Origin of the sequence: Gottfriedia acidiceleris (assembly GCF_002128425.1) — a bacterium.
Taxonomy (GTDB): domain Bacteria; phylum Bacillota; class Bacilli; order Bacillales; family Bacillaceae_G; genus Gottfriedia; species Gottfriedia acidiceleris.
Genome location: NZ_NESS01000001.1, coordinates 230,687 through 346,029, shown reverse-complemented (window position 1 = coordinate 346,029; position 115,343 = coordinate 230,687). Strand labels below are relative to the sequence as shown.

The 115,343-nt window shown below is 32.7% G+C and carries 133 protein-coding genes, 1 pseudogene, 1 riboswitch and 1 other annotated feature (2 of these 136 running past the window's edge); of the genes and pseudogenes, 99 read left to right on the top strand and 35 right to left on the bottom strand.

The window, feature by feature from the left end:
- Positions 1-71, top strand: partial view of a TetR/AcrR family transcriptional regulator gene (locus B6K90_RS01825; RefSeq protein WP_088010827.1) — the final stretch only. Its footprint begins 502 nt before the window's first position; the window shows 71 of its 573 coding nt (coding positions 503-573); its start codon lies beyond the left edge, outside the window; it ends in the stop codon at positions 69-71.
- A gap of 76 nt (positions 72-147) precedes the next feature.
- On the opposite strand, the gene B6K90_RS01820 is transcribed toward B6K90_RS01825, so the two are convergent.
- Positions 148-447, bottom strand: coding sequence for a hypothetical protein (locus B6K90_RS01820; protein ID WP_088010826.1), 300 nt, complete (start codon positions 445-447; stop codon positions 148-150).
- Positions 448-648: 201 nt separating this feature from the next.
- Here B6K90_RS01820 and B6K90_RS01815 point away from each other — a divergent pair, with 201 nt between their 5' ends.
- The 6 genes from B6K90_RS01815 to B6K90_RS01790 all read left to right on the top strand — a co-directional run bounded on the left by B6K90_RS01815 (position 649) and on the right by B6K90_RS01790 (position 6,970).
- The gene (locus B6K90_RS01815) at positions 649-1,635 is read left to right on the top strand and encodes a zinc-dependent alcohol dehydrogenase family protein (protein ID WP_088010825.1); all 987 of its coding nucleotides are present in this window, start codon (positions 649-651) and stop codon (positions 1,633-1,635) included.
- A 172-nt stretch (positions 1,636-1,807) separates the two neighbouring features.
- Positions 1,808-2,449: a response regulator transcription factor gene (locus B6K90_RS01810; protein WP_088010824.1), complete on the top strand. Its 642-nt coding sequence runs from the start codon at positions 1,808-1,810 to the stop codon at positions 2,447-2,449.
- Between the two features lie 16 nt (positions 2,450-2,465).
- The gene (locus B6K90_RS01805; RefSeq protein WP_088010823.1) at positions 2,466-3,566 is read left to right on the top strand and encodes a sensor histidine kinase; all 1,101 of its coding nucleotides are present in this window, start codon (positions 2,466-2,468) and stop codon (positions 3,564-3,566) included.
- 160 nt (positions 3,567-3,726) lie between these two features.
- Positions 3,727-4,662 (top strand): ABC transporter ATP-binding protein, encoded by a 936-nt coding sequence (locus tag B6K90_RS01800; protein ID WP_088010822.1) that lies wholly within the window; start codon positions 3,727-3,729, stop codon positions 4,660-4,662.
- Between the two features lie 36 nt (positions 4,663-4,698).
- A complete protein-coding gene (locus tag B6K90_RS01795) occupies positions 4,699-5,823 on the top strand; it encodes an ABC transporter permease (RefSeq protein ID WP_088010821.1) in 1,125 nt (374 codons plus the stop codon).
- Position 5,824: 1 nt separating this feature from the next.
- A complete protein-coding gene (locus B6K90_RS01790; RefSeq protein WP_088010820.1) occupies positions 5,825-6,970 on the top strand; it encodes an ABC transporter permease in 1,146 nt (381 codons plus the stop codon).
- Positions 6,971-7,147: 177 nt separating this feature from the next.
- On the opposite strand, the gene B6K90_RS01785 is transcribed toward B6K90_RS01790, so the two are convergent.
- The 3 genes from B6K90_RS01785 to B6K90_RS01775 all read right to left on the bottom strand — a co-directional run bounded on the left by B6K90_RS01785 (position 7,148) and on the right by B6K90_RS01775 (position 8,642).
- Positions 7,148-7,528 carry a VOC family protein gene (locus B6K90_RS01785; protein WP_235821685.1) on the bottom strand — a complete coding sequence of 127 codons (381 nt, stop codon included), beginning with the start codon at positions 7,526-7,528 and terminating at the stop codon, positions 7,148-7,150.
- A 72-nt stretch (positions 7,529-7,600) separates the two neighbouring features.
- Positions 7,601-8,281 (bottom strand): bacillithiol biosynthesis deacetylase BshB2, encoded by a 681-nt coding sequence (bshB2, locus tag B6K90_RS01780; RefSeq protein ID WP_088010819.1) that lies wholly within the window; start codon positions 8,279-8,281, stop codon positions 7,601-7,603.
- Between the two features lie 16 nt (positions 8,282-8,297).
- Positions 8,298-8,642 (bottom strand): YojF family protein, encoded by a 345-nt coding sequence (locus B6K90_RS01775; protein ID WP_088010818.1) that lies wholly within the window; start codon positions 8,640-8,642, stop codon positions 8,298-8,300.
- Positions 8,643-9,068: 426 nt separating this feature from the next.
- Between B6K90_RS01775 and B6K90_RS01770 the strand changes: the two genes are divergently transcribed.
- Positions 9,069-9,458, top strand: a complete 390-nt coding sequence (locus B6K90_RS01770) for an FtsB family cell division protein (protein WP_088010817.1) — start codon at positions 9,069-9,071, stop codon at positions 9,456-9,458.
- A gap of 289 nt (positions 9,459-9,747) precedes the next feature.
- The gene (locus tag B6K90_RS01765) at positions 9,748-10,065 is read left to right on the top strand and encodes a hypothetical protein (protein WP_088010816.1); all 318 of its coding nucleotides are present in this window, start codon (positions 9,748-9,750) and stop codon (positions 10,063-10,065) included.
- A 55-nt stretch (positions 10,066-10,120) separates the two neighbouring features.
- Here the strand turns inward: B6K90_RS01765 and tatC are convergent, their stop codons facing one another.
- Positions 10,121-10,849: a twin-arginine translocase subunit TatC gene (gene tatC, locus B6K90_RS01760; RefSeq protein ID WP_088010815.1), complete on the bottom strand. Its 729-nt coding sequence runs from the start codon at positions 10,847-10,849 to the stop codon at positions 10,121-10,123.
- Between the two features lie 324 nt (positions 10,850-11,173).
- Here tatC and B6K90_RS01755 point away from each other — a divergent pair, with 324 nt between their 5' ends.
- From B6K90_RS01755 to B6K90_RS01745, 3 genes are all read left to right on the top strand, one after another.
- A complete protein-coding gene (locus tag B6K90_RS01755; RefSeq protein ID WP_167555248.1) occupies positions 11,174-11,776 on the top strand; it encodes a metal-dependent hydrolase in 603 nt (200 codons plus the stop codon).
- A 74-nt stretch (positions 11,777-11,850) separates the two neighbouring features.
- Positions 11,851-12,279, top strand: a complete 429-nt coding sequence (locus tag B6K90_RS01750; protein WP_139840663.1) for a hypothetical protein — start codon at positions 11,851-11,853, stop codon at positions 12,277-12,279.
- Positions 12,280-12,295: 16 nt separating this feature from the next.
- The gene (locus B6K90_RS01745) at positions 12,296-12,595 is read left to right on the top strand and encodes a DUF2653 family protein (protein ID WP_088010812.1); all 300 of its coding nucleotides are present in this window, start codon (positions 12,296-12,298) and stop codon (positions 12,593-12,595) included.
- Between the two features lie 46 nt (positions 12,596-12,641).
- On the opposite strand, the gene B6K90_RS01740 is transcribed toward B6K90_RS01745, so the two are convergent.
- Positions 12,642-12,836 carry a YqzH family protein gene (locus B6K90_RS01740; RefSeq protein WP_088010811.1) on the bottom strand — a complete coding sequence of 65 codons (195 nt, stop codon included), beginning with the start codon at positions 12,834-12,836 and terminating at the stop codon, positions 12,642-12,644.
- A gap of 162 nt (positions 12,837-12,998) precedes the next feature.
- Here B6K90_RS01740 and B6K90_RS01735 point away from each other — a divergent pair, with 162 nt between their 5' ends.
- The 9 genes from B6K90_RS01735 (at position 12,999) to B6K90_RS01700 (ending at position 19,021) form a co-directional block, all read left to right on the top strand.
- Positions 12,999-14,261: a Y-family DNA polymerase gene (locus B6K90_RS01735; protein WP_088010810.1), complete on the top strand. Its 1,263-nt coding sequence runs from the start codon at positions 12,999-13,001 to the stop codon at positions 14,259-14,261.
- A gap of 99 nt (positions 14,262-14,360) precedes the next feature.
- Entirely contained in the window at positions 14,361-14,693 is a 333-nt protein-coding gene (locus B6K90_RS01730; RefSeq protein ID WP_056475525.1) for a YolD-like family protein, read from the top strand.
- Between the two features lie 69 nt (positions 14,694-14,762).
- On the top strand, positions 14,763-14,987 hold the full coding sequence (locus B6K90_RS01725; protein ID WP_088010809.1) for a DUF1659 domain-containing protein: 225 nt from the start codon (positions 14,763-14,765) through the stop codon (positions 14,985-14,987).
- A 17-nt stretch (positions 14,988-15,004) separates the two neighbouring features.
- Positions 15,005-15,220: a DUF2922 domain-containing protein gene (locus tag B6K90_RS01720; protein WP_056475532.1), complete on the top strand. Its 216-nt coding sequence runs from the start codon at positions 15,005-15,007 to the stop codon at positions 15,218-15,220.
- Positions 15,221-15,419: 199 nt separating this feature from the next.
- Positions 15,420-16,259 (top strand): Cof-type HAD-IIB family hydrolase, encoded by an 840-nt coding sequence (locus B6K90_RS01715; RefSeq protein ID WP_088010808.1) that lies wholly within the window; start codon positions 15,420-15,422, stop codon positions 16,257-16,259.
- Between the two features lie 210 nt (positions 16,260-16,469).
- Entirely contained in the window at positions 16,470-16,646 is a 177-nt protein-coding gene (locus B6K90_RS23535) for a hypothetical protein (RefSeq protein WP_167555247.1), read from the top strand.
- A 214-nt stretch (positions 16,647-16,860) separates the two neighbouring features.
- Positions 16,861-17,307, top strand: coding sequence for a BclA C-terminal domain-containing protein (locus tag B6K90_RS01710; RefSeq protein ID WP_088010807.1), 447 nt, complete (start codon positions 16,861-16,863; stop codon positions 17,305-17,307).
- A gap of 178 nt (positions 17,308-17,485) precedes the next feature.
- Positions 17,486-17,980 (top strand): DinB family protein, encoded by a 495-nt coding sequence (locus B6K90_RS01705; RefSeq protein WP_088010806.1) that lies wholly within the window; start codon positions 17,486-17,488, stop codon positions 17,978-17,980.
- Between the two features lie 144 nt (positions 17,981-18,124).
- Complete coding sequence (locus B6K90_RS01700; RefSeq protein ID WP_167555246.1) at positions 18,125-19,021, top strand: aminoglycoside phosphotransferase family protein; 897 nt, start codon at positions 18,125-18,127, stop codon at positions 19,019-19,021.
- A 64-nt stretch (positions 19,022-19,085) separates the two neighbouring features.
- Here B6K90_RS01700 and B6K90_RS01695 read toward each other — a convergent pair whose 3' ends face one another.
- The 3 genes from B6K90_RS01695 to B6K90_RS01685 all read right to left on the bottom strand — a co-directional run bounded on the left by B6K90_RS01695 (position 19,086) and on the right by B6K90_RS01685 (position 21,139).
- A complete protein-coding gene (locus B6K90_RS01695) occupies positions 19,086-19,706 on the bottom strand; it encodes a class D sortase (protein WP_088010804.1) in 621 nt (206 codons plus the stop codon).
- 3 nt (positions 19,707-19,709) lie between these two features.
- The gene (locus B6K90_RS01690) at positions 19,710-20,786 is read right to left on the bottom strand and encodes a processed acidic surface protein (RefSeq protein ID WP_088010803.1); all 1,077 of its coding nucleotides are present in this window, start codon (positions 20,784-20,786) and stop codon (positions 19,710-19,712) included.
- Positions 20,787-20,929: 143 nt separating this feature from the next.
- Entirely contained in the window at positions 20,930-21,139 is a 210-nt protein-coding gene (locus B6K90_RS01685) for a CDGSH iron-sulfur domain-containing protein (protein WP_088010802.1), read from the bottom strand.
- Positions 21,140-21,330: 191 nt separating this feature from the next.
- On the opposite strand from B6K90_RS01685, the gene B6K90_RS01680 reads away from it, so the two are divergent.
- Positions 21,331-21,918: a GNAT family N-acetyltransferase gene (locus tag B6K90_RS01680; RefSeq protein WP_088010801.1), complete on the top strand. Its 588-nt coding sequence runs from the start codon at positions 21,331-21,333 to the stop codon at positions 21,916-21,918.
- 58 nt (positions 21,919-21,976) lie between these two features.
- Complete coding sequence (locus tag B6K90_RS01675) at positions 21,977-23,140, top strand: iron-containing alcohol dehydrogenase (RefSeq protein ID WP_088010800.1); 1,164 nt, start codon at positions 21,977-21,979, stop codon at positions 23,138-23,140.
- Between the two features lie 38 nt (positions 23,141-23,178).
- On the opposite strand, the gene B6K90_RS01670 is transcribed toward B6K90_RS01675, so the two are convergent.
- Together B6K90_RS01670 and B6K90_RS01665 are read right to left on the bottom strand one after the other, a co-directional pair.
- Entirely contained in the window at positions 23,179-24,096 is a 918-nt protein-coding gene (locus B6K90_RS01670; protein WP_407920488.1) for an alpha/beta hydrolase, read from the bottom strand.
- Between the two features lie 21 nt (positions 24,097-24,117).
- Positions 24,118-24,363, bottom strand: a complete 246-nt coding sequence (locus tag B6K90_RS01665; protein ID WP_088010798.1) for a zinc ribbon domain-containing protein — start codon at positions 24,361-24,363, stop codon at positions 24,118-24,120.
- 209 nt (positions 24,364-24,572) lie between these two features.
- Here B6K90_RS01665 and B6K90_RS01660 point away from each other — a divergent pair, with 209 nt between their 5' ends.
- From B6K90_RS01660 to nfsA, 16 genes are all read left to right on the top strand, one after another.
- On the top strand, positions 24,573-24,758 hold the full coding sequence (locus B6K90_RS01660) for a hypothetical protein (protein WP_088010797.1): 186 nt from the start codon (positions 24,573-24,575) through the stop codon (positions 24,756-24,758).
- A 111-nt stretch (positions 24,759-24,869) separates the two neighbouring features.
- Positions 24,870-25,127, top strand: a complete 258-nt coding sequence (locus B6K90_RS01655; RefSeq protein ID WP_235821684.1) for a hypothetical protein — start codon at positions 24,870-24,872, stop codon at positions 25,125-25,127.
- A 274-nt stretch (positions 25,128-25,401) separates the two neighbouring features.
- Positions 25,402-25,640 (top strand) — a binding site (T-box leader).
- 51 nt (positions 25,641-25,691) lie between these two features.
- On the top strand, positions 25,692-27,083 hold the full coding sequence (asnS, locus tag B6K90_RS01650) for an asparagine--tRNA ligase (protein ID WP_088010796.1): 1,392 nt from the start codon (positions 25,692-25,694) through the stop codon (positions 27,081-27,083).
- Between the two features lie 152 nt (positions 27,084-27,235).
- Positions 27,236-27,490 carry a YqkE family protein gene (locus B6K90_RS01645; protein ID WP_088010795.1) on the top strand — a complete coding sequence of 85 codons (255 nt, stop codon included), beginning with the start codon at positions 27,236-27,238 and terminating at the stop codon, positions 27,488-27,490.
- A 271-nt stretch (positions 27,491-27,761) separates the two neighbouring features.
- Complete coding sequence (locus B6K90_RS01640) at positions 27,762-29,261, top strand: 4-hydroxyphenylacetate 3-hydroxylase family protein (RefSeq protein WP_088010794.1); 1,500 nt, start codon at positions 27,762-27,764, stop codon at positions 29,259-29,261.
- A 59-nt stretch (positions 29,262-29,320) separates the two neighbouring features.
- The gene (locus B6K90_RS01635) at positions 29,321-30,067 is read left to right on the top strand and encodes an IclR family transcriptional regulator (RefSeq protein ID WP_088010793.1); all 747 of its coding nucleotides are present in this window, start codon (positions 29,321-29,323) and stop codon (positions 30,065-30,067) included.
- A gap of 52 nt (positions 30,068-30,119) precedes the next feature.
- Entirely contained in the window at positions 30,120-30,659 is a 540-nt protein-coding gene (locus tag B6K90_RS01630; protein ID WP_088010792.1) for a 3-hydroxyanthranilate 3,4-dioxygenase, read from the top strand.
- Positions 30,644-31,681 (top strand): amidohydrolase family protein, encoded by a 1,038-nt coding sequence (locus B6K90_RS01625; protein WP_170927407.1) that lies wholly within the window; start codon positions 30,644-30,646, stop codon positions 31,679-31,681. The genes B6K90_RS01630 and B6K90_RS01625 overlap by 16 nt, the downstream gene beginning before the upstream one ends.
- The gene (locus tag B6K90_RS01620; RefSeq protein ID WP_056475578.1) at positions 31,650-32,111 is read left to right on the top strand and encodes a RidA family protein; all 462 of its coding nucleotides are present in this window, start codon (positions 31,650-31,652) and stop codon (positions 32,109-32,111) included. Before B6K90_RS01625 ends, B6K90_RS01620 begins: the two co-directional genes overlap by 32 nt.
- A gap of 56 nt (positions 32,112-32,167) precedes the next feature.
- Complete coding sequence (locus B6K90_RS01615) at positions 32,168-33,640, top strand: aldehyde dehydrogenase (RefSeq protein ID WP_088010791.1); 1,473 nt, start codon at positions 32,168-32,170, stop codon at positions 33,638-33,640.
- Between the two features lie 29 nt (positions 33,641-33,669).
- Positions 33,670-34,446, top strand: a complete 777-nt coding sequence (locus B6K90_RS01610) for a 2-keto-4-pentenoate hydratase (RefSeq protein WP_407920487.1) — start codon at positions 33,670-33,672, stop codon at positions 34,444-34,446.
- Between the two features lie 13 nt (positions 34,447-34,459).
- Positions 34,460-35,341 (top strand): acetaldehyde dehydrogenase (acetylating), encoded by an 882-nt coding sequence (locus B6K90_RS01605; protein WP_088010790.1) that lies wholly within the window; start codon positions 34,460-34,462, stop codon positions 35,339-35,341.
- 18 nt (positions 35,342-35,359) lie between these two features.
- Positions 35,360-36,379 carry a 4-hydroxy-2-oxovalerate aldolase gene (gene dmpG / locus B6K90_RS01600; protein ID WP_170927406.1) on the top strand — a complete coding sequence of 340 codons (1,020 nt, stop codon included), beginning with the start codon at positions 35,360-35,362 and terminating at the stop codon, positions 36,377-36,379.
- 19 nt (positions 36,380-36,398) lie between these two features.
- The gene (locus B6K90_RS01595) at positions 36,399-37,169 is read left to right on the top strand and encodes a 2-keto-4-pentenoate hydratase (RefSeq protein WP_088010789.1); all 771 of its coding nucleotides are present in this window, start codon (positions 36,399-36,401) and stop codon (positions 37,167-37,169) included.
- Between the two features lie 6 nt (positions 37,170-37,175).
- Entirely contained in the window at positions 37,176-37,358 is a 183-nt protein-coding gene (locus B6K90_RS01590) for a 2-hydroxymuconate tautomerase (protein ID WP_088010788.1), read from the top strand.
- Between the two features lie 666 nt (positions 37,359-38,024).
- Positions 38,025-38,774 carry an oxygen-insensitive NADPH nitroreductase gene (gene nfsA / locus B6K90_RS01585; RefSeq protein ID WP_088010787.1) on the top strand — a complete coding sequence of 250 codons (750 nt, stop codon included), beginning with the start codon at positions 38,025-38,027 and terminating at the stop codon, positions 38,772-38,774.
- 142 nt (positions 38,775-38,916) lie between these two features.
- Here the strand turns inward: nfsA and B6K90_RS01580 are convergent, their stop codons facing one another.
- Positions 38,917-39,924: a serine hydrolase domain-containing protein gene (locus B6K90_RS01580; protein ID WP_088010786.1), complete on the bottom strand. Its 1,008-nt coding sequence runs from the start codon at positions 39,922-39,924 to the stop codon at positions 38,917-38,919.
- Positions 39,925-40,364: 440 nt separating this feature from the next.
- On the opposite strand from B6K90_RS01580, the pseudogene B6K90_RS01575 reads away from it, so the two are divergent.
- From B6K90_RS01575 to B6K90_RS01550, 6 genes and pseudogenes are all read left to right on the top strand, one after another.
- Positions 40,365-41,066: pseudogene (locus B6K90_RS01575) on the top strand (SDR family NAD(P)-dependent oxidoreductase).
- 480 nt (positions 41,067-41,546) lie between these two features.
- Positions 41,547-43,721, top strand: a complete 2,175-nt coding sequence (locus B6K90_RS01570; protein ID WP_139840662.1) for a beta-propeller fold lactonase family protein — start codon at positions 41,547-41,549, stop codon at positions 43,719-43,721.
- Positions 43,722-44,455: 734 nt separating this feature from the next.
- Positions 44,456-45,634: an MFS transporter gene (locus B6K90_RS01565; protein WP_174567628.1), complete on the top strand. Its 1,179-nt coding sequence runs from the start codon at positions 44,456-44,458 to the stop codon at positions 45,632-45,634.
- Entirely contained in the window at positions 45,631-47,757 is a 2,127-nt protein-coding gene (fdhF, locus tag B6K90_RS01560; RefSeq protein WP_088010784.1) for a formate dehydrogenase subunit alpha, read from the top strand. The genes B6K90_RS01565 and fdhF overlap by 4 nt, the downstream gene beginning before the upstream one ends.
- A gap of 22 nt (positions 47,758-47,779) precedes the next feature.
- A complete protein-coding gene (locus B6K90_RS01555; protein ID WP_088010783.1) occupies positions 47,780-48,319 on the top strand; it encodes a 4Fe-4S dicluster domain-containing protein in 540 nt (179 codons plus the stop codon).
- A gap of 33 nt (positions 48,320-48,352) precedes the next feature.
- Positions 48,353-48,886 (top strand): Rieske 2Fe-2S domain-containing protein, encoded by a 534-nt coding sequence (locus tag B6K90_RS01550; RefSeq protein WP_088010782.1) that lies wholly within the window; start codon positions 48,353-48,355, stop codon positions 48,884-48,886.
- Positions 48,887-49,197: 311 nt separating this feature from the next.
- Here the strand turns inward: B6K90_RS01550 and B6K90_RS01540 are convergent, their stop codons facing one another.
- The 7 genes from B6K90_RS01540 to B6K90_RS01510 all read right to left on the bottom strand — a co-directional run bounded on the left by B6K90_RS01540 (position 49,198) and on the right by B6K90_RS01510 (position 57,382).
- Complete coding sequence (locus B6K90_RS01540; protein ID WP_088010780.1) at positions 49,198-49,734, bottom strand: hypothetical protein; 537 nt, start codon at positions 49,732-49,734, stop codon at positions 49,198-49,200.
- A gap of 226 nt (positions 49,735-49,960) precedes the next feature.
- Positions 49,961-51,148, bottom strand: a complete 1,188-nt coding sequence (locus B6K90_RS01535) for a nitrate/nitrite transporter (protein WP_088010779.1) — start codon at positions 51,146-51,148, stop codon at positions 49,961-49,963.
- Between the two features lie 230 nt (positions 51,149-51,378).
- Complete coding sequence (locus B6K90_RS01530; protein WP_088010778.1) at positions 51,379-52,095, bottom strand: Crp/Fnr family transcriptional regulator; 717 nt, start codon at positions 52,093-52,095, stop codon at positions 51,379-51,381.
- Positions 52,096-52,458: 363 nt separating this feature from the next.
- Complete coding sequence (hcp, locus tag B6K90_RS01525) at positions 52,459-53,748, bottom strand: hydroxylamine reductase (RefSeq protein WP_088010777.1); 1,290 nt, start codon at positions 53,746-53,748, stop codon at positions 52,459-52,461.
- A 386-nt stretch (positions 53,749-54,134) separates the two neighbouring features.
- A complete protein-coding gene (locus B6K90_RS01520) occupies positions 54,135-55,214 on the bottom strand; it encodes a glycerophosphodiester phosphodiesterase (RefSeq protein ID WP_088010776.1) in 1,080 nt (359 codons plus the stop codon).
- 174 nt (positions 55,215-55,388) lie between these two features.
- On the bottom strand, positions 55,389-56,906 hold the full coding sequence (locus B6K90_RS01515; RefSeq protein WP_088010775.1) for an MDR family MFS transporter: 1,518 nt from the start codon (positions 56,904-56,906) through the stop codon (positions 55,389-55,391).
- Positions 56,906-57,382, bottom strand: a complete 477-nt coding sequence (locus tag B6K90_RS01510; protein WP_088010774.1) for a MarR family winged helix-turn-helix transcriptional regulator — start codon at positions 57,380-57,382, stop codon at positions 56,906-56,908. Before B6K90_RS01510 ends, B6K90_RS01515 begins: the two co-directional genes overlap by 1 nt.
- 361 nt (positions 57,383-57,743) lie before the next feature.
- On the opposite strand from B6K90_RS01510, the gene B6K90_RS01505 reads away from it, so the two are divergent.
- The gene (locus tag B6K90_RS01505) at positions 57,744-58,241 is read left to right on the top strand and encodes a GrpB family protein (protein ID WP_088010773.1); all 498 of its coding nucleotides are present in this window, start codon (positions 57,744-57,746) and stop codon (positions 58,239-58,241) included.
- A gap of 25 nt (positions 58,242-58,266) precedes the next feature.
- Here B6K90_RS01505 and B6K90_RS01500 read toward each other — a convergent pair whose 3' ends face one another.
- Positions 58,267-59,178 (bottom strand): aldo/keto reductase, encoded by a 912-nt coding sequence (locus tag B6K90_RS01500; protein ID WP_088010772.1) that lies wholly within the window; start codon positions 59,176-59,178, stop codon positions 58,267-58,269.
- A 37-nt stretch (positions 59,179-59,215) separates the two neighbouring features.
- Positions 59,216-59,353: a Z-ring formation inhibitor MciZ gene (locus B6K90_RS24495; RefSeq protein ID WP_407920486.1), complete on the bottom strand. Its 138-nt coding sequence runs from the start codon at positions 59,351-59,353 to the stop codon at positions 59,216-59,218.
- A 102-nt stretch (positions 59,354-59,455) separates the two neighbouring features.
- Between B6K90_RS24495 and B6K90_RS01495 the strand changes: the two genes are divergently transcribed.
- The 12 genes from B6K90_RS01495 to B6K90_RS01440 all read left to right on the top strand — a co-directional run bounded on the left by B6K90_RS01495 (position 59,456) and on the right by B6K90_RS01440 (position 70,084).
- Positions 59,456-60,001 carry an NUDIX domain-containing protein gene (locus B6K90_RS01495; RefSeq protein ID WP_088010771.1) on the top strand — a complete coding sequence of 182 codons (546 nt, stop codon included), beginning with the start codon at positions 59,456-59,458 and terminating at the stop codon, positions 59,999-60,001.
- Between the two features lie 78 nt (positions 60,002-60,079).
- The gene (locus B6K90_RS01490; protein ID WP_088010770.1) at positions 60,080-60,766 is read left to right on the top strand and encodes a DUF975 family protein; all 687 of its coding nucleotides are present in this window, start codon (positions 60,080-60,082) and stop codon (positions 60,764-60,766) included.
- Between the two features lie 168 nt (positions 60,767-60,934).
- A complete protein-coding gene (locus B6K90_RS01485) occupies positions 60,935-61,801 on the top strand; it encodes an alpha/beta fold hydrolase (protein WP_167555245.1) in 867 nt (288 codons plus the stop codon).
- Positions 61,802-61,940: 139 nt separating this feature from the next.
- On the top strand, positions 61,941-62,591 hold the full coding sequence (gene spoIIM, locus B6K90_RS01480; protein ID WP_088010768.1) for a stage II sporulation protein M: 651 nt from the start codon (positions 61,941-61,943) through the stop codon (positions 62,589-62,591).
- 67 nt (positions 62,592-62,658) lie between these two features.
- Positions 62,659-63,108 (top strand): ferric iron uptake transcriptional regulator, encoded by a 450-nt coding sequence (gene fur, locus B6K90_RS01475; protein ID WP_088010767.1) that lies wholly within the window; start codon positions 62,659-62,661, stop codon positions 63,106-63,108.
- Between the two features lie 213 nt (positions 63,109-63,321).
- The gene (locus B6K90_RS01470) at positions 63,322-63,540 is read left to right on the top strand and encodes a YqzK family protein (protein ID WP_088010766.1); all 219 of its coding nucleotides are present in this window, start codon (positions 63,322-63,324) and stop codon (positions 63,538-63,540) included.
- Between the two features lie 30 nt (positions 63,541-63,570).
- Entirely contained in the window at positions 63,571-64,473 is a 903-nt protein-coding gene (gene xerD / locus B6K90_RS01465; protein ID WP_088011414.1) for a site-specific tyrosine recombinase XerD, read from the top strand.
- A gap of 106 nt (positions 64,474-64,579) precedes the next feature.
- Positions 64,580-65,326: a type I methionyl aminopeptidase gene (map, locus tag B6K90_RS01460; RefSeq protein ID WP_088010765.1), complete on the top strand. Its 747-nt coding sequence runs from the start codon at positions 64,580-64,582 to the stop codon at positions 65,324-65,326.
- A gap of 357 nt (positions 65,327-65,683) precedes the next feature.
- Positions 65,684-66,382, top strand: a complete 699-nt coding sequence (locus B6K90_RS01455; RefSeq protein WP_088010764.1) for a TerC family protein — start codon at positions 65,684-65,686, stop codon at positions 66,380-66,382.
- A gap of 286 nt (positions 66,383-66,668) precedes the next feature.
- A complete protein-coding gene (deoB, locus tag B6K90_RS01450; protein ID WP_088010763.1) occupies positions 66,669-67,850 on the top strand; it encodes a phosphopentomutase in 1,182 nt (393 codons plus the stop codon).
- Positions 67,851-67,863: 13 nt separating this feature from the next.
- A complete protein-coding gene (locus tag B6K90_RS01445; protein ID WP_088010762.1) occupies positions 67,864-68,682 on the top strand; it encodes a purine-nucleoside phosphorylase in 819 nt (272 codons plus the stop codon).
- Between the two features lie 94 nt (positions 68,683-68,776).
- Positions 68,777-70,084, top strand: a complete 1,308-nt coding sequence (locus B6K90_RS01440; protein WP_088010761.1) for a pyrimidine-nucleoside phosphorylase — start codon at positions 68,777-68,779, stop codon at positions 70,082-70,084.
- Positions 70,085-70,478: 394 nt separating this feature from the next.
- Here the strand turns inward: B6K90_RS01440 and B6K90_RS01435 are convergent, their stop codons facing one another.
- The 4 genes from B6K90_RS01435 to B6K90_RS01420 all read right to left on the bottom strand — a co-directional run bounded on the left by B6K90_RS01435 (position 70,479) and on the right by B6K90_RS01420 (position 72,427).
- A complete protein-coding gene (locus B6K90_RS01435) occupies positions 70,479-70,850 on the bottom strand; it encodes a DUF1304 domain-containing protein (protein ID WP_088010760.1) in 372 nt (123 codons plus the stop codon).
- Between the two features lie 112 nt (positions 70,851-70,962).
- Positions 70,963-71,259: a putative quinol monooxygenase gene (locus B6K90_RS01430; protein WP_088010759.1), complete on the bottom strand. Its 297-nt coding sequence runs from the start codon at positions 71,257-71,259 to the stop codon at positions 70,963-70,965.
- Between the two features lie 82 nt (positions 71,260-71,341).
- Positions 71,342-71,980 (bottom strand): nitroreductase family protein, encoded by a 639-nt coding sequence (locus B6K90_RS01425; RefSeq protein ID WP_088010758.1) that lies wholly within the window; start codon positions 71,978-71,980, stop codon positions 71,342-71,344.
- An 18-nt stretch (positions 71,981-71,998) separates the two neighbouring features.
- Positions 71,999-72,427, bottom strand: coding sequence for a MarR family transcriptional regulator (locus B6K90_RS01420; RefSeq protein ID WP_088010757.1), 429 nt, complete (start codon positions 72,425-72,427; stop codon positions 71,999-72,001).
- 534 nt (positions 72,428-72,961) lie between these two features.
- On the opposite strand from B6K90_RS01420, the gene B6K90_RS01415 reads away from it, so the two are divergent.
- The 3 genes from B6K90_RS01415 (at position 72,962) to B6K90_RS01400 (ending at position 75,267) form a co-directional block, all read left to right on the top strand.
- On the top strand, positions 72,962-73,153 hold the full coding sequence (locus B6K90_RS01415; RefSeq protein WP_088010756.1) for a hypothetical protein: 192 nt from the start codon (positions 72,962-72,964) through the stop codon (positions 73,151-73,153).
- 356 nt (positions 73,154-73,509) lie between these two features.
- Positions 73,510-73,809, top strand: coding sequence for a hypothetical protein (locus tag B6K90_RS01405; RefSeq protein WP_088010754.1), 300 nt, complete (start codon positions 73,510-73,512; stop codon positions 73,807-73,809).
- 159 nt (positions 73,810-73,968) lie between these two features.
- On the top strand, positions 73,969-75,267 hold the full coding sequence (locus tag B6K90_RS01400; protein ID WP_088010753.1) for an NCS2 family permease: 1,299 nt from the start codon (positions 73,969-73,971) through the stop codon (positions 75,265-75,267).
- A gap of 76 nt (positions 75,268-75,343) precedes the next feature.
- Here B6K90_RS01400 and B6K90_RS01395 read toward each other — a convergent pair whose 3' ends face one another.
- Genes B6K90_RS01395 through B6K90_RS01385 form a run of 3 tightly spaced genes read right to left on the bottom strand, consistent with a single transcriptional unit; the run spans position 75,344 to position 77,601 of the window.
- The gene (locus B6K90_RS01395; RefSeq protein WP_167555244.1) at positions 75,344-76,345 is read right to left on the bottom strand and encodes an ABC transporter permease subunit; all 1,002 of its coding nucleotides are present in this window, start codon (positions 76,343-76,345) and stop codon (positions 75,344-75,346) included.
- On the bottom strand, positions 76,338-77,216 hold the full coding sequence (locus B6K90_RS01390) for an ABC transporter ATP-binding protein (RefSeq protein ID WP_167555243.1): 879 nt from the start codon (positions 77,214-77,216) through the stop codon (positions 76,338-76,340). Before B6K90_RS01390 ends, B6K90_RS01395 begins: the two co-directional genes overlap by 8 nt.
- Position 77,217: 1 nt before the next feature.
- Positions 77,218-77,601 (bottom strand): GntR family transcriptional regulator, encoded by a 384-nt coding sequence (locus B6K90_RS01385; protein WP_088010750.1) that lies wholly within the window; start codon positions 77,599-77,601, stop codon positions 77,218-77,220.
- Positions 77,602-77,793: 192 nt separating this feature from the next.
- On the opposite strand from B6K90_RS01385, the gene B6K90_RS01380 reads away from it, so the two are divergent.
- From B6K90_RS01380 to B6K90_RS01330, 11 genes are all read left to right on the top strand, one after another.
- The gene (locus B6K90_RS01380; protein WP_088010749.1) at positions 77,794-78,957 is read left to right on the top strand and encodes a D-alanyl-D-alanine carboxypeptidase family protein; all 1,164 of its coding nucleotides are present in this window, start codon (positions 77,794-77,796) and stop codon (positions 78,955-78,957) included.
- Positions 78,958-79,085: 128 nt separating this feature from the next.
- The gene (gene spoIIAA, locus B6K90_RS01375) at positions 79,086-79,436 is read left to right on the top strand and encodes an anti-sigma F factor antagonist (protein WP_088010748.1); all 351 of its coding nucleotides are present in this window, start codon (positions 79,086-79,088) and stop codon (positions 79,434-79,436) included.
- On the top strand, positions 79,436-79,876 hold the full coding sequence (gene spoIIAB, locus B6K90_RS01370; RefSeq protein ID WP_088010747.1) for an anti-sigma F factor: 441 nt from the start codon (positions 79,436-79,438) through the stop codon (positions 79,874-79,876). The genes spoIIAA and spoIIAB overlap by 1 nt, the downstream gene beginning before the upstream one ends.
- Positions 79,877-79,888: 12 nt before the next feature.
- Positions 79,889-80,644: an RNA polymerase sporulation sigma factor SigF gene (gene sigF, locus B6K90_RS01365; protein WP_088010746.1), complete on the top strand. Its 756-nt coding sequence runs from the start codon at positions 79,889-79,891 to the stop codon at positions 80,642-80,644.
- 281 nt (positions 80,645-80,925) lie between these two features.
- Positions 80,926-81,549 carry a stage V sporulation protein AA gene (locus tag B6K90_RS01360; RefSeq protein ID WP_088010745.1) on the top strand — a complete coding sequence of 208 codons (624 nt, stop codon included), beginning with the start codon at positions 80,926-80,928 and terminating at the stop codon, positions 81,547-81,549.
- Positions 81,542-81,958 carry a stage V sporulation protein AB gene (locus tag B6K90_RS01355; RefSeq protein WP_088010744.1) on the top strand — a complete coding sequence of 139 codons (417 nt, stop codon included), beginning with the start codon at positions 81,542-81,544 and terminating at the stop codon, positions 81,956-81,958. Before B6K90_RS01360 ends, B6K90_RS01355 begins: the two co-directional genes overlap by 8 nt.
- A 12-nt stretch (positions 81,959-81,970) precedes the next feature.
- Complete coding sequence (gene spoVAC, locus B6K90_RS01350) at positions 81,971-82,423, top strand: stage V sporulation protein AC (protein ID WP_088010743.1); 453 nt, start codon at positions 81,971-81,973, stop codon at positions 82,421-82,423.
- Between the two features lie 13 nt (positions 82,424-82,436).
- A complete protein-coding gene (gene spoVAD, locus B6K90_RS01345; protein ID WP_088010742.1) occupies positions 82,437-83,444 on the top strand; it encodes a stage V sporulation protein AD in 1,008 nt (335 codons plus the stop codon).
- Between the two features lie 11 nt (positions 83,445-83,455).
- Positions 83,456-83,806, top strand: coding sequence for a stage V sporulation protein AE (gene spoVAE / locus B6K90_RS01340; protein ID WP_056466865.1), 351 nt, complete (start codon positions 83,456-83,458; stop codon positions 83,804-83,806).
- A 3-nt stretch (positions 83,807-83,809) separates the two neighbouring features.
- Positions 83,810-84,373: a stage V sporulation protein AE gene (locus B6K90_RS01335; protein ID WP_088010741.1), complete on the top strand. Its 564-nt coding sequence runs from the start codon at positions 83,810-83,812 to the stop codon at positions 84,371-84,373.
- On the top strand, positions 84,370-85,830 hold the full coding sequence (locus B6K90_RS01330; RefSeq protein WP_328589773.1) for a spore germination protein: 1,461 nt from the start codon (positions 84,370-84,372) through the stop codon (positions 85,828-85,830). The genes B6K90_RS01335 and B6K90_RS01330 overlap by 4 nt, the downstream gene beginning before the upstream one ends.
- A 189-nt stretch (positions 85,831-86,019) precedes the next feature.
- Here the strand turns inward: B6K90_RS01330 and B6K90_RS24395 are convergent, their stop codons facing one another.
- Together B6K90_RS24395 and B6K90_RS01320 are read right to left on the bottom strand one after the other, a co-directional pair.
- A complete protein-coding gene (locus B6K90_RS24395) occupies positions 86,020-86,217 on the bottom strand; it encodes a DUF6199 family natural product biosynthesis protein (protein WP_088010739.1) in 198 nt (65 codons plus the stop codon).
- A gap of 195 nt (positions 86,218-86,412) precedes the next feature.
- Positions 86,413-87,246, bottom strand: a complete 834-nt coding sequence (locus B6K90_RS01320) for a DUF1002 domain-containing protein (RefSeq protein ID WP_235821696.1) — start codon at positions 87,244-87,246, stop codon at positions 86,413-86,415.
- Between the two features lie 223 nt (positions 87,247-87,469).
- Between B6K90_RS01320 and B6K90_RS01315 the strand changes: the two genes are divergently transcribed.
- The gene (locus B6K90_RS01315) at positions 87,470-87,907 is read left to right on the top strand and encodes a peptidylprolyl isomerase (protein ID WP_088010738.1); all 438 of its coding nucleotides are present in this window, start codon (positions 87,470-87,472) and stop codon (positions 87,905-87,907) included.
- A 1,220-nt stretch (positions 87,908-89,127) separates the two neighbouring features.
- On the opposite strand, the gene B6K90_RS01310 is transcribed toward B6K90_RS01315, so the two are convergent.
- On the bottom strand, positions 89,128-89,757 hold the full coding sequence (locus tag B6K90_RS01310; protein ID WP_170927394.1) for a cupin domain-containing protein: 630 nt from the start codon (positions 89,755-89,757) through the stop codon (positions 89,128-89,130).
- 343 nt (positions 89,758-90,100) lie between these two features.
- Between B6K90_RS01310 and B6K90_RS01305 the strand changes: the two genes are divergently transcribed.
- The gene (locus B6K90_RS01305) at positions 90,101-90,460 is read left to right on the top strand and encodes a GNAT family N-acetyltransferase (protein WP_088010737.1); all 360 of its coding nucleotides are present in this window, start codon (positions 90,101-90,103) and stop codon (positions 90,458-90,460) included.
- A 200-nt stretch (positions 90,461-90,660) separates the two neighbouring features.
- Here the strand turns inward: B6K90_RS01305 and B6K90_RS01300 are convergent, their stop codons facing one another.
- The gene (locus B6K90_RS01300) at positions 90,661-91,164 is read right to left on the bottom strand and encodes a DUF309 domain-containing protein (protein ID WP_167555242.1); all 504 of its coding nucleotides are present in this window, start codon (positions 91,162-91,164) and stop codon (positions 90,661-90,663) included.
- A gap of 111 nt (positions 91,165-91,275) precedes the next feature.
- Positions 91,276-91,392, bottom strand: a complete 117-nt coding sequence (locus B6K90_RS01295; protein ID WP_088010735.1) for a YjcZ family sporulation protein — start codon at positions 91,390-91,392, stop codon at positions 91,276-91,278.
- Between the two features lie 209 nt (positions 91,393-91,601).
- Here B6K90_RS01295 and B6K90_RS01290 point away from each other — a divergent pair, with 209 nt between their 5' ends.
- The 13 genes from B6K90_RS01290 to B6K90_RS01230 all read left to right on the top strand — a co-directional run bounded on the left by B6K90_RS01290 (position 91,602) and on the right by B6K90_RS01230 (position 102,014).
- Positions 91,602-92,372 (top strand): segregation/condensation protein A, encoded by a 771-nt coding sequence (locus B6K90_RS01290; protein WP_088010734.1) that lies wholly within the window; start codon positions 91,602-91,604, stop codon positions 92,370-92,372.
- On the top strand, positions 92,372-92,953 hold the full coding sequence (gene scpB / locus B6K90_RS01285; RefSeq protein ID WP_088010733.1) for an SMC-Scp complex subunit ScpB: 582 nt from the start codon (positions 92,372-92,374) through the stop codon (positions 92,951-92,953). The genes B6K90_RS01290 and scpB overlap by 1 nt, the downstream gene beginning before the upstream one ends.
- Positions 92,954-93,025: 72 nt before the next feature.
- Positions 93,026-93,421, top strand: a complete 396-nt coding sequence (locus B6K90_RS01280; protein ID WP_088010732.1) for a hypothetical protein — start codon at positions 93,026-93,028, stop codon at positions 93,419-93,421.
- Between the two features lie 18 nt (positions 93,422-93,439).
- Positions 93,440-93,934 carry a DUF3907 family protein gene (locus tag B6K90_RS01275; RefSeq protein WP_088010731.1) on the top strand — a complete coding sequence of 165 codons (495 nt, stop codon included), beginning with the start codon at positions 93,440-93,442 and terminating at the stop codon, positions 93,932-93,934.
- 174 nt (positions 93,935-94,108) lie between these two features.
- Positions 94,109-95,095: an aromatic acid exporter family protein gene (locus tag B6K90_RS01270; protein ID WP_167555241.1), complete on the top strand. Its 987-nt coding sequence runs from the start codon at positions 94,109-94,111 to the stop codon at positions 95,093-95,095.
- A 151-nt stretch (positions 95,096-95,246) separates the two neighbouring features.
- Complete coding sequence (locus B6K90_RS01265; RefSeq protein ID WP_088010729.1) at positions 95,247-96,170, top strand: superoxide dismutase; 924 nt, start codon at positions 95,247-95,249, stop codon at positions 96,168-96,170.
- A gap of 136 nt (positions 96,171-96,306) precedes the next feature.
- A complete protein-coding gene (locus B6K90_RS01260; RefSeq protein WP_088010728.1) occupies positions 96,307-97,461 on the top strand; it encodes a D-alanyl-D-alanine carboxypeptidase family protein in 1,155 nt (384 codons plus the stop codon).
- Positions 97,454-98,047, top strand: a complete 594-nt coding sequence (locus B6K90_RS01255) for a nucleoside recognition domain-containing protein (protein ID WP_088010727.1) — start codon at positions 97,454-97,456, stop codon at positions 98,045-98,047. Before B6K90_RS01260 ends, B6K90_RS01255 begins: the two co-directional genes overlap by 8 nt.
- Complete coding sequence (locus tag B6K90_RS01250; protein ID WP_088010726.1) at positions 98,048-98,578, top strand: spore maturation protein; 531 nt, start codon at positions 98,048-98,050, stop codon at positions 98,576-98,578.
- A 213-nt stretch (positions 98,579-98,791) separates the two neighbouring features.
- Complete coding sequence (locus B6K90_RS01245) at positions 98,792-99,712, top strand: PLP-dependent cysteine synthase family protein (RefSeq protein ID WP_088010725.1); 921 nt, start codon at positions 98,792-98,794, stop codon at positions 99,710-99,712.
- Between the two features lie 3 nt (positions 99,713-99,715).
- Positions 99,716-100,870 (top strand): bifunctional cystathionine gamma-lyase/homocysteine desulfhydrase, encoded by a 1,155-nt coding sequence (locus tag B6K90_RS01240; protein WP_088010724.1) that lies wholly within the window; start codon positions 99,716-99,718, stop codon positions 100,868-100,870.
- The gene (locus B6K90_RS01235) at positions 100,871-101,512 is read left to right on the top strand and encodes a class I SAM-dependent DNA methyltransferase (RefSeq protein WP_088010723.1); all 642 of its coding nucleotides are present in this window, start codon (positions 100,871-100,873) and stop codon (positions 101,510-101,512) included. It abuts the gene before it with no gap.
- A gap of 28 nt (positions 101,513-101,540) precedes the next feature.
- The gene (locus B6K90_RS01230) at positions 101,541-102,014 is read left to right on the top strand and encodes an S-ribosylhomocysteine lyase (RefSeq protein WP_088010722.1); all 474 of its coding nucleotides are present in this window, start codon (positions 101,541-101,543) and stop codon (positions 102,012-102,014) included.
- A gap of 175 nt (positions 102,015-102,189) precedes the next feature.
- Here B6K90_RS01230 and B6K90_RS01225 read toward each other — a convergent pair whose 3' ends face one another.
- The gene (locus B6K90_RS01225; RefSeq protein WP_088010721.1) at positions 102,190-102,462 is read right to left on the bottom strand and encodes a hypothetical protein; all 273 of its coding nucleotides are present in this window, start codon (positions 102,460-102,462) and stop codon (positions 102,190-102,192) included.
- A 67-nt stretch (positions 102,463-102,529) separates the two neighbouring features.
- Positions 102,530-102,808: a hypothetical protein gene (locus B6K90_RS01220; RefSeq protein WP_088010720.1), complete on the bottom strand. Its 279-nt coding sequence runs from the start codon at positions 102,806-102,808 to the stop codon at positions 102,530-102,532.
- A gap of 243 nt (positions 102,809-103,051) precedes the next feature.
- Here B6K90_RS01220 and rluB point away from each other — a divergent pair, with 243 nt between their 5' ends.
- The 12 genes from rluB to B6K90_RS01165 form a co-directional block, all read left to right on the top strand.
- Positions 103,052-103,780 (top strand): 23S rRNA pseudouridine(2605) synthase RluB, encoded by a 729-nt coding sequence (rluB, locus tag B6K90_RS01215; RefSeq protein ID WP_088010719.1) that lies wholly within the window; start codon positions 103,052-103,054, stop codon positions 103,778-103,780.
- A gap of 283 nt (positions 103,781-104,063) precedes the next feature.
- Positions 104,064-104,591, top strand: a complete 528-nt coding sequence (gene resA / locus B6K90_RS01210) for a thiol-disulfide oxidoreductase ResA (RefSeq protein ID WP_088010718.1) — start codon at positions 104,064-104,066, stop codon at positions 104,589-104,591.
- A gap of 28 nt (positions 104,592-104,619) precedes the next feature.
- Positions 104,620-106,242, top strand: coding sequence for a cytochrome c biogenesis protein ResB (resB, locus tag B6K90_RS01205; protein ID WP_088010717.1), 1,623 nt, complete (start codon positions 104,620-104,622; stop codon positions 106,240-106,242).
- 13 nt (positions 106,243-106,255) lie between these two features.
- Positions 106,256-107,422 (top strand): c-type cytochrome biogenesis protein CcsB, encoded by a 1,167-nt coding sequence (gene ccsB / locus B6K90_RS01200; protein WP_088010716.1) that lies wholly within the window; start codon positions 106,256-106,258, stop codon positions 107,420-107,422.
- A 237-nt stretch (positions 107,423-107,659) separates the two neighbouring features.
- Entirely contained in the window at positions 107,660-108,379 is a 720-nt protein-coding gene (locus tag B6K90_RS01195; RefSeq protein WP_088010715.1) for a response regulator transcription factor, read from the top strand.
- A complete protein-coding gene (locus B6K90_RS01190) occupies positions 108,379-110,163 on the top strand; it encodes an ATP-binding protein (RefSeq protein ID WP_088010714.1) in 1,785 nt (594 codons plus the stop codon). The genes B6K90_RS01195 and B6K90_RS01190 overlap by 1 nt, the downstream gene beginning before the upstream one ends.
- A 137-nt stretch (positions 110,164-110,300) precedes the next feature.
- Positions 110,301-110,474: riboswitch (cobalamin riboswitch) on the top strand.
- Positions 110,475-110,598: 124 nt separating this feature from the next.
- Positions 110,599-111,558 (top strand): ABC transporter substrate-binding protein, encoded by a 960-nt coding sequence (locus B6K90_RS01185; protein ID WP_088010713.1) that lies wholly within the window; start codon positions 110,599-110,601, stop codon positions 111,556-111,558.
- The gene (locus B6K90_RS01180; protein ID WP_167555240.1) at positions 111,524-112,576 is read left to right on the top strand and encodes a FecCD family ABC transporter permease; all 1,053 of its coding nucleotides are present in this window, start codon (positions 111,524-111,526) and stop codon (positions 112,574-112,576) included. Before B6K90_RS01185 ends, B6K90_RS01180 begins: the two co-directional genes overlap by 35 nt.
- On the top strand, positions 112,573-113,358 hold the full coding sequence (locus tag B6K90_RS01175) for an ABC transporter ATP-binding protein (protein WP_088010711.1): 786 nt from the start codon (positions 112,573-112,575) through the stop codon (positions 113,356-113,358). Before B6K90_RS01180 ends, B6K90_RS01175 begins: the two co-directional genes overlap by 4 nt.
- Positions 113,359-113,387: 29 nt before the next feature.
- Entirely contained in the window at positions 113,388-113,957 is a 570-nt protein-coding gene (locus B6K90_RS01170) for a cob(I)yrinic acid a,c-diamide adenosyltransferase (protein WP_088010710.1), read from the top strand.
- A 274-nt stretch (positions 113,958-114,231) separates the two neighbouring features.
- Positions 114,232-114,378, top strand: a complete 147-nt coding sequence (locus tag B6K90_RS23530) for a hypothetical protein (RefSeq protein ID WP_167555239.1) — start codon at positions 114,232-114,234, stop codon at positions 114,376-114,378.
- Between the two features lie 142 nt (positions 114,379-114,520).
- Positions 114,521-115,343: the 5' portion of a phosphotransferase gene (locus B6K90_RS01165; protein WP_088010709.1), read on the top strand. The gene runs 86 nt beyond the window's last position; only the first 823 of its 909 coding nucleotides appear in the window; it begins with the start codon at positions 114,521-114,523; its stop codon lies off the right edge, out of view.

Below are 115,343 nucleotides of genomic sequence, written 5' to 3'. Positions count from 1 at the left end.
CTATTGATGAAAGTGTACTTTTTGTATTGAAAAATTATGTAAGAAATTTGAAGCTGGATATGCAGCAATAAAAAATAAGGATAGGAAGGTTCAAATACCTCCTATCCTTATTTTTATTTTTAGAGAAAATACGTTTTTTATTTAAAATTAAGCATGTACGCCATCTTTAAAGTTTTTATTCCAGTTTTTATCTCCAGTATGTTCAAGATCTTCAGTAGTACGTTCTAATACGTCAATTAGTAACGTCTTCATATGGTGGATATTATTATAAAACAATTTTTCTTCTTCTAAATCTGGTTTTGCATGATAAGCTGCCTTAATTGCTGATTCTTCACGAAATCTTTTAACTTTTAAGTCTAACTCATCAAAGACGTGTTTTACATACTTTACAATATTTCTATGGTTTAACGTATTTCTCTCATTTAATTCCTCTAATTTGTTTACCATAGTCATTTCCTCCATGAATAAGATTAAAAGATTAATATTGATTATACTGAAACATCGTAGAAAAACAATATAAATTATAAATTTTTAACCATTATAATCAAAACCTTATGATTCAATTTGAGGTCAAAATTGTATTTTTTTCGACGTAATGTATGCTACAATGACTTAAAAATATTTTCTAATTCGAAAGAGGAGGCTATTATGAAAGCAATTGTCATTCATCAATATGGAGATAGCTCTGAGTTTAAAAATGTTGAACTTTCAATTCCAAAGCCATCTGGTCATCAAGTTTTAGTTAAAGTTTCTGCAACTAGTATCAATCCAATTGATACAAAGATTAGAAAAGGGATTGTACCGAATGCGTTCCACCCTAATTTTCCGATGATTTTACATAGTGATTTTTCTGGTGAAGTTGTAGAAGTTGGTGAAAATGTTTCACGTTTTTCAGTTGGAGATTTTGTTTTCGGTTTAAATGTCTTTAGTGGTACTCTTTCAGATTATTTTTTAATAGAAGAATCAGTTATTGCTAAAGCACCAAAAAATTTACCAATTCAAGAAGCGGCAAGTTTACCATTAACAGCTATTACTTCATGGGAAGCACTTTTTGACAGAGGTAATTTAAAACAAGGTGATCATATTTTAATTCATGGCGGGGCAGGTGGCGTTGGTCATCTAGCTATTCAGTTGGCGAAAGCTTTTGGGGCTACTGTTACTACAACTGTTTCGTCGAATGAAAAAGCTGATTTAGTTAAAAAGCTAGGTGCAGACTACGTTATTAATTACAAGGAAGAGACTGTCCAAGAATATGTAAACCGCCTAACTGATGGGCAAGGATTTGATCTTGTTTTTGATACTGTTGGTAATGAAAACTTAGATAAATCGTTTTTCGCAGTTAAGCCAAAAGGAACTGTTTTAGCAATCGCTGCACGTTCGACTCATGATTTAACACTTTTACATAACAAATCTTTATCTTTACATGTAATTTTTATTCTGCTCACTCAAAAAACTGAGGAAGGGCGTAAAGAACATAGTGCTATTTTAAATAAAATTGCTACACTAGTTGAGGAAGGTAAGCTAAAGCCACTGATCAATCCAAAATCTTTTACATTTGATCAAGTGAAAGAAGCTCATGATTACTTTGAAAATAATGAAGTACATTTTGGTAAAGTATTAATTGAAAATAAGTAATGTTATTGAATCCCTTTTGCATATGCTTAGGGATTTTTTTTTCTTCAAACTTCCAAATTAATAAGATTAATTATGTTCTCATAGTATTTAGCCAAAAGAGGTATATAATGGAAATATAATTCGTGGAATAAAGGATGTGAAAACGAGGTAGAAATTTTCTCCCTCTATTCAAATGAAAATAAAATTAATTATTGCTGATGATAATTCATTTATTAGAGAAGGTCTTAAAATCATATTGAGCTCTTATGAAGAATTTGAAGTATTAGAAACCGTAAATGATGGGAATGAAGCGTTAAAATATTGTCAAAATAATGAAGTAGATGTTGCACTTTTAGATGTTCGAATGCCAAATATGAATGGTGTAGAAGCTACGAAGCATATTTCTGAGCAAACTAAAACGAAGCCACTTATTTTAACGACTTTTGATGATGATGAGTACATTATTGATGCTGTGAAAAATGGAGCAAAGGGCTATTTATTAAAAAATAATGAACCAGAACGAATTCGAGAAGCGATCAAAAGTGTTTATCATGGAAATACAATTATGCAAGATTTAGTACTTGATAAAATTAGAACGAATTTAACAAGCAATGCGAATACAGCAGATACGAAAATCGATACGAGTTTGTTTACTCAAAGAGAGTTAGATGTAATGGCTTTAATTGCAAAAGGGTTTTCTAATAAAGAAATTTCTAAGCAAATTTATATTTCTGAAGGAACAGTTGCTAATTATATTACTTCAATTCTCGGAAAAACAGGGCTAGAACATCGAACACAAATTGCTATTTTCTATATTACTGGGAAAGTAGATTAACGCGAAGGTGTTACATATGGAGCGTTGGATTATTTTAAATAAGCTCTCTGTTATCTTGTATATAGCTTTAATTTGTATTCAAAAAGCAATTCCTAATTTCTCTTGGGTACTTTTTGCATTACTTGTTTATTTTTGTTTAAATATTAGTCTTTATTTAATAAAAAATAGATTGTTGATAAAACTTTTACTAATCTTATCAATTTGTTTAATTGTCTATTCCAATTTAAAGATTCAGCCATTATTTCTCTTATTACTGCCAATGTCTATTTTAGAGCTCGTTTCTTTTTTTAGTTCGAAAAAATGGATTGATTGTTTTTTTGCACTACTGCCAATTTTCTACTTACCTAATTCTTTACAACCTATTTATGGATTAATTGCATTATTTAGTTTTATCGTCTTTTCAATTGTTAATTTGTATAACACTAGGTTACGGTTTAAAGAAGATCAAATTGACAAGATGAGGAGTACAATTCAAAAGCTTTCAAAAAAGATAAATAATCATAATGAGTTTATTGAGCAATCGGAATATACCTTTAAATTAGAGGAACGAAATCGTATTTCTCAAGAAATACATGATAAAATAGGGCATTCAATGACTGGTGCGCTATATCAAATGGAAGCAGCTAAACATTTAATGAGTACTAATCAAGATAAAGCATTAGAGTTGCTTCAAAATGCGATTAATATTTCAAAGGATGGTATTGAAAACATAAGACTCACTTTAAAAAATATGAAGCCACCAACTGAACAAATGGGAATTCATTATATGAAATTATTCATAGATGAATTTTCTGCTAAGCATGATTTAAAAACATTGTTTGTCTATAAAGGAAATCTCGATCTTATTACGCCAATTCAATGGAAAGTAATTCAAGAAAATGTAGTTGAGGCTTTAACAAATACGATGAAATATGCAGGTGCTACAGAGGTTTCAATCGAAATACATGTCATGAATAAAATGATTAAAACGAATGTAAAAGACAATGGTAAAGGCAAAGTGAAAATTAAAAAAGGTTTAGGTATCATTGGGATGGAAGAAAGAACAGCAGCTATAAACGGGAAAATAATAGTTGATGGTCATGATGGTTTTTCAGTTACAACTTTGCTTCCAATCTAATAATTTCATCATGTGATCTGAATTTCTATTAAGTCCATCTTGATTTTGCCTAAATAAAAACATGAATATTCTCATGTGAAAAGAGTGAACTAATACACTGATATTGGTTCACTCTTTTGCTTATAATAGCATCATACTAAAAAGCTTAAGAGGTGAGAGGATGAAAGTTTTAGAGATAAAAAATTTAACGAAAAAGTTTGGCGATTTTATAGCAGTAGATAATATGTCTTTATCCATTGAAGAAGGAGAAATTTTTGGATTTCTTGGAGCAAATGGGGCAGGAAAAAGTACGACAATTAATATTATTTCAGGGCTACTTCGAAGTAATCAAGGTACTGTAGAAATTCTGGGTAAAAACAGTAAGAAGCATAGTAAGTTCGCAAAAATGAATATTGGAATGGTACCTCAGGATTTAGCTATTTATGAAGATTTAACTGCCTATGAAAATGTTAGATTTTTCGCTGGACTTTATGGTTTAAGAGGTTCGGAATTAAATGAAAGAGTAGAAGAAGCATTACAATTTGTAGGGTTAGAAGATAAATTTAAGGAATATCCAAAAAATTTCTCTGGTGGAATGAAGAGAAGACTAAATATTGCATGCGCTATTGCACACCGACCCAAGCTTATTATTATGGATGAACCAACTGTTGGGATTGATCCACATTCACGAAATTATATTCTTAATAGTGTACGTAAGCTTAATAAAATGGGTTGTACAATCATTTATACGAGCCATTACATGGAAGAAGTTGAAGAAATATGCTCACGTATTTCGATTATTGATCATGGGAAAATCATCGCTGAAGGAACGAAGGAACAGCTTAAATCGATTATTACAAATACAAAGGATATTCGAATTGAAGTTAAAACGACTGAAAATATTGATGTTACGGCGCTAAAAGCAATTAACGGCGTTGAGAATGTTCATATTTTAGATAATGTTATTACGATTACTTCAGATAATGGTGTGAATAATCTAAATAAAATCATTCAGCACTTTATTAATAGTGATATTGAAATTAGTTCGTTACAGGAAAATGCGCCTAACTTAGAAACTGTTTTCCTTACATTAACAGGTAGAAATTTACGTGATTAACTTTATGGAAAATTATTTAATAAGGAGGCAATTGGCTTGAATATTTTTAATATTGCATTCATGGAAATTAAGCGTGACTTTCGAGATGTAAGGCACCTATTTTTTATGTTAGCATTTCCAATCATTTTAATGCTTGTCTTAGGTACTTCACTTTCAAATGCTTTTTCAACATCTGTCCCGATTAAGGATGTGCATGTTATATATAAAGATCAATCTACAACTGGTGAGTTTTCGCAATACTTTAACGAATTAATAAAAGGTACGAAAAAGTCTGGAATTCATTTTAAAAAAGCTGCGAGTAATACAAATGGTGAAAAAGAAGTTAAACGAAATCATTATGATGGCTATATTTCTATTCAAGATGACGGAATTAAGCTTTATATTAATGAAGGAAACAGTGTTGAGGGTAGTGTTATTCAAGGAATGTTAACTTCATTTGTAGATAAATATAATGTTAGCGTTGAAGTTGCTAAAATAGATCCAACTCAAGTTAAAGAAGTCTTTTTAGGTAATTCTCATGATGATTATATTAAGGATACGTCGATTGCATCAAATAAACAGCCAGGTTCAATGGATTATTACGCGATTGCAATGACGACTATGATTGTTCTTTATGCAACTATGTCTGCAAGTAAATTGATTACAGGAGAAAGAGTTAGAAAAACTGCTGATCGATTAATCGTTTCTCCTATTTCTAAATTTGAGATTTTCATTGGGAAAATACTTGGAAGTTTAGTTGCTAACTTTCTGTGCATTATTGTAGTTGTCTATTTCAGTAAATTCTTTTTTAAAGCCAACTGGGGTAGCCATCTATTACTAGTCTTTTTTGTTTTACTAACGGAAGTCCTTCTATCAATTAGTTTAGGGTTGGTTGTAAGCTATATAACGAAATCAAATGCATCTTCTAGAGCAATCATCATGATTGTTGTGCAGCTATCTTCATTCTTCGGTGGAGCTTACTTTAAATTGGGCGATACTAGTGGGATTTTAAAAACCATTACTCAACTTTCACCACTTACATGGGTTAATACTGCAATTACAAAAATTATTTATGCAAACGACTTGTCAGCTGCTATCCCGGCGCTTGTCTTTAATATAGGTTTTTCTTTGCTATTCCTATTTCTTGCATCTATTTCTCTACAAAGAAGGGAGGGGCTGTAGGATGCAGTCAGTTTTTTGGCTAATCTCGAATACTTTAAGAGCTACTTTTAAAAATAAGAAAAATATTATTATGTATATTTTAGTACCTCTAATTGGTATTTTTATTTCCTTTCTAGCCTATGGTGGTTCTAATAAAACGATCGTTCACGTTGGAATTGTTAATGAAGATCATCAATATATTGCAAATGATACGATTAAGTTTTTAGAACACTTAGATAACGTTCGTATAGAAATAATAGACAATTCTGATGCCAATGATAAGATCGCTTCAGGATCACTTGATTGTGTTATTTCGTTCCATGATGGTTTTACAGATAGTGTACGTTCTGGTAATCCAGATCATATTCAAATATCTTCTATAAAAGGTGCTCAAATTACGAGCTTTGTAAAATCTTATTTATACAATTATATCGACAATGTTTCAGCAATTAGTAGAGTCGCAAAAACAGACCAAAATAAATTTAATCAAATGTATTCCAACTACCAAAACGCAAGCTTCAAGGTAGCAACAAAAACATTATCAGATTCATCTCAATCTGAAAATATGACCACATATAGTTTAGGCTTTTTGATCATGATTATGTTAATGTCTGCAGGGAATCTTTCTGAAATTATTTTAAAGGAAAAAGAAAATCGAATTTACTACAGACTTTTGTCTGCACCAATTAATGCTAGAAAATATATTTTCTCAAATGTTGTAGTAAATATGATTGTAATGACTATTCAAGTATTTATTACGCTTCTCTTTATGACTAAAGTGTTTCATATCGATATTCATATTCCGTTTTGGGAAGCGGCAATTGTTATGATGCTTTTTGCTTTAGTCTCAGTAGGGATCTCTTTAATGATTGTGGCGTTCTCTAATAGTTCAAAATCATCTGGAGCATTGCAGAACTTAATCGTTGTTCCAACTGTCATGCTCTCTGGTTGTTTCTGGCCAATTGAGATTATGCCTTCATCAATGCAAAGAATTGCAGATTTTCTTCCTCAAAGATGGACGTTAGAGACATTGACGAAGTTACAACAAGGAAGTAGTTTAGGAAGCTTATATTTAAACATTTTAATCCTTCTAGTTTTTGCGGCTGCATTTTTCTTAATTGCTATTTATAAGTTTAGTCGTAATAGTTCTACTAGAAATTTTGTGTAAACAGCAAAAAAATCCATCTCTTTTTTAGAGATGGATTCTGTGTGTAGACAAAGTTCCAAACATGATTATCAGACTAATTGCAAGCGCTTGTCTTTCGAGACGCGAAGTTACCCTAGATGGTAATGAGCACTGCTCAACAGGCGAAGCAACGAAGAAAGCGAGCGTTTGTCAACAGTCTCAGTCCATTGAACTACATATTTCAATAAAATGACCATCTGGATCAGCTACATATGCTACTGTTTGACCCCATGGCTTTGTAATTGGTTCTTTGATGATGTCTGCACCTTTTGTTCGTAAATCTTCTATTGTAGCATGGACATCATCAGTAACAAATCCGATTTCAAAGGTTTGAGAAGATGCCTCAGTACTTTTAAATGTTAATCCTGTAAGCTCTTGAACATTGTCACGTTCAATCATGGCTAGCACAGTATTGCCAGTATCTAATTCTACATACGTGCCATGATTTCCGCGAATAGGAAAGCCTAAAGATTCAGTATAGAAAGTAAGAGATTTTTCTAGATTTGAAACATATAAAATTAAATACTTCATTTTCAACATTTCATTTGCCTCCAGAATAGTTTAATCTCTTTTTCTTTCTACATATATAAGGTTTTTACCTTCTTATATTGGTTATTCAAATTGATAGGTATAGAACGATTCCTTTGCAAAAAATGATTTTAATCGATCATCTGGTATATCCTCAAATTTTTCGATTTTTACAACGTCTTTTAGCATCGACTCTGTTTGAGAGCGGTGTGCTTTCAATGTTCTTAGTTTTTGAGTTGCAACATCCATTACATCATTCACGATATCGGGTTTCCCTAAAACTTCAAAGCGTTCTTTTGTAATTGCAATACACCATACTGTTGGACGATTTTCTTTATCCATTCGACGAACTGCTTCAACTGCAGCCCTTGCAGTTGCATCATGGTCTGGGTGGACACCATGTTCTGGATAAAAAGTAATTAATAATGTTGGCTGAATCTCGTCGATGATTTCCTTTATTGGACTAATTACTTCTTCAGGATCTTCGAATTCAATTGTTTTATCATGGAATCCTAGCATTCTTAAATCTTGGATTCCCATTTCTCTACAAGCGTCGATTAATTCGTTTTTACGTATTGTAGGAAGTGATTCTCTTGTTGCGAAAAATGGATTCCCCATATTTCGTCCCATTTCTCCTAAAGTTAAACAAGCATATGTAACTGGAATCCCTTTATTTGTAAATTTAGAAATCGTTCCAGCAGCCCCAAAAGCTTCATCATCAGGGTGAGGGAACACAAGTAATACTTTTTCTTGTTTTTGACTCATTTTTAGTGCTCCTCTCTTAAAATGGCGTATAGCTTAAATGTATTGCAATTGCAAGCTTTCCATCCTCATTATGACCTGCTAGTAGGAGGCGGCCTTGGTCATCAACTTCAAAATCAGTTAATCCTTCTGCGACAACCCAGCCCTCTTCAAGCTTTAATCCTACTCGGTATGGGTATTTGCCTGTGATTGTAGCACGACTAATGACGACTTTCGTATTTCTGATAAAGGCATTTACTGTCATTACTTTTTCATTAAAGTGATTAGCATATGCACCATTTGTAGTTTCTAAATGTAAATAGACTGTTTGATTTATATAATTTTGAAGTGCATCTTGGGCAGCACCAATTTCTAATTTTTGCATTTTCTCGTACCTCCTTTAAAAAGTATTATAATCCAACTTTCCCTAAATTGGTAATTTGTTGGCTTGTGATTTTGAACATAAAAAGATCCCTATCTAATTGGGTGATAGGGATTGGGGGGATGTGTATAACATGATTACTAAAATTTAACTGTTTAAATATTCAGTTAATTTATATTTAATATACATGATGGGAAAATATTCGTCAACCACTTTTATTAAAAAAATTTAAAATATTCAAAAAATAAGAAAATAAGATAATTAATAGTATCTTTTTATCGGTAAATACATGACTAGAACTCGACAAAAAAGACGTGTTTTTGTGTAAAATAGTCAAATTTTTACTTGTTTTACCTTTTTTTTCTTTTCTAAAAAGATATTAATTGTTAAACTAGAGTAGAATAATATTTTTAAAGGGAGGTTTTTAACGTGAAGGCAGAAGCACGAAAATTATATAATCCACAAAGAGAAGAATTAAACAAGCCTTCTCGTAATCAATTTCCGCAGACTCAAAAAAGAAAAACAATACGAATCCATCGAATCATTTTGACAATATTATTTTTGTCTTTAATTGTCGCGTCTGGAATATATATGTTTAGTCAAAACAAGGTAGCTTTGGCAAAGCAACATGAACTTTCAACATTACAGGTCGAACAAAAAAAAGTGGCTAAAACTGAAAAAGATTTAAATAGACAGATTAGACTATTAAATGATCCGGATTTCATTGCCAACTACGCTCGTGATCAATATATGTTCTCTAAAAAAGGAGAAACAATCATCATCGTGCCGAAATCGAAAGAAGATATCAACTCAAACTAAATTAATTTAACTTAAAGATTCTCATATATATGGGAGTCTGTTTTCTATACTTATTATAGAACTAACGTTCGTTTAGTGCAAGTTTAAAGTCGAACGTACGAACTTAAATAGGAAGAAGGGAATAGGATTTTTTAAGATCTATTAACGTTTTCTCCTATTACTATACACTTTCTCTTATCCATTTTTTATCATTTTAGTTCTAATTACCCATGCTTTCTACAAAATTTTTACTATTCTGAAAAATACATCTTTGTTATAATTTAAATAAGCTTAAATAAGGAGGATTAACATGAAAAAGTTCATTTACGTTTTTGCTATTTTAATTGTACAAGTAATTTTGACGTTCCTTGTTAGTGTTCTCTCGGATTCATCGGCTAGTAATATTGCTATTATGGTAGGATTCGTTACGACGATCTTCCTTTATTGGAAAACAGCTAAAAAAGTAAGCTATACTCCTCTGCAGCAGTATCAATGGTTGCGTGCTGCTGGTTTAGAATTTAATGATTTACATAAAGATTTTCAAAGAAAAATTGCTATTAAAGCATCGTTAATTTATAGTTTTTCAGGTTTAGTTGTTACTTTGTATACATCACATATTTTACTATGAAGTTAGTCAAAAAAATGGACAAGCATCTTAATTGCTGTCCATTTTTTTGTGTTTTTTATTCTGATTCATGTTGTAAGCGTTTAATACGTTTTCTATATGCAATTGATGAAACAAGAATACTTAGTTCGTATATAACTAACAATGGTAAGCTTGTCATCATATCAGATACAAAATCAGGCGGTGAAATTGCTGTTCCGATAATAATAAGGATAAAATATGCAAAACGTCTAGATTTTCTTAAAAATGCAGGTGATACGATTCCGATACTCGTTAAAAATAGTATAATGACTGGTAAATCAAAGAAAAACGCAAAAGGAACAACTAAGTTAAATAAGAAGCTAAAATAGCGCTCAGCTGTGAATGTAACTGTTACTAAGTCTTCTCCGATATCCTGTAAAAATTTTAAAACGTTTGGAAAGATGAAATAATAGCCAAATGCTAATCCACAAACGAACAATATGAATAAAGCTGGTATGTAAAGCATTGTGCTTTTTCGTTCTTTTACATGCAAGGCTGGCTTTACAAACGCCCATATTTGGTAAGCTATGACAGGGATACTACACGCAATCGCGAATACTCCACCAATCATTAAATAAATCCAAAGGACATCACTTGGACCTAGCGCTAGAAGCTTTCCATGCAAATCTTGAACAAGGAAATTGAATATAGCTTTCGTATAATATAATCCAATCCCTAAAAAAATAACGAATGCGACAATAACTTTTATTATTCGATTTCGAAGCTCATCTAAATGGTCAATGACACTCATTTCTTTTTCTTGCATAATTTCCCCCAAAGCAAACTGTGAAAGTATTTTATTACACTTTAAAAGTATAAATTGGCAGCGATGTTGATATTTAGTAGCCAATTCTAGGAATAAAGTGTATGTACAACTACGTCTTTAGTCTTCGCTTAAAAGGCTCAATTGACGAGTTTTCTTATTATATTGAGCTTCCTATATTTTGTCAGAAAAAAGAACAATCGTCAATGAATATAGAGACATTAATTCTTCTTAAATTACCATCATTTGTTAATTTATTAATATGAAAACTAACCTTATCCGACTATAATAAAAGTAAGAGTACGTAAGATAAGGAAGGTAAGCGTTTTGGATGGAAAAAGTCATGTAATTGTAGGATTATTTGCAACTGGTGTCACAATGTATGCAACAAAGAATGATTCTATGACCGTCCCACTTATAGTTGGTGCAATCAGTAGTTTGGCTCCTGATTTAGATCATCATAATGGTTCATTAACAAAAAAAGTTTCAATGCCGCTAAAAGTTCTTTTCAGCTTATTATTTTTAGCAGTTACATTATTTATTGTTGTGAAAACAGGGAAGTTAATTTATTCTGGCTCATGGATTTATGCAATAGGTATTCTCGTATTATTTATTATTTGTGTTAGTTGGTTACGGAATTTAAAAACAATTTTAATGTTAACAGGCATATTAATTGCAGTTATTGGTTGGTTTTTCTTTTATGGTTATTGGTCAATCTTTGCGCTTGGATTATTTGTTGCTGTTTCATCGAGATTAAAGCATCGTGGACCAACTCATTCTCTTTACTTTTTAGCTATTTGGAGTGGAATTTGTTATTTGCTGCAAAAAGACTTAAATGTAAATGGATTATGGTTAGCTGGTACAGTCGGTTATTTTTCTCACCTATTAGCGGATCAGTTGTTTACAAAACAAAGTATTAAATGGTTATAGACCTTTAATTATCACATTTTTTTATTAAAATAATCCATACTAAGAAAGATGTGATGATGAAAGAAGGGTCAATTTTGAAAAAAAGAAATTCGCTAATATCAATTTTTTTAATGTTATTTATGTTAGCTCTATCGTTTCCAGTAGATGCAAGTAGTACTTATAACACACAAACGAATAAGATAGATACTAATACATTTGTTACTAGTAAACAAACTTCTACTCAACAACTTGCAATTAGAAGATCGTATCGTTCGAATAGAAGCTATCGACCAACAGCACCTAGGTCGAGCTATCGATCTTATAGAAGCCCTGGGAGGAATTTTTTAGGGTATGCAGGTGCATTTGGGTTAGGATCTCTTTTTGGCTCGATGCTAAACCCATTTGGTGGCTACTATGGTGGTCAGCACTTTGGTTTTTCATTTTTTGGATTACTATTAGATATTTTAGTAATAGTAGCTATAATTTGGTTTATTAAGCGAATCTTTCGTAGAAACCAATATTAACCTTGTGAGGTGACTTGTGAAAATCTTTTTTGATGAACAAGATGTTGCTAATTCGATTTGTGTATATGCGGCTGATTTGGAAGGGGTTCGACCAGAAAGCGTACAAATTGAATTTCAATTTAATGAAGATGATGGAGTAAGCTGTGAAGTATCAGCTAATCATCGGAATTTAATCTATTTCGAGCAACAAATATCTGACGCAATTGGTTTTTACTTAGACGAGATTCATCATTTTTCATCGCATTCAATGGAAATCATTATTGGTTTTGATGAAGAAGAAGGCATTACGAGTGAAATTTCATTTACCTATTCATAAAACCCGAGAGAGAACTTAATGTTCTTTCTCGGGTTTTTTCGATTGCTTAGGCATAATTCGTTACGTATTCGTAAACAATATCTTGTACTAATTCATGTAATTCGCGATCATCATTTAATTGTTCGGTAACAATTTGATCGTACAGCTGATTTAGCATATCAGCTGTAATCCACTGTTCGTGTTCTCCTCTATATTGCATTAGCGCTCGTTTAATCATCTGCTTTATAAACTGTCCATTCACTTTAGTTTTTCCTCCCTTAAGCTAATTTTAGTATAGCCAAAATATTGTATTGTTCCTAGTAAAAAAATTTATTGAAATCGAACGTATATTCGTTTAATATATGTTTATAATAAAAATAAGAACATTAGTTCTGTTATTTTTTGGAAAATCGGAGTGATATGTATGAGCATTTGTTATGAAGAGTTACCACATCATCGGATATTATGCATCGATATGAAGAGCTTTTATGCAAGTTGTTCTGCGGTCATGCTCGAATTAGATCCATTAGAATGTTATTTAGCAGTTGTTGGAGATGTGGAGAGAGAAGGAAGTATCGTACTTGCGGCTTCCCCACGATTAAAAAAGGAATTTGGGATTAAAACAGGATCAAGGGTTTTTGAAATACCTAAAGATCCGCGAATTAAAATTGTAAATCCTTCAATGTCCAAATATCTAGAAATCTCAACAAACATAGTAAAGTTATTAAATGAATTTGTACCTTTAGAGGATTTACATGTATACAGTGTTGATGAATGTTTTTTAAAGGTGGATGGAGTGAAGAGACTATGGGGGGATGCATGGGAGATTGCCGAAAAAATTCGTGCTGAGATTATGGCACGATTTCAATTACCTTGTTCGATTGGGATTGGACCGAACATGCTTTTGTCGAAGCTCTGCTTAGATTTAGAAGGAAAAAAAGATGGGATAGCGGAGTGGACGTATGAAGATGTAGAAAAAAAACTATGGCAAGTGAGTCCTCTTAGTGAAATGTGGGGAATCGGTAAAAGAACCGAGCGAACTTTAAATACAATGGGTATTTTTACAGTCGGACAGTTAGCAAAATATCCTCTTCACTTGCTGGAGAAGAAATTCGGAGTGATGGGAAATCAACTATATCATCATGCGTGGGGAGTAGATCTGTCTGAGCTAGGTGCGCCAATAATGAACGGACAAATTAGTTTTGGTAAAAGCCAAATATTAATGAGAGATTATACGAAAGTCGAAGAAATTAAATTTGTTATTCGTGAAATGTGTGAAGAGGTTGCACGCCGAACTCGTAATGCTAAAAAGGCAGGGCGTACGATTACATTAGGAATTGGATATAGTCGTGAAGAATTCGGTGGAGGATTTTCTCATGCGTTTACAATGGATGAACCGACAAATATTACTTCAGATTTGTATGAAATCTGTACAAAACTATTCGATCGATATTATGAAGGGAAGACAGTTCGGCAAATTCTCATTTCTCTTTCGAATATTGTAAGTGATGAAATCATGCAGTTAAATTTGTTTGATCAGAAAAAACCTCAAAAGCGCAAATTAGGATATGTGATGGACGCAGTCCGAAAAAAATATGGATCATCTTCGCTCCTCTGGGCTGTTTCTTATGCGGAAGGAGGAACAGCACTTGCTCGAAGCAAGCTGGTAGGTGGACATAAAGGTTAAAAAATTTCCTTTCGTCCTTTCTACCATTCATTCCCCTGCAAGTGAAAGCCACTAGCCCTTTAGCCCTGATAAAATGAAAAGAAAAGGAGAAGAATGCCGATGATTCGTGACCGTGGCACGATTAAATGGACGTCAATGATGTTACCAGAACATGTAAAAATGCTTCGCGATTGGAAAGTATCACAAAATTATGAACAACAAAAAGATGTAGATGAACAACTATTAGAGGAAATGAACCGTCATCTTCAACAGGCAATTCACGAAGATGAAAGTGTACAAATTACTTATTATAAAGATCACTATCACCATAATGTAAAAGGAAAAATAGGGAAAATTAATTTGCACCAAAATAGGCTATCCATTTATGAAGAACAAGCTGGATATATGGAGCTGTTATTAAGCGATATTGTGGACGTGAAAATTGGATCTTGAAAAATAATTAACCATTAACGAAAAAACCACCCTTTTTTTGTACATATACATCGAAAGGGGGAGTTGAAAATGGCACAAATAGCTACTCAACAACTAACATTGTATGTAAATTTACATGCAGGAAAAGATGCACAAGGAAAAATCATTATCAAGAAAAAGGCATATAAAAATGTCCGAGTTGATGTTGATTTAGTGAAGCTAAGTGAAGTTGGTAATGCTCTAGCATCGTTGCAAGATCTACCATTAGTAGAGCTTGAAGTATTAAGCAATGGACTACTTTTAAACAGTCTATAAAAAAGGAGGAAAGTAATATGATTCAAACATTAGAACTAAAATTTTTAAATGAAAACGAAAAGGTTGTTACGCTAACAGTAGACAATCCAACAATTCCAGTTAATCCAACATTAATCAATCAAGTAATGGATAAAATTGTAGCAAACAACGTATTCACTTCTACAAGTGGAATTGTCGTAGCAAAACAAGGAGCACGCTTAGTTGGTAAAGAGATTATTGAGATTGAGTTATAAGCTCTATTAAGGTTAAAGAAAAAGTTTTGTAGGCAGTCTAAAGACCTTCTGAAATGCAGAAGGTCTTTTTTTGCGTTATAATAATATAGAATGAACTCATAAAATAGAAATAGTTAAACTGTAATAAGAATGTATTAGTAGAATTAGTGAATAGTTAGCATTCAGATTATAAGAGAATAGTAGAAAAGGAGAGAACGACATGGCATTAATTGCAATTGATATGGATGGTACACTGGTAAATGGTAAAAATGGAATACCAATGGAAAATATTGAAAGCATCCGGGCAGCACAAAAGGAAGGACTCCATGTTGTCATTTCTACAGGTAGAATGTATGAAAGCGCGAAGGAAGTATTAGATGAAGCTGGTCTAACTTGTCCGATCGTCTGTTTAAATGGCTCTCAAATATATGATTATGAGGCGAAAATTTTGCACAACGATTCAATGGATAAAGAAATTTTCGCAAAAGCCTTAAGCATATGTGAAGCAGAAAATAAAACATTTATTATTAGTACTAGTGAAGGATCATTTACAAAGTGTCGAGATACACTATATGATGAATTTTTTACTGATAAGCAAACTGGCAAGACACACAAAGTGACAGCTACTTTAAGAAAGGTTCGAACGTACTCTTCAATTGAAGATTTTAATGATCTTGATGTATATAAAATATTATTTCTTTCCAATAATGAAGAGGTTATTAGTCGCATTCGTCTTAAACTAATGCAAGAAGAGGGGCTACTAATTACTTCGTCAGGCTCAAATAACGTTGAAATTAATGCAGCAAATGTAAGTAAAGGAGCGGCATTATTAAAGCTTGCACCAATTCTTGGAGTAGATTTAAATGAGAGTATGGCAATTGGAGATAGTTTCAATGATGTCTCTATGTTTAATCGAGTAGGTTTTCCTGTAGCAATGGGAAATGCCAAAGAAGAGCTAAAAGGCCAGTGTACATTTGTTACGAAAACAAATGAAGAAGCAGGCGTAGCCCATGCAATTTATCATTTTTTAGACCAAAAACAAAAACTGAAACAAAGCTAATTAAATTCAGTTTGTCGACTGGCAAAAGAGGGAGCTCAAAAGTCAAAGCACTTTTGAGCTCTCTTTTTTTGTTTATAAAACAATAGATATTGCTAAAAACACATCAAAACATGTAGAGACTAATTTTTCCTTTCTCCTATTTTAAAGACATAAAAATTGTGTGGACTAACATAATCTAAATATAAACTATAAAGGATGTGGAGCGTTAAAATGGATGCAACCTTAAGTATATTTCCAATCATTATTACGCTTTTTTATATTGCAATTCCTGCAGGTCTTATAGTAGCAATCTCCTATTTCTATAAATTATTTAAAATTCGAAATGAGGAATTAAAGAAGCAAAATGAACTATTAAATCGGATTGTAAATGTACTAGAGAGATCTTAGAATTCGCAATACTATATGATTTAAAAAAACTTAGTCTCTGAAGATGACTAAGTTTTTTAATCTATTAAAATTGAAAAAAAATAAAAAACTAGTGGATATGCTGTAACGAAAAGAAAAAACTCTCATATTAATAAAATATATCAACAAAATAGACAAGCCTTTAATCTGTTACTCCTAAGAGGATTTATGTCTAATAAAAAGAAAAGGTGATAGTATGAGATATCCAAGACCGCCAAGACATCATTTTCCACCAATACCTCCTGGCGAAAGCTTTGCATTTGTTACTAATAGTGGTGGAACAGTTTCCATTATACAAGAAGGTACACTTGTAACTTTTCCATCATTTCAATATTTAGGTGAAGGAATTACAATTGATCGAGCAAATGATCGACTAACAGTTGAAGCACCAGGTAATTACTTTATTACTTACACAGTAAATTTAAATGCACTATTAGATGTATCTACAAGAATATTAGTAAATGGTAGACCTATAAATGCATCAGCAATCGTAAATGAAGTGAATAGATCCATTTATGGTAGTCAAATGATCTTACCATTAGATGCTGGAGATACAATTTCACTTCAACTGTTTGACTTTGTTGGAGATGTTAAGCTGTTACAAGGCGCTGGAGCAACAATTAATATATTCAGAGTTCATTAGTGCTAGATTTAATCGTTATGCTTCAAACATCTGCTCTATACCGTTACAAAAAATGCACTGCTTTTTAAAAGTAGTGCATTTTTTTATAAGCTAAAATCATAAAGTAATAAAGGTGAATGTAGTAATAACCACGAAAGTACATATCGTAAAGTATAAAGTGAATAAGGGAGAATAATCTATGAGTAAAAAAGAGTTTATATTAGATCAATTAGAAGTCTGTCGTAATGTTGAAAGCTGGATTCAACCTTTAAGTGTAGCATTGGAAAACTTAAGTTTAGAGGATATAAGTTGGAGACAAAATGATTCTACTCATACGATCGGTGAAATCGTATACCATTTATATTTCTATAATGAACGATGGTTGAGAAGATTTAAAGGGGAAATACCAACTGAAGTGATCGAAAGTAATGCTTCAACTTTTCGAAGAGTGGAAAATTTAACGAGAAAAGATTGGCAGGAGCTTGTTAAACAGTTAGATGAGAATTTAGCGAATTGGCAGCAAACTATAAAAGAAGCAGATGAATCAAAGCTTTATGAACAAATTCCAAATTTTCCAGTAGATGCAATATGGTGGGCAGCTTTATCAAATTTATGTACTCATAATGCTTATCATATTGGGCAAATCCTCTACATACGAAAAGCACAAGGTTCATGGGTTTCGAAAGAAGAGTAGGAAGGAAGCTAATACAGGTTGCTGTATAAGAAATAGTAGGCTATTTTGGAAGAAGTGGGAATAGATGGAAATAGGAATGAAAAAAGATAAAAAAGGGAAAATGGGGATTAAAAGATGATAACACAAAATGTTAGGGGTTACATTTTGAAAAAGTACAATATAAGCGAAGCGAATTTTTTAGGAAAGGGACAAGAAGCAGAAGTTTACTCCTATGATCATGCGAGAGTCTTAAAACTATATAAACCAACAGCATATCCAAAGCTAGAAATATTAAAACAATTTTATGAGTCAATGAATTCTAATGATGCAAATTTTGAATTACCAAAAATTCACGAAATTATAAAAGAGAAGGACGTTGTTTTAACAATTGAAAAACGAATTGAAGGCAGAAATATACAAAAGGATTTATCAAATTATGATGAGAAAGAATTAGATTGTTTCTTTGATAACTATCTATCTACAATATTAAGTATTCAAAGGATTAAATTAGAAAATCGTTTTAAAGGCATCAAATTATTAAGTGATTATGAAATTTCTTCAAAGGACTGGAACGATTTTTTAAAACAATCGTTATTAAGAAAGAATATGGAAGTAGATCGTTATTTGAAAAGAGATGTATATGACTACGAAGTGAAATTAAATCGATTAGTGGATGCATTTTCAGTTGGATATGAAGGAAATTATGCATTAGTACATGGTGATTATTATCCATCAAATCTATTAGTAAATTCGGATGGTCAAATTACTGGTGTAATTGATTTTGGATTAATGACGTTATATGGAGACCCCTTATTTGATGTTGCATTAAGCTGGATTTTATTTGATTTATATGATGAATTGGGTGAAATAAAGCTAGAAAAATATTTAAATAAAGTAGTTAATAAATTAGGCGAAGAGGTGAGAAGTACAATTCATTTGTACGTTCTTTTTTATAGTATTTATTCGGCAAATTTCTTTTCGGAATCTTGCAGTGATGGACACTACCAATGGAGTGTTCGCAATTTAAATAACGAAAAGTTTTGGGCTGCACTAGAAAATTAAACCAAAAATATGAAACTACTAATAAAAAAATGCTCACTACCTATATAGTAAGCATTTTTTTTGTTTATTTATTTACTTCTGATTTGACTAAACCAGCTACAAGTATATAACGCTGTGGTGCATGTCCAATAAAATTAAACGGATAACAAGTGCTTACCGTTAAAGTTGGTCTTGGTTTCGGGATAATAACAGTGCGATCATCTTTATCAACGATACGAATTCTATGAACTTTGTAAGTAAATGTACCGGCCGAAGTTTTAACTATTAACGGATCGCCCACTTTTACTTTGCCAAGTTCACGGAATACAGTATCTCGATGTCCTGCAAGAACACTATTATCTCTTTCACCTGGCATCACAGATTTAGCATAATGACCGATCCCTTTTGAAAGCTCATCCTCATCTGTCCCGTGGAAGATTGGTAGAGATGCTTGAATTCGAGGAATCGTTAATGAACCCATTTCATCGCCAAATTTAGGATAAGACTTGTAAAGCGGTTCATCCCTTTTAATTTGCTTCAATTTAGTTGCTGTTTCTGCTTTGATTTCTTTTTTGAAATCATCCTTTGACTGTTTATACAGTACATAGGTTTTAATTAAAGAATAAGCATTTGTTGTAGCAAAAAATAATCCGACAATAAAAAGGAGTGCTGTAAAAATAAGTAGAACTTTTCGTTTACGATTCATAGCTTATCGTTTAACTATTACCTTTTTACGTAGAACAACAGCAGTTAACATCATTAACACACCAACCATTGTCCATTCAGTTGTATGAGTTGCAGTAGTTGGAAGTTTTCCGCCATTTTCTGTTCTTACAGTAACAGTAGGTTTTGAGTTCTTAATTGCTGGCTTTGGGTTTTTAATTGCTTTTTGAGTATCTTTAACGATATCTACTATTTCATCATCACCAATTACTTCATCTGCTGAAAATAAAGCGTCTAATAATAGATTACCAGCGTTATCATAAATCTCTAAATATACTTTTACATTTTCCATAGACTCCATAGAATCATCCATTGTAAGTAATTTAGCAAAAGTTAAAGGAGTTTTAACGCCATTTTGTTCAATTGCAACTTTAATATCAATTTTTAAAGTAGATTGAAGCTCTTTTACGATATTCATTAATTCTACTTTTAGTTCAGCTGGTAATTCTTCTGGAGTAGCCTCAGTATCCATTGAGAAAAATTCAGGATAATTTTCTTCTAAAGCAAATGCACGTTCTCCTAAAGCTTCTAATTTTGCTTCAACAGCAGGATCATCATTCACAACTTTTTCTAAGTATGCAGATAAGTTATTCATCTCTGCTTCAGTAATACCAACCTCAGAAAGAGCAGAAGTAATATCTTCCATAGAAGGGTAGTCATCTTCTTCTTCACTACCTGACTCATCTTCATCTAAATAAATTAAGTTTTCGATATCAGAAGTAAAATAATACGTATCTAGTAATGATGCATTTTTGTCCATATCATCATAGTAGACTGCTAGATCGATAATTTCATCTTCAGTGTAACCGTACTCATCTAGAAGATCGTCTAAAGATTCTTGTGTAAGTCTTTCGCCTAAAGTATCTTTTAACTCATCAACTGAATCGAAATCAGAGATTGACTCGCCGTAGTAAGAATTTAAATAATCCTCTAATTGCGTTTGAGTTAGGTCGATACTAACTAAATAAGTTTTTAATTCATTTGCATCAGGTGCTGCATATGCAGTTACGCCTGGTACTACTAATGCTGCAGATAAAATGACTGAAGCTAATACCTTTTTCATATTGTTTCCCCCTAAAGTGCATTCCCTTAATGTAAGTGTGCTTAGAACAGTTTTATGAATGTTTCAAATGTAATAAAGGTATGAGGGCATAAAGAAAGCCGATTATTTAGAACTGCTCAATAATCGGCGCCAGAAAAATAAAATTATTCTGATTCTTTAGGAGCTCGAACGACAGATTCGAATTTTCCTTTATGAGTACCGTCACAATATGGTAATTTACTTGACAGGCCGCATCGACATAATGAGAAAGCCGCTTTTTGCGGATATGTATTCCCTTCAGCGTCAACTAACTCAACAGTACCAGTTACACGTAAAGGACCATTATCTAAAACCTTAATTTGAACATTAGACATATTATTTGCCTCCTACACATCTTAAAATTATTATATATTACAATTATATTAAATTGAAAGGGGAATTTTAATTTAATATTAATTTTTTACATGAAATTAACATGGATTTAGTGTAAAATAGTAAGGTTGTTTTTTTTACTAAAAAATATTAAAAATAACTAAGAAAAATTTAAGTTAAGGAGTGACAATTCATGATTCGATTAGCAAAAAGAGAAGATGCAAAAGAAATTGTCCCTCTAATTGTACAAGCGATTGAAGATATTGTATTTATGTTAACAGGGACATCATCATATGAACAAGCAACTCCAATTTTAGAATATTATGTTCAATCTGAACAAAATAGACTAAGTTACCATAATTGTTTAGTTAAAGAAATGGATGGGAAAGTAGTAGGGGTGATTATAGCCTACCATTCCTTGGAATTATCAGTACTTGATCGTGAAATGCTTGAAATAATAAGTCGTAATTTAAATATCCAAAATGTTAAAGTAGATAAGGAAGCAGATGATGAAGATTTTTATATTGATACATTGTCAGTGCATCCAGGTTATCAAGGCAAAGGAATTGGTACTGAATTATTAGAAGGATTACTTTCTTTTGCCAAAAACAAGGGGATTGCACGAGTTTCATTAAATGTTGATCAAGACAAACCTTCTGCTCGCCGATTATATGAAAAAGTAGGATTTAAATATGAGAAAGTTAGATTTATAATGAATCATTCATACGATTATTTAGTGTTCCCAATAAATAAAAAAATATTCGAAACAAAAGTCGTTTAAGATGCATCCTTTCGATTGTTTAAGTTAAAATTAAGCTTGAACAAAAGGAGGGCTACATATGAATTTTTTTACATTTGCAAATCCAACAGAATTAATATTTGGTAAAGATAGTGTACAAAAGTTAAAAGAAAAGGCTGCTAACTTTGGAAAGAATGTTTTAGTTGTATATGGTGGTGGAAGTATTAAAAGGAATGGCCTATATGATCAAATAGTAGATATTCTTAAAGAAACCGACAAAACGATTTATGAACTTAGTGGAGTTGAACCAAATCCTAAATTATCAACTGTTCATAAAGGTATACAAATATGTAAAGACGAAAAAATTGACTTTGTTTTAGCAGTTGGTGGTGGATCGGTAATCGATTGCACAAAAGCTATTGCTGTTGGAGCGAAATTTGATGGCGAGATTTGGGATGTTATTACTCGTAAAGCAGTTCCAACGGATGCTTTAAAATTTGGAACAGTATTAACGCTTGCAGCAACTGGTTCAGAAATGAACGCTGGGTCAGTTATTACAAATTGGGAAACAAATGAAAAATTAGGTTGGGGAAGTAAATTCAGTTACCCAACGTTTTCAATTTTAGATCCTCAAAATACATTTACAGTTCCTCGTGATCAAACAATTTATGGATCAGTGGATATTATGTCACATGTTATTGAATCATATTTCCACCATGGAACGAATACAAAAATTCAAGATCGTTTCTGTGAAGGAATTTTAAAAACAGTTATTGAAACTGCTCCGATGGCAGTAGAGAATTTGGATCAATATGAAGCGCGTGAAACACTATTATATAGTGGAACGATGGCATTAAATGGAATCTTAAGTATGGGTGTCCAAGGTGATTGGGCTACACACAATATTGAGCATGCAGTTTCTGCAGTAACAGATATTCCACACGGCGGAGGATTAGCAATTATTTTCCCTCATTGGATGGAATATGTAATGAGCGAAAATGTTGATCGTTTCTGTCAATTTGCAGAGAGAGTATTTGACATTAGACAAGAATCAATGTCAAAAGAAGAATGGGCACTAGCTGGTATTAAAGCTTTACGTACATTCTGGAACGCATTAGGTGCGCCAAGTCGTTTAAGTGAGTACGGTATTACAAAAGAACAACTACCTGAAATGGCTGCTAAAACGGTTAAATATGGTCCATTTGGTAACTTTAAAAAATTAGATCAAGAAGATGCATTAAAAATTTTAGAGGCATCTCTTTAAGAACTAAAACTGGACAGAGGAAACGCTCTGTCCAGTTTTTATAATGAATTGTGTTCAATGCCAATATTATTTAAAAAAGATGAAACAATTGAATAGTATTCATCTTTGTTTTCATTCAAACTCATAGCGTGTGCACCATTTTCGGCAATGAATAGTTCTCGCTCATTTTGATTTTTTGCTTGAAATAATTTAAGTGTATGTGTAAATGGAATATAAGTGTCTAATTTACTATGAACAAATAAAACGGGATTTTTAATATTATGTGCTGCTATTAAAGGGGAAATATCCTTAATGAAAAATCCATTCCGAAGCTTTAACCAAATGCTAGAAACTGGAAGGATTGCCCATTTGGGAAGTTTATAATCCACTTTCAAACGATATGTAAGTTGTTCCCCAAATGTAGAGAACGCGCAGTCTGAAATATAAAAATCTGCAGAATCCTCAACAAAACCAGCGTATTGAAGCATTGTACAAGCTCCCATTGACTCCCCATGAATGCCAAGAACAATCTCCCCTTTTAAATCCTTTAAATATTGAACAACAGTTTGTAAGTCATATTTCTCATAATATCCATAGCTAGTTGTATGTCCACCTGATTCCCCATGTCGCCTATGATCATAAGTAAGTACATTAAAGCCAAGCTTTAAAAATAGCTCAGCATATTTAATTGAGTTATTCTTATTAACTGTTACACCATGTGTAATAATGACCCAATTATTTGTATCAAAGGCCTCGAACAAGTATCCCTTTAATTCATACTCATAACGAGATTGAACAGAAAAGGGTTGTTTTTGAACAGAACGATACATTCCTTCATCAAATCTGAAATTTTCCAACTCGCGCTGATAAATAAACTCAAGTGAATTTGTTTTCATAAACAAAACTTGCTGGGTAAAATAGTAGCCAACTCCAATAAAATAAATGAGAAAAAGTACTGCTATAACAAGCCAAATCATCATATTAGGACCATCACTCACTTATCCAAAAAGAATATCAAGAATAGTAGTTAACTCACCACGGGTTTTTCCTTCTAAGATTGAAGGATTATAAATCTCAACAAAACCACAATTTAAACAAGAAACAAATAAAAAATGATTATAGTCAATATCTAGTAACTTACTTAAACCTGAACCAGACATTGATACTTCTTTAGTTTTAGCGTGTGTATGTTTACATTTCGAACAAACAAATTTATCCTTTAACAATTCTTCTGCTCCAGCCATAATATAAGCCCTCCTTTTTAGTAAAGTGTATCATAGGAAAAAGAAAATTTTGTAAATGGATTTTGACAATTAAATCAATTAATTTGCTAAAATGCAAAGAAAATTCTAAGAAAACCTTCTTAACTTTGTCGCTTTTTGTTCACAAACAAAATAACCTGCCTATGATATAATTTCAATATCACTATCAATATTGAAAGAGAATTGATTAAATGATATTTAATTTGAAAATTGATAAGTTTGAAAAAGGATTCCCTGATGGAGTTTATGTAGAACCGAGTTATAAAAATGAACCTAGAATAAAAGTTAAGGCATTGTTTAAATATTGTAATGAAAGAGGATTAGAACCTAAAGACCTTTCTGAAGAAGAAAGAAAACAGTTTATAATATATGAATAATACATTTTTAATTAAGAGTTTTACTTATGTAAGTAAACTCTTTTTTGTGTTTAAAAAATTATCAAGGTATATAAAAGTAACAAACAAAAGAACTATTCATAGAGTAATGTATTGGACAATCAGGACGTAAATGGTGAAGCGACACTATATTTTACAGACAAAGGGTTAGCCACGGGTAATCCATTGTTAACAGCGATCGACTATGCAGTGGCAAGCGTATATTCTACAACCCTTAATATAAATGCAAGACTGAGAGTGCAAATGCGAGAGAAGAATGTTACTGAAAAATATGTATCTGCTAATGTAACGAATAGTAGTGGTGTATCCGTACTAGGAATTAGTGTATTAGGTTTTAGAAAATCCCGTTAGTGGAGTTCTTGTAGATTTTATGATCTTAGGTAGTTTTAATAGTTAGGTAGTTGTAAAAAATGATGGACTAATTGGTCAATCATTTTTTAAATTGAGCAGGTTAGGAATGAGTTTGTAAAAGCTCAAGTGGAAATTGTAGTGAATCAAATAGATTTAATTGAGTTAAGGTGTTTGAAAATAAAGATTCCAATGAATATATTTTTAGGGACAACTAGACAAAAGATTATGATTTATGATAAATTATACAAGAAAAATTCCTTTAAAAACTACATATTTTAAATCGATGAAAAGGAAAGTAGTTTTTGCTATACTCGATAGCGAGCTAGGGACGGTGGAAGCCTAGTGATGAAGCATGAATGAAGAACACCTTTGAGTTCTAACCGAAAGGGATAACTTAAGTAGGCTTAGACGTTACCAGCACGTTATTAACTGGGATAAGCAATATTAGCTTTAAAGTTGGTCATATTTTGACAATTTGGGTGGTACCGCGGAAGTTAGCCTTTCGTCCCTTTTATAGGGATAGAAGGCTTTTTTTATTGGAAAATTAACATAAGGAGGCTAATTATGATCAAGACTGTAGTAAAAGATTTATACAGAAATCAAGAAAATTTTAAAGACAAAACTGTTCAAATTTCAGGATGGATTCGCACTCTTCGCGATTCTAAAACGATTGGCTTTATGGAGTTAAACGACGGTACATTTTTTAAGAGTGTACAAGTAGTTTTTGAGGACAATCTTGATAACTTCAAAGAAATTACGAAGTTACCTATTAGCTCTACTGTTTTAATAGAAGGTGAATTTATTCCAACTCCGGAAATGAAACAACCTTTTGAAATTAAAGCGACAAAAATTGTTATTGAAGGACTATCAGATACAGATTTTCCATTACAAAAAAAGAGACATTCTCTTGAATATTTAAGAACAATCGCTCATTTACGTCCAAGAACTAATGCCTACTCAGCTGTTTTCAGAGTAAGATCTCTTGCATCATATGCCATTCATAAATTCTTCCAAGAAAAAGGTTTTGTATATGTACATACACCGATTATCACAGGAAGTGATACAGAAGGCGCAGGAGAAATGTTCCGTGTAACAACAATGGATTTAAACCAACTTCCAAAAAACGAAGACGGAAAAGTAGATGAAAGTGCAGATTTCTTCGGTAAAGAATCTAACTTAACAGTAAGTGGCCAATTAAATGGAGAAGCTTACGCTCTTGCGTTCCGTAATGTGTATACATTTGGTCCGACATTTAGAGCAGAAAATTCAAATACTGCACGACATGCCGCTGAATTTTGGATGGTCGAGCCAGAAGTTGCTTTTGCAGAATTACCGGATATCATGGACCTTGGTGAAGATATGATCAAATATGTTATTAATTACATATTTGAACAAGCACCTGAAGAAATGGAATTCTTTAATAGCTTTATTGATAAAACTCTTATTGATCGATTAAAGAATGCATTAGAATCAGACTTTGGTCGAGTTACTTATACCGAGGCAGTTGAATTATTACAGAACTCTGGTAAGAAATTTGAATACCCAGTTGAATGGGGAACGGATTTGCAAACTGAACATGAACGATACCTAAGTGAGGAAATTTACAAGCGTCCTGTATACGTAACTGACTATCCAAAAGAAATTAAAGCATTTTATATGAGAGCGAATGAGGATGGCAAGACAGTAGCTGCGACAGACTTACTAGTTCCTGGAATTGGCGAGTTAATCGGGGGAAGTCAACGTGAAGAACGAGAAGACGTCCTTGTAGAGCGAATTAAAGAACTTGGTATGAATGAAGAAGATTACTGGTGGTATTTGGAGCTTAGAAAATACGGCGGTACAAAGCATTCTGGTTATGGAATTGGATTTGAACGACTTGTTATGTATTTAACAGGAATGAAGAACATTCGTGATGTAATACCATTCCCTCGTACTCCTGGTAATGCAGATTTTTAATTTAATATAAAATCAATAATAGGATGCTGCGGCATCCTATTGTTTTATTTCAAGAAAGGTAAATAGTAGTTTTATAATAAAAGCAAAGTTGAAATACTTCTCTTTCTACTATAAATTCATGTTAAAATAATGGAAATGGAAGGTGATATAAAATGAAAAAAAGAAAGCCACAGCAACCTGTAAAACCGACGTACGAACAGAAAGAAAAAATATCATTAGGATCATTAATGAATGAAGAAGTTCTTCAAAAATTAAAAAATACAAAAAAACAATTGCAAGAAAATGAAACGAAGCAAAAAGAAGAAGAAGAAGCATGTATTCGTGAAGAAAAGAGATTACGTGAGAAAAATAAAACATTTGAAGAGTTATTAAACGAAAGTAATATTTCTTGGAAGGACTTTAAATAATAAGACGCTTATTGGCGTCTTATTTTTTTTGCACGTAAAAAAATAAATTTAAATCATTTTTTTATAAGGGATTTCATATTGTGAAATTATTTGATTGTTCAAAATTTTATAATTTTTTATAGTGAAATTAACTTAAATAAATAGTAGTAGGTGGTGCAAAGAATTTAAAATAGTGAAATTGACTTTTATGAAAGCGCTTTAAAAAATTTCCGAATTCGATTTAAAAAACAAATGTTAAAAAAATTACATATCGGAGTGGAGGAATTATTAAATGGGTATTCGTACAGGAGCGCAATATATTGATGGACTAAGATCTAGAAAGCCAGAGGTATGGCTAGGTGGAGAAAAAGTAGAAGATATCGTAAACCATCCAGTTTTTAAACAACCTATTCTAGAGATTGCAAAATTATATGATATGCAGTTCGATCCAGCTTATCAAGACAAAATCACACATATTTGTGAAGAAACTGGTGAGCGAATTTCTAATGCATTTTTAGTGCCTAAGTCATCTGAAGATATTAAAAAGCGTGGAGATCTGTTCGAAGCATATGCAAAGTCAACATTTGGTTTAATGGGAAGAACACCAGATTTCTTGAACATTGTCTTAACTTCAATGGCTAGTAATTCGTGGTTTTTAGATAAATATAATCCAGAGTGGTCAAAAAATGTCCAAAATTATTTCAAATTTGTTCGTGATAACGACATCTTCTTAACTCACGCAATTATTAACCCACAAAATGATCGTAGCAAGCCATCTTATGAACAAAAAGATCTATTTACACATTTAGGTGCTGTTGAAGAAACGGTTGATGGATTAGTAGTTAGAGGGGCTAAAATGCTTGCAACATTAGCACCAATTACAGATGAAGTCATTATTTATTCATTTCCTGGATTCCACCAAGGTGATGAGCGATATGCTTTAGCATTTGCACTTCCAATTGACACGCCAGGATTAAAAATTTTATGTAGAGAGCAAATGCAAGATGGTAAAAGGTCCTTCTTTGATCATCCATTAGCATCTAGATTTGAAGAAATGGATGCTGTTCTTGTATTTGAAGATGTGTTAATTCCTTGGAATCGTGTATTTATTCATAATAATGTTGAAGCTGCAAATAATCTGTATCCAAAAACAGGTATTGCACAACAGCCTGCTCATCAGTCTGGCGTGAGAGGCTATGTAAAATTAGCTTTTGCAGTAGAGGTAGCTTGTAAGTTAGCTGATTCAATTGGAGTAGATGTTTATTTAAATGTCCAAAATGACTTAGGTGAACTATTACAATCAGTTGAAACAATTCGCGCTTTACTTCGAGTTTCTGAAACAGAGTATGAGACATTACCTTCAGGGGAAGTAAGACCGGCATGGGAACCGCTTGAGACAATTCGTGGATTGCTTCCAACTATGTACCCAAGAGCAATTGAAGTGATACAAACAATTGGTGCAGGCGGCTTATTAATGTCACCAACAGAAGCAGACTTTGAACATCCAGAGTTAAGAGATGCGATGGATAAATACTATGTTGGACGTGAAGGTGTATCCTCTTTAGAACGAGTTCAATTATTCAAACTTGCATGGGATTTATGTGGAGAAGCTTTTGGACAAAGAGCACTTCAGTATGAACGATATTATACTGGTGATCCAATTCGAAAAAGAGCAATTTACTATAACCAAATGAAACGTAAGAAAACATTTAGTATGGTAGACGATGCATTAAATGGAGCAAAAAACTTAAAAGGAGTATCGACTAATCTAGCGAATTCTAAAGTTAACTGATTAATTTTAGAAAGCAGGGATTATATGAAATTTTTTAGCATCAAAGAGGAGGGGATCTAATGATCTCTTCAGTTCAAAAGATTTCTAGAATATTAGATTGCTTTACAGAAGAAGAACCAGTCCTAGGTAATTTAGAAATAGCTGAAAAATTAAATATGAATGCAAGCTCAGTCCATCATTTAGTTCGAACTCTTTGTGCTGAAGGGATTTTAATTCAAGACAACAAGAAAAAGTATCGACTTGGTTGGAAGTTGCTTGAGTGGAGTAATCACGTTATGTACCAACAGGACATATATAGTGAAGCGATTCCATTATTAGAAAATCTACTAAAAAATTACGATAGTACAGTTCATATCGGAATGTTCGATAAAGGGGACGTAAGATTTGTCTTAAAAGTTTCCTCAAAACATTCGATACCCGTCCCGACATTTATAGGTGCTAAACGCCCTGCATATTGTACGAGTACAGGTAAAATTCTACTATCATATAACCCAGCCTATTTAAAAACAACAATTGAAAGAGGATTTAAATCTTATACAACAAATACAATTACAAATATTGATGCACTAAAAAAAGAAATGACTGCGATTAGAGAAAATGGTTATAGCATTAGCAACAATGAAAATGATCTAGGATTATTCGGAATTGCAGCTCCAATTCAAACATATACTGGCCAAACTTTTGCAGCATTAAATATGGTTGGACCAGTTTCGTATATGATGAGCCAAGACATTTGTCGAATGATTCAAGATGTTATGAAAACTGCTAAAACAGTCTCAAATCAGCTTGGTTATATTAATGCATAATGATAGCGCTTACTAAAGTTCAAATAAAAATGAATTAATGGGAGGATTAGAGATGGATCTTAAAAGTCGAGTTTTTAATATTTTCAAACTGATTGAGGATAATAAAGAGCTATTAAAACCACCAGTTAATAATAAAGTTATTTGGGAAGATTCAGAATATGCTGCAATGATTATTGGAGGACCAAATAAACGTAGAGACTTCCATATCGATCCTGCAGATGAATTTTTCTATCAAATTAAAGGCAATTGCTATGTTGAGTGTATTACGCCAGATGGTAAGCGTGAAGTTGTAACAGTTGGAGAAGGTGAAGTTTTTATGCTGCCTTCTTTTGTTCCACACTCACCTCATAGAGTAAAAGATTCATATGGAATTGTACTTGAACGAAAAAGAGCAGAAGGTGAATTAGAAAGCTTTGTTTGGTTCTGTGATGAGTGTAATGAAGAAATGCATAAAAAGACAGTTCAATTAACGGATATTGGTACGCAAGTGAAAGAAGCAATTGAACAATTCAATGCTAGCCTTGAATTAAGAACATGTAAAAACTGTGGTCATGTCATGAAAGAGGAAGCGGATGAATGGGTATGCGTATAGACTTTCATACACACATAATTCCTGAGGACTTACCGAATTTTTTTGAAAAATATGGTCATGAAAGATGGCCAATTTTACAACCGACATGTTCATGTGGGGCCAATATTATGGTTAAAGGAAAAGTATTTAGGGAAGTAACTGATCAAGTTTGGAGTCCTGAGAAGAGAATTGAGGACATGAATAATGAAGATGTAACAATGCAAGTGCTGTCACCAATTCCAGTTACATTTTCGTATTGGGCACCAGCTCAAGCTGCATTGGAAATGGCTCAAATTCAAAATGATTTTATAGCAAATACAGTTAAAAAGAATCCTTCCAAGTTTATTGGATTAGGGACAGTTCCAATGCAGAACGCTGAAGTAGCCATTCAAGAAATGGATCGTTGTATTCATACACTTGGATTAAGTGGACTTGAAATTGGTACAAATGTAAATGGAACAAATTTAGACAGTGATGAGTTTAGTCCATTTTTTGAAATGGCTGAAAAATGGAATGTCCCATTGTTTATTCATCCGTGGGAAACATTAGCAAAGGATCGTACTCCGGATCATAACTTTATGTACACAGTTGGAATGCCGAGCGAAACAGCTTTAGCTGCTGCTAGCTTAACATTTGGTGGAGTGATTGAAAAATATCCAAAATTAAAGATTTGTTTTGCACATGGTGGAGGTTCATTCCCGTTTATTTTACCTAGATTAGATCAAGGATGGAAGGTATGGCCGCATTTGCGGAAAACTGCTTATCCACCAAGTCATTATGTAAGTAATTTCTATTTTGACTCTCTTCACTATGATCCAATCAATATTCAATTTTTAATTAACCGATTCGGCTATGACAAAATTGTGATGGGCTCGGATTATCCTTTCTTATTAAGAGAAACGCCACCTGGAAGAGTCATTAATCAAATGGATATTAACAAAGAAATGAAAGAGGCTATTTTAGGAAAAAATGCCCTGAAATTTTTAAATATTAAGGAGGCAGATTTACTTCATGGAAAACAAAGTATTGACTCCAGAAGATAGATTAATAAGTTTAGGTTATGCACTTAAAGCAATTAGACCGGCATCAGGTAATTATGTAAAGTCTGTTCGTACTGGTAATCTACTATTTACATCTGGGCAAGGTGTAGACGAATACCATGGCAAAGTTGGACGAGAGTTAACACTCGAGGAAGGATACGCAGCTTCCAGAGAGTCAATGTTAAATTTAATTAGTGTATTAAAGTACGAATTAGGGGAGCTTTCGAAAGTAAAGCGAATTGTAAAAATATTAGGCTTTGTAAATAGTACAGAAGATTTCTATGATCATCCGAAAGTGATGAATGGAGCTTCGGACCTTTTAGTAGAAGTGTTTGGTGAAAGAGGAAAACATGCCAGGTCAGCTGTTGGGATGGCACAGCTTCCACATAACACAGCGATCGAAATTGAAATGGTTGTAGAAATAGAGGATTGAAAAATTTGGTGACACTCGTGTCACCTTTTATTCTATTAGAATGGTAGGTGCCTATTATGCAAGTTACTGAGAAGAAAAATAAAACATTACCGATCGATTGTAAGCACTTTATTGATGGACAATACATTCCTTCTTTTAATCAAAAAACATTTTTAAATATTAATCCAGCAACCGAAGAAGTGTTAGGTTCTGTATCTGAAGGAGGCAAGTTAGAAATTGATTTAGCGGTGAGAGCAGCAAAACGAGCGTTAAAAGGTGAGTGGAAACAGTTTACTAGCAATCAAAGGGCAGCAGTATTAAGAAAAATCGGCGACGGAATTCTAGCACGAAAAGAAGAATTAGCGACTTTAGAAGCAATGGATACTGGAAAGCCATATGATCTTGCTTTAGAAGTTGATATTACTAGATCGGCTCATAATTTTTATTTTTTTGCTGATTATATTACAACTTTAAGCTCTGAGTCTCATATGCAAGATCAAACTGCCTTACATTATACATATCGTAGGCCAGTTGGTGTAGTCGGAATGATAAACCCATGGAATCTGCCTTTATTACTATTAACATGGAAGCTTGCACCATGTTTAGCGGCTGGAAATACAGCAGTTATGAAACCAGCAGAATGGACACCAATGACAGCTACAGTTTTAGCTGAAATTTGTAAAGATGCAGGCGTACCTGACGGAGTTGTAAATGTTGTACACGGATTTGGAGCAAACGCGGCAGGTTCAGCTTTAACAGAGCACAGTGATGTAGATGCCATCACATTTACTGGTGAAACAAAAACAGGTTCAGCAATTATGAAGGCAGCAGCTCCAACGTTAAAAAAATTATCGTTTGAGCTTGGTGGGAAAAATCCAAACATTATTTTTGCAGATTCTGATTTAGATGAAGTGATTGAAACAACTTTAAAATCATCGTTTATGAATCAAGGAGAGGTTTGTTTATGTGGATCTCGTATTTACGTTCAAAGATCAATCTTTGATGAATTTATTGAAAAATTTGTTGCGAAAACAAATGAATTAAAAATTGGTGATCCGTTTGAAGAAGGCACAAAAGTTGGTGCGGTTATTAGTAAGGAACATTATGAAAAAGTATTATCTTATATCGAGATCGCCAAAGAAGAAGGCGGAACTATTTTAACTGGCGGTAATAGACCAGCATCAATTGAAAAAGGATGCTTTATCTCACCGACAATCATTACTGGATTAAATCGTGACTCTAGATGTGTAAGAGAAGAAATATTTGGTCCAGTCGTAACAGTTATGCCTTTTGATTCGGAAGAAGAAGTGATTGAATGGGCAAATGATACACATTATGGTTTAGGAGCTACAATTTGGACAAATGATTTGCGAAGAGCACATCGTGTTGCTCATCAAATTGAAGCAGGAATTATTTGGGTAAATACTTGGTATTTAAGAGATTTACGTACACCATTTGGAGGAATGAAGCAAAGCGGTTTAGGTCGTGAAGGTGGAATTCATAGCTTTGAGTTTTATAGTGAATTATCGAATATAACGATTAAATTATAAAAATTAAAAAGGGGCCAAAGAATGTGAAGATTACTAGTGTAGACGAGCTAACAATACTGCTACAAGAAGCAGAGGAGAGTGGAATTAGTATAAAAGCTTTGACTGAGATTTACCCTGGATTAACTGAGAGGCAAGCTTATCAAATTCAATTAACAAATGTCGAAGAAAAATTGAAAAAAGGGCAGAAAATTATCGGTAAAAAAATTGGATTAACTTCGATTGCCATGCAGGAGCTATTAGGAGTAGATGAACCAGATTACGGTCACTTACTTACAGATATGAATATCCCTAATTTCGGTGAAGTTCCAGTTGCAAATATGATCTTACCAAAAGTAGAAGCTGAAATTGCATTTGTCTTAAAAAAGGATTTAATCGGTCCAAATATTACATTTGAAGATGTAGTTAATGCAACTGATTATATTGTACCTGCATTGGAGGTAGTTGATAGTAGAATCGAAAATTGGAAAATTCGATTAGAGGATACAGTAGCCGATAACGCTTCATCATGTTTATTTGTACTTGGTAATGAACGTTTCGATGTAAAGGAAATCGACTTACCGAATGTTACGATGGAATTGTATCGTAACGAAGAATTGATGAATTCAGGTAAGGGAGAAGCAGTGTTAGGAAACCCAATTCATTGTGTAGCATGGTTAGCCAATAAATTAAGTGAATTTGGCATCTCACTAAATGCAGGAGAAATTATTTTATCAGGAGCTTTATCAGCTGCAATTAATGCAAATGCAGGTGATCTGTTTACGGCGAAATTTCCATTATTAGGTGAAGTCTCGATTTCATTTAAATAAACGAGGTGAATATATGAATAAGTTAAAAGTCGGAATCATTGGTTCGGGGAATATTGGAACAGATTTAATGATGAAATTACAAAATAATCCATTTCTAGAATTAACAACGATGATTGGAATTGATCCAGAATCGGATGGGTTAAACCGTGCAAAGGAATTGGGAATAGAAGTAATCGATAATGGTATTAGGGGATTCATTGAACGAAATGAACTGGCTGATCTATTGTTTGATGCAACTTCTGCAAAAGCTCATTTTCATCATGCAAAAGTACTTGGGGAATTAAAGAAGCGCGTCATCGATTTAACGCCGGCTGCAATTGGGCCATTTGTTGTACCCCCAGTAAATTTAGGTTCACATATAGTAGAAGAAAATGTCAATTTAATAACTTGTGGAGGGCAAGCAACAATACCGATTGTTCATTCAATTTGTCAAATTGCAGAAGTTGACTACGCAGAAATCGTTGCAACAATCAGCTCAAAAAGTGCTGGTCCTGGTACACGTGCTAATATCGATGAGTTTACTGTCACAACGGCTCGAGGACTTGAAGAGATTGGTGGAGCTAAAAAAGGAAAAGCTATCATTATTTTAAATCCAGCAGAACCACCAATTATGATGAGAGATACAGTTTATTGTAAGGTTACGAATGAAGATTTTAATCATGAAAGCATGGTCCAATCTGTTAAACAAATGGTGAAAAAGGTTCAAGAGTATGTTCCGGGATATCGTTTAAGAATGGATCCAATTATAGATGGTTCAACTGTAACAGTTTATTTAGAAGTTCAAGGGTCTGGTGACTACTTACCTAGCTATGCAGGGAACTTAGATATAATGACTGCATCAGCAGTAAAAGTAGCAGAAGAGATTGCGCAATATGAAGTGGTAAAAACAGTTTAAAGAAAGTGAGGGAGTGGAATGATTGATAAAAATGTCATTGTAACAGAAGTAGCACTTCGAGATGGAAGCCATGCAATTGCCCATTCATATACAGTAGATCAAGTCGTTCGAATTGCAAAGGCACTTGATGATGCAAAAATGCCTTTTATTGAAGTATCACATGGAGATGGATTAGGTGGTTCTTCATTACAATATGGTTTATCAACAACAAATGAATTTGAATTGATCGAAGCAGCGGTAAATTCATGTAATCATTCAAAGATTGCTGTTTTACTATTACCTGGAATTGGAACGGTGAAAGAATTGAAAACGGCAGCAAATATCGGAGCAAAAATGGCTCGTATAGCTACACATGTTACTGAAGCTGATGTTTCGAAACAACATATTTCTATGTCCAAAGAGCTTGGATTAGAAACTGTCGGATTTTTAATGATGTCCCATATGGCACCAGTTGAAAAATTAGTAGAACAAGCCAAATTGATGGAAAGCTATGGTGCGGATGTCGTATATATGGTTGACTCTGCAGGAGCGTTTCTTCCCCATGAAGTAAAAGAACGTATTGCTGCTTTACGTCAGTCTCTTAATATTGAGGTTGGATTCCATGCACATAATAATCTTTCTCTAGCGATGGCAAATACACTAGTAGCAATTGAAGAAGGAGCTACAAGAATTGATGGAAGTGCACGATGCTTAGGTGCAGGTGCGGGAAATACACAAACTGAAGTGTTAATTGGTGTATTAGAGCGATTAGGAATTAAGACAGGAATTGATTTCTATAAAATGATGGACTTAGCAGAGGACATTGTTGCACCAATTTTACAAACACCACAAGAGATTACAAAAGGTAGTCTAATTTTAGGCTATGCAGGAGTGTATTCTAGTTTTCTATTACATGCAAATCGAGCAGCTAAAAAATGGAATGTTGATGCAAGAGATATCTTAATTGAATTAGGAAAACTAAAAGTAGTCGGTGGTCAAGAAGACATGATTCAAGAAGTTGCTTGTATGTTAGCAAATAAAAAATTGTCTGTTTTTTGAGAGGAGACGAACGAAAATTATGATGACAGAAATCGCAAATAAAATATATATGCACCAAAAAAACGGTCTAGAAATGGATAAAATTACGATTGAACATCCAGAATTAAACGTTAATAATGCTTATGAAATTCAAAAATTAAGCATTGATCATGCGATTAAAAATGGTGATCCATTAATTGGTTGGAAAATGGGATTAACAAGTATTGCTAAACAAAAATCTGTTAATGTTGAAGAGCCGATTTATGGACGCTTAACAAAATCGATGGAATTAGAAGAAAATGAATTAAAGATGGAAGGATCAATCCACCCGAGGGTTGAACCAGAAATCGCATTTATGATAAACAAGCCATTATTCGGACAAGATGTAACAGCAAAAGATGTATGGGATGCAACAGAGTATATTGTAACAGCATTAGAAGTCATCGATAGTCGATATAAAAACTTCTCATTTACACTAACAGATGTAGTAGCAGATAATGCATCTTCATCAAAATTTATCATTGGTAAACAACAATATTCACCTACATATACTGCTTGGGATGAAATTAATGTTGAATTATATAAAAATGGCGTAAAAGTACAAAGTGGTGTAAGCTCTGATGTACTAGATCATCCTGTAGAATCTGTCGTAAAGTTAGTGCAGATGCTAAGTAAAAACGGTGAACAAATTGAACCAGGAATGATTATCTTAACTGGTGGTATTACCGAAGCGATCCATGTTGAAGAAGGAGATACGGTAGAAGCACGTTTTGATGGAATCGAGACAATGTCATTACAAGTAACGAGGTAATACAAAATGCCAATCATCCAAGTTCAATTAATAGAAGGTAGAAGTCCAGAATTAAAAAAACAATTAATGAGAGAAATTAATGAAGTTGTTTGTCGTACATTGGATGTTCAGCCAACACAAGTAAGAATCTTAATAAACGAACTCCAAAAAGAAAATTGGTCCGTTGGTGGAGTTGCAAAAGATGAGTAAAAAAAGTCCCAATTTTGTAGGGGCTTTTTTCTTGTATTAGTTTTTTTATTTTTAACTCTGTTAAAGTAAATTGATGATTTGAACAACCTTTAAGCTGCTCCGGTAGAGCTTTTTTCTTTTTCAAGTAAATGGCTGATTAGTAGAATAAGAAGAGGATTTTTTTATAATTCATTAGATCTAAATATAGATTGAGCTTCCTATTGAAGAAACGAAAACGAAAGGCAGAAAGGTAGAATTAAAAATTATGTCATTTCAATTTTTTCCTATTTTTATACTAACCAAGATCATTTGGGATTTAATTGAAAATAAAGTTAATGAGAAAAAACTTAAGCAAAATTAACAATTAGGAATACAACTATAAAATTGAAAGATGCTTATTGAACTCACGCATGCTTAAGTGTAAATACATTTCTTCACAATCTCTCAATTAAGTACCCATCAATTATTAAAAAATGTTGTTTGGGACAGATTAATTATGATAATTATTAGTAGAGTGCTACTTATTACTGTTTTAATCTTATTAATCGCAGTAAACAGTGTCTTTGCACAAACCAACAAATCTACATAGATACTTCTCTTTTATATCAGTAAATATTAGAAAAAAGTTACTGATATAAAAGAGGTGAGCCTAATATACATTGCAATTCAGAAAGGAAGTATTATTCCATGAATGATGTAATATCGATTATACTTGAACACCGTTCTATCCGTGATTTTGAGGATAAGTCTCTATCGGATGAACAAATAAAAACGATTGTTTCCTGTGCTCAATCAGCCGCAACTTCTAGTTATATGCAAGCATACTCAATCATCGGTGTAAAAGATAAACTTCGTAAGAAAAAGTTAGCCGAGCTAGCTGGTAACCAGGAGTATGTTGAGAAAAATGGTCATTTTTTCGTATTTTGCGCTGATCTCTACCGCCATTCCGTTATAGGAGAAAATGAAATGAAAAGTGTCCTTCCATCAATAGAAAGCACTGAAAATTTTATGGTTGCATTGATTGATGCATCTTTAGCCGCACAAAATGCTGTAATTGCAGCAGAATCTATGGGGCTGGGAATTTGTTATATTGGAGGAATCCGAAATAACCTTGAAGAAGTGAAAACATTGTTAAAAACGCCTGAGCGAGTTTTACCTTTGTTTGGGATTGCAGTGGGATATCCGAAAAAAATTACAGACCGTAAACCGAGATTACCGTACGAACATATTTACCATGAGAACGAATATCAGCAAGATAAAGAAGTCTATGTAAAGCAATTAAAAGAGTTCGATGAAGTAGTTTCAAGTTATTATGAACAAAGAACCGGCGGTAAAAGAAAAGACCGATGGACAGAACAAATGGCAGTTATGCTTGAAAGACAAAAAAGAGTGTATATGAAAGACTTTGTGCAAAAAAATAAACTGGATCTCAAATAGAAAAGACTGCCGATTTGGCAGTCAAGTTCTTTATGAAATATGACTTTCATGGATTAAAGTAACTTAAAAAAATCCTTCCATTTTGGAAGGATTTTTTTGTTCATCTTGTACAACTAAACATGAGTTAGTTCATAATTTTGTACTATTCCGCAATTGTATCAACTATCAAATTACTAAATTCCCTTAAATAATAGAGGTAATTATCTCCACCATAGTTATATTTTTTGTTATACATTTTAGCAACAACCACATTATATTTAGGAATTACTAGAACAGTTGGACCTGTTATACCTAAAATTTGATAAGATCCTTGTGGTACTCTATCACCAATCTCGCTATTTTTGCTTGATGTATCTTGAACATACCAAAATAACCCATTTTGTGGTAAATCTTGATTTTTATAATTAAGATTTTGAACTTGAGTAGCTATTTCAATAACTTCTGTAGGGACTATTTGCTTTCCATTTATTTTTCCTTTGTTCAAATGAAGATTACCCCAGAATGTAAATTCTCTAGTGGAAACATGAAGGTTAGACTCGGAACCATCCTTTGAATCTCCTAATTTAAATATAGCTTCTTTGTTAGGATTATCAATTACTTTTACTAAATTCTTATTTCCTCTTGTTTCCCAACTTGTTTCCTTAAATCCTAGTGGTGTAAAGACTCTTTCTTTTAATAATTCTGGAAAGCTTTTGCCATAAAGTTTTTTTATTAAATTTGTCATCATTAATACGTTAATTCCTCTATAAGCCCACCCTTGACCTGGTTCAAATTCTCTAAAAATAGATCCTTCATCAGTCTCACTTAAACCATGTGAATGTGTAACTAAATGTCTAATAGTTGTTTTTCCTAGTAATTCTTCATCAAAATCATCAAAATATTCAATAGCAAAATCATCAAGGTTTTTAATTTTACCTTCGTATAGCGCAAATGCAACTGCTAATCCTAAATAACTTTTTCTTGCAGAAGCAACATTAAACTGAGATGTTGCAGATACTGGTTTAGAAAGATCAGTATTACTGTGAAACCCATTATAATTTTCAAGTACGATATTATTATCTTTCATAATTATTAAAGCTGAAGCCGAACTTTGATTTCTTACTTTTATATCCTCGACCCAATCTATTATTTTCTTGAATTTATCACTCATTTTTTATTCTCCTATATTACTTTTAATTTTATAAATTCAACTTCTAACTAAGATTTCCTTGTTCACATTTGTGGCAATTTTTATTAGGCAGGAATACTCAGTAAATATATGGAATTACTTAAAGTGAAAATTGGTAAAATTTACCGATTTTATGTATGATACGAAGAATGTATATAAATATATTTATGAAATCATTAAAGAATGGGATTCTGAAAGGGTGAGGACTGTTGAAATTAGCAATCGATCTTAACGGAGAGATTGAAATTTACATTGCTATAAAGTAATGGATTCTGCAACTAACGAATTCGTTAATTGAACGACACGATTGGCAAAGTCGATTTTTTTATTGAATTGAATGTAAGGATAGTTAAATATGAAAAAGTATAATATTCAGACGAATGTATTAGGCTATGATGTTAATCTTAAAGGAAGGAATTTTAATGAATATATTGATTACGGGAGGAAATCGAGGATTAGGATTAGAATTAGTACGAGTATTTCATAAAAATGGTCATACGGTTTTTCCAGTTGTAAGAAGTAAGGAATCTCTAACTTTCCTTATAGAATTGTTTAAAGAAAAATGTCATCCCATATACGCTGATATTAGTAAATATGAAAGTGTTAAAGGTATAGCTTCTCGACTAAGTTTTTACACCAACAGTCTTGATATTGTAATAAATAATGCAGGTATTCCAGGAGAAACATATGAAATTGAGAATGTAACCACAAAAGAATTAATGAATCTATACAATGTTCATTGTTTAGGGGTAGTTAGAACTGTTCAAGCAACATTAAGTTTTTTAAGTGAGTCTACAAATCCACGGATTATTAATATTTCATCACGTTTAGGTTCGTTATCTAAAATGGGCAGAGATGAATTTCCAAAAGGGAAGTTTTCTTACTCATATAGGATCGCTAAAGCAGCACAAAATATGCTTACACTTTGTTTAAATCAAGAGTTAGAGGATAAACCAATCTCAGTAACTGCTATTCATCCAGGTAAGGTACAAACTTCAATTGGGGGCTTATGATGCAGATAGTAGTCCAGAGGATGCTCCCAATAGAATCTATATTTACTCTTAAATTCTAAAAAAGATATATCGGGTAAGTTTTTAGAACTCTTAGTTAATGAAATGAACTGAACTGGTAGTATAAAAACGTACTAACCTATGAAGGTAGAAGATATTATTCCTTATTCAGCTAGCGCATGTATTAGTTGTACAAAGATAGGCTACTTCGGTAGTCTATTTTTTTGCTCTATATGGCAGGAAAGACGGATTTACTATTCAAAATATTTTAGGAAAACAGGGACACGCTACACTTAAAATTGGCGATAGTGTTATAGCAACGATGAAGATGGCATAGAACGTACAAATTGTAGATGAGTAAACGAAGGATTGGAGAGGGACATGGAATTTAACTACTACATCGCACAAAAAAATCTAAAAAATACTGTACAAACTATTACTAAAAATCAAAAATACTATATTTTATAAAAATGAAATCTAGTATATAGAGTTTTTTTACAAAAATTAATAGTAATAGTATTAAAATCCAAACAGGCTTGTACTCTATTAAATAATATAAACAGTACGACAATAATTTTATGGAGGTGTATCTATTTGCCATTTCCACCAGGCCCACCAGGGCAACCAACCCCACCAGGCCCAACTGGTCCATTTCCACCAGCTCCTCCAGGGCCGACAGGGATCACAGGTCCAACAGGAGCAACAGGAGCAGATGGAGCAACCGGAGCAACAGGATTAACAGGAGCAACAGGAGCGACAGGAGCAGATGGAGCAACAGGAGCGACAGGAGCAGATGGAGCAACAGGAGCAACGGGAGCGACAGGAGCAGATGGAGCAACAGGAGCAACAGGAGCAACGGGAGCGACAGGAGCAGATGGAGCAACAGGAGCGACAGGAGCAGATGGAGCAACAGGAGCAGATGGAGCAACGGGAGCGACAGGAGCAGATGGAGCAACGGGAGCGACAGGAGCAGATGGAGCAACGGGAGCGACAGGAGCAGATGGAGCAACGGGAGCGACAGGAGCAGATGGAGCAACGGGAGCGACAGGAGCAGATGGAGCAACGGGAGCGACAGGAGCAGATGGAGCAACGGGAGCGACAGGAGCAGATGGAGCAACGGGAGCAGATGGAGCAGATGGAGCAACAGGAGCGACAGGAGCAACCGGAGCAACCGGAGCAGATGGAGCAACAGGAGCGACAGGAGCAGATGGAGCAACGGGAGCGACAGGAGCAGATGGAGCAACGGGAGCGACAGGAGCAGATGGAGCAACGGGAGCGACAGGAACAGATGGGGCAACAGGAGCAACAGGAGCAGATGGAGCAACAGGAGCGACAGGAGCAACCGGAGCAACCGGAGCAACCGGAGCAACCGGAGCAACCGGAGCAGATGGAGCAACAGGAGCGACAGGAGCAGATGGAGCAACGGGAGCGACAGGAGCGACAGGAGCAACAGGAGCAATAGGAGCAGATGGAGCAACAGGAGCGACAGGAGCAGATGGAGCAACGGGAGCGACAGGAGCAGATGGGGCAACAGGAGCAACAGGAGCAACAGGAGCAGATGGAGCAACAGGAGCAACCGGAGCAGATGGAGCAACGGGAGCGACAGGAGCAGATGGAGCAGATGGAGCAACGGGAGCGACAGGAGCAAATGGAGCAACAGGAGCAACGGGAGCGACAGGAGCAAATGGAGCAACAGGAGCAGATGGAGCAACGGGAGCGACAGGAGCAGATGGAGCAACGGGAGCGACAGGAGCAGATGGAGCAACGGGAGCGACAGGAGCAGATGGAGCAACGGGAGCGACAGGAGCAGATGGGGCAACAGGAGCAACAGGAGCAACAGGAGTAGATGGAGCGACAGGAGCAACTGGACCAGCGTTCGCACCAACAATTAATCGAATTTATGTATCTAACACAAATAGTAACGATGTATCAGTCATAGATGGAAATACAAATTCTGTCATTGCTACAGTACCGGTAGGAACAACCCCAAGAGGTGTAGCCGTAAATCCAGTTACGAACAGAATTTACGTGGCTAATTTTGCAAGTGATAATGTCTCAGTAATTGATGGAGATACAAATACAGTTATAGCTACAATCCCAGTAGGAACTGGTCCAGATGAAGTAGCTGTAAATCCTATTACAAACCGACTATACGTTTCGAATCAAGGGTCAGATAATGTTACAGTAATTGATGGAAGTACAAATTTATTAATTACGACACTGACAGTAGGTGATGGACCATCTGGTATTAAAGTCAATACGAATACGAATGAAATTTACGTTGCAAACAAGTTTAGTGATAATGTCAGTGTAATTGATGGAAACTTAAATTCAGTCATAACTACCATTACAGTTGGTACTGCACCAGAAGATGTAGGAGTAAATCCAAACACGAATCGAATTTACACTGCAAATTCAGGTAGCAATGATGTTACAGTAATCGATGGAAATACGAATACTGTTTTAACAACAGTTGCAGTTGGTACAGTACCTATTGCTTTAGGTGTAAATAAAAATTCAAACCGTATATATGTAGCAAACCAAACCGCTTTTACTGTTTCAGTAATCGATGGAAATAGTAATACAGTTATTGCTACTTTAAATACAGGTCTTGGCCCACGTGGTGTAGGTATTAATCCAAATACAAACAAAATTTACGTGGCTGACGAGAATGCTGACAATTTAGGAGTATATAGTGGACCTTCTAACTCTGCTGAAACTTTTATAGGAACAGGAGATGGTCCATTTGGTGTAGATGTTAATCCATAACATAATTTTTAGATGGAATAAAGGATTAACTGTTTTTATTACCAGGATGATGAAAGTATAATAGAAGAAATAAGTAGGTAGTTAAATTGCTCTTTATTACGATTAATTTTTTATTAATGTAATAGAGCTTTTTTAATTCCACTTTTTTAAGATATATTTAGGAACTTGCATTATGGATACCATGAATGAATTTGTAGAAATCTTGTTGAACTAACGAATCAGTTAGTTCAATAAGATTAGCAACAATTTTTTATAACAAAGCCTTTATTTCAAGTTCTATAATATAATAGGTCTATATAGAAATTAATCTCAAACATAATTAATCTATTACACTTCAATTATAAGTCTTTAAATGAAACAGATAACAGAAAACCCTTAAAGTGTTTCAGGATGAGATAATAAGGGTGCAATACTAGTTTTTTTGTTTTTGCACATACTGCCCATTTATATGTTCATTATAGAAAAGCGACTTCTGCTAATTGAAGTCGCTATTTTTGTATATTTCAATCCTTATCCCTTATAACATTTAAATGGATCGATAATCTCCCAATCAGCTAACAAATTGACCCCGCATTTTACAAATTTTAAGAGCCAGTTGTGTGATGTATTTCACAGTCTTGGAATTAGTCTTTCTGTACAATTATGACAAAGAAGAAGACTTCATCATGTATCCAATTTTATCAATTAAACAGACACTTCGATGTTAAAAAATTCACATGGAGGTTGAACATGATATGAGAAATTCCCTCGAGCGCTCATTTTACTCAAAAAGCAGTATGTATTCATTTTTTATTATTTTGCTTCTACTCTTTACAACGTGGGTTGGAACGGACCGGTTTTTACACTTCGATATGGCATTAATGGGTTATTTTATTTCTTCGCTCATTTTTGCAGTAGGCCTAACGATTAGGATGTCTGCATGGCTTATCAGGCCAGCAACAAACCAGGTCATAAAGCGTAGTTTGAAAAATTTAAAACAAAATTCAAGAAAAAAACGGAATTTAACATCTATCGCCAAAACAGCATTTGAAAATATTTTCTTACAGAAATTTATTTTTAAAAGAGGTATTTACAGAGGTGTACAACATTTACTAATTTCTTGGGGATGCATTGGTTCCTTTGCAATCACCTTTGGTTTGACATTTGGCTGGATGCACTTTGAACTTGTAGATCCAAATACCTACACAATTGTCGTTATGGGTGTTGATACCATTTCAATGGCAGCACACGGTATATTCGCTGAAATGGTTTACAACGGATTAAACATTACAGCTGTTATGGTACTTATTGGTGTAATCATGGCAATCGCAAGAAGAATAGTGAGTCAAGATGTAAAAGTGACACAACGTGCTGAATTTGATTTATTACCTTTATATTTATTGCTAGCTGTAACAGTGTCAGGACTCATATTAACTGTTTCATATTCACTTTTAGATGGTTGGTTGCACCATTACTTAACACTTATTCACCAATTGACAGTTGTTATTTTACTTATCTATTTTCCATTCGGAAAGTTATTTCATTTACCAATCCGTCCATTAGCAACAGCAGTACCAATGAACTATCAACAAGAACTTATGGTGTATACAAGGCCTTGTAAAAGATGTGGGAAACTCTATAGTTCTGATGATCAAATTAGCGATGTAAAAGATATATTAGCTGCCCAAAGCTTTGATTTACAACTTGAAGATAGAAGTTATCTCTCAGACTACTGTTTACCATGTCGAAGAAGAATCAGAGTCATGAAGCAGCTAAATTCAAAGCCACATCTTAAAAGTGGTGATCCTATATCTACATTAAATGGAATTCAAATGTCTGGTTTTAGTAAAAACAGATCAGATGATTATTATCGTTTTCCAGAGGAAGTACAAGAAAATATTAATTTATATAACAAAGGGGATCATGAAGAATGAGCCAATACATTGTCAAAGAAGGTGTTAAAAACCTTCATAAACCGGGAGAAAAGTTAATTACTACCCATTGTTGTTATTGTGGAATGCAATGTGGAATGCATATTCGTGTGAATGAGAAGTCAGGAAAAGTAGTTGGGGTAGAGCCAAGGTATGACTGGCCAGTTACAAAAGGAAAAATGTGCCCAAAAGGGGTAACCGCATACCAAACTGTTGAGCACGATGAACGAATCCTTACTCCACTTATTAAGAAAAACGGAGAATTTGTTAAAGCTACTTGGAATGAAGCGCTAGACCTTATTGAAGAAAACTTTAAGCGAATACAAAAAGAAAGTGGAAGAGATGCTTTATCTGTTTTTGGTGGAGTATCTATGACTAATGAGAAATGCTATTTAGTAGGTAAATATGCGAGAGTTGGTCTTGGTACCAGGTTTATCGACTACAATGGTCGATTCTGTATGAGCTCTGCAGCAGGGGGATTCATTAAGACACTCGGAACTGACAGAGGTTCAACCCTTCCGTGGACTGAATTAGAACATACAGACTGTTTCTTTATTGCTGGTTCAAATACCGCTGAGTGTCATCCAACGAGCATCCAATGGTTGTGGAGAGCAAAGGACAAGGGAGCTAAACTGATTGTGGCAGATCCACGGGAGACTCCAACAGCGCGTGTTGCAGATGTACATTTGGATCTTAAGCCAGGTACAGATTCTGCATTGGCGAACGGAATACTTCATCTACTCATTAAAAATGACTACGTAGATCAAGTCTATGTAAATGAGAGATGTAATAATTTTGAAGAACTTAAGAAAACAGTTGAAAAGTTCAAACCTGAATTTACTTCAAAGATAACAGGCGTGTCGGTTGGAAAAATCGTAAAAGCTGCTCATATTTATGGACTATCTCAAAAATCAGTTGTTATGTTTGCGAGAGGTGTAGAACAACAGTCAAAAGGTGTAGATAACGTTTCACTTTATACATCGATGGCACTGCTTAGGGGACAAATAGGTAAATTTGCTTCTGGTGTTGCTACTTTTACGGGTCAGGGAAATGGTCAAGGAGGAAGAGAGCACGGGCAAAAAGCCGACCTTTTACCAGGATATAGAAAGCTTACAGATAAAGAAGCAGTGAAGTATGTATCAAAAGTATGGGGAATCGATCCAAGCGAAATGCCAAAGCCAGGTGTTTCTGCATATGAAATGTTCGATGAAATTCAGAAAGGTAACATTCGTGGTATGCATGTTATTTGTAGTAACCCAGCAGTCTCTGCACCGAATCTTGAACATATTTGGAACGGGTTTAGGAAGCTGGATTTTCTAGTTGTCAGTGATTTCTTCTTATCTGAAACAGCAGAGTTTGCTGATGTAGTATTACCAGCTACTACTTGGGCAGAGGATGAAGGAACAACAACAAACCTCGAAGGTCGAGTAATCCGAATCCGTAAAGTAAGAGAACCTTTAGGTGAATCAAAGCCAGATTGGAAGATTGTGAGCTTAATTGCAGAACGAATGGGCAAAGGTAAATATTTTTCATATCAAAATGCCAAAGAAGTTTTTGAAGAGTTTCGATTAGCCACTAAAGGTGGGAAAGCAGACTATTACGGAATAACATGGGATCGAATTGATAATGAAGACGGAGTATTTTGGCCTTGTCCTTCCGAAGACCATCCGGGCACTCCAACGATGTTTATAGACCAGTTTGGAACGCCAGACGGTAAAGCAAACCTACCAATTGTAGAATGGAAGGAAGCAGGTGAAATTCCAACGAAGGAGTATCCTTTGTTCTTAACTACAGGAAGGGTAGTGTTTCACTATTTATCTGGTGCTCAAACAAGAAGAGTCAAGTTTCTTATGGAACAATGTCCTGAGCCATTTGCTGAGATGCATCCGGCACTTGCAAGCCAATATGGATTAGAAGATGGCGAGCTTGTAAAGTTAATAACACCACGTTCCCAAATGATAGTTAAAACGAAATTAACAAAAGCAACGAGAAGGGATACGGTATTTGTTCCATATCATTGGGGAAAAGAATTAGCGGTCAATCAATTAACCAATCCATGTTTAGATCCGATTTCGAGAATGCCAGAATTTAAAGTATGCTCACTGAAGATTGAGAAATATAAATAACTTTAGCAAGGAGTCGGGATTGATGAATAAAATCATGTATTTAGAATTTGAGCGATGTATTGGATGTCGTTCATGTCAAGCAGCTTGCCGAGAATGCGGTGATCATGACGCAAGAGAAAGAAACTATGTAGAATATGTTGATTTCATGGAAAGTCGTCAAACCTTTCCGATGCTTTGTATGCAATGTAAAGATCCAGCGTGTGCACGTGTTTGTCCCGCGAATGCCATTCAAATAACTGAAGAAGGTGTAGTTCTTTCAGCTATGGAAGAGAAATGCATAGGTTGCAGGAATTGTACTTTTGGATGTCCGTTTGGTATTCCTAAGTTCGATTTTAAAGAAAATAAAATGTACAAATGTGACATGTGCTACGATCGCTCAAAATACGATATTGCACCAATGTGTGCTTCTGTATGTCCTAGTGATGCGATTCGTTTTATTGATTTTGATGAAATGCAGCAGCTGCGTAGAAAAAGATCTCAGATGAACCTAGTTGAAGGTAAAAAACCACAAGAAGGAAATAAGTGGGAATACGTTCCAGAATTCTTTGGAGTGTATACGTAAGTAAGATCATGTAAGGCGAAAGGAGACGTACCTATGCCTCAAGATAGTAAAGGGAAACGAAATGTAATAGAAACAAAAGATGATATGATTAACTTAATCGATAACTTAAACAGGAATGAAGATTTAAAATTAAATAGAAGATCTTTTCTAAAGTCCGTTGTAGGTGCTTCCGTTACTCTAGGATTAGCAACTGTTCCATTTTCAGCTATTGCCCTCAATAATAAGAAAGATGATTCGAACAGAAAAAAGATTATAAGATTAAAAGAATTACCAAAAGATAGTTCAATGAACTTTAACTATCCAACAGCTGATGAACCTGCGATACTAGTACACACAAAAGATGGTAAACTAAAAGCTTATAATAATAAATGCACTCATTTACAATGTCCTGTTTTTTATGATAAGGAAGAATCAAAGCTATTGTGTCCTTGTCACCGTGGATTTTTTAGCGTGAATAATGGTCAGCCTCTAGCTGGCCCACCTCAGCGTGAATTACCACTGATAGAATTAGAAGTAATAAATGATGTTGTTTACGCAGTAGGAAGGAAAGTTCGTCATGGTTCATAAAAAATATTGGATAATCATATTTATAACCCTATTTGTTAACGTGGTGATGCTTCAATGGACGATCGAGTCTTTTTATGGAGAAAAATATGAACATGTTAAGCTATTTACTGTTATAGGCGTTCTTTCTTCTATAGTTTGCTTTCTAACTTACTTAAAATGGAGAAAGCAAGAATATCAAAAATAATCAAGGTTAACAGATAGAATGTATGCATGGAAGTAATAATAAAAATCCCTGGGTTTAAAAAAACTGGGGGATTTTTACTTATGATTTTACTAGTTATATTATGTTTAAAATAGATTAAGTTTTTAAGTTACCACTCGTTTGTTGCTTCAATTAATAAATTGCTTCCTTTAAAGGATCTCTCACCAAAATGTGTAATCAAAGTACATTCTGAAATAGATGATGTTTGTTCATCCATTATGTAGCTTATAAACATACCAGAGGCAATTTCTTTCTTTGTTTCATCGAATACTCGTACTTTTTTTCCTTCTAAACTATGTAGTTTCGCTTTTTGAAGAAAGGAGACCCAATAATTCCAATTTGTAATGATGTAAGCTCCTTCTCCATTAATTAAGTAGCCTAATAAACTTTGAGAATCATTATATTTAGCATTAAGAACTAGAATAAGATTTTTAATAATATCGTGTACGATTGTATATTGTTTTAGATTTAATTGTGGAGAAAAATTAATTTTTAAAGATCCTTTGTTGGAATCTACGACACCTTCTAATTTAATGTTACTGTTTGTGTAAAAATACGTTCCGTCTTGTATTCTAAACCCATTCATATGAAGGGTATGTTCGATAGATTTATCAGGGCTAATAGCATGTAATTTAACAGTTAACATGATCAGTTTCTCCTCCTGTGACTTTATCACTAACGTTCGATTCATCTATTATTATAGAAGAAACGGTAGAAATCTCATGTGACATTTATTACAGGTAAGTGTGGGAATAGTATGACAAGCATAGTTAATCACACAAAAAAGAAAGTGGTCTACAGTAATTAGACCACCGTTCCTTTAATCAACAAAAGATTTACTTTTTGAATTACTCCCTGTTCACTTGTTACCATCATTGCTTAGATATATTTTCTAGTATTTTATATTCCATTTTCAATTTTTCACGGTAAGTCATCCATACAACAATAACAAAACTGAGAAGCGCAAACTCAGATAATGCCATAAATCCAATCGCATAATGTCCTGTCAAGCTAAACACAGATGTTAAAACTAATGGAGGAAAGAACCCACCTAAACCTCCCATAGCAGCAACTAAACCATTTACAATTCCGGCTTGTTTTGTAAAGTAGAGTGGTACTAATTTAAAAATTATACCGTTTCCGATCCCTGCACAAACTGCTACTAATAAAACTCCTACTGTGTATAGTTTAATAGTAGGCGAAAAAGATAATAGAACTCCTGAGAATGTTAGCCCCCCAAAGACAAACAATAATATATTGAAAGCATTGTATTTATCTGAAAGAAGGCCACCGATTGGTCGGAAAAATGTTGCTAGAGCAATGAATCCAGCTGTACGTATACCAGCGTCAACAGGACTTAAATTAAAATTATTAACTAAGAAATTTGGTAAATAGATTGTAAATGCAACAAATGATCCGAAAGTAATGAAATAGAATAAATTAAGTGCCCATAAAGTTGAATTACGATAAACCTCTTTTACCTGCTTTATAATCGGAACATTTACTTTCTTCTCACTTTTATCACCGAACAGAAAGTTTAATAGGGCAAACACAATTAATAATACTAAATAAAATCTGACCGTTGTTTCCCAGCCAAATGATTTAGCCAAAACAGGTGCAGAAAAAGTAGTAATGGCTGTACCAATATTACCAGATCCATAGATTCCATTCACAAAACCATGTTTATGTGAAGGGTAATACTTTGGCAGTGAAGTTACTCCGATTGAAAAGGTTGCCCCACCTATTCCAACGAACAATCCTCCGATAACTAAATCTAAAAGACAATCGGCATGACTAATGAAGAATACAGGAAATAAAAGAGCAAGAAAACAGCTTGTGAAAATGGGTCTGGCTCCAAATCGATTTGTGTAATACCCGATTGGAATACGTAGAATGCTTCCTAAGATTACAGGGATGGCCGTGGCTAGTGCGACTTGACCATTTGTTAATTCAATATCTTGCCGAATATTTGGCATTAGTGAAGAAATGAGTACCCACACCATGAACCCCACGATGAGACTTGATGTTTGAAGAGGTAATTGAATTTTAGAACCTTGCATATAATGATGCCCCTTTCAATGGATCAATAATAAAATTTACTAAGTAAATATTATCAATCCATCGAAAGAAATGTTGTGAAGTATATCACACAAATGAGGCTAGGATGAATAATTTATTTAAAACATTTGAACCTAAGTTAAGGCTATTTAATAAAACGATTTTAATAAATTCATATAAAGACACATGCAATAACTTAATTTATAAATAGTCTTATAGAGTACTAAGAGTACTAATCTATGTTACAAATATCTTTTGGACAGTTATCACAGCCAATTTCATTTTTAAGAAATTGTAAGTCTTTGATGATAATTTTTCCATCGAAAGAATAACTAATAACATTATTTTTCTTTAAATGGCTTAACATCCGATTAACACTTTCTCTAGTAGCAGCACAAAACTTAGCCAGGTCTTGATTGGTAAGGTGAATATTAAGAAGAATTCCGTTTTCTTGTAACTCTCCATAAGAGTTTGATATACGGATGAGTGTAGAATAAAGTGCGCCTTTTTTACCATTTAATACTAAGTCACGAATCTTTGATTGATTTTTTCTAAGGTGAGTAGAAATCCATTTCATAAATTCAAATGTCAATGGAGCATCGTTAATTAGTTTTTTTTCTAAGATATCTTTAGGGATAACCTGCACTTCTGCTGCTTCTAAAGCGTAAGCGCTAAGCATATAGTTCGGATTCTCTGAAAAGAGAGTTAATTCTCCAATTAAGTCGTCTTTTTTACAAATGCGAAGATTTAATTCATCACCGTATATAGTTAGCTTACTTATTTGGATCATTCCTGATTTAATTATATACAATTCTTTCGCATCTTCTCCTTCTTGAAATAAGAAGGTACCTTTTTTTACTGAACGAGTCGTTCCGATTGACTGTAATAAGGAAGCCAAGTCTTCAGAAACGATTGAAAGGTCACTTTTTCTTTTGATATTTTTTTCCATCAAAGTATCTCCGCTCCGTTAAAGTTGAACACCATTGTATTTATCAAGAAAACATTTATTACTATAATACCATGCTATTCAAAAGCATAGAACTCTAAGGATATAGAATAAGAAAAGTTTGATGTGGTAGTAGGCTAAATCGCTATAGAAGGGAATGACTTAAGGAAGATGATATGTTCTGGCGTTACAGATAATTACATTTTAGCAACAATTCAATCAATACGGGAAAAACGAGATGATCGATACTTTGAGCTCAGTTGTTCATCTTATTCATTTATTTATAGTAGAAATAAGAACATTGAAACAGAAATAAACATAAAAAAAACTTCCCATGTAAGAGAAGTTCTTTGTTCATTTAGGAAATTATCCTTGTAAAATAGTATTCAAATCTTCTTTTGCATTAGTAATTAATTTTAAGCCAAATGCATCAACTAATACTTTTAAAACTCCTTCATTAATAAAGTCAGGTGCTTTTGGTCCGATTCGAATATCTTGGATGCCAATACTAAATAGCCCTAATAATATGGCTACAGCTTTTTGTTCAAACCAAGAAAGTATAATGCTAACTGGCAATTCATTGACACTACAATGAAAGCTTTTTGCTAAAGCGGCCGCAATTTTAATTGTGGAAATTGAATTATTGCATTGCCCTAAATCTATAAATCTAGGAATGCTAGTACCAGTTATTGTACCGTAATCTACATCATTAAAACAGAATTTACCGCAAGATGTTGTTAAAATTACTGTATCATTTGGTAAAGAAGTGACAAGTTCACGATAATATTCTCCACCTTTTCCTGGGGCGTCACATCCTGCTACAACAAAGAACCGTTGAATTTTCCCATTTTTTACAGCTTCTACAATTTCAGGAGCTATAGACAAAACTGTTTCGTGATGGTAACCAGTTGTCATTACTTCTTTTGATTCCATATTTGCTTCTGGTAGATCTAATGCACGTTGAATTAATGGGGAAAAATCTTCCCCTATAATCTTTGTTACACCTTCTAATCCAGCTACTTCATATGAGTAGAAACGATCTGCATAACTTCCCTTTATTGGCATCACACAGTTTGTGGTTGCTAAAATTGCTCCAGGGAATTTTTCAAATAACCGACGTTGATCAAACCAAGCTTTTCCGATGTTCCCTTTTAAATGTGTATATTTTTTCAATGCTGGATAACCGTGAGCTGGTAACATTTCTGAGTGGGTGTAAATATTTATACCTTTACCCTCTGACTGTTTTAACAATTCTTCTAATGCAAATAAATTGTGACCAGTCACTACAATGCATTTTCCTTCGATTTTATTAGAAGTAACTTGTACAGGTTCAGGAATTCCAAAATGCTTTGTATGAGCTTCATCTAATAGCTCCATTACCCGAATGGCTGCCTGACCTACTTTCATAGCCATATCAATGTGTTCTTGTAAGTTAAAATTAGAATTTGTTAAAGTCATATATAAAGCTTCATGTGTTACTTGATCAACAAATGGATCAGTATACCCTAATTGAGCTGCATGTGTGCGGTAAGCTGCAATTCCCTTTAATCCATAAACGATAGTATCTTGTAAACTTGCAATTGTTTCATCTTTTCCACATACACCGACAATCTTACAACCGCCATTCGGAGTTTGTTCACATTGGTTACAAAACATCATTCATCCCCCTAACTTTTACTAACCTTATTATAGGGCAGGATATAATCATTATTTGTGACTTAAATCACAGGATATTTCTAAGGAAATTGATCTATGGTTGAATACTTAACTATTTTATTGAACAAACTTTTACATTAGTTTAATTATGATGGAATTTGATTATTTAAGAAAAAAGGTAGGAGGGGATAGTTTGAGGACGAATATAACTCAGACTATTCTATACAACTAAAGCAGGTTTTAGTTGTATTTGATTCACTAAAGGCTGTCTAAATAGACAGCCTTTAGTTCTAACAGGAATTTATTTTTTATATGAGAATTTCTTTAAATATTATCACAAATTGTATATTGAGAGATTAATAGAGTATTTATAAGAAATCCGTGGATTACTTATCAGAGTAGCTTTTAGGTAACTTAAAATGATTCTGAGTCATCACATCACGTAGTCGGTCAGGGTAATCAGTAATGATTCCATCAACTCCATCATCAATCAACTTTTGCATAGTTGATTGGTCGTCAACTGTCCATGGAATAACTTTCATACCAAACTGGTGAGCTTCTTGAACCATACTTTTAGTAATATAAGGCGAATAGTTCGCGTCAGTTATTTTGCCATCTTGTGGGAAACCATGTACTGGAGAGATTGCGTCTACGCCTAATGAATGAGCAGCAGCAACGAGATTCCCATCAAAGTCATCAATATCAATTCCACCTAACCAAGGGGATTTACCGGGTTTGCCAGGTTGTAGAAATTCAGGTCCGTTCGTTAGCGCAACAAGAGGTAATCGAGGTTCAACTTCATGCATACGCTTGAGCGCACCCCAGTCAAAACTTTGGATTGACACTTGGTTTAGCATGCCGGCTTCACGAACTTGTTTGGCAACAATTTGAACGAATTCCTCGCGAGGAGCTGTCTGTTCAGGTGCTCCAGCTTCTACTTTTGTTTCAATATTCATCCACACTTTTTTAGCTTTGTATTGCTTTACAAGATCAAATATTTCAGTTAATAGTGGCATGTGAGCACCGGGACTCAGTTGCTGACCAGGGAATTGAGGTAGACCTTTTGAACCACAATCAAGCGTCCTTACTTGAGCTAGCGTTAAATCTTTTATGTATTTGCCAACGTATGGGTACTCAGTATCGCCAACGAATGCTGGTTTAGTGTCAGAGCATTTGTTACCTGTAATCTTACGGTCGTGTGTAATGACAGCTTGATGATCCTCAGTTATTTGTACATCTAGCTCAAGAGTACTTACGCCGAGTTCAAGTGCATGAGAGAATGAAGCTAAAGTTGACTCAACTGTAAGTCCTAGTCCTCCACGGTGCGCTTGAAGGTCAAATCCTTTTGGACCAAATGACTTTAGCGAATTCTTGTTCTCAGAAAGTGTTTGTGCTGAAACTTGACTAACTCCTGAATATACCATTAGTGATGTCATTGCTGCTAAAATTAATTTTTTCCCATTCATTTTTGATCATCTCCTCATATAAATCTATTACTCTATAAGAATAGATGACAAATTTAAAGTTCGAATGATTAAAATAATAAATAAAAGTAAATAAATGTTGAAAAATGTAAAAATAATTAGTTTTTTAAAGAAAAAAATAAGCCAAATCCAACTTAAATCGGATTTGGCTTATTTTTATTGCGCCTTTTTCGCTCTATTTTCTTTTACTTCAAAAGTTAACTTTTCTTTACCCATTAATATAATCGCGATAAATCCTAAAGTAATCGGAATTAGTGTCCATTTAAAAGTAGTTGCAACAGAATGTGCCATTGCTTCAGAGATTTTATGAAGTACTTCTGGTGGAATTTTAGCTCTTGCATCAGCGGATAATAATGCACGTGAGTCAATTTTTCCGCCAAATGCACCTAAATTACCTAGTAAATCACTTAATTTATCTTTAAAAACGTGGTTTTGAATTGTACCAAAAATCGTTACACCAATTGTCATACCTAATGTTCTAAAGAACGTATTTGTTGAAGTAGCGATACCTCGTTTTTGTGGTTCGATTTTATGTTGAGTTGCCATACTTAATAATGAGAAGGAACAACCCATTCCAAGACCAGCGATAATCATGTAAAACGTTACTGTTGACCTGGCTGTATTTGTATCTAATGTGCTTAATAAATACATTCCAATAAAGAATAAAACAACTGAAACTAACATAATACTTCGATAACTAAATCTACGTACTGATTGACCTGCAACTTGGCTACCTACAACTGAACCAAGCATCATTGGAATAAGAATGATACCAGAATTTGTAGCTGTACCACCATAAACTGATTGAACAAAAAGTGGGATTAATACAGTCGTAATAATAAAAGCAGAACCGTAGAAAAATGCAACACCTTGAGTTGCCGCAAATAGTTGCTTTTTAAATAAGCTAAATGAAATAATTGGCTCTTCGACTTTTCTTTCAATTAGAATAAATGCGATAAACAGTACTGCAAAGATTGCAAATAAGGAAATAATTTGACCAGAATTCCAATCATATTCATTTCCACCAAGTTCAAGCGCAAACATTAAACTGACAACTGAACCAACAAGTGTAATTGCACCAAACCAGTCAATCTTAAGCTTTCTAAGCTGCAGATTTTCTTTATAAAACTGAGAAATTAAATATAAGGAAATAATACCTAAAGGTAAGTTAATGTAGAAAATCCAACGCCAATCAATTTGATCAGTAATATATGCTCCTAAAAGTGGCCCAAATACACTAGAAAGACCAAAAACTGCACCAAATAAACCAGTCATTTTTCCACGTTTTTCAGGTGGGAAAATATCAAAAATAATTGTAAAGGCAATTGGCATTAGTGAACCTCCACCAATTCCTTGAATCGCACGATAAACACTTAATTGAACGATACTGTTTGCTGTTCCACATAATGCAGAACCAATTAAGAAAATTAAAAGTCCTAATAAATAAAATCGTTTACGTCCATACATATCTGATAACTTACCAAATATCGGCATACTCGCCATTGTAGCAACCAAATAGGCTGAGGTTACCCAAATAAATTGGTCTAAACCACCTAGTTCTCCAACAATTGTCGGCATTGAAGCTGAAACAATTGTGTTATCCATAGCCGCCATCAGCATTCCTAATAATAGACCTGCTACGACAAAGCCAACCTTGCTTTCTTTTGAAACCATCAAGTTTCCCCCTTAGTTAATTCTTTAGTCTCTTTTGGAATTAACTCATTAATATCATTCCAAAATTTAAATAATAATGTTAACTCTTTATCGTCATACTGGTTAAAAATATTAGAAAGAGAGTCAGATAATGGTTTAAAAAGCTCTGCTAATTCATCATCACGATCATACACTGGTTGAATAATTACTCGTCTACGATCATTTGGATCTTGAATTCGTTCAACGAGATTGACTTTTTCGAGTCGGTCAATCACACCTGTTATAGCACCTGTCGTTAGATGTGTTAATTGAGCTAACTTTCCAGCTGTAATAGGACCAGTGTGGCAAAGTAATTCTCGACATCGTAAATCAGTCGCATTTAAATGAAGGTTAGAGGCAAGCCCTTCATTAAATAGAACGATTGAAGTGCTAAATTTTCTAAATTCCATTATTAGAGACGGAATAAATTCACTTCGGACGATCGGGTTTTCTGACATTTCATTCTCTCCTTAATATATAGGCAGTACTAAAAAAGTTAACGTAACTAAATATCTTAGTAACTAAAATAATTATAATTCAAAGAAACCAATTAAAGAAGAAATTGTGAGTATTTTAACCAAAATTTAATTTAGTATTTAATAATGATTTTTGAACATTTTTAGTGTGAATAGGGTAAATGGGATTAGGGGGTATAATTTGGATTAGTTTGAATTTAGGGATTAGGAAATAGGAGAAATGTCATGAGAGAAAAAGTCTATTTTCAAACTCTATTACCCCAAATATCTTTTTCAATAATTAAGTGTCCTTTAACGAATGCTATAAAAAGGAAGTTAATGAAAAAAAGTGTAGGTGTTCACAATGGAAAAGAATATTAAAATTGTACCTTATCGTACTTCCTGGGAAGAGGATTTTCAGTCAGAAAAAAAGGCAATTGATCTATTATTACCAGAGAAAGCAGCGATTTACCATATAGGGAGTACTTCAATTCCGAATATGTTTGCGATGCCAATTATTGATTTAATGATTGTAGTAGAATGTTTAAAAAAGTTTGATGAATATAGTGATGTACTAAAAACGTTAGGTTACGAACAAATGGGGGATCAATCTAAGCAAGACAGAAGATTTTTTGTAAAATGTGATGATTATTGTAGTTTTCATATTCAAGTATATGCAAAAGGAAATGCTGCGGTTGAACGAAATATTGTATTTAGGGAATATATGATCGCGCATACTGATCAAGCAATGGAATATATAAAATTAAAAAAAGAACTTGCTAAAAACAAATCAGAATATAAAAGAGGTCGAAAAGAATTTTTAGATGAAATTGATAGAAAAGCAAGTAAATGGAAGAAATAAGACTCCTTCCAAAGGAAGGAGTGGCTTAACGATGTTCCTCATAATTCGTAAGATGTGAAATTTCTTTTATTTGGGCAATTTGTTGTGAATTTAATGGTTTTGCAAAATAAGCGTTAATATTCTCTAATAATTGTTCCTTATTTCTAGCTCCAACCGCTAATGATGAAACTACTTTATGAGAAAGAACATATTGTAAAGCTAAACTATGTAAAGATTGTTCTTCATCAAGAAGCCTGCTAAGTTTGTGAATTGTTTCGTTACATTCATGTTCTGAATATGACATATAACCCTTATTAGATAATTTTTTTTCCCATTTGCTTGTTAATAGTCCTTTTGCTACGGAACCACGTGCAATGACAGAAATATTATTTTTTTCGAAAAGCGGAAAGAATTCTTCAGGTCTACGCTCTAGAACATTATATTGCATCATAACACCTTGTATAGATGAATCATTTACAAATCGATTAATAACATTCGGACGAATTGAAGAGATTCCATAATGGCGAATTAAGCCTTCTTTTACTAGTTCATCAAAAGTACAAACAGTTTCTTCGTATTGATCCTCGATTGTTCCACCGTGAAGTTGGTAATAATCAATATAGTCTGTTTTTAATCTACGTAAACTGTCTTTCACAGCTTCTTTAATATATGCTCTTGATGGATCCCAATACCATTTATTATCGTTTGAGTTATTCCAACGGTTTCCGACCTTCGTTGCAATAATCACTTGATCTCTACGACCTTTTAAAGCTTTTCCAACGATTTCTTCATTTTTACCGAAATCATATAAATCAGCAGTATCAAAGTAATTAATTCCAGCATCGATTGCAGCATGAATTGTTGAAATCGCCTCATTCTCTTCAGTCCCAAGAGACATACAACCTAAACCAATTTCGGATATTTCTAATAAAGTAGAACCAATCTTACGTTTTTTCATATAAATCCCTCCAAATTTAATTGTAGGGAAAACAGAATTATTTTACAACATAGAGAAACTTGCCATTAGAGTTTTGAATCCATTCTTGGACGGTTTTATATTGCATACTAATAACTTCAAGGCTTTTTAAAATTTCTGTTTTGGAGCCTACAAGGACAACAGAGTTTTCCGTCATACACATTTTCATCAGACTACCTCATTTCAGAAAGTATTTTAATGAAATAAATGATAAAATGTATGTGACAACCATATTAATTAGAACAAGGTGATGAAAAAAATGAAAAAATTTGAAGAAAAAACACTAGCAGAAGAAAAAATATTCGCAGGAAGAGTTATATCTCTTTATCATCAACAGGTAGAATTACCGAATGGAAATACAAGTACACGTGAAATCGTAAAGCATCCCGGCGCAGTAGCAGTTATTCCAATTACAAACGAAGGCAAGATCGTATTTGTCGAGCAGTATCGAAAAGCACTAGAAAGAAGTCTTTTAGAAATTCCAGCTGGAAAATTAGAAAAAGGCGAAGAGCCACTTGTAACGGCTAAACGAGAGCTAGAAGAAGAGACTGGATATGAAGCAGCTGAGTGGGAACACATACAATCTTTTTATACCTCACCAGGATTTGCAGACGAGTATATACATATATATGTAGCAAAAGGTTTGAAGAAATTAGAAAATAGTGCGGCTTTAGACGAAGATGAATTTGTCGAAATTTTTGAGCTAACATTAGATGAGTGTCTAGAAGAGCTAAAAAAAGGTTCAATCCATGATGCGAAAACATGTTTTGCAGTCCAATATTTACAATTATTACAACAAAATTAAAATAAAATTAAAAATAATTCTCAAAATATGGTAATAAACATGTTAAAATAAAGTGACTTTTTTTGAGAGGATGAGTAGATGAGAATTTCATCAATAAAAAAAACAGCTAAAAATCGTTTATCTGGTAATTGGGGAAAAGCGATTTTAACGCTAGTAATTTTTGGGGTAATACAAGGACTTATTTATATGTTACTTAATGGGTCAGTCAATCATCATTATACAGGAAGTATATTTTTAGATTTGGATCAACAAGATTTAATCCCTGGTGGAATCCAAACAGTAATCGAAATTATTAATGCAATTTTAAATACTTTACTGGCATATGGTTTAATTGTTTACTTTTTAAAGTTGATTCGTGATGAGGAAAAAAGCATATCGGACTTATTTTACTATTTTAAAAGTGGACATCAATTTATAAGAGCAATAATAGTTGGATTTTTAGTAACTTTATTTACAGTACTATGGACGCTTTTACTAATAGTTCCTGGAATTATTAAAGGGATCTCTTATTCACAAGTTGGATATATTTTAAAAGATTATCCAGAAATGAATGCCCTAGATGCGATTACATTAAGTAGAAGAATGATGGATGGATATAAATGGAAATTCTTTTTATTAGGACTTTCATTCATCGGTTGGGGTCTATTAGTTATCATTACTTTTGGTCTTGCTTTGTTTTATGTAGCTCCTTACTTTTATGCTTCTCAGGCTCAATTTTATGAAGAAGTAAAAGAAGCTTACGAAGGAAAAAAAGAAACAATTTAAAATCTATAACGATTAAAGACGTTAATTTTTTTAACGTCTTTTTTTTGACGTTCTTAATGTATTTATCGAAAAACAGCATTTTTATTAAGCATAAATTAAAGATAAAATAGAAATTAGGAAAAATGAATAAAATAAGACAACTAATCAAAGACGATGAAGGTGAGAATATTGTTTGTTTCTGGTGAACTTGGCACATATCACGTTCGAGTAAAAGGAGAGGGCAAAGTTACAGTTCTTTTAGAATGTGGAATGATGCATACTCTTCATCAATGGAAGTATTTACAAGAAGAATTGAGTAAATATGCAAAAGTTATAACATACGATCGCTTAGGTTATGGAAAAAGTGGAATATGGACGTCAGAACGGTCAACAGAGCAACAAGCTTTTGAATGCTACGATGTTTTATTAGCATTAAAAGTTAAAAATCCATTAATTGCTGTAGGACATTCTCTAGGGGCATATATTGTATTCCAATTATCTCGGCTTTTTCCGAATGCTATTCAATCAATGATTTTACTCGATCCTACACATCCGACATTAGAGGATCATGAGCAGAAATTATATGATAAATTACTATATCAATTTGCGTTAATGATGAAGAGAGCGAATCAATTTAATCTTACTAAGGCAATTCCAAATAAACTAATTAATAAAATAATAAAAACTGCTCCAGATAATCAGTTCGAAATTATTAGCTCCATTAAGAGCTATATGCATTGGAAGACTGTTGTCAGTGAATGGAAAAATTTAAATTATAGTAACTTACGGATAGAGGACTCATTGAAAATAAAAATGAATATTCCTTTACTTGTATTAACAGCCTCTAATCAAAGTGGCTTACAGCTTAACCTGAAGAAAAAAAAGGAATTACTACATAAAGTTGAAAAATATCATAATGAATATTGTAAAACAACGAATCAAGGTAACCGTCAAACATTAGAAGGCTACACACATTCAACTATTTATGGAAATAATGAAGAAACTGCAAAATCGATCGGTCAAATCATAAAAAAACAAATTGAATTATTAAATTAAAACAAAGCTGTTTAAGTCCGTGTCAGACTTTAACAGCTTTTTTATATTTTAGTTAATTTTTCAACTTTTATAAATTAATAGAATAAATTAATTGTCCATTCATAAAATGAAGAGAGAATATAGTCCAGGAGATGATATCATGACAAGAAGCTCAGTCAAATCAACGATGAAAAAACATGTTAAAGATTATTTGTCACTCTATATTTTTGTTAGTGTGATCTTACTTTTTGGTGTAGTATTTGGAGCAGTCATCGTAAATAGTATGAATGTGAGTCAAAAGCAGGATATTCTATCCTTTATTACACATTTTTTTGGACAAGTTAATAATGGGGATTATATTAGCGGAAATGAAGTGTTTCTTTCTAGCTATTCTACTCATTTGAAGTTTTTAGCATTGATTTGGATTTTAGGTATTTCAATCATCGGATTACCAATCATTCTTATTTTATTATTTATGAAAGGGTTGGTAGTTGGATTTACAGTTGGATTTTTAGTCAATCAATTAGGTTGGCATGGTATTTTATTAGCATTTTCTTCTGTTTTTCCACAAAATGTTATCGTATTACCATTATATATACTATTAACAGTTTTAGCAGTTCAGCTTTCTATTCGAATGCTTCGTAAACAGTTTATTAAAAATGATAATGAACCAATTATGAAACAGTTAGTCTCGTATTCTATTGTTTTTGGACTTGTTGCTGTTTGCTTAAGTATTGCAAGTATTATTGAGGCATATGGTTCAACTTATTTTTTAAAAGCCATCTCAGAAATAATTGTTTCAAAAAATTAACAAATAATTTTTGACACTTTCTCTTTCTTTGTTATAATTATTATCAAGTGGCGAGGGAGTGAAAAGAATGGAAGAACGAGTTGAACGAATAAAGAAACAACTACATTTAGCAGGATACAAATTAACACCACAACGGGAATCCACTGTTCGTGTTTTATTAGAAAACGAAGAAGATCACCTAAGTGCAGAAGATGTTTACCTCCTAGTGAAAGAAAAATCGCCAGAAATTGGACTTGCTACTGTTTATCGTACGTTAGAATTACTAACTGAGTTAACAATTGTTGATAAAATAAATTTTGGTGATGGCGTTTCAAGATACGACTTAAGACATGAAGGTGCACAACATTTTCACCATCATTTAATATGCACGATTTGCGGAGCAGTAGATGAAATTCATGAAAATCTATTAAGTGAAGTTGAAAAGACAGTTGAAGAACGTTGGAATTTTAAAATTAAAGATCATCGATTATCATTTCATGGTGTATGTCATCGTTGCCATGATCAAAACGAAGAGTAGTAAAATGATTTTAATTTAATTAAAATCATTTTATTTTTGATTCTTAAAAAGACGGAGCAGTTCAATAAAAAGAGTCTGCTCTTTTTCATGTTCTAAAAAATAGACTGGTAATGATTAATGTTGATTTTTACTATTTATTGAAGTATGATTTGTCCTATTTTTGCATAGTATGTAGTAATGATGTCTTTACTTCTAGCAAAAGGTGGTGGTCATATGAAAAAAAGAGCAAGTATTGTTTTTAATGTAATAAAAGTTGCAATCTTATTCATTACATGTACAATTTTATTTTATTTTGCTATTCAATGGATTCATTCTGAATATGAAAATATGCATCGATATGACCGACCAGAAGGCTCAATGTTAAAGGTGGACAATCATCAAAAGGATGGTGCTTTTAACCAATTGGTACGGTTTTATCAAAACGGGGAGTAATGAAATGTGACAACGACTGATAAAACACCTATTAAAAAAGAATTTGATTTTGCAGCTGAGGATTTTATCCATTTTATCCAAGTTGAAAAAGGTTTATCTAAAAATACAATTCTATCATATGGTAAGGATTTAGAAAGCTACGGAAAATATTTGGACGTTGTTGAAAATATAAATGGTCTTTCAAATATAACTAGGTTACATATTGTTAGTTATTTAAAATATTTAAAAGAACGAGATTTAACGGCTCGAACAATGGCTCGTCAATTAGCAACAATTCGCTCATTTCATCAATTTTTAATTCGTGAGGTGGATGGGATGAAAGACGATCCTTCACTATTAATAGAAATTCCAAAAGCGCCAAAAGCACTTCCAAAGGTTTTATCACTACAGGAAGTAGAGGCTTTATTAGAAGTACCTGATCATTCTACATTTGGTTTAAGGGATAAGGCAATGTTAGAATTGTTATATGCTACTGGCATGCGAGTGTCCGAGTTATTATCATTAAATCTATCCGACATTAATTTAACAATGGGATTTGTACGTTGTTTAGGTAAAGGAAGTAAGGAAAGAATTATTCCTTTAGGTAAACTTGCGATTGAATCAATTGAAAATTATTTAAAATTAGCAAGAAAAGAATTAATCGGTAAAAAAAATAATGATGCATTTTTCCTAAATCATCATGGAAATAGAATGTCAAGACAAGGATTTTGGAAAAACTTAAAAAAACAAGCTGAAAAAGCAAATATTCAACATGAATTAACTCCACATACATTGCGTCATTCATTTGCAACGCATTTATTAGAAAATGGCGCTGATTTAAGATCAGTTCAAGAAATGCTAGGACATGCAGATATTTCTACAACTCAAATTTATACACATGTTACAAAAAATAGACTTAAGGATGTTTATAAGGAGTTTCACCCAAGAGCTTAAATTAAGCTCTTTTTTCTTGGAAAATGATTGTTATATTGTGAAAAGCATAATATATTAAATTAATCATGTACTTACTGAATTAAGCCGATTTGAAAGGATGAAATAAATGATTACGATTAAGACTGAACGTGAAATTAACTTAATGAATGAAGCAGGCAAATTATTAGCTGCTACACATAAGGAAATTGCAAAAATGATTAAACCAGGGATTACGAGTTGGGAAATCGATCAATTTGTAGAAAAGTTTTTAGCTGAAAATGGAGCGAAACCTGAGCAAAAAGGTTACCGAGGATATAAATATGCAACTTGCGCATCAATTAATGACGAGATTTGCCACGGATTTCCTCGTAAAAAACCATTAAAAGATGGAGATATTGTAACGATTGATATGGTAGTAAATTTAAATGGCGCGCTTGCTGATTCAGCATGGACATACGGTGTTGGAAATATTTCTAAAGAAAACAAAGACTTATTAAAAGTTACTGAAGAATGCTTATATAAAGGTATAGAGCAGGCTGTAGTAGGAAATCGTATTGGTGATATTGGCTTTGCGATTCAATCTTATGCAGAATCATTAGGTTATTCTGTAGTGCGTGATTTTACAGGACATGGCATAGGACCAACTCTTCATGAAGAACCATATATTCCTCATTTCGGCATGGCAGGTAAAGGCTTAAGACTGCGTGAAGGGATGGTCATTACGATTGAACCGATGATTAATTTAGGATCATGGCATTCAACAATGGATTCAAATAGCTGGACAGCAAGAACAAGAGATGGAAAAAATTCAGCACAATATGAACATACTTTAGCGATAACAAGTAATGGACCTAAAATTTTGACAAAGCAATAAGTTAATTATTTACATTGATAAAGTAATCATAAAAATTTATAATTAGACCATAAAAAAAATAAAACTAATAATTAAAAACGAATTAAAAATCTATTGACATAATGGACTAGCTAGAATACTATTATATTATTAATAAACAATCGAATACTCCAAAGGGGAGTAGCGTCAGGAGAGATCCTGAAACAAAGTCGTCATTACATGAGAAGAAATTCTCATCGGCTTTGTTGGCATACTTTATGTATGCTCAGCAAGACCTTTGCCGTAGAACTACAACTATTGGCAAAGGTCTTTTTATTTTGTAGTCACAAAGTACAGGTTGTTTAATTAAAAATAGTAGTTTCATAAGGGGGAAGAGTCATGGATTTATTTGACGGATTAAGTATTGGCGTACTATTGAATGTAATTTTTATCGACCTGTTATTAAGTGGTGACAATGCTATTTTAATCGCATTAGCAGCGAAAAACTTACCAGCAGACCAAAAGAAAAAAGCAGTATTATTTGGTACATTAGGGGCAATTGGACTACGCGTATTATTTGCAGCAGTAATCGTGTATTTATTAAAAATTCCTTTTATTTATGCAGTCGGTGGTTTAATGTTATTATGGATTGCTTTTAAATTATTAGTCGATGACTCTGGACACGGCGAAGTTAAAAGTGGTGCAACATTATGGGGAGCAGTTAGAACGATCATCATTGCTGATGCGTTAATGAGTCTTGATAATGTTTTAGCATTAGCTGGTGTATCACATGGTAGCATAGTTGCAATCGTAATTGGTATTTTAATTTCAATTCCAATTATTGTTGGTGGAAGCTCTTTATTAATGAAAATTATGAACAAATACCCAATTATTACAACAATTGGTTCAGCTATTTTAGCTTGGACTGCAGCTGGTATGATTACTCATGAAAAGATGATTAAGGATGTTTTTGAAAATAATACAATTGCTTTAGCGTTCAAAATTGTCATGACTGCAATCGTAATTGTAGCTGGTACAATAGTTGCTAAAAGAGCACAAAAACAGCAAGTTGCAAATTCAGAAAATCAAACAGCTTAATACACTAAAAGGCCCAGCTAATAAAGCTTGGGCTTTTTATTTTTCTATACAGTATGCAAGAGAGGGTTTTAGCATATCATTTTTATTAGCGACTAGAAAAAAGAATATAATTATGAATTATTTTTTGTCAAATTAGCAGTATTCTGGGGAATTATAGTATCAATAGACACAAATTGGAAAATATAATTCTTGAAAAGAATTAGGACAATAAGTATACTTTAGTTGTCAGACATCTGACGCTATCATTTAGGTTTCAATTTGTTTCGATGAGTTAGGAGGAAAACAAATGAATAGAAAATTTAATAGAGTGTTCCTCGTTGTTATGGATTCTGTAGGGATTGGGGAAGCTCCTGATGCAGAAAAATTTAATGATGTTGGTTCAGATACACTTGGCCATATTGCAGAAGAAATGAATGGATTACATATGCCGAACATGGCAAAACTAGGATTAAGTAATATAAGAGAATTGAAAGGGGTTCCAAAGGCCGATAAGCCACTTGCTTATTATACAAAAATGGAAGAGTCATCAGTTGGAAAAGACACAATGACTGGACATTGGGAAATCATGGGTCTTCACATTGATAAGCCATTTAAAGTTTTTGCAGATGGATTTCCTAAAGAATTAATAAGCCAATTAGAAACTCATTTTGACCGTAAAATAATTGGTAATAAACCTGCTTCTGGAACGGAGATTTTAGTAGAACTTGGTGAACAGCATATGAAAACAGGCGATTTAATCGTTTATACGTCTGCTGATTCTGTTTTACAAATTGCAGCTCATGAAGAAGTTGTTCCTTTAGAGGATTTGTATCGTTATTGTGAAATTGCACGTAAATTAACATTAGATGATCCATACATGATCGGTCGTGTTATCGCGAGACCATTTGTAGGTGAGCCTGGAAACTTTAAACGTACACCAAATCGTCATGACTATGCATTAAAACCATTTGGACGTACAGTTATGAATGAGTTAAAAGATGCGAATTTTGATGTGATTTCAATTGGTAAAATTGCTGATATCTTCGATGGTGAAGGAATTACGAAAGCATTACGTACTGTTTCAAATATGGATGGTATGGATAAATTAGTTGAAACATTAAAAATGGACTTCACTGGTTTAAGCTTCTTAAATTTAGTTGATTTCGATGCTGTATACGGTCATAGAAGAGATCCACTAGGTTACGGTAAAGCATTAGAAGAATACGATGCAAGATTACCTGAAGTATTTGAATTATTAAAAGAAGATGATTTATTGATGATTACTGCTGATCATGGAAATGATCCAACCTATACTGGTACAGATCATACAAGAGAATATGTTCCGTTATTAGTTTATAGTAAACAGTTTTCAGAAGGTAAAGAATTAGAAATACCAAAAACTTTTGCTGATATTGGAGCAACCATTGCAGAAAACTTTAAAGTTGCAATGCCATCACATGGATCAAGTTTTTTTGAAAAATTGAGATAAGGTGGAGTTACATATGAATAAAGAAAATATCGATAAAGCCGCAGATTTTATTAAAAGTAAAGTTGACAGACAGCCTAAAATTGGATTGATATTAGGATCAGGTTTAGGAGTTCTTGTAGATGAAATAGAAAACCAAGAAAAAATACCGTATCATACGATTCCTGAATACCCAACATCAACAGTAGAAGGGCATGAAGGACAACTAGTTTTTGGAACGATACACGGTATTGAAGTAGTAGCAATGCAAGGAAGAGTTCACTACTACGAAGGCTATAGCATGGAAAAAGTAACATTCCCTGTACGCATCATGAAAGAACTAGGTGTTGAAAAATTAATCGTAACAAATGCTGCAGGTGGAGTTAATACTTCATTCGAACCTGGAGATTTGATGTTAATTACAGACCATATTAATTTTACTGGAACTAGTCCACTAATTGGACCTAATAATCCAGAGCTAGGTGTTCGTTTTGTAGATATGTCTTATCCGTATGACCGTGAATTAAGAGATCTTGCAAAAAAAGCTGCAAGTGAAGTTGCTGTAAAACTTCAAGAAGGTGTTTACGCTGCATTAACAGGACCATCTTATGAAACACCAGCGGAAATTCGCATGTTTAGAACATTAGGTGCTGATGCTGTAGGGATGTCAACTGTATCAGAAGTAATCGTTGCACGCCATGCTGAATTAAGAGTACTTGGTATTTCATGTATTTCTAACATGGCAGCTGGAATTTTAGATCAACCTTTAAACCATGAAGAAGTTATTGAAACAACACAAAAAGTAAGAGCTTCATTTTTATCATTAGTAAAAGAGATTATTCGTAAAATCGGTTAATAATGTTAACGAAATATAAAAGGACTTCTACATTATGTGGAAGTCACTTTTCATTAGAAGTAATATATACAAATTAGAAAGAGGCGTTCCAAAAATGAGAATGGTAGATTTAATCGAAAAAAAACGTGACGGAAAAACATTAACAACAGAAGAGGTTAATTTTGTAATCCAAGGTTTCACAGATGGTAGTGTACCTGATTATCAAATGAGTGCTTTCGCTATGGCAGTTTTCTTAAAGGGAATGACTGAAAAAGAATACAGTGATCTAACAATGGCTATGGTAAACTCTGGTGATACAATTGACCTTTCTAATATTGAAGGAATAAAGGTTGATAAGCATTCAACTGGTGGAGTAGGTGATACAACTACACTTGTATTAGGTCCATTAGTAGCTTCTTTAGATATTCCAGTTGCCAAAATGAGCGGACGTGGTTTAGGTCACACTGGTGGTACAATTGATAAATTAGAAGCTGTAAAAGGTTTCCATGTTGAATTAACAGAAGAAGAATTTACTAAACAAGTAAATGATATTAAATTAGCTGTTATCGGACAAACAGGAGATTTAACACCTGCTGATAAAAAGTTATATGCACTACGTGATGTAACAGCAACTGTTAACTCAATCCCATTAATCTCAAGTTCAATTATGAGTAAAAAAATCGCTGCTGGAGCAGACGCAATTGTTTTAGATGTTAAAACAGGTGCAGGTGCATTTATGAAAGATATCGACGATGCACGCGATTTAGCAAAAGCGATGGTTAAGATTGGAAACAATGTTGGAAGACAAACTGTTGCAGTTATTTCTGATATGAGCCAGCCGTTAGGATTTGCGATTGGAAATGCATTAGAAGTGAAAGAAGCAATCGATACACTTAAAGGTGAAGGTCCAAAAGATTTAGAAGAATTATGCTTAGTGTTAGGTAGCCAAATGGTTGTATTAGCTAAAAAAGCTGAAACATTAGAAGAAGCAAGAGCTAAACTTCTAGAAAATATGAAAAATGGTAAAGCATTAGAAGTATTTAAAGCATTTTTAGAAGCTCAAGGTGGAGACGGTTCAGTTGTCAATGATCCATCAAAATTACCTCAAGCAAAATATGTAAAAGAAGTAGTAGCTGAAAAAGACGGTTATGTATCACAAATTGTTGCGGATGCTGTTGGAACGGCTGCTATGAAATTAGGTGCAGGACGCGCAACAAAAGAATCAGTTATTGACTTAGCTGTTGGATTAATGCTAAACAAAAAAGTAGGCGAAGCAGTTAAAAAAGGTGATTCATTAGTTACTGTATATTCAAGCACAGAAGATATTAGTGAAGTTGAAAAAGACTTACTAGAAAACATTAAAATTTCTTCTGAAAAAGTAGAAGAACCTACATTAGTTTACGATTTAATTATGGAAGCTTAAATTATTTAAAAGCTATTCTCTTAGCATGAGAATAGCTTTTTTATTTTACTTACAGATGCTCGGTTTCAACGGGGCAAATAGCAGTTGAGAACCTTTTGTTTCAATCCATTTCATTAATATCAGACTAATTTTTACGCTGATTTTTTTAATATTATGATTTGTAACTGTAGTAGTTTATTGATTTTTTTATTGAACATGAATTGGGAGGAATAATTAAATTGAGGTTGAATTTTATATGAGGATATCAAAATGTATCTAGGACTTAATTTTAAACGCAACCTTATAAAAACGACATAAAGTTGCGTTTAATAAAATGACTTGGATTAAGAGTTTTATAATCAGCACTGTTCAATTCCTATCAAATACTTTAAATTCTTACTAGGAAATAGAAAATTTAATACGTGAATAATATGAAAACTACAGCCAAAATAGCAGGTAACCCTTGTTTAAACAAAATTCCTATATTTGCTGTAATAGCGCCGAACAAGGCAGCGATTATAATGCAAACTAAGAAATATAGCTGAATCATAGTATTATATGGGGCAGGGAAAAAATATAACCCAAAAAGCAAACCTGCTGCTAAGAAACCATTATATAACCCCTGATTAGCAAATAATGTTTTAACTCTTGAATTTTGAAGGAATTCTTCAGTCATTTTAAATGTTTTTTGTGCTAGCTTACTTGTTGAAAAAAACATTTCTAAAAACATAATATATATGTGTTCAACTGCCACAAATAAAGTGAAAAGCGTTGCTAATACTTTCATATATATCTTCCTTATCAAATAAACATTTTTTAATTTACTTTTTTTGAGCTTACTGTTTTTAATTGATTTATCTATAATAAAAATTAATTAAATTTAATTGTTAAGAAGTTAGTTAATCATTTAAAAGGTGCCCATCAAATACTTTTACTTTAAGTGGTGCCACTAAGTAATCCTTGGCTTTGGAAACAAAAGATTTAAAATGTTCACTTGTATTATGCATTTCAACTGCTTCCATATCTTTCCATACTTCTACCATGGTAAATACATAATCTTTTTCTATTTCTTTATATAAATTGTAAGAGATATTTCCATTTTCTTGTCTTGAATTTTTAATAAGTTCACTTATTTCTTTTAAGAAATTTTCTTCCTTTGTTTTTGTAATATGAAATTCAGCATGAATAATAATCACAATAATTTCCTCAACTTTCAATATATTATTAATTTAGTGAAAAGGTTCATTGTTCTTGAATTCAACCTTTTCATTAATTTTATTACTTCCAATGTGCAATCTTGTTTATTGGTAGTCGAACGGATTTATATCCTTTATCAGCAGCTTTTCCAATTGAAACAAGCATAATTGGAACATAACGGTCTTTATCCAAACCAAATGCTTCTGCGATTTTATCTTTTTCAAAACCACCGATTGGGCAAGTATCATATCCATGAGCACGAGCCACAAGCATTAATTGCATAGCTACTAGTCCACCGTCAATTAAGACAGTTTCTTTATTAAGCTGGTAATCTAATGTTGAGAAATGAGCTGTAAGAGCACTCATTTGTCTTTCTTTAACTTCTTTAGGCATATAACCAAGTTCAACTGCTTTGCTATAAATTTCTTCTCCATATTCAAAGTTATTTAAATCACCAAATATAGCAATCATTGCTGAAGATGTATCTACTTGTGATTGATTGAAACGAGCGAGTGTTGAAAGCGTTGATTTCCCTTGGTTACTATCTATAACCAAAAATCGCCATGGTTGCATATTGACTGAAGAAGGAGCTAACGTTGCTTCCGTTAGTATTTCAGTCATTTCTTCTTTACTAATTTTTACAGAAGGATCATATTTACGGATTGCTCTTCGTCCTTCTAGAATTTCTTTAAAATTGTTTGTAAGTTGTGTTGATATCATAGGATAAATTTACTCCTTTTATATTTTCTGTATATTATTCTCTAAACGGTCTAGCATAACAAGTAATAGATTTCTTTCTTCTTCGTTAAAATCTTCTAACATAGATGTTACAAATAGGTCTTTTTCTTTTTGAAATAAGCTAATTTTTTGCCGACCGTATTCAGTAAGCTTTACAAGTGTAACCCTGTTATCACTTGTTTTTTTACGACGAACAACCATTTCACTTGATTCAAGTTGTTTTAAGTGTCGAGTTATTGCAGCATTATCAATATCAAGTATTTTTTGAAGTTCTTGTTGACTTAATTCATCTTCTTGATAAAGTTGTTGTAACAATTCTAGTCTAGATTGACTAACACCTGTACATCCTGGAAATTTCGAATTAATTTCTTTGTTAAGAAAGTGTAATTTATATAAAATTAAGGATCCTATAGTGTATGAATTACCCAATATTATACCTCCTTTAATGATAAGAAATAGATGTTTGATATATCAATGTTTGATACATCAAACATCTTACTCCTTATTAATATTAAATTCAACTATTTTGTTAAAAATTATTTAAAAATAGCAATAAGACTATTTTCATGGTACAAAGTTAATTGCCCGAAATGGATCAAGAGTAAGAGATGGAGGATTATACATTCCCTCACAAAAAAAAGGACAAATTGTCACTACTATCGAAAAAGAACTTGCAGGAAACAAATCAAAACCACTTTTTCAGTTAAAATCAATTGAATTTAATTACTTTTATTAACTAGAGTGGATTAAGCCCTGTTGTATTTAGAGCTTAATCCTCTTCTTTTTTATTATTTTTGTAATTAGTGTTCAATAAAAAAACGATTTATGAAACTGTAAAAAACTTAATTTATCAATAGCAGGTTTGATCACCAGCTCTTATTTTTAAAAATTCAATAATTAAAGGTGTATTAAAATAAACGTTGAATAAATTAATTAGCACTCAAAAGATTGATGGAGGAATATATGATTTCTAAAAAGAGCATTTATGTATATTTGATATACGCAATTTCATTTGCAATATCGTATTTTTTTGTAAGAGTTTTCTTATTTCATGGCGAGGTTAACTCAGCATTGGCCGGTTCTATTGGTGGAGGATTTGTAGGATTTTTAGTCTCTATTATCTTTGCTAAACCTATTGAAAAAAGAAAAATCTAAAAATAGCTTATTCAAATCTTATAATAAAAAATTAGTGGAGTTTTTCATTAAAAATCCTAAAAATAAATCGCATGATAATAAAGAGGAAGCAACCATGAAAAAATTAAAGATTATATTTACAGATGTATGGATAAGTATAGGATTGATTATTCTATTTACTTTAGTGTTAGTTACAAAATGGACAGAACATGATTTCGATTTTTACTTTTGGTTATTAATAATTTCGTTAATTATTACTATTTATAGAATCAAGATTAATTTCACATTGCGTTACGAGTAAGATGTTAATATAGTCAAATACCTTAATTTAAAAAAAGAATTATTAATAGGTTATATTTAAGAATGAGGGTGCAAAAATGAGACAAACAACTTGGAAGGAAATAATTCTAATGTTTGGTCCTGTAATATTGTTTCCAATAATATTATTTTTTGTTTTACATACTTCACCATCTATTGCATTGAGAACTTATATATTTTTTAATGGTCATCCAATTTTAGCAATAAAGTCTGAAATAGTAGATGACAAAGAACATAATCAAGGGGATAGGGGATACTTAAGAAAAGAACATGCAAAATGTTATTCTTTAAATGAAGAAAATTATATCCTTCGAAAAAAAGGTTTTATCTATCTTGCTGATTATTATGGAAATGCCTAATATTTATTTAAACACTAAATAATATCTCAGGCGCACTTGTAATTCCAAATACTAAAGAAAATTATTTTCTTGTTTAATTATTGGATAAAATTTAGTATAATTGTAATCGTGCCTTGTTGCATGGGTGGGAGAGGGAGACACTAAAAGAGAGGAATTTCTTTGAAAAATTTATTGAACAAACAATTTAATCTTGAAGGTAGCGGTACGACCATTAAAACGGAGTTGATTGCAGGTGCAGTTTCATTTTTAACACTTGTTTATATTTTGTCCGTTAATAGTACAATTTTGCATGATGCAGGTATACCGTTCCAAGGTGCAATGATTGCTACTATTCTGTCAGCTTTCTTTGGAAGCGTTATGATGGGATTATGGAGTAATTCACCTTTAGTATTAGTTCCAGGAATGGGCATCAACGCATTGTTTACTTATACAATGGTTGGAGAAATGGGAATGAATTGGAAAGAAGCACTTGCTGTTGTATTTGTAAGTGGGATCTTATTATCAATTTTATCATTCACAAAATTAATTAAGAAATTAACAACTGCGATTCCATTATCGCTAAAAAGTGCAATTACAGTTGGAATTGGATTTTTCTTAACGTTTATCGGTCTTCAAGCTGGTGGGATTGTTGTAAAAAATGAAAGTACGTTTGTATCGATTGCTAATTTTACAAACGTAGATGTATTAGCAACAGTTATTACACTAGGTATTGCGATTTATCTATTTATTAAAAATGTACCTGCAAACTTTTTAATTACGGTTATTTTAGGTACAATCATTTCATTCATTTTACATGGTGGAATTGAAAAAGCACATGATACAACAAAAATCACAATGAAATCTGCTTCTGAAGTTGTCGGACAACTGACCTTTACTCATCTATTGAGTTTTCCATTTTGGATTGCAGTATTTTCGTTAACGATGGTAGTATTATTTGAATCAATCGGTATTATTCATGGTCAATTAAGCATGATGAACCAAGAGCATAAGCAACAAAAGGTTGTTCAAGGAACTGCGTTTGGTATTATTTTATCCGGATTACTTGGAACTAGCCCAACGGTTATTGCTGTAGAAGGTAGTGCAGGTATTAGTTCTGGTGGTAGAACAGGTCTTACTTCTGTTGTAACTGGATTTTTATTTTTAGGATGTTTACTCTTTATGCCATTAATAGCATACATTCCAACATCAGCGATTGCACCAATCTTAATCATCATCGGTTCATTGATGGTTAAACACATTACAGATATTCAATTGGATGATCCTACAGAGGCAATACCAGCCTTCTTAATTTTAGCATTCATCCCTTTAACATATAGTATTATTGACGGAATTGCATTCGGTTTTATTGCTTATCCATTAGTTAAAATGGCAGCAGGTAAGAAAACTGAAATCACTCCATATATGGTGGCTATTTCAGCCTTATTCTTTGTTCGTTTTGCCTTAAACTTTATTTCATAAAAAAAGCGCTGGTTCTTTTATTGAGAACCGGCGCTTTTTATTTTGTTGGTTTTTGAATTTTAGTTTTAGACAAACATTAATCAAAAAATTTATTTAATCGTTTATAGAAGAAATAGCCTACAACGGTACCAATTATTAATCCAATCACGTAAATAATCGTATTATTTCCATTTGCAATTGTTGATGTTAGTAAAGCGATTAATGTTGCCGCAAGATATACAAAGAAGACATTTACGAATAAACCGAATTTTTTATAGACGAATAATTTGCCATTATTGACATTCGCTTTCCTGTTATAACATAGTAAACCGATTACTAAAAATGCAACGATATAAAGGATAATGATCATTAAATTTCCGTAGTCTACAGTTGGATAGTGAACGATTTCTTCATTAAAATCCTTTGAAATTGATAGTGGGCCAGCTTGATATGGAATGGACCAACTAGTAATCGTTTTTTCGAAGCTATTGTAAGGTAGTTCATAGTTAAAGATGCCTTTTAAATTTGAATAGACACTAAAATAAATAATACTAGGTGAGAAAATCGTAAAAATTGTGAAAAGTGTTTGAGAAAAATAATGACCTGTAATTGTTCCAATCGTTAGACCAATTGTAAAAAAAGCAATCGTAAAAAGAGTTATGACAGAAAAAATAGTCACAAATGATGAAGCATCAATATACTTGTGAAGATTAGTATTGTAATGGATTAATAGAGTTAAAATAATTAAACCAACAGTCGCCATAAATATATGAACAATTCCAAACATCCATTTTGATAGATAAAGTTGTCTTGGGGAGTAAGGAAGAGAAAATTGAAAATCAATTCCTCCTGTATTACGTCCAATTCCTATTAATAAGATACTTAATATTAATACAATGATCGGTGAAATAAATGCTAGCATACTAAAGTCAGTTATATATAGGTAAGGATTACTTGGATGTGTAAGTAATGCTTGATTTAATTCATCGGTGTTATTGTAATAGCTAAATGGAAGAATGATCAGATAGACAAGATATAATAAAATAAGTGCAAGTCTAGATTGTTTAGAATTTATTAGCCACAATGCTTTACTAAACATATAATTCCCCTCCATCGTTTATGAAAAATAAATCCTCTAATGTCAATGGAAGTTCTTCTAAAAGAAGCGGATTTTCATTTTCCATTCGTTTAATATATTCTTTTTTATTTCCATTAATAATGATGATTGCTACTTTGCCTGTTTTTGAGAATACTGAAATAGAAGGGTCGTCTTCAAATTGTTTAGGTAAGCCATTTTCAAATGCTACTTGTAATTTATAAAATTGACTCTTACTTTCTTCCATTGTAGAAATTGAATTAATTCTTCCATCCTTAATAAATAAATATTGATCAATTATTTTTTCGAGCTCGGCAAGATGATGAGATGAAATAATAACTCCGACTGAGTTTGTGCTTGCATATTCAATTATTAATTGCAAAACAGTTCGTTTAACGACTGGATCTAGACCGTTAGTTGGTTCGTCTAAAATGACATATTTTGCATCTGTAGAAAAAGTTAATAATAAATAGATTAAGGTTTTCATCCCTTTTGAATATTTACGTAGAGATGTATTAGGTAAATTATATTTATTTAATACTTCTAGAAATTTGTGTTTATTAAAGTTTGGATATGAATTTTCATAGATCGTAATAAGTTCTTTCACACTATATTGATTAATGAAATTAGTAGAATCACTCATATATGCTATTTGTCTTCTAGTAATAGGTGATTCGTTAATCTCTACATCGTCAATTAGTATTGAGCCTTCGTCTGGAGATAGAATTCCAACGATTGTCCTTAAAAGAGTCGTTTTACCAGCTCCATTTCTACCGATTAGGCCAGTGATTTTACCTTTTTCTATTTGAAAGTTTAGATTTTTTAACACTTCATGTTCATCGAGTTTTTTACTTAATTGATTGATTTTCAGCAAACTATTCAGCTCCTTTACTAGAATAAAACTCTTTTACCCAATTAATTATTTCTTCCTCTTTTACGCCATCTGATAAACAATCAATTAATAAATTTGAAAGTTTATTTTTATATTTTAAAAGGGTATCTGTTGAAACAGTTTCTTTCGTTAAACCAATTACAAATGTTCCTTTACCCCTTATCGTTTCAATGACTCCAGTACGCTCTAGTTCTTGATAGGCTCTACTTACAGTATTTGGATTGATCACCAATGTGGTTGCTAATTCACGTACAGAAGGAAGTTTATCTCCATTTACTAAAATCTTTCTTAGCATTTGTTCTTTTGTTTGTAGAACAATTTGCTCCCAAAGGGGTAAATGGCTTCTTGGGTCTAAAATAATAATCAAAAGATCACCACCTCAAATATTTTCTTAAGTGTATGAAGTGTATTAAGTGTATGGGTATGATTAATACACTTTACTTATATCATATGTTCTCATGTATGTAAATAGTTCCATTCTTTCTAATATTTTCTTTTGTGATTGATTAAACTACTTATATTTGGAAAAAATATGTATGAAAAGAATGGAGGGTTATAGATGAAAAAGGTATTACTCACTCTTTTAAGTAGTGTTATGATCTTTTCTTTATCACTACCAAAAGTAAATGCAAGAGAGACACAAAATAATGATGTAAGTTTGGCAAAAAATGCATTATCTTCCGTAATTATTGAACAAGATACTGGAAAAATCTTATATGAAAAAGATGCTAGAAAACAACTTCCACCAGCAAGTATGACTAAGATCATGACTATGCTTATTATTATGGAAGAAATCAATAAAGGAAAACTCAAGTTAGATGATAAAGTAATGACAAGTGAACATGCTGCGTCAATGGGCGGATCACAAATTTTTTTAGAACCTGGTGAAGAGATGACAGTAAAAGAAATGCTAAAAGGGATTGCAATTGCATCAGGAAATGATGCTTCAGTCGCGATGGCAGAGAAAATTGCAGGGACTGAAGAGGCATTTGTCGCTTTAATGAATAAAAAAGTAAAACAGTTAGGATTAAAAAATACACATTTTGAAAATCCAACTGGGCTCCCTGCACCTGGTCATTATTCATCGGCGTATGATATGGCAATTATGGGTAGAGAGCTTTTAAAATATCCATTGATCACCAAGTTCACTGGTACTTATGAAGATTATTTGAGAAAAGATACTGAAAAACAATTTTGGTTAGTTAATACGAATAAATTAGTTCGTTTTTATCCAGGAGCGGATGGATTGAAAACTGGATTTACTGCAGAAGCAAAATATTGTTTAACAGCAACTGCTAAAAAGAACAACATGCGAGTAGTAAGCGTGATTATGGGTGCACCAACTTCAAAAGAAAGAAATGCACAAATGACAAATATGCTTGATTATGCATTTAATCAATATCAAGTAAAGCAATTAATTAAACAAGGTGAGAATATTGAAAGACTTAATATTAGCAAAGGTAAGTCTAAAGATGTAAATGTTATTACAAAAAGCCCAGTTTCAGTTGTATTGAAGAAGGGTGAAGCGATGAATAAAATTACGAAAGATATTAAGCTTAACAAAAATCTTCAAGCACCAATTAAAAAAGGCCAAGTTGTAGGAGTTTTAGTATTAAAACAAGGAAGTAAAGTTTTATCTAAAACAGATTTAGTTGCTAATAAAACAGTAAGTAAAGCTAATTGGTATGATTTATTTAAGCGTACTGTTGGCGGTTTCAACTGATTTTTTCCGACTAATTTCGAGTATTACTAAAAGATTTGGCGTATTACCACTAGTTTTGTCATGCATGAAGGAATTCGGTTTAGTTTTAACGAAACTTTCAATAACCGTCAAATAAGGAGGTTATTGTAGTGAGTCTTAATATTGAACTTGAAGTGAAAAATGCAATCCTTTGTGTAAGACTTGCAGGGGAACTAGATCATCACACTGCTGAGGATTTACGTTTACAAGTAAATGAGGTATTAGAAGCACAGACTATCAAACATATTTTATTAAATCTTGAACATTTAACATTTATGGATAGTTCTGGTTTAGGTGTCATTTTAGGTAGATATAAAGTTATTCGAAATAAAGGTGGAGAAATGGTTGTATGTTCAATTTCTCCATCAATTAAACGGTTATTTGATATGTCTGGTTTATTTAAGATTGTTCATTTAGCTGATGATGAGTCAAATGGACTTAATGTATTGGGGGTGGCATAATGCGAAATGAAATGAACCTTCAATTTTCTGCATTAAGTCAAAATGAATCATTTGCTCGTGTAACTGTAGCTGCATTTATTACCCAACTAGATCCTACTTTAGATGAATTAACTGAAATTAAAACTGTAGTATCTGAGGCCGTTACAAATGCGATTATTCATGGTTATGAAAATAATCCAGAAGGTATCGTATACATTTCAGTTCTTCTTGAAGATCAGACAGTTACTTTAACAATTCGAGATGAAGGGATTGGTATTGTTGATTTAGATGAAGCAATGCAACCTTTATTTACTTCGAAACCTGATTTAGAAAGATCTGGCATGGGATTTACGATTATGGAGAATTTTATGGATCAATGCGAAGTTGTGTCCACTATTAATGTTGGTACAACGATTACGGTTAAAAAGTACTTATCAAATAGCAATGTTTTAAGTAATTAAGGAGAATCGCCTATGGACGTAGAAGTCAAGCAAGATCAACCCCGTGCGCAGTTAAAGGATCATGAATTAAAAGCGTTAATTAAGCGTAGTCAGGCTGGAGATCAATTGGCTAGAGACAGCATCGTCGGGCACAACATGAGACTGGTATGGTCAGTTGTTCAGCGCTTTATTAACCGTGGATATGAACCAGATGATTTATTTCAGATTGGTTGTATCGGTTTATTGAAATCGGTAGATAAATTTGATCTATCTTATGATGTACGATTTTCTACATACGCTGTTCCGATGATTATCGGAGAAATCCAACGATTTATTCGAGACGACGGAACGGTTAAAGTAAGTCGTTCATTAAAAGAAACAAATAATAAGATTCGAAAAGCAAAAGAAGAATTAAGTAAAACGCTTGGAAGAATGCCTACAATTAATGAGATTGCTACTCATATGGAAATTACACCTGAGGATGTTGTACTTGCTCAAGAAGCAAGTAGAGCTCCATCATCAATTCATGAAACGGTGTATGAAAATGATGGTGATCCTATTACATTGTTGGATCAAATTGCAGATAACCATGAAACAAATTGGTTTGAAAAATTTGCATTAAAAGAAGCGATAAAACAACTAGATGATCGAGAGCGATTAATTGTCTATTTAAGATATTATAAAGATCAAACTCAATCAGAAGTTGCTGAACGATTAGGAATTTCTCAAGTGCAAGTTTCAAGACTTGAGAAAAAGATTCTCCAACAAATGAAAGACAAAATTAAATAAAATCCCTTAAGTCATTATTAAGCTGAAGAATCGTAGTGAATACATTACGATTTTTCAGCTTTTTTTATGTTGTTTTAATTTTTTTGTAATTACTGGTTTCAAAAGTTATAAACAGCTGAAATCCCGAACTAGATGGATTCCTTCAATCGTGTTGACGCCCAACTTTTCCTATTTTTACTTACCGATCTACTCATATCAATCTTCCTTTACTTATATTTTTGGGAAGTTTTCACATACTAGTTGTAATTGAATTCATAAAGCTTTGAAACAGAGGGGAAAGTATGAAAAAGGTGTTATATATTAAATTATTTAATCGAATCGTTGTACAAGTAGGTAAAAGTGTACATCTAGGAGAGATTGCACGATTACAAGGGATTAATGTTGATTTAACCCCAATTAAAAATATCATTGTACATGAATCTAAAAAGGAGGATGGTACACATACTGTTATTGATATTCTAGAGCTTTTACCATTAATTCAAGAAATTGAACCCGAAATTTCGTTTGAGCTTGTTGGAGTGACTATGTGCATAATAGAACTTAAAAATGAAATTTCAAAGGATCGTATATTTCTTTTTTGTTTCGTTTGGATTTTGTTATTTACAGGTTCTTCATTAGCCATTATTTATTTTCATGAAGATGTTAGCATGCAGCAAGTTCAACAACGAATTTACTATATGATTACTGGAGAACATAATCATAAACCTTTATTACTTCAAGTACCTTATTCTTTTGGGCTAGGAATTGGGATGATTTTATTTTTTAATCAATGGTTTAAGACTAGATTAAACGAAGAGCCGAGTCCTCTTGAAGTCGAAATGTTCCAGTATCAACGCTCAATGGATGAATATGTGTTAATAAACGAAAATAAAAAGCCAAACAAAAGTGTAAATACCGATGATTAGACAATTGTTTATCGTTTTTGTAGGTTTTTCAGGAGGTATTGCTGTTGGTACTGGCTTTGTAGCATTTTTATCGGTAATTGGAATTATTCCGAGACTAACACAGTTAACGAAAACGATTAAAAAAATTCGTGCTTATGAATTTGCTGTTATTTTAGGAGCAATTTTTGGCTGCTGGATTAGTTTACGAAATACTGTTTTTAATTTACCGAGTATATTTTCAGTTTTTATCGGGCTATTAGCAGGGATATTTATTGGAATGTTAGCTGCAGCATTAACCGAGGTTTTAAACGTTTTTCCAATCTTAGCAAAACGAATTGGTATTCAAAAGAAAATAGTGTACTTATTAATGGCAATCGCACTAGGTAAAGTTTTTGGATCATTATTTCATTGGATTTATTTTATAGAGTAGAGGATGGATGAAATGAGTGGGAAATTAAAAGCTAATTATAAAGAGAATATAAAACCATACCAACCAAAAAAGCCGGTATTAAAAAATTGTATTAAAGCGTTTTTAGTTGGGGGATTAATCTGTTTTTTAGGTGAGTGTATTACGAAAATCTATATAAATTATTTTAACTTTACAGATAAAAATGTAGGTGATCCAACTGTAGCTACACTTGTTTTAATTTCTAGCTTACTTACAGGGTTAGGTATATATGACAAAATTGGACAATTTGCTGGTGCAGGATCGGCTGTTCCAGTTACAGGCTTTGCCAACTCTATGACGAGTGCTGCTATGGAACATAGAAGTGAGGGGCTAGTTTTAGGGGTTGCAACAAATATGTTTAAACTAGCTGGTTGTGTAATCGTTTATGGAGTTGTTTCAGCATACATCGTAGGAATGATACGATACGCATTTAAAGTATTCTTTTAGGAGGTGAGTACAAATGGCTTTAGTTGGTAAACAAACTTGGGAGTTTCAAAATGGTGTTTATGTTCAAGCATCTGGAACCGCTGTAGGACCGAGAGAAAACTTGGGACTGTTAGCAGGCAAATTTGATTATGCCTATGAAGACCTTCATTGTAATGAAGATAATTGGGAATTAGCAGAAAGAGCATTAATGAGAAATGCAATTTCAGTTGCACTAAAAAAGGCAAACAAAAACGTAGAAGATATTGATGTATTCTTAGCAGGTGATTTATTAAATCAAAATGTTACTGCGAACTTTATGGCAAGGGAATTGCAACTTCCTTTTTTATGTATGTTTGGAGCGTGCTCAACTTCAATGGAAACGGCTGCACTTGGTGCACAGTTGATCGATAGTGGTTACGCAAAAATGGCATTGGCAGCAACAAGTAGCCATAATGCTACTGCCGAAAGACAATATCGATATCCTACAGAATACGGTGGACAAAAACCAGATTCTGCAACTTTTACAGTAACTGGAGCAGGAAGTGTTCTCCTTTCAAATAAAAAAAGCAGAATTAAAGTAAAATGCGCAACAATTGGTACAGTTCAGGATTTAGGGTTGACAGATCCATTTGACATGGGTTCTGCGATGGCACCAGCCGCAGCCTATACAATCGTACAACACTTTAAGGATACAAATACGACACCTGATGATTATGATTACATCGTAACTGGAGATCTTTCAGCTGTAGGCGCACCAATTTGTGAACAACTTGTTCGAGAAGAAGGATACGATATGGCAGGAAAATACAATGATTGTGGATTGTTAATCTATGATCGAGAAAATCAGGAAGTTTTTGCTGGTGGTAGTGGATGTGCTTGTTCAGCGGTCGTAACATATGGTCATTTATTTGAAGAATTAAATAAAGGTACTTATAAACGAATTTTAGTAGCAGCAACGGGCGCTCTTTTAAGCCCAACAATGATACAACAGAAAGAATCAATTCCAACTATTTCACATGCTGTCGTTTTCGAAAGCTGTTAGGAGGTGTTCAGATGGATTTTGTTAATGCTTTTATAGTAGGAGGTCTAATTTGTGTAGTTGGCCAGTTATTATTTGATTTCACAAAATTAACTCCAGGGCATGTGATGTGCATATTTGTCGTAATTGGGTCAATATTAGATGGGTTTGGTATTTACGATAAGCTAATAAAATTTGCTGGTGCAGGTGCAACCGTTCCAATTACAAGTTTTGGCCATTCTTTATTACATGGAGCGATGGCAGAAGCAAATGACCACGGCTTCATTGGTATTGGAATGGGGATTTTTTCCCTAACTTCATCTGGAATCTCGGCAGCAATTTTATTTTCATTTATAATAGCTCTTATTTTTAAGCCAAAAGGTTAATTTATGAAAAAGAAAAGGATCATTATCGTAACCGACGGAGATGTATATGCACATCGGAGTATTGAGTATTTGGCAAAACAATTTGGCGGATGCACAATATCACAATCGCAAGGTAATCCCACTAAGTTTTCTGGAAAAAGAATGGTTGAAATCATAATGCAAGCACAAAAAGAACCAGTATTTGTATTGTTTGATGACAGTGGCTTTATGGGAGAAGGTCCTGGAGAAAAAGCATTAAAATATGTAGCGAGTGATAAACATATTGAAGTTATTGCTGCATTAGCAGTAGCATCAAATACACATCATCAAGAATGGACAAAAGTGGATGTAAGTATTGATAACGAAGGAAATTTAACTGAATACGGTGTTGATAAGTATGGAGTACCTGATATTGAAATCGGAAGAATAAATGGAGACACCGTTTATAATTTAGATCAACTAAATATCCCTTTCATTTTAGGCATCGGAGATATTGGAAAAATGGGTGGAAGAGATGATATTGAAATTGGTTCACCCATTACAAGAAAAGCAATTGAATATATCCTCGAGAGGAGTGAACTCCACTGACTACGAAAAAAGAGCCGACAAAACTTACAAATAAACTAGTTACAAATGCTCATACAATAAGTGATCGAATAGGTTATGGAGTAAGTTTTGATATTGGAAAACGTGTGATTTTTGTAAATAAAGTTGAAGTTAATCTATATTATGTTAATGGATTAACGGATACAAGTTTTATTCAGAGATTCTTAGATGACTTAATTGGGCTAGAAAAAGTCGAGAAAAACAAATCAATGTTTAAAAATATTGAGGATACGATTGTCCATCAATCAGTAGAGATTGTTTTAACATTTGAAGATGTTATAAAGAAAGTATTATCTGGTTTGATTGTAGTATTAGTTGATGGAGAAGATAAAGGACTTGCAGTAGATGTAAGGAGTTATCCTGGTCGTGGTCCAACAGAACCAGACACCGAGCGAGTAGTACGTGGTTCACGAGACGGCTTTACTGAAAACATTATTAATAATACTGGTCTAATAAGAAGACGTATACGTGACGAGAATTTAAGAAATGAAATTCTTCAAGTAGGTGAAAGTTCAAAGACAGATGTATGTTTATCGTATATAGAAGGTTTAGCACACGCGGAACTTGTTAAAGAAGTCCGAGATCGAATTACAGGTATTCACGTTGATGGCCTTACAATGTCAGATAAGAAATTAGAGGAATTTATTTTAAAACAAGGATATAATCCATTTCCATTAGTTAGATATTCGGAAAGACCTGACGTTGTTGCAAACCATATTCTTGAAGGACATGTATGTATTATTGTCGATACTTCTCCAAGTGTAATCATTACGCCTGCAACATATTATCACCATATGCAACATGCTGAAGAATTCAGACAGACTCCTTCTGTCGGAACATTTCTTCGATGGGTTCGTTATATTGGAATATTTATGTCAGTCTTTTTATTACCATTTTGGTTACTATTATGTAATTACCCAGAGGTCTTACCTAAATCATTAAGTTATATTGGTCCAAAAGAAACAAGTAACATTCCGATTTACTTGCAATTAATCATAGCTGATATGGGGATTGAATTCCTAAGAATGGCAAGTATACATACACCAAATGCAGTGTCAACATCAATGGGTATTATTGCAGCGGTATTAATTGGACAAGTCGCAATTGATGTAGGCCTATTCCAGCCAGAAGTAGTATTATATACGGCTGTGTCAATGATTGGATCGTATGCTACACCTAGTTATGAGCTAGCACTAGCAAATAAACTGGCCAAATTTTTCATATTAATATTAACAGCAATATTAGGTATTAAAGGCTTTATGATTGGTTCGACATTGTTTATTCTGTTTTTAGCAAGTCTAAATACTTTAAATACACCTTACTTTTGGCCATTTATACCATTTGACGGCAGAGCTTTCTGGCACCTAGTTGTTCGAACAAAAGCTAGTGAAAAACAACATAATAAAGGTGGAAAAACAATCGGTGATGCTACTATTTAATTTGGCAAGTTAAAGGATATAGGAAAAGGTAGATCAAAATGATTGTAAAATGAAAGAGGGTGCAATCTCAGGATTTAGATTAACTGAGAAATGGGCGCCCTCTTTTTAATTTGGCACTGTTAAAAAAATGGCCTTAGTTTTTCTTTCAATAAATAATGCTATACGTTAGTTCATGTCAATTTTTATTATTTAAATAAATGAGGAAATTATCTCACCACTTCCAACTAAAGTGAACATTATTCCTCCAAAACGTGTACTCCACACATAAAGAGAAGATGGTTCTGTAACATAATGCGATTTCCAACTTTCTGTAATAAGGTAAAAAGTATAGGGGCTTATTAGCATTAATAAACCAATTATTAGTAAAAGAATCCCTAAAAAAAGCATACTTACAACTCCTCAATTTAACAATCTTTAGGAATGTTAATATATTCGGTTGAATCCCCAAAAAATTCTTTTTTCATGAAAACTAATCTGTCCTTTAGGTCAATAAATATGATAAATCTAACAATTAATTGATAAATTGTTATTTCAACAGAAAGAAACCCGGTTCCTTTTTAAGTAACCGGGTTTGTTACAATATTATTTAAAGAATGAAAGAATCGCATCAAATAATGCGGAGAAGAAATCTTTCAGTTTTTGAATAAAAGATTGACCTTCTTCAGAATTTAAGTATCCTGAGATTTTATTTTTTGCTTTTGTTAATTGGTTTCCTACTTGATCCCAATTAATATTTAAATCTTTCATTTTTTCAAATAAAGCCATTAAACTAGCCTTTTGATCAGCAGTTAATGTAATACCAAGATCCTTTGCTAATCGATCAATTAAAGATTTTAATTCATCGGTTGACATGTTTGGATTTTTAGCAAGCTCTTCTTTCACTTTAGTGACTAGTTGTACAGCTTTTTCATTACCTACTGAATCACCAAGTTTAGCAGTTTTAACCATTTCTTCATTTGCTACTTTTTTAACATCATCAGGTATAACTTCTCCTGAACTTAGCTCATATGCCTTCATAATCCCAGTTAAAGCAGCAGTACCAGACACTTCAAATGGTGCAGTAATAACAATATTTGCATCCTTTAATCCAGCCGTGATTAAAGCATTTGTATACATTGAGTTAGTAACCCATGAAATATTATTTGATTGAACAACAATGCCTGTATTTTTTTCACCAATTGTAATCATAGCAGATGAAAGAGCTCGTGTACCGATTTGAGCACTAGGTACAGTACCATCTAAATATTTATGCTCCTCTTGATTCGAAACAGTCACAATTTTAGCATCAGATGGTGCACCCATTTCAGCTAATAATGCTTTCTTTTGCGTTTCAGACAAATTTTGTCCAAGAGTAACAATCGTATCACCAGGAACTGAATCAGCTAATACCGATAATGGCATAGCAATTAATCCCATTGATATGGTGAACGCTAATAACTTTCGTTTTAACAAAGAGACACTCCCTTTACAATAATCCAAATTTTACATCTTACAACACTATTATAGTACTTTTCGAAAACTTGTCATTACTTTTTGTTTTTTGTATGATAATATCAGCGTTACTAGTTTATTCAGTAATGAAAAATATAGGACAATTAAAGTCTTATGAAATTGTACATACATAAGGAGGATTTTTATTATGAAAAAAGCAAGTATTACGTTTGAAAATGGTGAACAAATTCTAATCGAATTATTCCCAGAGCATGCACCAGGTACAGTTGAAAACTTTGAAAAATTAATTCGCCAAGGTTTCTACAATGGATTAACATTCCACCGTGTAATTCCTGGATTTGTATCTCAAGGTGGAGATCCAAATGGTAATGGAACAGGTGGCCCAGGATACAAAATTAAATGTGAAACTGTTGGTAACCCATTAAAACATAAAGCTGGAGCTTTATCAATGGCACATGCTGGAAAAGATACTGGTGGTAGCCAATTCTTTATCGTTCACGAGCCACAACCACATTTAGATGGAGTACATACAGTTTTCGGTCAAGTAATCGAAGGTATGGATACAGTTTTAAGAATGCGTAATGGCGATGTTATGCAAGAAGTTAAGGTTTGGGACGAAGAATAGGTTTAAGTGTTTGACCGAGTACTTTAGATAAAATCAATAAAAAGTAGACTAGCATTTCTGTTAGTCTACTTTTTATTTACATAAATATTTTTTTTCCTTTTATTCAAAGAATATAGAATTAGTAAATTTTACCACATGACTAAAGCATATTTATTAGTAATGATTCTTAAAATTCTAGAATTGTTAAGGTCAAAAAATTTAATGGATATCATATACAAGCCCGACTATAGAATATATCATGGATATATTTTCTTTAATATAAAATTTCTTATACATATTATTATTTTTCAATTCAATTAATAATTTTATTAATTCTGCTTTTAAAGCACTATTTAAGTAAAAAGTAGATTTTTTACCATTATAAGCTTACTTCTCTGTTGAAATATCAAAAAACGTTTTGTTATAAAATTTTATGTAAACTCTAATTGCATCATCAGTTTTTTCTGAAGTTAATTTTGAATTATTTTTATCGAAAAATTTACTATTTTTAAGATATCTTCATAACTAGCAGCTCCAAGAAAAACCTTTTCCTGATCATCTATATTAAAGCTTATTCCAGTTATTCCATAATAATTGTCATTGGATTCAATTGTTTTCCAATAAAGTTGTTCAACAGAAATTTGTGGATTCTTCTTTTCGTTTAGACCAAAAAGATGCCCTGTAAGCGGAAGTATAATAAATAAAATTAATATTATTCCAATGGAACAAAAAGCGATAACTTTTGTATTAATTTAAATATTAGCTAATTCCTAATAAAGTGAGTTGAAAACTAAAGTTGGAACTCTATTTTTGATGTAATGTTGTATAATATTTCATGTCGAATAACAGACATGAATAAAAATGTGGTTTTTCTTATTAAAGAAAGTAGTGAAAGAAATGGCTAAAATAAACTAGGTTTCAAAAGGTTATACAAGAAGTTTGGAACAAGGAATACTCAAAATCAAAATAGGTCTGTCAAAATTAGATCTCAAATAAAGAAAACCACAAAGAAAATTCCTCTGTGGCTCATTGTTGATTGAACAAAGAAATTATTCGATAAACAGCTCGAACTATTTATTGAACATTAAATTGGATTTATGTCTAGTTTTAATTGTTTCACATTCTATTTCATGTTACTTCTTCTATAAATTTGACTCTTTTAATCTATTTACACTTGATTCATACCTTTTTGCAGTTTTCCAAATTTAATTGCACTTCTTGGTCTCCCTTTTATCTTGCATTTAAAAACGCTGTTGATAATAACTTTGGTTATAATAGGAGTTTTGATAATTAGTATGATTCTGCTGATTTGCAAATTCATGCTGGTTTTGAACTTGTCGATTACAGTTTTTTGGTGGTCCTATAAATATAGAAGGTTGTAAAGTTGCTGTTGCATTTTTCCATTGGTTTTCATCAAGACAGTAAGTATGTGAGACGATATTCGAAGGTGTAAATTTCATTAAATCAGAGAATAAAATTACGTCGGGGGATGGTGCATTAAATATTGCTAATAAATGAGTATTGTCCACAGTTGCAATTTCATAATGCCACCAGCCTTGTGGTACGTTTGCAACTTGACCAGGAGTAATTGGAAAATTTAAAAGTTGCTTTGTATAAGGATTCAAAATCGATACAACTGCAGCTCCTGAAATACAATAGACTAATTCTGATGAATTTTGATGATAATGTGGCTCTACAACATTATTTACACTTAAAAAAATATCCAATAAAGACAAATTATCCAAAGTATTCAAATCATTAACACTTAATTGATTTATAAAGTTTTGACTATCCTTCACAAATGCATGGTTTTTATTTATATCATAAGTATATTGAATACTTGGCGATGTGTAATCTAAATCCAACCTCACAATGATCACCCTTTTATTTAAATCTAACTAAAATTTACTGTATTCAAATTTATATAATTGGTGACAAAAGCCTATAAGTTAAGATGGGAAGGGGAACACATAGTACTCTAAATCTTAAAAGCCTTATCTATCCTTTAAATCTTTCTCCTGTACCATTTATCCTGTTTTTGCTTATCTCTTGTTTTCTGACTTGACAGAAAAATGTGAGAATTATATATTTGAAATATTGATATATTAGGAACGAATTTTAATAATTGCCGTACTATAGAGGGATATTCAATCATATATTATGTATTGGTTTAGAAGTTAATTTGAGTTTTAATAATTTTTAAGAGGGGTTAACATGTTAATTAGGTATAAGAAAACATATGAGAAAATTGCAATGGGCCTGCTTTCGTTTATGCCGAATGAAAAGAATGTGAAGAGCTTAGTAAATACGATTAAAGATTATGAAACTAAAGAAGATAATCATTTGTTCCTTTGGAAATTAGACGATATTGTTGGGATTATTGGAATACAACTACTACCAGATAAGGTTATTATGATTAAACATTTAAGTGTAAACCCTTCATTCCGAAATCAAGGTATTGCAACTTCACTTTACGACGCTATTAGATCTCAGTATACAGATTATACGATCGTAACAACACAAGAAGTAGCTTCATTTATTGAACATTGTCATGTTAGTTTGAAAGTATTATAGAAATGGTGCTCAATTTTTTTTGAGCACTTTTTTTTGCACTATAGAAAAAAGTGATAAGTGATGTCGTGTATTTCCACTAAAGATTGTTATGAGTAAGTACAAAACAACAATAAGCAGTTTTGAGTATATTCCTTCTTTTCAACTTCAATTTCGACACAATGAAAAAGGTGCTCAATTTTTTAGCACCTTTTCTTTTACCTCTAAATCTTTTTTCGTAATTCTAATTGCTTTAATCGTTCCGAAATAACATCTGTTCGATCTCTTGTAGAATGTTTATTAATTAAATCTTCCGTAAAAGACGAGTAATATTCTTTTTGATTTTGATATCTCTCAATCAGTTCTTGGTCATTTATTGGGAGATCGAAAGGGTGAAATGCCGTTTCGTTTTGAAGATTTAACTGTAAATCCGAAATCATTTGTTGAAAGCGAATTTGATCAATTCCTGCCATTTCTAATAAATTAGAATCATTCGAAAAGGTATTGACGTGCCGTAATAATTTTTTAGCACCAGTAAAGTTTCTTCTTCTATAATGATATAACACTACCGATAATCTGATTAAACCTAACCAAACCTTTTTATAATGATGATTTAATTCAAGTTTCCATTGTTCCTCAAGAATTTCATGACATTCAAAAAAATCTTGATCAAAATGAAAATGACATAAATATTTTATGTATCGTTCGTTTTTATTGTAATGGACCAAGTTTTTCACCTCTTTATTATTAAAATTTTATCAGAAATAGAATTATTTAAAAAGAAGAAAGCCTAGAACAAATGTCTAGACTTTCACGTTTTGTTTATTCACGGGGTTAAATTAACAGACGAAAGCACATCCAACGATGATTAATAAAATAAATAATACTACGATTAAAGCAAAGCCTCTGCCGTGGCCGAAACCGCCGAACTCTGGAGAAACAGCACCTCTACTCATGAAATTACCTCCTTACCAAAAAAATAATTCTTCTTGCACTGATATCTTATGAAAATTTATAGAAAATGGTATAGGCGCAAAACTAAAAATTTAGGAAGAAAGTAACTTCATCGATGAAAAAACCTTTTCTGTTATATAGTTTTATGAAATAATACTTTATACTGTTATAGAGTATATTTTTATTTTAAATGTAAGTTGGTGAGTAGTTTGTGAAGCAATATGAAGTTAAAATTGATGCATTTGAAGGGCCATTAGATTTATTACTTCATTTAATTCAACGATTTGAAATTGATATTTATGATATACCTGTATCTGAAATAACAGATCAATATGTTTCATATATTCATACAATGAAAGAATTAGAATTGGATATTGCAAGTGAATATTTAGTGATGGCAGCTGAATTACTTGCGATGAAAAGTAAGAGTATTTTACCTAATCATGAAGAGCAAGCTGATTGGGATGCAATACTAGAAGAAGACCCAAGAGAAGAATTAATGAATCGATTAATTATATATAAGCAATTTAAAGAAGCAGCAATCGTATTTCAGGAAAAAGAATCAGAACGTGCGATGATTTTCACCCGAAATCCAGTCGATTTGTCCGAATATGGACCTAGACCAGAAGATATTGTCATGCCGACTGATGTTACGATTTACGATATGTTTGGTGCACTTCAAAAGCTCTTTAAACGTAAAAAGCTACAAGAACCACTTCAAACTAAAATTGTTCGTGAAGAAATATCGATTGAAAAAAGAATGGATGAAATTATTAACTACTTAAAAAGTATAAAAAAGAGAACTAATTTTATCAGTTTATTTCCATATAATGATAAAGAAAGTATTGTAGTTACTTTTTTAGCGATTTTGGAGTTAATGAAAACAAAAGACATTGTAGTAGAACAGGAACAAAATTTTTCAGAAATTTTTCTTACATCACGGGAGGTTTTTGAAGATAAGCAAGCTGAGGTGTACTTGTAATGGAACAGGAAAAAAATTTAGTAGGAGTTCTAGAAGGACTTTTATTTGTAGCTGGCGATGAAGGAATATCGATTGTCGAGCTATCAGAGACTTTAGAATTAAATCAAACAGATGTTATAGAATTAATTGAGAGTCTAAAAAAAGAATATGAAAATCCTAACAGAGGCTTACAGATTAGAATATTAGCTAATAAATATAAACTTACATCAAAGAGAGAACATGGAGAATTTTTCAAAAAGTTAGTTGAAAGTCCATCAAACTCTTCATTGTCACAAGCAGCATTAGAAACTTTAGCGATTGTTGCATATCAACAACCAATTACGAGGACAGAAATTGAAGATATTCGTGGAGTTAAGACTGAAAAACCACTTCAAACTCTTGTCTCAAAATATTTAATTAAAGAAGTTGGACGGGCTGAAGGGACTGGACGTGCAATTTTATATGGTACTACTTCTGAGTTTTTAGATTATTTTGGTCTAAAAAACATTAAAGAATTACCTCCACTACCACAAGATTTAAAAATGGAAGAGGTTGAGGAAGAAGCAGATTTATTTTTTAGCAAATTTGAAAAACAAGATTAGTTAAAAAATTCTGCAAATCTATCATCATCCTATGTTAAACTAATACTATGGAAATCTTGGAGGGTGAAAGAATTGTTAATTTATAATTGTCATGGGTATGAATTAGTAAAGGCTCAACCAAATACTTCGGAAGATTTTTTTAATCGTTCTGAAGTTGAATATGAATATAATGGCCAAAAAATTGTAACTTCTGTCCTATATGTTCGTTTCTTTGAAGAACAACTTTCTGAAGTAAGTGATTTAAAGACAACTAGATTATATGAAAATGGCGATCAATCAGTAGATTTTCGTGATATTGTGGCACTTGCTCTAATTATTAAAAATCCTGATTATCGAGGAAGAAAGCGAATATATATTAATGAATTAGATCAATTCTCAAAAGAGTTACAAGGTGTTGATTTTGATAAATTGGTAGGATATGCGAGAAGTCTTAAACAAAATTCAGATAAAATAGAAATATCGATCTAATTTAACGGAGGGAAAAAAATGTCGAATAAGATGGTAGAGCATCAATTAAAAATTGTAGGTAATCAATTAGGGATTGTTGGTCTAGAGTGTAATTTGTTTTTAAATAAGAATTCTTTACCGTCATTTCAACATGAAAACCAAGCAGTGGATACTAACTACTTAGAAAAAATACTTTCTTCATTACGTAGAATTACAGTATATTGTGAGGATGCTAAAGAAGTTTGTGAGAAAATTTTAAGTGGGCAGTTCCATAAAGCAACAGCCGAAGATACTTTACATAAAATTTATCACAGATGTATTGCAGAATTCTTCTCTCCTAAAAACGATGCATGGTATGAAAATAGTCGTGCAGCATACACTGGTAATCAAGCAATTACATTTTATAAAGCTGTGCCAGGTACAGTCCAAGATCTATTTTCGTCATTAGAAAAAGTTTTTCAACAAATGCGTGAAGAACTTGAGTATTATGAAACAGATTATTCAACAAAACTTATGCAACAATACAAACAGTAATTAGAAAATAGTTAAATGTAAATAGTAACAATAAGACAATAAGACAAAAAGACTAGAAATTTTCTAGTCTTTTCATTTTGTGCAAAAAATCAAAAAATGGATATTTCTAGAAATTATTATGAACTATACGTTACAATACAATTGAAATTTCTTTGTAAGAGAAGAGGACAAAAAATGAAACAAATGTATTCAATTGGACAAAGGACAATCAAAACAGCAATTGGAAGTGGAATATCCCTTTTAATTGCAGAAGCTCTACATTTACAAAATTACAGTACTGCGGCTGTAGTTACACTATTAAGTATTCAAAATACAAAACGCAGATCATTTATTGTTGCAATTCAAAGATTTGTTGCATCAGTTATTGCAATGTTAATTGGATGGATGATGTTTGAATTTTTAAGCTATACGCCATTAACAGTTGTCATTTATTTTCTATTAACAATCCCATTATTAGTTACATTAAAGTTACAAGAGGGAATCATTCCAAGCTCAGTGATTGTTTTACAAATTTATGTGAGTGTTGATAAATCAATTTCTTTTTTATTTAATCAAATTGAAATTTTGGCAGTTGGGATCTTAATTGCTTTAATAATGAATACATATATGCCAAGTATTGAAAAAAAGATGATCGAATCTCAAAAGAAAATCGAGCAAAATTTTAAAATGTTACTTTTAGGTATTGCGCTAAAAATGAAGGGTAAAGATGAAGATTCACAAAATGAGTTAATTTATGAAACAAAAATACTTTTACAAACAGCGAAAACATTAGCTTATAGGCAAGTTGAAAATAGTTTTATAAAAACGAATTTGTATTATATTAATTATTTTGAAATGAGAGAACGTCAATTTGAAATTATATCGAATCAAATCATCCCTTTATTAAAAAAGGTTGAGTTAAATTATCCACATGCAAAAATTATCGCAGAATTTTTTGAGGACACAGGTGTTTACTTAAAAGAAAAATCTACTGGGATTGAATTATTAGGGGAATTTAGTCATATGATGAATGATTTTAGAAAGATGCCTTTACCTGAATCAAGAGATGAGTTTGAGACTAGAGCTAGTTTAATGATGATTGTTTATGAATTGGAAAAAGTGATCTCATTAAAAATGGAGTTTTACTCGGAAAATCAGAATGTTTTAGAGAAGCAGAACTAATTATTTTATATAAGAGCATGTGGAATTAATATCTTAACTAAGTGTATTCCATTAATCGAGTAAAACGCGTGAATACCGGTAATAGCTATAAATTTAATATCATACAATGGAAAGTAGAAGAGAAATTTATTTTCTCTGATGGAGGTGTATGATGTTAAATCAATCTGAACTCGTCACTTACTTTCAGGAGGTAGAAGTCTGGTGTGCGAATGTATTACAGTTGCTAGCTGAAAGATTTGACCATATTCAAGAAAAAGAACTATTAGAATATAAAGTTAAATTATTGTTAAACAGAATGGGGACAAAAGGACATTATGTAGATCAAAATTCCTTTTTAGATGAAATTAGTATGGATGTAGATGATATTCAAGAACGATTAATTTCAATATTAAATGAAGAGGAATATGATGATAGCTATGCGTATCGGGTAATAGAAGTCGAAGAGAGAATAGGGATTGGTAAACATGAGCTTCCACCTTTACCATATCCATATAATGCGCTCGAGCCATATATATCAAAAGAAATTATGATGCTACATCATGATAAGCACCATAAAAGCTATGTAGACGGATTAAATAAAGCTGAAATTGAATTAGAAAAGGCACGAAAAAATAAGAAATATGATTTATTAAAGCATTGGGAAAGAGAGCTTGCATTTCATGGTTCCGGACATTATTTGCATACTATATTTTGGAATAATTTAAGTAAATCAGGTGGAGGGCAACCTCATGGAGCTCTTTTAAAACAAATTGAAGATGACTTCGGAAGTTATGAAGAATTTAAAGAGCATTTTACACAAGCTGCTAAAAAAGTGGAAGGTGTCGGCTGGGCGATTTTAGTTTGGGTTCCAAGAGCTAATCGTATGGAGATTCTTCAAACTGAAAAACATCAATTCTTTACTCAATGGGATACAATTCCATTGCTAGTTTTAGATGTTTGGGAGCACGCTTATTATTTACAGTATAAATTTGATAAAGACTCATACATTACAAATTTTTGGAACATAGTGAATTGGCCAGATGTAAATTATCGATATGAATATGCTAGTCAATTAAAATGGCAACCCTTTTATTAATTGGCGAGGAATAGTAGGTGCTGAAATTGCTCAGGTGGTATATCTGAACAATTTCAGCACTTTTTTTCTTAAAAAAAGTCATTTTTTTATAATGTAATTCGTAAACTTGTACTAATTAGGACTAACTGTGGAGTTGATGCGAAAGATGAAAAAATGGCTAGTATTAGGAATAATCGGCTTATTTTTAATCGGAATTATTATTCCGACGAATAATGTTGAAGCATTTGGAGGAGTTAGTGCTAGAAATGCAGTTTTGATGGATCAAAAAACTGGACGAATCTTGTATGGTAAAGCAATGCATGACTCTGAAAGAATCGCCAGCATTACAAAAATAATGACTGCAATCCTTGCAGTAGAATCCGGTAAAATGCAAAATACGATAACAATTAGTTCAAGAGCAGTACAAACTGAAGGATCATCCATTTATTTAAAACCTGGACAAAAAATTAAGCTGGAAGATGTAGTTTATGGTTTAATGCTTAGGTCTGGGAATGATGCGGCTAATGCAATTGCTGAAGCTGTAGGAGGTAGCATCGAAGGTTTTGTTTATATGATGAACGAGAAGGCAAAAGAAATCGGAATGAGTAATACATATTTTAGCAATCCATCAGGCCTTGATCAGCAAGGGAAAGAGCATTACTCATCTGCTTATGATATGGCGTTATTAACGAGATACGCTATGCAAAATCCTAAATATGCAAAAATTGCAGGTACGAAAGTACACCGTGCCCCAAATACGGCAGAATCTTGGGATTATGTTTGGAAGAATAAAAACAAGTTGCTAACTTTTATGTACAAGTATAGTACTGGAGGAAAAACTGGATTTACTAAAAAAGCAAGAAGAACACTTGTTTCAACTGCCTCTAAAAATGGAATGGATTTAATTGTTGTAACGCTAGATGATGGGCAAGATTGGCAAGATCATATGTCACTATTCGAATATGGTTTCAGTAACTATCCTTTAACGAAAGTATTAAGTAAAGGTGGAATTAAGGAAGTAACAAATAAAAAATATAAAGGGCATGTTTATTTGAAAAATGACTTCTCCTACCCATTAGAAAAAAAAGAGCGTGATCAAGTAAGAATAACGATTGAAATGCAAAAGCCGACGAAGAAAAAAATCGCTAATAATGCAATTGTTGGTAAAGCGATTATTGAATTAGAAGGTGAACAAATTGGATTTAGAAATATTTTTTATAGTGATAGTAAAGTCAAAGTATTTACGAAAGAAATAATCCAAAATGGAAAACAAGTTCTATTAAACTTAATGGGAGAGCACTCTGATGGTTAATATCATTTGGGTTGCTCTTACAATAATTGGTTTTATTTTTGCCATGATTAACGGCACAATGGATGAAGTAAATAAAGCAGTATTTGACGGAGGAAAACAAGCAATCACTATTATAATTGGATTAGTTAGTGTTCTTGTTTTTTGGTTAGGATTAATGCGAATAGCAGAAGAATCAGGATTATTAAAAATTCTTTCGAAATTATTTCAACCATTTCTATCATTCCTATTTCCGAGAATTCCTAAAGACCATCCAGCACTTGGTTATATTATGTCAAATATGGTGGCCAATTTATTCGGTTTAGGTAATGCTGCAACTCCATTAGGTATAAAGGCGATGGAACAATTAAAAGTATTAAATAGAAATAGTAGTGAAGCAAGTGATGATATGATTACATTTTTAACTTTAAATACAAGTGCAATCACTTTAATTCCTACAACTGTCATAGGAGTTAGAATGTCTTATCATTCTTCAAATCCGACTGAAATAGTAGGAGTTACAATCCTAGCGCAAGTAGTTTCATTTATTGGGGGACTCGCTGTAAATAGTTTTTTTGCAAGTAGGCGAAATCGAAAGGGGAGAAAATAAATGGGATATATGAATACGATATCACTTTATATCATTCCATTTATTATCGCTGTTATTTTAATACATGGAACGTTGAAAAAAGTGCCGACGTACGAATCTTTTGTAGAAGGTGGAAAAGAAGGTGTAACGATTGCTGTGCAATTAATACCATTTTTAGTAGGTATGCTAGTATCTATATCGATTTTTAGAGCGTCAGGTGCTCTAGAGTTTTGTGTCGAACTTATGCGTCCGTTATTAAGTTCACTAGGTATTCCTGCAGAAGTTTTTCCACTGGCAATTATTCGACCTATTTCTGGTTCGGCTGCTTTAGGTATTACTTCGGATTTAATTAAAACATATGGACCTGATTCCTTTATCGGAAGACTAGCTTCAACTATGCAAGGTAGTACAGATACAACGCTATATGTATTAACGGTGTATTTTGGAGCGGTTGGTATCCGTAAGATGGGTGATGCATTAAAAGTAGGTTTAATTGCAGATGCAATCAGTATCATTTTTTCAATCATTTTTGTAACGATGTTCTTTGCTTAACTCAACCTATTCGATCAATATTTTAAAAAGTTTTTTATAAAAAAGTACTTTTAATTTTAAGATAAAAGTACTTTTTTTATTGCGCATTTAAAATTAATATCTTATAATACCAATAAGAATAGTTGGTATTAAGACAACATTCAATTTTACCCATGTTGCATATAATGGATTGGAAGAAACTAACCTTTTTGTGACATAAAGGAGCTTGAAATTATGAAAGTTGTAAAATCAGTACACGAGCTGATCGGATCAACACCATTGCTTGAAATTACAACATTCCCTTTACCAAAAGGAACAAGACTATTTGCAAAGTTAGAATTCTGTAACCCAGGTGGAAGTGTAAAAGATCGACTTGGTATGGAATTAATAGAAAGTGCAATGTATGAAGGTAAATTAGAAAAAGGTGGTACAGTAATTGAACCAACCGCCGGAAATACAGGAATTGGTTTAGCACTAGCAGCTATAAAATATGGCGTAAATGTTATATTTGTTGTTCCAGAAAAATTCAGTATAGAAAAACAAACGTTAATGAAAGCACTTGGAGCTAAAATTGTGAACACCCCGACAGAAGATGGAATGACGGGTGCAATTAAAAAAGCAAATGAGCTCTCAAAAGAAATACCGAATTCATTTGTACCTTCACAATTTAGTAATGAAGCGAATCCAAGAACCTATTACAAAACATTAGGTCCAGAGTTAGTTGACCAACTCGATGGAAAAATAGATGTATTTGTTGCTGGAGCTGGTAGTGGAGGAACATTTACTGGAACAGCTCAGTATTTAAAAGATAAATTACAAAATGTAAAAACAGTCATTGTTGAACCAGAAGGATCAATATTAAATGGTGGAAAGCCGGGTTCACATGATACAGAAGGAATTGGAATGGAGTTCATTCCTGCATTTGTAGATACAAACTTATTTGATGATATTTATACAGTACTTGATTCAGACGCATTTCGTTTAGTAAAAGAACTAGCAACGAAAGAAGGACTTTTAGTTGGAAGTTCCTCAGGAGCTGCATTATATGCAAGTTTATTAGAAGCAAAAAAAGCAAAACCAGGGAGTACAATCGTAACGATTTTCCCAGATAGTAGTGAAAGATACTTAAGTAAAAACATATATAGTGAGGGATAAAACATGAAGAAAAAGACGGCGTTAATACACGGGGGAATTAGTAGAGATGAAACAACTGGTGCGGTTAGTGTTCCGATTTATCAAACTAGTACGTATAAACAAGATGCTGTTGGCAAACATAGGGGCTTTGAATATTCCAGAACAGGCAATCCGACACGACATGCTCTTGAAGAGCTAATGAAAGATATTGAACACGGTGTTGCAGGATTTGCATTTGCATCTGGAATGGCAGCTATTCATACTGTGTTTAGTTTATTTAAGACTGGTGACCATATCGTAGTCGGCGATGATGTTTATGGTGGTACCTACCGATTACTTACAAGAGTATTATCAAATTTAGGTATAACAGCTACATTTGTTGATACAAGTAATATAACTTTAGTTGAAAATGTGATTTCACCAAATACAAAAGCAATTTTCATTGAATCACCTAGTAATCCATTATTAAAAATTACTGATATTAAAGCGATTGCTAAACTTGCAAATGAATATGACTTATTAACGATTGTTGATAATACTTTTGCTACGCCATACTGGCAACAACCTCTTTTACTAGGTGCTGATATCGTAGTTCATAGTGGAACTAAGTATCTTGGAGGACACAGTGACGTAGTAGCGGGAATTGTTGTAACGAATAAAGAAGAGCTAGCTGAAGATTTAGCGTTTTATCAAAACTCAATTGGTGGAGTTTTAGGACCAAACGATAGCTGGTTATTACAACGCGGTATCAAAACACTTGGAATAAGAATGGAAGAGCATGAAAGAAATACGCATGAAATTGTGAGGTTCTTATCGAATCATCCAAATGTAAATAAAGTTTTTTATCCTGGATTATCGACTCACCCAAATCATGAACTAGCAAAACAACAAAGCAGTGGATTTGGTGGCATGTTATCTTTTGAATTAAAAGAAGGATTAGATCCAGAAGAATTTGTAAGTAAATTAAAGTGGTTTACATTAGCTGAGAGTCTAGGAGCTGTTGAAAGTCTTGTAGGTATCCCTTCAAAAATGACGCATGCTTCGATCCCAAGGGAAAAACGAATTGCATCTGGAATATCTGATGAATTAATTCGATTATCGGTCGGTCTAGAAGATTTAGAAGATCTAATCGAAGACCTAGAACAAGCATTAATATTTCAAACATCAAAGGTGAGATAAATGGGTAGAGAGTTTTTAGATGTTTTTACTGGTTGGGCAGATAGTTACGATTCTTTTGTTCAAGGCCACGACCCAGAATATAAAGAAGCATTTCGACGTTATGATGAAATACTTAAAGAAATTGTTAATAGAAGTGGAAACAGCGTCCTTGAATTTGGAATCGGTACAGGGAATTTAACAAAGTTACTTCTTGATGAAGGAAAAACTGTATTTCCAATCGAACCATCTCCTGAGATGAGAATTATTGCCTCAAAGAAATTAGGAGAGAATATTACGATTCACGACGGAGATTTAATTGATTTTCCTAAACCACAGGACGGGATCGATACAATTGTAAGTTCATACGTTTTTCATCATTTAACTGATCAAGAAAAATATGAAGCTATTAAAATATATAGCTCATTATTGAATTCAGGTGGGAAAATCGTATTTGCAGATACAATGTTTTTAACAGAAAACGAGTATAAGAATGAAATTACAAAAGCAGAAAATGCAAATTATATCAATCTAAGAGATGATTTAATTAGAGAATATTATCCATTGATTCCAGTTGTTCGTTCACATTTTGAAAAAAATGGATTTGAAGTGAAATTCGAACAATATAATGATTTTGTATGGATCGTTGAAGCTACAAAAAAATAGAGAGAAGTAATTTAGGAGGAAATAAAAAATGCCATCAGTTGAAAGTTTTGAATTAGATCACACAAAAGTTGTTGCTCCTTACGTTAGACATTGTGGTACTCATGCAGTTGGCACAGACGGAGTTGTTACAAAATATGATATTCGTTTTTGCCAACCAAATAAGCAAGCACTTAAACCGGCAACAATTCACACTTTAGAACACTTATTAGCTTTGAACGTTCGTGAAGCAGTACCTGCTGGTGACCCTTTTAAAATTATTGATTTATCACCAATGGGATGTCAAACAGGATTTTATTTAATTATCGCTGGTACTCCTACAATTTCAGAAGTAATCACATTATTACGCAAAACAGCTGAACTTGGACAGCAAGTTGAAGAAGTACCTGCAGCAAATGAGCTTCAATGCGGCCAAGCAAAACTTCATGACCTTGAAGGCGCAAAAAAATGGTTAAAATATTGGAGCGAGCAAACAGACGAAACTTTGGAAAGCGTATTTGCTTAATAATGAAAAACGTCATCTTATTTGATGGCGTTTTTTTGTTTTAAAGAGCGCAAATAAAAAAAGTGAAACTGCAATTAAAATTAAGTGAGTGCAAATGAAAAAATTTTATTAAACAACATGAAAAAAAACGTCATCCTAATTTTGATGGCGTTTTTGATTAACTAATAAAAACAACTTAATTGATTACAAGAAGTAATTTCTCTTTTGGAACGGTGAATTTAATTTCTCCAATATTTTCTTCAATATCTTCAATTGTCGGAATATCATCAAAGCTTTGAATTGAAATGGCATCATCTAAGCATAATAAAATATAAGGGAAATTAGTTTCTGTAGAGTCATAGATTAATTTGTATGCTTTTGAAGGTTTATCGGATGTGAAAAACACATCACCTAATTTAAACGAACCAACTGAATTATATTTTACTGCTGGATTAAAAGAATAATTCATATAGTAAGCTCCTTTTTCATTTTACTTATTATATTATTGACTGCTTCTTAATAGATTAAACAGCAAACTAGTAATTTGCTTGAATTGTAATGGATAGTTTGTTTTTCTGAGTTACCATTGTGACTTCACCAACCCAATCTTCAATATCTCCTAGGGTTGGCATAATGTCATAATTTTGGACTAGTCTTGCATCAGTTAATGAGACAAGTACATATGGAAAATCGTCTTCATTTTCTTCTAAAACAAGCATATAGATTGTTTCATTCTTTTTAGTAATAAGCACACTACCTGGCGTAATAATTTTAGAGCGGTCAAAAGCTGAGGAGTGTTTTAAAGTTAAATTCATATTTATTACCTCATTTCTGCAAATCTAGTAAATTATATGATAGATTTCCTTAAAATATGATATAGAGAGAAGCAATAAGGATTAAGAGAATAAGGGGAAGAATGACAATGGGGCTAGAGTTGAATAATGGATTTAGGGCTTAGATTTGGTGTTTAACGTACTTTATACACAAAAAACCTTTTAGCTGCCACTTGTTTTCAATTGTATAAATCTGTATGATGGTTGAAGAGGTGAAATGATCGAATGGAAAGATTACAGAAAGTTATTGCTAGAGCGGGGATTGCTTCTCGTCGTAAAGCAGAAGAGTTAATTAAAGAAGGAAAAGTGAAAGTAAATGGTCAGGTTGTTACTGAGTTAGGTGTAAAAGTAAGTGGCAACGATCGTGTTGAGGTGGAAGAGATTCCGATTGATAAAGAAGAACCAGTTTACTTCCTTTTATATAAACCATCAGGTGTAATATCAAGTGTGTCGGATGATAAAGGAAGAAAAGTTGTAACAGACTTTTTTCCAATGATTAAACAACGTATTTATCCAATTGGTAGATTGGATTTTGATACATCTGGAATTATCTTATTAACAAATGATGGAGAATTTTCAAATCTACTTCAACATCCAAAATATGAAATAGATAAAGAATATATTGCAAAAGTAAAAGGTATACCATCTAAAGAGGGGTTACGTAAATTAGAAAGAGGTATTGTGCTTGAGGATGGGAAAACGGCTCCAGCTCAAGTTAAAATGATTTCACTTGATAAAAGCAAAAATACCGCAATTGTAAGACTAATCATTCATGAGGGTAGAAACCGTCAAGTCAAGAGAATGCTTGAGGCGATTGGTACACCAGTTATGAAATTAAAACGTGAACGCTATGCGTTTTTAGATTTAAGTGGATTAACTCCTGGTGATGCAAGAGAACTATCACCTCATGAAGTAAAAAAACTAAGAGCAATGGCTTCAGCAAAGCCACGCTAATGTTTTAGTCAGCCAGTTGAATACTGCTTTCTTATTTAGTTACCTAGCCTATTTACAGTACTTATTCATAATCTGGTTAACATTTTTTTAGGAAGCGTGTTTTAATTCAGTCTGATATCCTATTTTTTACACTACGACTCGGTAAATACCGAGTTTTTTCTTTGTTTTAACATTTTATATTGCAGGATAAAAGATTGAAAATTTAGTCTTTTTTGAAACGTATCAAATTTCTATTCAAGAATAGGAAATAATGATATTCTATCATATGGGAGGAACTGTATATATGAAGAAAAATAGAACGTTAATTCGAACAATTATCCTATTAGTTTTGGTTTGTGCAATTGGTTATACTTTTTACATAAATTTCTTTAAGAAAGATGAAGTTATTACTAAAGGAAGTAAAGCACCAAACTTTGCTATGACGGAGCTGAATACCGGTAAAAAATTTACTCTTTCAGGTGAAAAGGGAAAAGGTGTAATTGTTAATTTTTGGGGTACTTGGTGTGAACCATGTAAGCGAGAAATGCCTTTTATGAATGAAATCTATTCGAAATATAAAGGGAAAGGTATCGAGTTGCTTGCAATGAATGCAGATGAATCGAAGTTTTCAGTAGAACGATTTGTAAGCGATTATAATCTTAATTTTCCAGTCGGAATAGATAAAGATCAAGAGGTTCTAAATATATATGGTGTTAACCCTTTACCAACTACGTTTTTTGTTAGTCCGGATGGGACAATTAAGAGAATTGTAACTGGTCAAATGACGCCAAACTCTTTTGAAAGTTATATTAAAGAAATATTACCAAAATGATGAGTGTACATTAGTAAGGGGAAATAAAATGGAGACGTTTAAATGTGAATGTGGTCATCTTAATCATGTAGGTACTGTAATTTGTGAATCATGTGGTAAACCTCAAGATGAAAAAGCAACCGAACTACTAGATATGCGCTACGAAGGGACTGCTAGAAGATCAGTCGTTAATAATCAAACTTATATAGATAAAATATGGACGTTTTTTTCATCTGTAAAAGTAGCTGTTGTCATCATTCTAATTACGCTAGTAGCGGCAGCATTAGGTACTATTTTTCCGCAAAGAGATTTACTACCGCCTACTGCAAATCCCGCAACGTATTATCAAGATGAATATGGAATCTTTGGTAAAATTTATGATGCAATCGGTTTGGATAATACGTTTAACTCATGGTGGTTCATGTTACTTGTTGCTTCGATTGGGATATCACTAGTAATTTGTAGTTTGGATCGAATTTTACCACTCTATAAAGCTCTAAACAAACAAACTGTTACTAGACATCCAAACTTTTTAAAAAGACAAAAAATGTTTGGAATTAGTAGAGTTGATCAGATACAAGACGAAATAGAAAAGGCTAAAATTAATTTACGTAAAAGAGGTTATAAGATTCGTGAAGAAAACGGCAATGTCTTAGCAGAAAAAGGTCGTTTCTCTCGTTGGGGTCCATATGTAAACCACATAGGCTTGATTATCTTCCTTATTGGGGTAATGATGAGATATGTACCAGGAATGTATATGGATAAGGCACTTTGGGTTCAAGAAGGCGAATTAAAACCTGTCGTTGGCACAAATCAAAACTATTATATTAAATTAAATGATTTCCATATGGAAACGTATGATAAAGATAAAGAGGGTAAAGTTTATAAAAAAGCGATTGAGCGCTTTGGAAATGATAAAATACCAAAAAACTATCAAGCCGATGTTACGTTGTATAAACGCGAAGGAAATTTAATACCAGGGGAAGATCCAAATCTTAAAAAAGTAAAGGATTATAGTATTAAAGTTAATGAACCTCTTAAGTTCCAAAACTTCGCTCTATATCAAGTAGATTATCGAATCGGTGAATTTAGTGCATTCTTATTTACATTACAAAATAAACAAACAGGTGAAAAATTAGGACCAATAACAGTTGATTTACAAAATCCAAAAGAAGTATATGACTTGAAAAATGGATATAAAGTAGAACTTAAAAATTATTTTCCAGATTTTTATTTTAACTCTGATGGTCAACCTGATACAAAAACGAGAAAGCCAAACAATCCAGCGTTTGTATTTAAAATGACTACGCCAAAAACACCAAAGGGTGAAGTAGCATTCGTTGCAATCAAGCAAAATATTGAACCAAATGGAGAAAACAAATATAAAATGTCATTTGCCGGCATTGAAACAAAAGATTCAACTGGTTTAACAGTGCGTAAAGATTTAACTCTTTGGTTACTAGGGCTTGGAGGAGCAATTTTTATGATCGGTGTAATTCAAGGTATGTATTGGTATCACCGACGCGTTTGGATTCAGAATCAAGATGGGGAAGTTTGGGTTGCGGCATTTACAAATAAAAATTATTATGGTTTAAAGATGGAATTAAAGAAAGTGTTTGGAGACACAAAAATAGAATTGCCGATTGATCAACAAGTTGAGAAAAGTGTTTAATTAGGGGGAAAATATGTACGAGCTAAGTAGTAATTTTTTATTTACCGCGTTTATTTGTTATATAGTAGCTACTTTCTTTTTTGGTGGCTCGATGAAAACAAAAGATGATGGTCCTAATAGATGGGGTACAATTGGTATTACAATTACATTAATTGGATTCTTATCGCAAATTACTTATTTTATTTTAAGATGGATTGCTGCTGGACACGCACCTGTAAGTAATTTATTTGAATTTATTACATTCTTTGGAATGATGTTAATTTTAGCGTTTATCATGATTTATTTTATGTATCGCCTAAATATAATTGGACTATTTGCATTACCGTTGTCAATTATCATCATTGCATATGCATCTGTATTTCCACATGAAATCAAACCATTAGTACCATCTTTAAAAAGCTATTGGTTACATATCCATGTAACGACAGCAGCTTTAGGTGAAGCTATTTTAGCGATTAGCTTTATTACGGGACTAATTTATTTAATTAAAAATATCGATCAAAAAGTTTCAACGAAGAAAACATTTTGGTTAGAAGCAGTTTTATATTTCTTAGTAACTGTTGTTGGTTTCGTCGTTATTTCAACAGCTTTTACTGCCTCTGGTTACGAAGCGAAATATAATTGGATTAATAAAGATAAAGCACAAGAAGAAATGGTCTATAACCTTCCATCACTTGTTGGTCCACATAAAGGTGAATTAACTACAAAAGATAAATTTGAAGCACTGGCAGAAATGCCAGCAATGGTTAATGCTAAAAAATTAAACACTGTAATTTGGTCAATTTTTGCTGGAGCAGCATTATATGCAATCATTCGCTTAATTTTAAGAAAACGAATTGGCGCATTTTTACAGCCTTTTGTACAAAAAGTCGATAGTGAATTATTAGACGAAATCGGATACCGTGCAGTAGCAATTGGTTTTCCAGTATTTACACTTGGTGGACTAATTTTTGCCATGATTTGGGCTCAAATTGCTTGGACAAAGTTCTGGAGCTGGGATCCAAAGGAAGATTGGGCATTAATCACTTGGTTATTTTATGCAGTATTCCTACATCTTCGTTTCAAACGAAATTGGCAAGGTGAAAAATCAGCTTGGTTAGCCGTACTAGGATTTGCAATTATTATGTTTAACTTAATTGCTGTTAACTTAATCATTGCAGGCTTACACTCCTACGCGTAATTAATAAAAAGCCCTGTAAAGGAATAATCTTTCCTTTATAGGTTTTTTTTTTGAACTTAAACTTATTTCTAAATTTCATTTCCTATTTCCTTTCTAAATATTCTTGCTCTTGCTTCCAAGTTTTTTTTCACTATTTTATGGAAATAATAAATTCTAAGAATTATGTAAAAATGTTCACAAATTATACTAGAATATACGTTTTTTATTATGTAAAATTATGAAGAGGGGGTCGAAATTATGGAACAAAATATAAAAATACTAATAGCAGATGATGAAGATCGTATTAGACGATTATTAAAAATGTATTTGGAACGTGATGGATATAGTATTGATGAAGCTGAAAATGGTGAAGATGCTTTAAATTTAGCATTGAAGAATGATTATTCCTTAATCGTACTAGATTTGATGATGCCTAAAATTGATGGAATTGAAGTCTGTAGGGAAATACGAAAAACAAAAACAACGCCTGTTATCATGTTAACGGCAAAAGGTGAAGAAACAAACCGAGTTCAAGGTTTTGAAGTTGGTACAGATGATTATATCGTTAAACCATTTAGTCCACGTGAAGTAGTTCTTCGTGTTAAAGCTCTATTAAGACGTTCTTCACCAGTACCAGTATTTACTTCAGACAATTCTTCAGCGAAGGATATCGTAGTGTTTCCTCATCTAACGATTGATAATGATGCTCATAAAGTAATTGTTGAAGGGGAAGAGATCAGTTTAACACCAAAAGAATATGAACTACTGTTGTTTTTAGCTAAGGCACCTGACAAAGTATTTGATCGTGAAACATTATTAAAATCAGTTTGGCAATATGATTTTTTCGGAGATTTACGTACCGTAGACACTCATGTAAAACGACTACGAGAAAAATTAAGTAAAAGCTCTGAGGATGCCGCTAAAATGATTGTCACCGTTTGGGGTGTAGGTTATAAATTTGAAGTAGGTCAGGAGTAATGATTGTAAGAAGTTTAGTTGGAAAGCTTTGGCTGACAATTATCTTACTAGTTTCACTTGTGTTATCATTCTTGACCTTTGTCTTAATAGGATTCTTTGAAAAATTTTACATTGACCTTCAAGTACAAAATATGAAAGATGATGCCACGAAAATTGCACAATTAATAGAAAATGGTCAACCACTCTCAAATATTGAGTATTTATCAAATAATATTGTTAGTAGATATTCGAGAGTGATCATTTCTATTGACGGTCAAGAGCCGTGGTATTCAAATAATACATATGGAATACAGGAGCTACCTTTTAAAGAAATAAAAAATGATGAAATCTTAAATCAAACGTTAAATGAGAATAAAGAGGTCAGTAAAAGACTTGTTTATGGTGAAAATAGTGAGAGAGAAAAGTTAGTAGTCGGTGTTCCAATAAATACAAACTCAAAAAATGGAGCTGTATTTATATACCAAACATTACAACCTGTTAAAGTAATGATTCACCAAACGACTAATTTTGTCTTGCTTGCAGCATCGATTGGTATCGTATTAACAACATTTTTCTCATTCTTTCTTTCTTCTAAAATTACAGCACCTCTTAGAAAGATGAAAGAAGTTGTAAGTAGTATGACTTCAGGGAATTTTAATGTGAAAGTACCAATCCATTCAAGTGATGAAATTGGAGAGCTTGCGTATTCATTTAACAAGATGAGTAAACAATTAAATTTTAATATGAATGCATTAAAACAAGAGAAGGAGAAAGTTTCTAATATTATTACAAGTATGGTAGATGGTGTAATTTCGATTGATAAAGAAGGGCAAATCGTGACATCAAATCCACCAGCTGAACGCTTTTTGAAAATGCTTAATGATGATCAGTTAGAAGAATCCTCATCCCTTGTTTTAACTAAGGAACTATCAGATTTATTTGTATTAGTAGTCGAAAGTGAGAAAAAGCAATTTATCGAATTGAATTTTGATCAAGGTAATTGGCAAGTATTAATGTCGCCTCTTTATAATCAAACAAATATACGAGGCGTTGTAGCGGTGATTCGAGATGTTACAGAGCAAAGACGTTTAGAAAAGATGAGAAAAGATTTTATAGCTCATGTTTCTCATGAACTACGTACGCCTATTTCTTTATTACAAGGTTATAGCGAAGCGATTGTTGATGGTGTAGCAGAATCCAAAGAAGAAATGCAAGAATTGTCACAAATCATTTATGATGAGTCACTTAGAATGGGTCGATTAGTCAATGATTTATTAGATTTAGCAAGAATGGAAAACGGATTTACTGAATTAAATAGAGAGTTTGTTCCTCTTGTACAATTTATCGATCGAATCTTACGCAAGTTTAAAGGTTTAGCAAAGGAAAAAAATATTAAGCTATTTGGTGAAATCGACAACGTTCCACATTTAAATATCTACATAGATGAGGATCGAATGGAACAAGTTTTTACAAATTTAATAGATAATGCAATAAGACATACGAATGAAAATGGAAGAATAATTGTTTCAGTAAATCAAAATGAAAGATCAACTATATTTAATTTTATTGACTCAGGTGCAGGAATTTCAAATGAAGATTTACCATTTGTATTTGAACGTTTTTATAAAGCCGATAAAGCTCGAACAAGAGGTAGAAGTGGAACGGGTCTAGGTTTATCAATCGTTAAAAATATTGTAACAGCACATGGTGGATCTATTCAAGTCTTTAGTGATGTAGGACAGGGAACGACATTTAAAGTTAAAATACCGCATAATTTACGAATGAACAAAAAAGATGTAGAGTAATCTTGTTTCATATAAAACATATTTCCATTATGTATTGAGAAGAGATTTCTACAAAACACATAAAAAATTTAGTAAAATAATAAACGCATAAATAAAATAATTGAATTCTTACCCAATTTATCTTACGATTGAATTAATGAAATATTGATGAGTTTAGTGCAAGTATTGCTTAAAAGGGAATCTGGTATTAATCCAGAACTGTCCCCGCAACTGTAATGTGGACGAAACGAATAGCCACTGTTCTTTAAGAATGGGAAGGTCGGAGTAGGTTGAAACAAAGTCAGTAGACCTGCTAAATTCATCCTTGTTCAATTCTTCGGGGAGTAAGAATTTGAAGCAGCAGTTGCAAGACTTCTTGTATATTTATGTTGTTTCAGCTCCGTTCAAAAAGAATGGGGTTTTTTTATGCTTTCCGATTATATTAGGAGGATTTAAATGAAGAAGTTTTTATCAAGTTTTATCATTATGTTATTGTGTTTAGGTTTATTTGGTTGTAATAATGATACGACACAAAAAAAATCGAATGTAAGTAAAAGTGAACAAGCAACTTTTCCAATGACAGTTAAAGATGCAACGAACAAAGAAATTAGTTTTAAAGAAGCACCTAAAAAAATAGTGTCACTAATTCCAAGTAATACTGAAATTTTGTTTTCTATTGGAGAGGGAAAGGATGTTATAGGCGTAACAGATTTTGACAATTATCCAAAAGAAGTAAAAACAATCGAGAAGGTCGGCGGAAATAATGCCGATATGACATATAATGTTGAAAAAATTATTTCTTTAAAACCTGATTTAGTTTTAGCACATGAATCAAGTTTAGGAATATCTGCTGACGGTTTAGAACAGTTAAAACAAGCGGGAATTAATGTTTTTGTCGTTAAAAACGCTGCAACTATTAATGATGTATATGATACAATTTTACAAGTTGGTGAAATAACTGGAAAAACGGAGCAGTCTAAAAAAGTTATTAGCGACATGAAAACTAAATTAGATGAAATTAGCAAAAAAACGGCAAAAGCATCTACAAATCCAAAGGTTTGGCTAGAAATTTCTGGTCCTCCAGAAATATATACAGCAGGTAAAGGTACATTCCTAAATGAAATGATTTCGATTATTCATGCTAAAAACATTGCTGAAAGCGAAAAGGGATGGGTACAGTACAGTGAGGAATCAGCGATCAAAGCGAATCCTGATGTGATTTTAACAACTTATGGAGATTTCGTTCCAAATTTGGAAAAAACTGTAATGGCTAGAAAAAACTGGCAAACAGTAAATGCAATTAAAAATAAACGTGTATATGATATAAATGCAGATACAACATCTAGACCAGGTCCAAGACTTGCAGAGGGAGTCGAAGCAATTGCAAAGGCGGTTTACCCAGAGCTTTTTAAATAATACATATTTTATCTTTTTATTTCCAATTATCTTATTAATTTTTTTATTTATTTTAGGGGTTTCGATAGGGTCTACATCGATTCCCTTTTCTTCTATTCTGTCTAGCTTTTCAGATGCTCTATTTAAAACTGATTATGTCCCAGCTGATATACAAACTATCGTAATGAATATACGCGTGCCAAGAGTAATGCTAGCTGCCTTAGTAGGTGCATGTCTTTCATTAGCAGGTGTAGCATTTCAAGGGATACTTAAAAATCCATTAGCTGATCCTTTTACATTAGGTGTTTCTTCAGGTGCCTCTGTGGGAGCGGTAGTTGTTTTATTTTTTCAAATAAGCTTACCCTTTGTAACCTATTTTACATTGCCTGTTGTTAGTATATTATTTGGATTTGGTACACTTATATTATTATTACTATTTGTTAGAAAACTAGATCGATCTCTTAATGTAGAGACAATCATATTAGGTGGAATCATAATTAGTTCATTTTGTTCTGCATTGTTATCATTATTTATTACATTTTCAAATAATGAATTACGTGCAGTAATTGGATGGTTAATGGGTAATATTGGTGGGAGAGGCATTCAGTACTCTCTTAGTTTATTACCGTTTTTAATCATTTCTTTTTTAATTTTATTTAGTCAAAATAGGCAATTAGATGCAATGACATTTGGTAGCACAAATGCAAAACATATCGGAATAGATGTAAAAAAATCGACTTATTTAATTTTGTTAACAGGTAGTATTTTATCTGGTGCAGCAGTAGCAGTTTCTGGAACAATTGGATTTGTAGGATTAGTTGTTCCGCATTTTACTAGAATACTTGTAGGACCATTACATAAAAAATTACTTCCTTTATCGATGATAAATGGAGCAATATTTTTAATTGGGTCTGACATATTATCGAGAGTTATTTTAGCCCCAAGAGAGTTACCAATCGGAGTAATTACTTCTTTAATTGGTGCTCCAATATTTGCTTTTATATTACTATCTTTGAAAAGAAATAGGGGAAATGTATGATCAAATGTCAAGATATCTCATATTCATATGATGGAATTCATAATGATTTGGATGAACTGTCATATTCTATTAATCAAGGAGAATGGCTAGGAATTATTGGTCCAAACGGGAGTGGAAAGTCAACGTTTTTAAATATTCTTTGTGGACTTTTTAAGCCTTCTAAAGGAAATGTAATGTTGGATGGAGAATTTGTATCTAGTATGTCTAATAAACAAATAGCAAAGAAGATTGCTGTTTTATCACAACAAAATTCCTTTACATATTCTTATGAGGTAAAAGAAACAGTTAAACTTGGACGTCTTGCTCATTCGTCTTCCTTTTTTCCAAGTTGGTCCAAAAACGATGAAACTGCGGTTAATAATGCAATGATGATGACTGGTACTAAGAAGATGGAAAAAAGCTTCATAAATGAAATTAGTGGTGGTGAGCGTCAAAGAGTATTTCTTGCTCAATGCTTCGCTCAGGAAACACCGTATATCTTTTTAGACGAACCAAGTAACCATTTAGATTTAATGCATACAATTAAAATTTTAGACGTTTTAAAGGAATTACAAAAAGATGAGAATAAAACAATTGTAACTGTTTTTCATGACTTAAATTTGGCAAGTCTTTACTGTGATCGATTATTAGGATTAAAAGATGGAAAAATGTATATCGAAGGAAAAACAGACTCAGTTTTAAGTGAAGATTTATTAAAAGGTTTATATGACACATCTTTTCAAATTTTAGATAATCCCGAAACAAATAAAAAGGTCATTATTTATAAAAGTAATGTATTGTAAATTAAAATTGAAAAAGGGAGATGTTTTTCATGAAAATTTATACAAAAACTGGGGATAAAGGCCAGACTAGCTTAGTAGGTAAACGAGTAGATAAAGATGATTTAAGGGTAGAGTCTTACGGAACAATTGACGAAGTAAATACAATCGTTGGGTACGCAATGACATATTTAGATCATGAAGATACAAAAGATATTTACAATGCTCTTCAAAAAATACAACATGAACTATTTGACTGTGGTGGAGATTTGGCAGTAGTAAAGGATAGCATTCCTTTTAAAACAACTGAGAAAATGGTTGAAGATCTTGAAACATTAATCGATGAGTATATGGAAGCAACTCCTCCATTACAGCGATTTATTTTACCTGGTGGGTCAAAACCTGCTGCAATCATTCATCAAGCTAGAGCAGTAACAAGACGTGCAGAACGAACTGTCGTAACATTAATGAAGCAAGAAAACATTCATCTTCCTGTATTTTTGTATTTAAATCGATTATCGGATTATTTCTTTGCACTTGCTAGGTTAATTAACACACGTCTAAATATTAAGGATGTTGAATACGAAAGAGGATCGATCGTATTTCGAACGGATAAAAAATAAATAAAAAAGTAGCGGTTGAATAGTTAAATTTTTCTAATCAATCGCTATTTTTTTTGTATAAATAACTTTTTTCAATCATAGAATGGTTGAGTGTATCTTTAGTAAAAGTCTATCTTGGCGTTTACATTTTCGATTTGCTCTATTACTTCTTAAGTAATATACATAAAGAAGTGTTAAAGGACTTGAAAAGATTTGTTAATGAATTACCAGTTGTTAGTCTACGAGTTATTGGGCGGATTAAAGACTTTCCACATTTCAAAGTAGGAGGCAAATAATGTTTGATTTTCTTAGGAGATGTTTGTTGATTGTTGTTTTTGTTTTAACGATTGGCCTTTTATTTATCGGAGGGAATCGAGAAAAATTAAAGGATATAATATCAGATAAAGATTTTCATGAATTAAAAATAGTTTCAAATCCATAAGTTTATTTGAATTTATAGTTTAACAATTAGCGTTTAGAAAACGATAGGATTTAGAACTTCCTTTTTAAATGTATTTTACTAATAAATTTGGTAAAGTACATTTATATGTGAAGTTCTATTTTTTGATTTTAAGGAGAAAGAAATGTCTAATATATGGGATCCAGCAATTGTAATGGAAGAGGGATTAGTAAAAGAAATAATAAAGAAACAATTCCCTGAAATAATAATAAACGTAATAAAAAAAATTGGAGAAGGCTTTGACAATACTGTTTTTTGTTTAAATAATGAAATTTTATTAAGATTTCCGCGAAGAGAAATAGCTGTAGCAATTTTAAACGTTGAAAGAAAATTACTCCCAATTATATATCATTATTTTGAATTGAAGACAACAATACCTATACTTGATGGTAAGCCATCTGAATTATTTCCTTGGCCATTTTTAGGATATAATTTTATTTCAGGAAAATCTCCAATTCAATTAAATAGAACTGAAAGAATTTTAATGATCGAACCAATCGCAAATTTCTTGAAAAATTTGCATTCAATAAAATTCGACGAATTAAAAGATATTAATTTACCTAATGATGAGTTGAGGCGATTAGATATAAACTTTCGTAAACCTCAGGCTAAAAAATATATACAACAGGCATTACAGAAGAAATTAATTGAAAATGAACAGAAAATTAATGATTATATTGAAAGCTTAGTTGAAATTAGAAGTGATACACCTTTAGTTCTTGTTCATGGTGATTTACATTTCAAGAATATGATTGTTAATGAACAAAACCAACTTGAAGGAATTATAGATTGGGGTGATGCTCATATCGGAAATCGTGAATTAGATTTATCAATTATTTATAGTCTAATTCCATACGATATGAGAAGTGCGTTTTATGAGATTTATGGTAGTGTATCAGAAACATCAAAGAAACTAGCACAGTTTAGAGCCGTCTATACAACAATTG

What these genes read in the sequence shown, in the direction of transcription:
- nfsA (WP_088010787.1), top strand. Translation starts at nt 38,025, where the DNA reads ATGAATGATGTAATATCGATTATACTTGAACACCGTTCTATCCGTGAT.
- B6K90_RS01270 (WP_167555241.1), top strand. Translation starts at nt 94,109, where the DNA reads ATGAAACAAATGTATTCAATTGGACAAAGGACAATCAAAACAGCAATT.
- B6K90_RS24395 (WP_088010739.1), bottom strand. Translation starts at nt 86,217, where the DNA reads ATGCTTTTTTTAGGGATTCTTTTACTAATAATTGGTTTATTAATGCTA.
- B6K90_RS01640 (WP_088010794.1), top strand. Translation starts at nt 27,762, where the DNA reads ATGGGTATTCGTACAGGAGCGCAATATATTGATGGACTAAGATCTAGA.
- B6K90_RS01380 (WP_088010749.1), top strand. Translation starts at nt 77,794, where the DNA reads ATGAAAAAGGTATTACTCACTCTTTTAAGTAGTGTTATGATCTTTTCT.
- B6K90_RS01815 (WP_088010825.1), top strand. Translation starts at nt 649, where the DNA reads ATGAAAGCAATTGTCATTCATCAATATGGAGATAGCTCTGAGTTTAAA.
- B6K90_RS01785 (WP_235821685.1), bottom strand. Translation starts at nt 7,528, where the DNA reads ATGTTGAAAATGAAGTATTTAATTTTATATGTTTCAAATCTAGAAAAA.
- B6K90_RS01295 (WP_088010735.1), bottom strand. Translation starts at nt 91,392, where the DNA reads ATGAGTAGAGGTGCTGTTTCTCCAGAGTTCGGCGGTTTCGGCCACGGC.
- B6K90_RS01220 (WP_088010720.1), bottom strand. Translation starts at nt 102,808, where the DNA reads ATGAATTTAACTTTAAAACACTCCTCAGCTTTTGACCGCTCTAAAATT.
- B6K90_RS01440 (WP_088010761.1), top strand. Translation starts at nt 68,777, where the DNA reads ATGAGAATGGTAGATTTAATCGAAAAAAAACGTGACGGAAAAACATTA.
- B6K90_RS01635 (WP_088010793.1), top strand. Translation starts at nt 29,321, where the DNA reads ATGATCTCTTCAGTTCAAAAGATTTCTAGAATATTAGATTGCTTTACA.
- tatC (WP_088010815.1), bottom strand. Translation starts at nt 10,849, where the DNA reads ATGCAAGAAAAAGAAATGAGTGTCATTGACCATTTAGATGAGCTTCGA.
- B6K90_RS01695 (WP_088010804.1), bottom strand. Translation starts at nt 19,706, where the DNA reads ATGAATCGTAAACGAAAAGTTCTACTTATTTTTACAGCACTCCTTTTT.
- B6K90_RS01320 (WP_235821696.1), bottom strand. Translation starts at nt 87,246, where the DNA reads ATGGGATTAATTGCTATGCCATTATCGGTATTAGCTGATTCAGTTCCT.
- B6K90_RS01715 (WP_088010808.1), top strand. Translation starts at nt 15,420, where the DNA reads ATGGCATTAATTGCAATTGATATGGATGGTACACTGGTAAATGGTAAA.
- B6K90_RS01765 (WP_088010816.1), top strand. Translation starts at nt 9,748, where the DNA reads ATGAAAAAGTTCATTTACGTTTTTGCTATTTTAATTGTACAAGTAATT.
- B6K90_RS23530 (WP_167555239.1), top strand. Translation starts at nt 114,232, where the DNA reads ATGTTTGATTTTCTTAGGAGATGTTTGTTGATTGTTGTTTTTGTTTTA.
- B6K90_RS01680 (WP_088010801.1), top strand. Translation starts at nt 21,331, where the DNA reads ATGATTCGATTAGCAAAAAGAGAAGATGCAAAAGAAATTGTCCCTCTA.
- B6K90_RS01810 (WP_088010824.1), top strand. Translation starts at nt 1,808, where the DNA reads ATGAAAATAAAATTAATTATTGCTGATGATAATTCATTTATTAGAGAA.
- B6K90_RS01250 (WP_088010726.1), top strand. Translation starts at nt 98,048, where the DNA reads ATGGGATATATGAATACGATATCACTTTATATCATTCCATTTATTATC.
- B6K90_RS01620 (WP_056475578.1), top strand. Translation starts at nt 31,650, where the DNA reads ATGGAAAACAAAGTATTGACTCCAGAAGATAGATTAATAAGTTTAGGT.
- hcp (WP_088010777.1), bottom strand. Translation starts at nt 53,748, where the DNA reads ATGTTTTGTAACCAATGTGAACAAACTCCGAATGGCGGTTGTAAGATT.
- B6K90_RS01660 (WP_088010797.1), top strand. Translation starts at nt 24,573, where the DNA reads ATGATATTTAATTTGAAAATTGATAAGTTTGAAAAAGGATTCCCTGAT.
- B6K90_RS01185 (WP_088010713.1), top strand. Translation starts at nt 110,599, where the DNA reads ATGAAGAAGTTTTTATCAAGTTTTATCATTATGTTATTGTGTTTAGGT.
- B6K90_RS01275 (WP_088010731.1), top strand. Translation starts at nt 93,440, where the DNA reads ATGTCGAATAAGATGGTAGAGCATCAATTAAAAATTGTAGGTAATCAA.
- B6K90_RS01335 (WP_088010741.1), top strand. Translation starts at nt 83,810, where the DNA reads ATGAAAAAGAAAAGGATCATTATCGTAACCGACGGAGATGTATATGCA.
- B6K90_RS01775 (WP_088010818.1), bottom strand. Translation starts at nt 8,642, where the DNA reads ATGCAAAAATTAGAAATTGGTGCTGCCCAAGATGCACTTCAAAATTAT.
- B6K90_RS01490 (WP_088010770.1), top strand. Translation starts at nt 60,080, where the DNA reads ATGAGAATTTCATCAATAAAAAAAACAGCTAAAAATCGTTTATCTGGT.
- B6K90_RS01725 (WP_088010809.1), top strand. Translation starts at nt 14,763, where the DNA reads ATGGCACAAATAGCTACTCAACAACTAACATTGTATGTAAATTTACAT.
- B6K90_RS01705 (WP_088010806.1), top strand. Translation starts at nt 17,486, where the DNA reads ATGAGTAAAAAAGAGTTTATATTAGATCAATTAGAAGTCTGTCGTAAT.
- resB (WP_088010717.1), top strand. Translation starts at nt 104,620, where the DNA reads ATGGAGACGTTTAAATGTGAATGTGGTCATCTTAATCATGTAGGTACT.
- B6K90_RS01645 (WP_088010795.1), top strand. Translation starts at nt 27,236, where the DNA reads ATGAAAAAAAGAAAGCCACAGCAACCTGTAAAACCGACGTACGAACAG.
- B6K90_RS01245 (WP_088010725.1), top strand. Translation starts at nt 98,792, where the DNA reads ATGAAAGTTGTAAAATCAGTACACGAGCTGATCGGATCAACACCATTG.
- B6K90_RS01500 (WP_088010772.1), bottom strand. Translation starts at nt 59,178, where the DNA reads ATGAAAAAACGTAAGATTGGTTCTACTTTATTAGAAATATCCGAAATT.
- B6K90_RS01305 (WP_088010737.1), top strand. Translation starts at nt 90,101, where the DNA reads ATGTTAATTAGGTATAAGAAAACATATGAGAAAATTGCAATGGGCCTG.
- B6K90_RS01605 (WP_088010790.1), top strand. Translation starts at nt 34,460, where the DNA reads ATGAATAAGTTAAAAGTCGGAATCATTGGTTCGGGGAATATTGGAACA.
- B6K90_RS01800 (WP_088010822.1), top strand. Translation starts at nt 3,727, where the DNA reads ATGAAAGTTTTAGAGATAAAAAATTTAACGAAAAAGTTTGGCGATTTT.
- B6K90_RS01255 (WP_088010727.1), top strand. Translation starts at nt 97,454, where the DNA reads ATGGTTAATATCATTTGGGTTGCTCTTACAATAATTGGTTTTATTTTT.
- spoIIM (WP_088010768.1), top strand. Translation starts at nt 61,941, where the DNA reads ATGACAAGAAGCTCAGTCAAATCAACGATGAAAAAACATGTTAAAGAT.
- B6K90_RS01170 (WP_088010710.1), top strand. Translation starts at nt 113,388, where the DNA reads ATGAAAATTTATACAAAAACTGGGGATAAAGGCCAGACTAGCTTAGTA.
- dmpG (WP_170927406.1), top strand. Translation starts at nt 35,360, where the DNA reads ATGATTGATAAAAATGTCATTGTAACAGAAGTAGCACTTCGAGATGGA.
- B6K90_RS01805 (WP_088010823.1), top strand. Translation starts at nt 2,466, where the DNA reads ATGGAGCGTTGGATTATTTTAAATAAGCTCTCTGTTATCTTGTATATA.
- B6K90_RS01195 (WP_088010715.1), top strand. Translation starts at nt 107,660, where the DNA reads ATGGAACAAAATATAAAAATACTAATAGCAGATGATGAAGATCGTATT.
- spoIIAB (WP_088010747.1), top strand. Translation starts at nt 79,436, where the DNA reads ATGCGAAATGAAATGAACCTTCAATTTTCTGCATTAAGTCAAAATGAA.
- rluB (WP_088010719.1), top strand. Translation starts at nt 103,052, where the DNA reads ATGGAAAGATTACAGAAAGTTATTGCTAGAGCGGGGATTGCTTCTCGT.
- B6K90_RS01515 (WP_088010775.1), bottom strand. Translation starts at nt 56,906, where the DNA reads ATGGTTTCAAAAGAAAGCAAGGTTGGCTTTGTCGTAGCAGGTCTATTA.
- fur (WP_088010767.1), top strand. Translation starts at nt 62,659, where the DNA reads ATGGAAGAACGAGTTGAACGAATAAAGAAACAACTACATTTAGCAGGA.
- B6K90_RS01690 (WP_088010803.1), bottom strand. Translation starts at nt 20,786, where the DNA reads ATGAAAAAGGTATTAGCTTCAGTCATTTTATCTGCAGCATTAGTAGTA.
- B6K90_RS01470 (WP_088010766.1), top strand. Translation starts at nt 63,322, where the DNA reads ATGAAAAAAAGAGCAAGTATTGTTTTTAATGTAATAAAAGTTGCAATC.
- bshB2 (WP_088010819.1), bottom strand. Translation starts at nt 8,281, where the DNA reads ATGAGTCAAAAACAAGAAAAAGTATTACTTGTGTTCCCTCACCCTGAT.
- map (WP_088010765.1), top strand. Translation starts at nt 64,580, where the DNA reads ATGATTACGATTAAGACTGAACGTGAAATTAACTTAATGAATGAAGCA.
- B6K90_RS01530 (WP_088010778.1), bottom strand. Translation starts at nt 52,095, where the DNA reads ATGGAAAAAAATATCAAAAGAAAAAGTGACCTTTCAATCGTTTCTGAA.
- B6K90_RS23535 (WP_167555247.1), top strand. Translation starts at nt 16,470, where the DNA reads ATGGATGCAACCTTAAGTATATTTCCAATCATTATTACGCTTTTTTAT.
- B6K90_RS01415 (WP_088010756.1), top strand. Translation starts at nt 72,962, where the DNA reads ATGATTTCTAAAAAGAGCATTTATGTATATTTGATATACGCAATTTCA.
- B6K90_RS01235 (WP_088010723.1), top strand. Translation starts at nt 100,871, where the DNA reads ATGGGTAGAGAGTTTTTAGATGTTTTTACTGGTTGGGCAGATAGTTAC.
- B6K90_RS01395 (WP_167555244.1), bottom strand. Translation starts at nt 76,345, where the DNA reads ATGTTTAGTAAAGCATTGTGGCTAATAAATTCTAAACAATCTAGACTT.
- B6K90_RS01175 (WP_088010711.1), top strand. Translation starts at nt 112,573, where the DNA reads ATGATCAAATGTCAAGATATCTCATATTCATATGATGGAATTCATAAT.
- B6K90_RS01265 (WP_088010729.1), top strand. Translation starts at nt 95,247, where the DNA reads ATGTTAAATCAATCTGAACTCGTCACTTACTTTCAGGAGGTAGAAGTC.
- B6K90_RS01190 (WP_088010714.1), top strand. Translation starts at nt 108,379, where the DNA reads ATGATTGTAAGAAGTTTAGTTGGAAAGCTTTGGCTGACAATTATCTTA.
- B6K90_RS01730 (WP_056475525.1), top strand. Translation starts at nt 14,361, where the DNA reads ATGATTCGTGACCGTGGCACGATTAAATGGACGTCAATGATGTTACCA.
- B6K90_RS01670 (WP_407920488.1), bottom strand. Translation starts at nt 24,096, where the DNA reads ATGATTTGGCTTGTTATAGCAGTACTTTTTCTCATTTATTTTATTGGA.
- B6K90_RS01445 (WP_088010762.1), top strand. Translation starts at nt 67,864, where the DNA reads ATGAATAAAGAAAATATCGATAAAGCCGCAGATTTTATTAAAAGTAAA.
- B6K90_RS01355 (WP_088010744.1), top strand. Translation starts at nt 81,542, where the DNA reads ATGATTAGACAATTGTTTATCGTTTTTGTAGGTTTTTCAGGAGGTATT.
- B6K90_RS01260 (WP_088010728.1), top strand. Translation starts at nt 96,307, where the DNA reads ATGCGAAAGATGAAAAAATGGCTAGTATTAGGAATAATCGGCTTATTT.
- B6K90_RS01590 (WP_088010788.1), top strand. Translation starts at nt 37,176, where the DNA reads ATGCCAATCATCCAAGTTCAATTAATAGAAGGTAGAAGTCCAGAATTA.
- sigF (WP_088010746.1), top strand. Translation starts at nt 79,889, where the DNA reads ATGGACGTAGAAGTCAAGCAAGATCAACCCCGTGCGCAGTTAAAGGAT.
- B6K90_RS01510 (WP_088010774.1), bottom strand. Translation starts at nt 57,382, where the DNA reads ATGTCAGAAAACCCGATCGTCCGAAGTGAATTTATTCCGTCTCTAATA.
- B6K90_RS01625 (WP_170927407.1), top strand. Translation starts at nt 30,644, where the DNA reads ATGGGTATGCGTATAGACTTTCATACACACATAATTCCTGAGGACTTA.
- ccsB (WP_088010716.1), top strand. Translation starts at nt 106,256, where the DNA reads ATGTACGAGCTAAGTAGTAATTTTTTATTTACCGCGTTTATTTGTTAT.
- B6K90_RS01315 (WP_088010738.1), top strand. Translation starts at nt 87,470, where the DNA reads ATGAAAAAAGCAAGTATTACGTTTGAAAATGGTGAACAAATTCTAATC.
- B6K90_RS01520 (WP_088010776.1), bottom strand. Translation starts at nt 55,214, where the DNA reads ATGAATGGGAAAAAATTAATTTTAGCAGCAATGACATCACTAATGGTA.
- B6K90_RS01735 (WP_088010810.1), top strand. Translation starts at nt 12,999, where the DNA reads ATGAGCATTTGTTATGAAGAGTTACCACATCATCGGATATTATGCATC.
- deoB (WP_088010763.1), top strand. Translation starts at nt 66,669, where the DNA reads ATGAATAGAAAATTTAATAGAGTGTTCCTCGTTGTTATGGATTCTGTA.
- B6K90_RS01230 (WP_088010722.1), top strand. Translation starts at nt 101,541, where the DNA reads ATGCCATCAGTTGAAAGTTTTGAATTAGATCACACAAAAGTTGTTGCT.
- B6K90_RS01495 (WP_088010771.1), top strand. Translation starts at nt 59,456, where the DNA reads ATGAAAAAATTTGAAGAAAAAACACTAGCAGAAGAAAAAATATTCGCA.
- fdhF (WP_088010784.1), top strand. Translation starts at nt 45,631, where the DNA reads ATGAGCCAATACATTGTCAAAGAAGGTGTTAAAAACCTTCATAAACCG.
- B6K90_RS01720 (WP_056475532.1), top strand. Translation starts at nt 15,005, where the DNA reads ATGATTCAAACATTAGAACTAAAATTTTTAAATGAAAACGAAAAGGTT.
- B6K90_RS01240 (WP_088010724.1), top strand. Translation starts at nt 99,716, where the DNA reads ATGAAGAAAAAGACGGCGTTAATACACGGGGGAATTAGTAGAGATGAA.
- B6K90_RS01405 (WP_088010754.1), top strand. Translation starts at nt 73,510, where the DNA reads ATGAGACAAACAACTTGGAAGGAAATAATTCTAATGTTTGGTCCTGTA.
- B6K90_RS01555 (WP_088010783.1), top strand. Translation starts at nt 47,780, where the DNA reads ATGAATAAAATCATGTATTTAGAATTTGAGCGATGTATTGGATGTCGT.
- spoVAD (WP_088010742.1), top strand. Translation starts at nt 82,437, where the DNA reads ATGGCTTTAGTTGGTAAACAAACTTGGGAGTTTCAAAATGGTGTTTAT.
- B6K90_RS01540 (WP_088010780.1), bottom strand. Translation starts at nt 49,734, where the DNA reads ATGTTAACTGTTAAATTACATGCTATTAGCCCTGATAAATCTATCGAA.
- B6K90_RS01225 (WP_088010721.1), bottom strand. Translation starts at nt 102,462, where the DNA reads ATGAATTATTCTTTTAATCCAGCAGTAAAATATAATTCAGTTGGTTCG.
- B6K90_RS01455 (WP_088010764.1), top strand. Translation starts at nt 65,684, where the DNA reads ATGGATTTATTTGACGGATTAAGTATTGGCGTACTATTGAATGTAATT.
- B6K90_RS01820 (WP_088010826.1), bottom strand. Translation starts at nt 447, where the DNA reads ATGGTAAACAAATTAGAGGAATTAAATGAGAGAAATACGTTAAACCAT.
- B6K90_RS01790 (WP_088010820.1), top strand. Translation starts at nt 5,825, where the DNA reads ATGCAGTCAGTTTTTTGGCTAATCTCGAATACTTTAAGAGCTACTTTT.
- B6K90_RS01615 (WP_088010791.1), top strand. Translation starts at nt 32,168, where the DNA reads ATGCAAGTTACTGAGAAGAAAAATAAAACATTACCGATCGATTGTAAG.
- B6K90_RS01435 (WP_088010760.1), bottom strand. Translation starts at nt 70,850, where the DNA reads ATGAAAGTATTAGCAACGCTTTTCACTTTATTTGTGGCAGTTGAACAC.
- B6K90_RS01665 (WP_088010798.1), bottom strand. Translation starts at nt 24,363, where the DNA reads ATGGCTGGAGCAGAAGAATTGTTAAAGGATAAATTTGTTTGTTCGAAA.
- B6K90_RS01550 (WP_088010782.1), top strand. Translation starts at nt 48,353, where the DNA reads ATGCCTCAAGATAGTAAAGGGAAACGAAATGTAATAGAAACAAAAGAT.
- B6K90_RS01360 (WP_088010745.1), top strand. Translation starts at nt 80,926, where the DNA reads ATGAAAAAGGTGTTATATATTAAATTATTTAATCGAATCGTTGTACAA.
- B6K90_RS01505 (WP_088010773.1), top strand. Translation starts at nt 57,744, where the DNA reads ATGGAAAAGAATATTAAAATTGTACCTTATCGTACTTCCTGGGAAGAG.
- B6K90_RS01595 (WP_088010789.1), top strand. Translation starts at nt 36,399, where the DNA reads ATGATGACAGAAATCGCAAATAAAATATATATGCACCAAAAAAACGGT.
- B6K90_RS01535 (WP_088010779.1), bottom strand. Translation starts at nt 51,148, where the DNA reads ATGCAAGGTTCTAAAATTCAATTACCTCTTCAAACATCAAGTCTCATC.
- scpB (WP_088010733.1), top strand. Translation starts at nt 92,372, where the DNA reads ATGGAACAGGAAAAAAATTTAGTAGGAGTTCTAGAAGGACTTTTATTT.
- B6K90_RS01565 (WP_174567628.1), top strand. Translation starts at nt 44,456, where the DNA reads ATGAGAAATTCCCTCGAGCGCTCATTTTACTCAAAAAGCAGTATGTAT.
- asnS (WP_088010796.1), top strand. Translation starts at nt 25,692, where the DNA reads ATGATCAAGACTGTAGTAAAAGATTTATACAGAAATCAAGAAAATTTT.
- B6K90_RS01675 (WP_088010800.1), top strand. Translation starts at nt 21,977, where the DNA reads ATGAATTTTTTTACATTTGCAAATCCAACAGAATTAATATTTGGTAAA.
- spoVAE (WP_056466865.1), top strand. Translation starts at nt 83,456, where the DNA reads ATGGATTTTGTTAATGCTTTTATAGTAGGAGGTCTAATTTGTGTAGTT.
- B6K90_RS24495 (WP_407920486.1), bottom strand. Translation starts at nt 59,353, where the DNA reads ATGACGGAAAACTCTGTTGTCCTTGTAGGCTCCAAAACAGAAATTTTA.
- B6K90_RS01685 (WP_088010802.1), bottom strand. Translation starts at nt 21,139, where the DNA reads ATGTCTAATGTTCAAATTAAGGTTTTAGATAATGGTCCTTTACGTGTA.
- B6K90_RS01425 (WP_088010758.1), bottom strand. Translation starts at nt 71,980, where the DNA reads ATGATATCAACACAACTTACAAACAATTTTAAAGAAATTCTAGAAGGA.
- B6K90_RS01710 (WP_088010807.1), top strand. Translation starts at nt 16,861, where the DNA reads ATGAGATATCCAAGACCGCCAAGACATCATTTTCCACCAATACCTCCT.
- resA (WP_088010718.1), top strand. Translation starts at nt 104,064, where the DNA reads ATGAAGAAAAATAGAACGTTAATTCGAACAATTATCCTATTAGTTTTG.
- spoVAC (WP_088010743.1), top strand. Translation starts at nt 81,971, where the DNA reads ATGAGTGGGAAATTAAAAGCTAATTATAAAGAGAATATAAAACCATAC.
- B6K90_RS01580 (WP_088010786.1), bottom strand. Translation starts at nt 39,924, where the DNA reads ATGAGTGATAAATTCAAGAAAATAATAGATTGGGTCGAGGATATAAAA.
- B6K90_RS01630 (WP_088010792.1), top strand. Translation starts at nt 30,120, where the DNA reads ATGGATCTTAAAAGTCGAGTTTTTAATATTTTCAAACTGATTGAGGAT.